General features: G+C 64.4%; 107 protein-coding genes, 1 tRNA gene and 1 riboswitch (2 of these 109 cut by a window edge). Of the genes, 53 read left to right on the forward strand and 55 right to left on the reverse strand.

From position 1 onward, the window contains the following. Window positions 1-854 carry the 3' end of a 1-deoxy-D-xylulose-5-phosphate synthase gene (dxs, locus tag KVX96_RS01340; RefSeq protein ID WP_261192290.1) on the forward strand. The gene continues 1,072 nt to the left of window position 1, outside the view, so only the last 854 of its 1,926 coding nucleotides appear in the window; its start codon lies beyond the left edge, outside the window; it ends in the stop codon at window positions 852-854. Between the two features lie 69 nt (window positions 855-923). Beyond that, window positions 924-1,586, forward strand: a complete 663-nt coding sequence (locus KVX96_RS01345; RefSeq protein WP_261192292.1) for an androgen-induced gene 1 family protein — start codon at window positions 924-926, stop codon at window positions 1,584-1,586. On the opposite strand, the gene KVX96_RS01350 is transcribed toward KVX96_RS01345, so the two are convergent. Continuing rightward, a complete protein-coding gene (locus KVX96_RS01350; RefSeq protein ID WP_261192294.1) occupies window positions 1,583-2,458 on the reverse strand; it encodes an SDR family oxidoreductase in 876 nt (291 codons plus the stop codon). The two genes, KVX96_RS01345 and KVX96_RS01350, sit on opposite strands and share 4 nt — an antisense overlap. Window positions 2,459-2,626: 168 nt before the next feature. Between KVX96_RS01350 and KVX96_RS01355 the strand changes: the two genes are divergently transcribed. Genes KVX96_RS01355 through KVX96_RS01365 form a run of 3 tightly spaced genes read left to right on the forward strand, consistent with a single transcriptional unit; the run spans window position 2,627 to window position 3,713 of the window. Next, window positions 2,627-2,944 (forward strand): ArsR/SmtB family transcription factor, encoded by a 318-nt coding sequence (locus tag KVX96_RS01355; protein ID WP_261192295.1) that lies wholly within the window; start codon window positions 2,627-2,629, stop codon window positions 2,942-2,944. Between the two features lie 2 nt (window positions 2,945-2,946). Continuing rightward, a complete protein-coding gene (locus tag KVX96_RS01360; RefSeq protein WP_261192296.1) occupies window positions 2,947-3,381 on the forward strand; it encodes an SRPBCC family protein in 435 nt (144 codons plus the stop codon). Window positions 3,382-3,398: 17 nt separating this feature from the next. Beyond that, complete coding sequence (locus tag KVX96_RS01365) at window positions 3,399-3,713, forward strand: YciI family protein (RefSeq protein ID WP_261192299.1); 315 nt, start codon at window positions 3,399-3,401, stop codon at window positions 3,711-3,713. A gap of 111 nt (window positions 3,714-3,824) precedes the next feature. On the opposite strand, the gene KVX96_RS01370 is transcribed toward KVX96_RS01365, so the two are convergent. The 6 genes from KVX96_RS01370 to ade form a co-directional block, all read right to left on the reverse strand. Next, window positions 3,825-4,235 carry a thioredoxin family protein gene (locus KVX96_RS01370; protein ID WP_261192300.1) on the reverse strand — a complete coding sequence of 137 codons (411 nt, stop codon included), beginning with the start codon at window positions 4,233-4,235 and terminating at the stop codon, window positions 3,825-3,827. A gap of 12 nt (window positions 4,236-4,247) precedes the next feature. Next, window positions 4,248-4,961 carry a cytochrome c biogenesis CcdA family protein gene (locus KVX96_RS01375; RefSeq protein WP_261192301.1) on the reverse strand — a complete coding sequence of 238 codons (714 nt, stop codon included), beginning with the start codon at window positions 4,959-4,961 and terminating at the stop codon, window positions 4,248-4,250. 69 nt (window positions 4,962-5,030) lie between these two features. Further along, on the reverse strand, window positions 5,031-5,912 hold the full coding sequence (locus KVX96_RS01380; RefSeq protein ID WP_261192302.1) for a DMT family transporter: 882 nt from the start codon (window positions 5,910-5,912) through the stop codon (window positions 5,031-5,033). A gap of 83 nt (window positions 5,913-5,995) precedes the next feature. Next, window positions 5,996-6,283: an HU family DNA-binding protein gene (locus tag KVX96_RS01385; protein ID WP_261192303.1), complete on the reverse strand. Its 288-nt coding sequence runs from the start codon at window positions 6,281-6,283 to the stop codon at window positions 5,996-5,998. A 143-nt stretch (window positions 6,284-6,426) separates the two neighbouring features. Continuing rightward, the gene (locus KVX96_RS01390) at window positions 6,427-7,908 is read right to left on the reverse strand and encodes an AMP nucleosidase (RefSeq protein WP_261192304.1); all 1,482 of its coding nucleotides are present in this window, start codon (window positions 7,906-7,908) and stop codon (window positions 6,427-6,429) included. A 4-nt stretch (window positions 7,909-7,912) separates the two neighbouring features. Next, window positions 7,913-9,721 (reverse strand): adenine deaminase, encoded by a 1,809-nt coding sequence (gene ade / locus KVX96_RS01395; protein WP_261192306.1) that lies wholly within the window; start codon window positions 9,719-9,721, stop codon window positions 7,913-7,915. 117 nt (window positions 9,722-9,838) lie between these two features. On the opposite strand from ade, the gene KVX96_RS01400 reads away from it, so the two are divergent. Next, window positions 9,839-10,588 (forward strand): class II aldolase and adducin N-terminal domain-containing protein, encoded by a 750-nt coding sequence (locus KVX96_RS01400; RefSeq protein ID WP_261192309.1) that lies wholly within the window; start codon window positions 9,839-9,841, stop codon window positions 10,586-10,588. A 109-nt stretch (window positions 10,589-10,697) separates the two neighbouring features. Here KVX96_RS01400 and KVX96_RS01405 read toward each other — a convergent pair whose 3' ends face one another. The 8 genes from KVX96_RS01405 to KVX96_RS01440 all read right to left on the reverse strand — a co-directional run bounded on the left by KVX96_RS01405 (window position 10,698) and on the right by KVX96_RS01440 (window position 16,564). After that, window positions 10,698-11,378, reverse strand: a complete 681-nt coding sequence (locus tag KVX96_RS01405) for an HD domain-containing protein (protein ID WP_261192313.1) — start codon at window positions 11,376-11,378, stop codon at window positions 10,698-10,700. Beyond that, on the reverse strand, window positions 11,362-12,474 hold the full coding sequence (gene aroC / locus KVX96_RS01410) for a chorismate synthase (protein ID WP_261192314.1): 1,113 nt from the start codon (window positions 12,472-12,474) through the stop codon (window positions 11,362-11,364). Before aroC ends, KVX96_RS01405 begins: the two co-directional genes overlap by 17 nt. A 131-nt stretch (window positions 12,475-12,605) precedes the next feature. Then, a complete protein-coding gene (locus KVX96_RS01415; RefSeq protein ID WP_261192315.1) occupies window positions 12,606-13,400 on the reverse strand; it encodes a cytochrome c1 in 795 nt (264 codons plus the stop codon). A 20-nt stretch (window positions 13,401-13,420) separates the two neighbouring features. After that, window positions 13,421-14,749: a cytochrome b gene (gene petB / locus KVX96_RS01420; RefSeq protein ID WP_261192316.1), complete on the reverse strand. Its 1,329-nt coding sequence runs from the start codon at window positions 14,747-14,749 to the stop codon at window positions 13,421-13,423. 15 nt (window positions 14,750-14,764) lie between these two features. Then, window positions 14,765-15,325, reverse strand: a complete 561-nt coding sequence (gene petA, locus KVX96_RS01425; protein ID WP_261192317.1) for a ubiquinol-cytochrome c reductase iron-sulfur subunit — start codon at window positions 15,323-15,325, stop codon at window positions 14,765-14,767. A 42-nt stretch (window positions 15,326-15,367) separates the two neighbouring features. Beyond that, on the reverse strand, window positions 15,368-15,520 hold the full coding sequence (locus KVX96_RS01430; protein WP_261192318.1) for a hypothetical protein: 153 nt from the start codon (window positions 15,518-15,520) through the stop codon (window positions 15,368-15,370). Window positions 15,521-15,650: 130 nt separating this feature from the next. Beyond that, window positions 15,651-16,256 carry a glutathione S-transferase gene (locus tag KVX96_RS01435; protein ID WP_261192319.1) on the reverse strand — a complete coding sequence of 202 codons (606 nt, stop codon included), beginning with the start codon at window positions 16,254-16,256 and terminating at the stop codon, window positions 15,651-15,653. A 29-nt stretch (window positions 16,257-16,285) separates the two neighbouring features. Further along, entirely contained in the window at window positions 16,286-16,564 is a 279-nt protein-coding gene (locus KVX96_RS01440) for a hypothetical protein (protein ID WP_261192320.1), read from the reverse strand. A gap of 201 nt (window positions 16,565-16,765) precedes the next feature. Between KVX96_RS01440 and KVX96_RS01445 the strand changes: the two genes are divergently transcribed. Then, complete coding sequence (locus KVX96_RS01445; protein ID WP_261192321.1) at window positions 16,766-18,292, forward strand: amidase family protein; 1,527 nt, start codon at window positions 16,766-16,768, stop codon at window positions 18,290-18,292. A gap of 29 nt (window positions 18,293-18,321) precedes the next feature. Here KVX96_RS01445 and KVX96_RS01450 read toward each other — a convergent pair whose 3' ends face one another. Beyond that, window positions 18,322-18,945 (reverse strand): FMN-binding negative transcriptional regulator, encoded by a 624-nt coding sequence (locus KVX96_RS01450; RefSeq protein ID WP_261192323.1) that lies wholly within the window; start codon window positions 18,943-18,945, stop codon window positions 18,322-18,324. Window positions 18,946-19,011: 66 nt separating this feature from the next. Then, a riboswitch (FMN riboswitch) is annotated at window positions 19,012-19,156 on the forward strand. 83 nt (window positions 19,157-19,239) lie between these two features. On the opposite strand from KVX96_RS01450, the gene KVX96_RS01455 reads away from it, so the two are divergent. Beyond that, window positions 19,240-19,680 carry a 6,7-dimethyl-8-ribityllumazine synthase gene (locus KVX96_RS01455; RefSeq protein ID WP_261192325.1) on the forward strand — a complete coding sequence of 147 codons (441 nt, stop codon included), beginning with the start codon at window positions 19,240-19,242 and terminating at the stop codon, window positions 19,678-19,680. Window positions 19,681-19,758: 78 nt separating this feature from the next. On the opposite strand, the gene KVX96_RS01460 is transcribed toward KVX96_RS01455, so the two are convergent. Genes KVX96_RS01460 through dapF form a run of 4 tightly spaced genes read right to left on the reverse strand, consistent with a single transcriptional unit; the run spans window position 19,759 to window position 23,065 of the window. Continuing rightward, complete coding sequence (locus KVX96_RS01460) at window positions 19,759-20,391, reverse strand: glutathione S-transferase (RefSeq protein ID WP_261192326.1); 633 nt, start codon at window positions 20,389-20,391, stop codon at window positions 19,759-19,761. Beyond that, window positions 20,388-20,957, reverse strand: a complete 570-nt coding sequence (locus KVX96_RS01465; RefSeq protein ID WP_261192328.1) for a chloramphenicol phosphotransferase CPT family protein — start codon at window positions 20,955-20,957, stop codon at window positions 20,388-20,390. Before KVX96_RS01465 ends, KVX96_RS01460 begins: the two co-directional genes overlap by 4 nt. Window position 20,958: 1 nt before the next feature. Then, window positions 20,959-22,227 (reverse strand): tRNA (N(6)-L-threonylcarbamoyladenosine(37)-C(2))-methylthiotransferase MtaB, encoded by a 1,269-nt coding sequence (gene mtaB / locus KVX96_RS01470; protein ID WP_261192331.1) that lies wholly within the window; start codon window positions 22,225-22,227, stop codon window positions 20,959-20,961. 1 nt (window position 22,228) lies between these two features. After that, entirely contained in the window at window positions 22,229-23,065 is an 837-nt protein-coding gene (gene dapF, locus KVX96_RS01475; RefSeq protein WP_261192336.1) for a diaminopimelate epimerase, read from the reverse strand. Window positions 23,066-23,173: 108 nt separating this feature from the next. On the opposite strand from dapF, the gene KVX96_RS01480 reads away from it, so the two are divergent. From KVX96_RS01480 to KVX96_RS01530, 11 genes are all read left to right on the forward strand, one after another. After that, a tRNA-Lys gene (locus tag KVX96_RS01480) sits at window positions 23,174-23,249 on the forward strand. 109 nt (window positions 23,250-23,358) lie between these two features. Further along, window positions 23,359-23,595, forward strand: coding sequence for an Lrp/AsnC ligand binding domain-containing protein (locus tag KVX96_RS01485; protein WP_261192337.1), 237 nt, complete (start codon window positions 23,359-23,361; stop codon window positions 23,593-23,595). Between the two features lie 181 nt (window positions 23,596-23,776). Then, window positions 23,777-25,513 carry an ABC transporter substrate-binding protein gene (locus KVX96_RS01490; RefSeq protein ID WP_261192338.1) on the forward strand — a complete coding sequence of 579 codons (1,737 nt, stop codon included), beginning with the start codon at window positions 23,777-23,779 and terminating at the stop codon, window positions 25,511-25,513. A gap of 133 nt (window positions 25,514-25,646) precedes the next feature. Next, on the forward strand, window positions 25,647-26,711 hold the full coding sequence (locus tag KVX96_RS01495; protein ID WP_261192342.1) for an ABC transporter ATP-binding protein: 1,065 nt from the start codon (window positions 25,647-25,649) through the stop codon (window positions 26,709-26,711). A gap of 14 nt (window positions 26,712-26,725) precedes the next feature. After that, window positions 26,726-27,811 (forward strand): ABC transporter ATP-binding protein, encoded by a 1,086-nt coding sequence (locus KVX96_RS01500; RefSeq protein WP_261192343.1) that lies wholly within the window; start codon window positions 26,726-26,728, stop codon window positions 27,809-27,811. Next, the gene (locus KVX96_RS01505) at window positions 27,811-28,674 is read left to right on the forward strand and encodes a carbohydrate ABC transporter permease (RefSeq protein WP_261192344.1); all 864 of its coding nucleotides are present in this window, start codon (window positions 27,811-27,813) and stop codon (window positions 28,672-28,674) included. Before KVX96_RS01500 ends, KVX96_RS01505 begins: the two co-directional genes overlap by 1 nt. A 10-nt stretch (window positions 28,675-28,684) precedes the next feature. Beyond that, window positions 28,685-29,482, forward strand: a complete 798-nt coding sequence (locus tag KVX96_RS01510; protein ID WP_261192345.1) for a carbohydrate ABC transporter permease — start codon at window positions 28,685-28,687, stop codon at window positions 29,480-29,482. Continuing rightward, complete coding sequence (locus KVX96_RS01515; protein WP_261192346.1) at window positions 29,482-29,760, forward strand: DUF2160 domain-containing protein; 279 nt, start codon at window positions 29,482-29,484, stop codon at window positions 29,758-29,760. Before KVX96_RS01510 ends, KVX96_RS01515 begins: the two co-directional genes overlap by 1 nt. Window positions 29,761-29,844: 84 nt before the next feature. After that, window positions 29,845-30,252 (forward strand): BlaI/MecI/CopY family transcriptional regulator, encoded by a 408-nt coding sequence (locus KVX96_RS01520; RefSeq protein WP_261192348.1) that lies wholly within the window; start codon window positions 29,845-29,847, stop codon window positions 30,250-30,252. Then, window positions 30,227-31,354 carry a M56 family metallopeptidase gene (locus KVX96_RS01525; protein ID WP_261192350.1) on the forward strand — a complete coding sequence of 376 codons (1,128 nt, stop codon included), beginning with the start codon at window positions 30,227-30,229 and terminating at the stop codon, window positions 31,352-31,354. Before KVX96_RS01520 ends, KVX96_RS01525 begins: the two co-directional genes overlap by 26 nt. Before the next feature lie 332 nt (window positions 31,355-31,686). Next, window positions 31,687-33,102, forward strand: coding sequence for a DUF1254 domain-containing protein (locus KVX96_RS01530; RefSeq protein ID WP_261192352.1), 1,416 nt, complete (start codon window positions 31,687-31,689; stop codon window positions 33,100-33,102). A 225-nt stretch (window positions 33,103-33,327) separates the two neighbouring features. Here the strand turns inward: KVX96_RS01530 and tal are convergent, their stop codons facing one another. Beyond that, on the reverse strand, window positions 33,328-34,269 hold the full coding sequence (gene tal / locus KVX96_RS01535) for a transaldolase (RefSeq protein ID WP_261192354.1): 942 nt from the start codon (window positions 34,267-34,269) through the stop codon (window positions 33,328-33,330). Between the two features lie 149 nt (window positions 34,270-34,418). Beyond that, complete coding sequence (locus tag KVX96_RS01540) at window positions 34,419-35,444, reverse strand: NAD-dependent epimerase/dehydratase family protein (protein ID WP_261192356.1); 1,026 nt, start codon at window positions 35,442-35,444, stop codon at window positions 34,419-34,421. A gap of 251 nt (window positions 35,445-35,695) precedes the next feature. On the opposite strand from KVX96_RS01540, the gene KVX96_RS01545 reads away from it, so the two are divergent. Both KVX96_RS01545 and KVX96_RS01550 read left to right on the forward strand, forming a co-directional pair. Next, window positions 35,696-37,198 (forward strand): SulP family inorganic anion transporter, encoded by a 1,503-nt coding sequence (locus KVX96_RS01545; RefSeq protein ID WP_261192358.1) that lies wholly within the window; start codon window positions 35,696-35,698, stop codon window positions 37,196-37,198. Between the two features lie 11 nt (window positions 37,199-37,209). After that, on the forward strand, window positions 37,210-38,058 hold the full coding sequence (locus KVX96_RS01550; RefSeq protein WP_261192360.1) for a universal stress protein: 849 nt from the start codon (window positions 37,210-37,212) through the stop codon (window positions 38,056-38,058). Between the two features lie 117 nt (window positions 38,059-38,175). Here KVX96_RS01550 and KVX96_RS01555 read toward each other — a convergent pair whose 3' ends face one another. Continuing rightward, the gene (locus KVX96_RS01555; protein ID WP_261192362.1) at window positions 38,176-39,456 is read right to left on the reverse strand and encodes a DEAD/DEAH box helicase; all 1,281 of its coding nucleotides are present in this window, start codon (window positions 39,454-39,456) and stop codon (window positions 38,176-38,178) included. Window positions 39,457-39,891: 435 nt separating this feature from the next. Here KVX96_RS01555 and KVX96_RS01560 point away from each other — a divergent pair, with 435 nt between their 5' ends. Together KVX96_RS01560 and KVX96_RS01565 are read left to right on the forward strand one after the other, a co-directional pair. Next, window positions 39,892-40,914 (forward strand): aspartate-semialdehyde dehydrogenase, encoded by a 1,023-nt coding sequence (locus KVX96_RS01560; protein ID WP_261192365.1) that lies wholly within the window; start codon window positions 39,892-39,894, stop codon window positions 40,912-40,914. Between the two features lie 394 nt (window positions 40,915-41,308). Beyond that, window positions 41,309-41,626 (forward strand): hypothetical protein, encoded by a 318-nt coding sequence (locus KVX96_RS01565; protein ID WP_261192366.1) that lies wholly within the window; start codon window positions 41,309-41,311, stop codon window positions 41,624-41,626. A gap of 12 nt (window positions 41,627-41,638) precedes the next feature. On the opposite strand, the gene KVX96_RS01570 is transcribed toward KVX96_RS01565, so the two are convergent. Beyond that, the gene (locus KVX96_RS01570; RefSeq protein ID WP_261192370.1) at window positions 41,639-42,289 is read right to left on the reverse strand and encodes a carbonic anhydrase; all 651 of its coding nucleotides are present in this window, start codon (window positions 42,287-42,289) and stop codon (window positions 41,639-41,641) included. A 149-nt stretch (window positions 42,290-42,438) separates the two neighbouring features. Here KVX96_RS01570 and KVX96_RS01575 point away from each other — a divergent pair, with 149 nt between their 5' ends. The 3 genes from KVX96_RS01575 to KVX96_RS01585 all read left to right on the forward strand — a co-directional run bounded on the left by KVX96_RS01575 (window position 42,439) and on the right by KVX96_RS01585 (window position 45,139). Beyond that, complete coding sequence (locus tag KVX96_RS01575; RefSeq protein WP_261192373.1) at window positions 42,439-42,816, forward strand: hypothetical protein; 378 nt, start codon at window positions 42,439-42,441, stop codon at window positions 42,814-42,816. A gap of 98 nt (window positions 42,817-42,914) precedes the next feature. Continuing rightward, the gene (locus tag KVX96_RS01580) at window positions 42,915-44,300 is read left to right on the forward strand and encodes a leucyl aminopeptidase family protein (RefSeq protein WP_261192375.1); all 1,386 of its coding nucleotides are present in this window, start codon (window positions 42,915-42,917) and stop codon (window positions 44,298-44,300) included. Then, complete coding sequence (locus tag KVX96_RS01585; RefSeq protein WP_261192377.1) at window positions 44,297-45,139, forward strand: C40 family peptidase; 843 nt, start codon at window positions 44,297-44,299, stop codon at window positions 45,137-45,139. The genes KVX96_RS01580 and KVX96_RS01585 overlap by 4 nt, the downstream gene beginning before the upstream one ends. A gap of 79 nt (window positions 45,140-45,218) precedes the next feature. On the opposite strand, the gene KVX96_RS01590 is transcribed toward KVX96_RS01585, so the two are convergent. Continuing rightward, complete coding sequence (locus KVX96_RS01590) at window positions 45,219-45,563, reverse strand: DUF2794 domain-containing protein (RefSeq protein ID WP_261192379.1); 345 nt, start codon at window positions 45,561-45,563, stop codon at window positions 45,219-45,221. Window positions 45,564-45,866: 303 nt separating this feature from the next. On the opposite strand from KVX96_RS01590, the gene KVX96_RS01595 reads away from it, so the two are divergent. After that, the gene (locus tag KVX96_RS01595) at window positions 45,867-46,202 is read left to right on the forward strand and encodes a hypothetical protein (RefSeq protein ID WP_261192380.1); all 336 of its coding nucleotides are present in this window, start codon (window positions 45,867-45,869) and stop codon (window positions 46,200-46,202) included. Here KVX96_RS01595 and KVX96_RS01600 read toward each other — a convergent pair. The 4 genes from KVX96_RS01600 to gpmI all read right to left on the reverse strand — a co-directional run bounded on the left by KVX96_RS01600 (window position 46,199) and on the right by gpmI (window position 50,791). Further along, window positions 46,199-46,690, reverse strand: coding sequence for an RNA pyrophosphohydrolase (locus tag KVX96_RS01600; RefSeq protein ID WP_261192384.1), 492 nt, complete (start codon window positions 46,688-46,690; stop codon window positions 46,199-46,201). The genes KVX96_RS01595 and KVX96_RS01600 overlap by 4 nt on opposite strands. 79 nt (window positions 46,691-46,769) lie before the next feature. Next, entirely contained in the window at window positions 46,770-48,116 is a 1,347-nt protein-coding gene (locus KVX96_RS01605; RefSeq protein ID WP_261192386.1) for a S41 family peptidase, read from the reverse strand. A 6-nt stretch (window positions 48,117-48,122) separates the two neighbouring features. Beyond that, a complete protein-coding gene (locus KVX96_RS01610) occupies window positions 48,123-49,274 on the reverse strand; it encodes a murein hydrolase activator EnvC family protein (RefSeq protein ID WP_261192387.1) in 1,152 nt (383 codons plus the stop codon). Then, window positions 49,271-50,791 (reverse strand): 2,3-bisphosphoglycerate-independent phosphoglycerate mutase, encoded by a 1,521-nt coding sequence (gpmI, locus tag KVX96_RS01615; RefSeq protein WP_261192389.1) that lies wholly within the window; start codon window positions 50,789-50,791, stop codon window positions 49,271-49,273. The genes KVX96_RS01610 and gpmI overlap by 4 nt, the downstream gene beginning before the upstream one ends. Window positions 50,792-50,913: 122 nt before the next feature. Between gpmI and KVX96_RS01620 the strand changes: the two genes are divergently transcribed. Further along, window positions 50,914-51,438, forward strand: a complete 525-nt coding sequence (locus KVX96_RS01620; RefSeq protein WP_261192390.1) for a GNAT family N-acetyltransferase — start codon at window positions 50,914-50,916, stop codon at window positions 51,436-51,438. A 7-nt stretch (window positions 51,439-51,445) separates the two neighbouring features. On the opposite strand, the gene KVX96_RS01625 is transcribed toward KVX96_RS01620, so the two are convergent. From KVX96_RS01625 to dapE, 5 genes are all read right to left on the reverse strand, one after another. Continuing rightward, window positions 51,446-52,768 (reverse strand): lytic murein transglycosylase, encoded by a 1,323-nt coding sequence (locus tag KVX96_RS01625; protein WP_261192391.1) that lies wholly within the window; start codon window positions 52,766-52,768, stop codon window positions 51,446-51,448. Between the two features lie 122 nt (window positions 52,769-52,890). After that, window positions 52,891-55,161 (reverse strand): ribonuclease R, encoded by a 2,271-nt coding sequence (rnr, locus tag KVX96_RS01630; protein ID WP_261192393.1) that lies wholly within the window; start codon window positions 55,159-55,161, stop codon window positions 52,891-52,893. A gap of 31 nt (window positions 55,162-55,192) precedes the next feature. Further along, on the reverse strand, window positions 55,193-55,756 hold the full coding sequence (locus KVX96_RS01635) for a TIGR04282 family arsenosugar biosynthesis glycosyltransferase (RefSeq protein WP_261195355.1): 564 nt from the start codon (window positions 55,754-55,756) through the stop codon (window positions 55,193-55,195). A 32-nt stretch (window positions 55,757-55,788) separates the two neighbouring features. After that, window positions 55,789-56,214, reverse strand: coding sequence for a GNAT family N-acetyltransferase (locus tag KVX96_RS01640; protein ID WP_261192396.1), 426 nt, complete (start codon window positions 56,212-56,214; stop codon window positions 55,789-55,791). Further along, window positions 56,211-57,359, reverse strand: a complete 1,149-nt coding sequence (gene dapE / locus KVX96_RS01645) for a succinyl-diaminopimelate desuccinylase (protein ID WP_261192400.1) — start codon at window positions 57,357-57,359, stop codon at window positions 56,211-56,213. Before dapE ends, KVX96_RS01640 begins: the two co-directional genes overlap by 4 nt. Window positions 57,360-57,669: 310 nt before the next feature. Here dapE and KVX96_RS01650 point away from each other — a divergent pair, with 310 nt between their 5' ends. The 3 genes from KVX96_RS01650 (at window position 57,670) to KVX96_RS01660 (ending at window position 61,445) form a co-directional block, all read left to right on the forward strand. Next, on the forward strand, window positions 57,670-59,232 hold the full coding sequence (locus KVX96_RS01650) for a Hint domain-containing protein (RefSeq protein WP_261192403.1): 1,563 nt from the start codon (window positions 57,670-57,672) through the stop codon (window positions 59,230-59,232). A gap of 69 nt (window positions 59,233-59,301) precedes the next feature. Next, window positions 59,302-60,348: a Hint domain-containing protein gene (locus tag KVX96_RS01655; RefSeq protein ID WP_261192404.1), complete on the forward strand. Its 1,047-nt coding sequence runs from the start codon at window positions 59,302-59,304 to the stop codon at window positions 60,346-60,348. Between the two features lie 41 nt (window positions 60,349-60,389). Next, a complete protein-coding gene (locus tag KVX96_RS01660) occupies window positions 60,390-61,445 on the forward strand; it encodes a transporter substrate-binding domain-containing protein (RefSeq protein ID WP_261192405.1) in 1,056 nt (351 codons plus the stop codon). Between the two features lie 20 nt (window positions 61,446-61,465). Here the strand turns inward: KVX96_RS01660 and KVX96_RS01665 are convergent, their stop codons facing one another. Further along, complete coding sequence (locus KVX96_RS01665) at window positions 61,466-61,813, reverse strand: hypothetical protein (RefSeq protein WP_261192406.1); 348 nt, start codon at window positions 61,811-61,813, stop codon at window positions 61,466-61,468. Window positions 61,814-62,004: 191 nt separating this feature from the next. On the opposite strand from KVX96_RS01665, the gene KVX96_RS01670 reads away from it, so the two are divergent. After that, entirely contained in the window at window positions 62,005-63,573 is a 1,569-nt protein-coding gene (locus KVX96_RS01670; protein WP_261192407.1) for a choice-of-anchor L domain-containing protein, read from the forward strand. Here the strand turns inward: KVX96_RS01670 and dapD are convergent. Beyond that, a complete protein-coding gene (dapD, locus tag KVX96_RS01675) occupies window positions 63,570-64,397 on the reverse strand; it encodes a 2,3,4,5-tetrahydropyridine-2,6-dicarboxylate N-succinyltransferase (RefSeq protein WP_261192410.1) in 828 nt (275 codons plus the stop codon). The genes KVX96_RS01670 and dapD overlap by 4 nt on opposite strands. 148 nt (window positions 64,398-64,545) lie before the next feature. On the opposite strand from dapD, the gene KVX96_RS01680 reads away from it, so the two are divergent. The 3 genes from KVX96_RS01680 to KVX96_RS01690 all read left to right on the forward strand — a co-directional run bounded on the left by KVX96_RS01680 (window position 64,546) and on the right by KVX96_RS01690 (window position 67,866). Continuing rightward, window positions 64,546-65,364 (forward strand): TIGR00730 family Rossman fold protein, encoded by an 819-nt coding sequence (locus tag KVX96_RS01680; protein WP_261192412.1) that lies wholly within the window; start codon window positions 64,546-64,548, stop codon window positions 65,362-65,364. A 94-nt stretch (window positions 65,365-65,458) separates the two neighbouring features. Further along, window positions 65,459-66,745 carry a D-arabinono-1,4-lactone oxidase gene (locus KVX96_RS01685; RefSeq protein WP_261192415.1) on the forward strand — a complete coding sequence of 429 codons (1,287 nt, stop codon included), beginning with the start codon at window positions 65,459-65,461 and terminating at the stop codon, window positions 66,743-66,745. Beyond that, window positions 66,742-67,866, forward strand: coding sequence for an alanine racemase (locus tag KVX96_RS01690; RefSeq protein ID WP_261192416.1), 1,125 nt, complete (start codon window positions 66,742-66,744; stop codon window positions 67,864-67,866). Before KVX96_RS01685 ends, KVX96_RS01690 begins: the two co-directional genes overlap by 4 nt. A 132-nt stretch (window positions 67,867-67,998) precedes the next feature. Here KVX96_RS01690 and rlmN read toward each other — a convergent pair whose 3' ends face one another. From rlmN to KVX96_RS01705, 3 genes are all read right to left on the reverse strand, one after another. Further along, the gene (gene rlmN, locus KVX96_RS01695; protein WP_261192417.1) at window positions 67,999-69,189 is read right to left on the reverse strand and encodes a 23S rRNA (adenine(2503)-C(2))-methyltransferase RlmN; all 1,191 of its coding nucleotides are present in this window, start codon (window positions 69,187-69,189) and stop codon (window positions 67,999-68,001) included. Between the two features lie 75 nt (window positions 69,190-69,264). Further along, window positions 69,265-70,281, reverse strand: a complete 1,017-nt coding sequence (locus tag KVX96_RS01700; RefSeq protein WP_261192418.1) for a Hint domain-containing protein — start codon at window positions 70,279-70,281, stop codon at window positions 69,265-69,267. Between the two features lie 95 nt (window positions 70,282-70,376). Then, a complete protein-coding gene (locus KVX96_RS01705; RefSeq protein WP_261192419.1) occupies window positions 70,377-70,913 on the reverse strand; it encodes an invasion associated locus B family protein in 537 nt (178 codons plus the stop codon). 172 nt (window positions 70,914-71,085) lie between these two features. Here KVX96_RS01705 and KVX96_RS01710 point away from each other — a divergent pair, with 172 nt between their 5' ends. Beyond that, window positions 71,086-72,084 carry an asparaginase gene (locus tag KVX96_RS01710; RefSeq protein ID WP_261192420.1) on the forward strand — a complete coding sequence of 333 codons (999 nt, stop codon included), beginning with the start codon at window positions 71,086-71,088 and terminating at the stop codon, window positions 72,082-72,084. A 23-nt stretch (window positions 72,085-72,107) separates the two neighbouring features. On the opposite strand, the gene KVX96_RS01715 is transcribed toward KVX96_RS01710, so the two are convergent. Further along, the gene (locus KVX96_RS01715) at window positions 72,108-72,866 is read right to left on the reverse strand and encodes a TSUP family transporter (protein ID WP_261192422.1); all 759 of its coding nucleotides are present in this window, start codon (window positions 72,864-72,866) and stop codon (window positions 72,108-72,110) included. A gap of 1 nt (window position 72,867) precedes the next feature. Beyond that, complete coding sequence (gene serB, locus KVX96_RS01720) at window positions 72,868-73,746, reverse strand: phosphoserine phosphatase SerB (RefSeq protein WP_261192423.1); 879 nt, start codon at window positions 73,744-73,746, stop codon at window positions 72,868-72,870. A gap of 157 nt (window positions 73,747-73,903) precedes the next feature. Here serB and KVX96_RS01725 point away from each other — a divergent pair, with 157 nt between their 5' ends. From KVX96_RS01725 to KVX96_RS01740, 4 genes are all read left to right on the forward strand, one after another. Next, complete coding sequence (locus KVX96_RS01725; RefSeq protein ID WP_261192426.1) at window positions 73,904-75,058, forward strand: phosphoserine transaminase; 1,155 nt, start codon at window positions 73,904-73,906, stop codon at window positions 75,056-75,058. 137 nt (window positions 75,059-75,195) lie between these two features. Continuing rightward, window positions 75,196-76,791 (forward strand): phosphoglycerate dehydrogenase, encoded by a 1,596-nt coding sequence (serA, locus tag KVX96_RS01730; RefSeq protein WP_261192430.1) that lies wholly within the window; start codon window positions 75,196-75,198, stop codon window positions 76,789-76,791. A gap of 120 nt (window positions 76,792-76,911) precedes the next feature. Further along, window positions 76,912-77,652 carry a metallophosphoesterase gene (locus KVX96_RS01735; RefSeq protein ID WP_261192432.1) on the forward strand — a complete coding sequence of 247 codons (741 nt, stop codon included), beginning with the start codon at window positions 76,912-76,914 and terminating at the stop codon, window positions 77,650-77,652. 149 nt (window positions 77,653-77,801) lie between these two features. Beyond that, a complete protein-coding gene (locus KVX96_RS01740; protein WP_261192435.1) occupies window positions 77,802-78,359 on the forward strand; it encodes an HdeD family acid-resistance protein in 558 nt (185 codons plus the stop codon). 74 nt (window positions 78,360-78,433) lie between these two features. On the opposite strand, the gene tdh is transcribed toward KVX96_RS01740, so the two are convergent. The 7 genes from tdh to KVX96_RS01775 form a co-directional block, all read right to left on the reverse strand. Then, entirely contained in the window at window positions 78,434-79,462 is a 1,029-nt protein-coding gene (gene tdh / locus KVX96_RS01745) for an L-threonine 3-dehydrogenase (protein ID WP_261195356.1), read from the reverse strand. Window positions 79,463-79,476: 14 nt separating this feature from the next. Beyond that, window positions 79,477-80,670: a glycine C-acetyltransferase gene (locus tag KVX96_RS01750; RefSeq protein ID WP_261192437.1), complete on the reverse strand. Its 1,194-nt coding sequence runs from the start codon at window positions 80,668-80,670 to the stop codon at window positions 79,477-79,479. A 90-nt stretch (window positions 80,671-80,760) separates the two neighbouring features. Further along, window positions 80,761-82,797 (reverse strand): penicillin-binding protein 1C, encoded by a 2,037-nt coding sequence (pbpC, locus tag KVX96_RS01755; protein WP_261192438.1) that lies wholly within the window; start codon window positions 82,795-82,797, stop codon window positions 80,761-80,763. Further along, a complete protein-coding gene (locus tag KVX96_RS01760; protein WP_261192439.1) occupies window positions 82,794-88,238 on the reverse strand; it encodes an alpha-2-macroglobulin family protein in 5,445 nt (1,814 codons plus the stop codon). Before KVX96_RS01760 ends, pbpC begins: the two co-directional genes overlap by 4 nt. A 62-nt stretch (window positions 88,239-88,300) precedes the next feature. Beyond that, window positions 88,301-89,098: a peroxide stress protein YaaA gene (yaaA, locus tag KVX96_RS01765; RefSeq protein WP_261192442.1), complete on the reverse strand. Its 798-nt coding sequence runs from the start codon at window positions 89,096-89,098 to the stop codon at window positions 88,301-88,303. A 19-nt stretch (window positions 89,099-89,117) separates the two neighbouring features. Next, the gene (gene recQ / locus KVX96_RS01770; RefSeq protein WP_261192443.1) at window positions 89,118-91,157 is read right to left on the reverse strand and encodes a DNA helicase RecQ; all 2,040 of its coding nucleotides are present in this window, start codon (window positions 91,155-91,157) and stop codon (window positions 89,118-89,120) included. Window positions 91,158-91,240: 83 nt separating this feature from the next. Continuing rightward, window positions 91,241-91,528, reverse strand: a complete 288-nt coding sequence (locus KVX96_RS01775) for a YggT family protein (protein ID WP_261192444.1) — start codon at window positions 91,526-91,528, stop codon at window positions 91,241-91,243. A 157-nt stretch (window positions 91,529-91,685) separates the two neighbouring features. Here KVX96_RS01775 and KVX96_RS01780 point away from each other — a divergent pair, with 157 nt between their 5' ends. From KVX96_RS01780 to KVX96_RS01815, 8 genes are all read left to right on the forward strand, one after another. Then, the gene (locus KVX96_RS01780) at window positions 91,686-92,222 is read left to right on the forward strand and encodes an acyl-CoA thioesterase (protein WP_261192446.1); all 537 of its coding nucleotides are present in this window, start codon (window positions 91,686-91,688) and stop codon (window positions 92,220-92,222) included. A gap of 148 nt (window positions 92,223-92,370) precedes the next feature. Next, entirely contained in the window at window positions 92,371-93,732 is a 1,362-nt protein-coding gene (locus KVX96_RS01785; RefSeq protein WP_261192447.1) for an MFS transporter, read from the forward strand. A gap of 33 nt (window positions 93,733-93,765) precedes the next feature. Next, window positions 93,766-94,635, forward strand: a complete 870-nt coding sequence (gene mepA, locus KVX96_RS01790) for a penicillin-insensitive murein endopeptidase (RefSeq protein ID WP_261192448.1) — start codon at window positions 93,766-93,768, stop codon at window positions 94,633-94,635. After that, entirely contained in the window at window positions 94,608-95,492 is an 885-nt protein-coding gene (locus tag KVX96_RS01795; protein ID WP_261192449.1) for an esterase-like activity of phytase family protein, read from the forward strand. The genes mepA and KVX96_RS01795 overlap by 28 nt, the downstream gene beginning before the upstream one ends. Window positions 95,493-95,590: 98 nt before the next feature. Beyond that, window positions 95,591-96,214, forward strand: coding sequence for a queuosine precursor transporter (locus tag KVX96_RS01800; RefSeq protein ID WP_261192450.1), 624 nt, complete (start codon window positions 95,591-95,593; stop codon window positions 96,212-96,214). A 359-nt stretch (window positions 96,215-96,573) separates the two neighbouring features. Continuing rightward, a complete protein-coding gene (arfB, locus tag KVX96_RS01805) occupies window positions 96,574-96,996 on the forward strand; it encodes an alternative ribosome rescue aminoacyl-tRNA hydrolase ArfB (RefSeq protein WP_261192451.1) in 423 nt (140 codons plus the stop codon). Then, window positions 96,993-98,270 (forward strand): aspartate aminotransferase family protein, encoded by a 1,278-nt coding sequence (locus tag KVX96_RS01810; RefSeq protein ID WP_261192453.1) that lies wholly within the window; start codon window positions 96,993-96,995, stop codon window positions 98,268-98,270. The genes arfB and KVX96_RS01810 overlap by 4 nt, the downstream gene beginning before the upstream one ends. Further along, a complete protein-coding gene (locus KVX96_RS01815) occupies window positions 98,267-99,259 on the forward strand; it encodes a phosphotransferase enzyme family protein (protein ID WP_261192454.1) in 993 nt (330 codons plus the stop codon). Before KVX96_RS01810 ends, KVX96_RS01815 begins: the two co-directional genes overlap by 4 nt. Here the strand turns inward: KVX96_RS01815 and pncB are convergent. The 3 genes from pncB to pncA all read right to left on the reverse strand — a co-directional run bounded on the left by pncB (window position 99,256) and on the right by pncA (window position 103,561). After that, entirely contained in the window at window positions 99,256-100,548 is a 1,293-nt protein-coding gene (pncB, locus tag KVX96_RS01820) for a nicotinate phosphoribosyltransferase (protein ID WP_261195357.1), read from the reverse strand. The genes KVX96_RS01815 and pncB overlap by 4 nt on opposite strands. Window positions 100,549-100,642: 94 nt before the next feature. Then, window positions 100,643-102,871, reverse strand: a complete 2,229-nt coding sequence (locus KVX96_RS01825; protein ID WP_261192456.1) for a PAS domain-containing hybrid sensor histidine kinase/response regulator — start codon at window positions 102,869-102,871, stop codon at window positions 100,643-100,645. An 81-nt stretch (window positions 102,872-102,952) separates the two neighbouring features. Next, the gene (pncA, locus tag KVX96_RS01830) at window positions 102,953-103,561 is read right to left on the reverse strand and encodes a bifunctional nicotinamidase/pyrazinamidase (protein WP_261192461.1); all 609 of its coding nucleotides are present in this window, start codon (window positions 103,559-103,561) and stop codon (window positions 102,953-102,955) included. A 127-nt stretch (window positions 103,562-103,688) separates the two neighbouring features. On the opposite strand from pncA, the gene KVX96_RS01835 reads away from it, so the two are divergent. Then, the gene (locus KVX96_RS01835) at window positions 103,689-104,600 is read left to right on the forward strand and encodes a rhodanese-related sulfurtransferase (protein ID WP_261192462.1); all 912 of its coding nucleotides are present in this window, start codon (window positions 103,689-103,691) and stop codon (window positions 104,598-104,600) included. A gap of 101 nt (window positions 104,601-104,701) precedes the next feature. On the opposite strand, the gene KVX96_RS01840 is transcribed toward KVX96_RS01835, so the two are convergent. The 3 genes from KVX96_RS01840 to KVX96_RS01850 form a co-directional block, all read right to left on the reverse strand. After that, window positions 104,702-105,916: an NAD(P)/FAD-dependent oxidoreductase gene (locus KVX96_RS01840; protein WP_261192463.1), complete on the reverse strand. Its 1,215-nt coding sequence runs from the start codon at window positions 105,914-105,916 to the stop codon at window positions 104,702-104,704. Between the two features lie 81 nt (window positions 105,917-105,997). Further along, window positions 105,998-106,531 carry a hypothetical protein gene (locus KVX96_RS01845; RefSeq protein WP_261192465.1) on the reverse strand — a complete coding sequence of 178 codons (534 nt, stop codon included), beginning with the start codon at window positions 106,529-106,531 and terminating at the stop codon, window positions 105,998-106,000. Window positions 106,532-106,677: 146 nt separating this feature from the next. Then, window positions 106,678-107,700 carry an NAD(P)-dependent alcohol dehydrogenase gene (locus KVX96_RS01850; protein WP_261192467.1) on the reverse strand — a complete coding sequence of 341 codons (1,023 nt, stop codon included), beginning with the start codon at window positions 107,698-107,700 and terminating at the stop codon, window positions 106,678-106,680. Between the two features lie 94 nt (window positions 107,701-107,794). Here KVX96_RS01850 and KVX96_RS01855 point away from each other — a divergent pair, with 94 nt between their 5' ends. Then, window positions 107,795-108,685: a LysR family transcriptional regulator gene (locus KVX96_RS01855; protein ID WP_261192468.1), complete on the forward strand. Its 891-nt coding sequence runs from the start codon at window positions 107,795-107,797 to the stop codon at window positions 108,683-108,685. A gap of 69 nt (window positions 108,686-108,754) precedes the next feature. On the opposite strand, the gene KVX96_RS01860 is transcribed toward KVX96_RS01855, so the two are convergent. Beyond that, window positions 108,755-109,333, reverse strand: coding sequence for an NYN domain-containing protein (locus KVX96_RS01860; protein WP_261192472.1), 579 nt, complete (start codon window positions 109,331-109,333; stop codon window positions 108,755-108,757). Between the two features lie 151 nt (window positions 109,334-109,484). Here KVX96_RS01860 and folK point away from each other — a divergent pair, with 151 nt between their 5' ends. From folK to KVX96_RS01875, 3 genes are all read left to right on the forward strand, one after another. Beyond that, window positions 109,485-110,030, forward strand: coding sequence for a 2-amino-4-hydroxy-6-hydroxymethyldihydropteridine diphosphokinase (folK, locus tag KVX96_RS01865; RefSeq protein WP_261192473.1), 546 nt, complete (start codon window positions 109,485-109,487; stop codon window positions 110,028-110,030). Window positions 110,031-110,170: 140 nt separating this feature from the next. Next, the gene (gene rpoZ / locus KVX96_RS01870; protein ID WP_261192476.1) at window positions 110,171-110,524 is read left to right on the forward strand and encodes a DNA-directed RNA polymerase subunit omega; all 354 of its coding nucleotides are present in this window, start codon (window positions 110,171-110,173) and stop codon (window positions 110,522-110,524) included. A gap of 45 nt (window positions 110,525-110,569) precedes the next feature. Next, on the forward strand, window positions 110,570-111,831 hold the 5' portion of the coding sequence (locus KVX96_RS01875) for a RelA/SpoT family protein (protein WP_261192479.1). The gene runs 865 nt beyond the window's last position; the window shows 1,262 of its 2,127 coding nt (coding positions 1-1,262); its start codon is at window positions 110,570-110,572; its stop codon lies off the right edge, out of view.

Genomic DNA, 111,831 nt, shown 5'->3' on the forward strand with positions numbered 1-111,831 from the left:
ACCTATTCGCTGAGCGCTACCCGAGCCGCTGTTTCGACGTGGGCATCGCCGAGCAGCATGGGGTCACCTTCTGCGCCGGGCTTGCGGCGGGCGGGATGAAACCTTTCTGCGCGATGTATTCCACCTTCCTGCAGCGCGGCTACGATCAGGTGGTGCATGATGTTGCGATCCAGCGCCTGCCCGTGCGCTTCGCGATTGACCGCGCCGGCCTTGTGGGCGCCGATGGGGCCACCCATGCCGGCAGCTTCGACATCGCCTATCTCGCCAACCTGCCCGGTTTCATTGTGATGGCCGCCGCCGATGAGGCGGAGCTTGTCCATATGGTCGCCACCGCCGCTGCGTATGAAGATGGCCCGTCGGCCTTCCGCTTCCCGCGTGGGGAAGGTGTCGGCGTGGAGCTGCCCGAGCGTGGCGTGCCGCTGGAGATCGGCAAGGGCCGGATGATCCGGGACGGCAAACGCGTGGCGCTGCTGAACTTCGGCGCGCGACTGAAGGAGGTGGAGGAAGCCTGCGAGGCGCTCGCCGCCAAGGGCATCACCCCCACCGTGGCTGACGCCCGTTTCGCAAAACCGCTGGATCAGGCTCTGATTCTGCAACTTGCCGCCGATCACGAGGCGCTGATCACCATCGAGGAAGGGGCCGTAGGCGGCTTCGGCAGCCACGTGGCGCAACTGCTCGCCGAGGAAGGCGTGTTCGACACCGGTCTCAAGTACCGCTCCATGGTGCTGCCTGATACGTTCATCGATCAGGCCAGCCCCGAGGACATGTATGCCGCCGCCAAGCTGAACGCCTCCGACATCGAGGCCAAGGTGCTGGAGACCTTGGGCGTCGCCACGCTGGAACGCCGCGCCTGACGCCACGGCCGGGCTTTACAGGTTCCATCGAGAACCGCAGCCTCCCTCTCAAGAGAGGGGGAGGACATCATGAATCAACACAGCACCGGCGTGCGCGCCTACCGCTGGCTCGTTTTCGCGCTGGCGGCGGGCTACACCATCTATCACCTGTTCACGGGCGATTATGGCAACTTCGGCGGCCCGTTCCGCTACCTGACCTTCTGGGCGCTGCTGATGTCCTTCGTCAGCGCCTCGCGGATGCTGGCCTTTTCCGAGCACCGCACCGATCACGATTGGAGCGCCTATGCGATGGTCACCGCCATTGCGAACGGGCTCGTCGTTTTCCTCTACTGGCGGCTCTACTTCATCGACCCGGCGCTGGTGAACGGCGGTGGGGAGATCCTCTGGTGGAACGAATATTACCTGCATCTGATGGGGCCGGTGCTGCAGTGGATCGATTTCCTCTTCATCCTCGGCGGGGCCCCCAAGATTCTGCGCCCGCTCGCCGGGCTAGGCTTGCTGATCCTTGCCTATTCCAGCTGGATCGAGCTCATCTTGCAGCCCCTCAGCATCCGTCCGGCGGGCACGGTCACCAGCGGGCTGCCCTATCCGTTCCTGAATTCCATGGTCCTCGCGGAGCGCATCGGCTTTTACGCCAGCACGGCGGTCACGGGGGCGGTGCTGCTGATCGTCTTCTGGGGGCTCGGGGCCGGGCTAAGCCGCCTGCGCAAGCGCGCGACGGCGGCTGTTTAGGCCGTTTCCTGCTGTAACAGAGCCTGTAGTCCCACCTTAAAAGTTGGGTACTTCAGGCGCACGCCCAGCTCGTCCTTGATGCGGTCGTTGCGCACGCGCTTGCTCTCGGCATAGAAGCTGCGCGCCATCGGCGTCATCTCGGCGGTGGCGAAATCCTCTTCCGGCGGAACCGGCAGATCCAGCAACCGCGCGGCTTCCGCGATCACATCCTCCGGCGGGGCCGGATCATCGTCGCACAGGTTGTAAACGGCGCCCGGATTGGGCTGCGCGATGGAAGCCGCCAGCACCTGCGCGATGTCCTCCACATGGATGCGCGAGAATACCTGCCCCGGCTTCACGATCCGACGCGCGGTGCCAGCGCGGACCTTGGCAAAAGGCCCGCGCCCGGGGCCGTAGATCCCGGCAAGGCGGAAGATATGCAGGGGCAGCCCGGCCTCTGCGGCCAGATCCTGCCACTGCCCCTCCGCCAGCACCCGCAACTGCCCGCGCCGCGTGCTTGGGGCCAGCGGCGTGCCCTCGTCGATCCAATCACCCCCATGATCGCCATAGACGCCCGTCGTGGACAGATAGCCAATCCATTCCAGATGCCCGGCGGCCTCGGCGATGGCGTCACGCCAGTCGGCCAGAACTGGATCGCCGGCCTCACCAGGGGCCGCCGAGAGCAGCAGATGGCTTGCATCCTTCAACGCCGCCTCGATCTGCGCCCGGCTTGCGCCGGGCCAGACAAGCGCCTCCGTGCCGCCATCCGACAGCCGTGCGGCCTTCTCCGCCGTCCGCGTGGTGCCGATCACCCGCCAGCCGCGCGGCCGCAGGAGCGATTCCAAAGCCTGGGCCGAGTAGCCGTGGCCGAAAGAGAGCAATGTGCGCATCATGGCGCTGAGCGTAGGCGCGTTTCCCTCCGACGTCGATGGCCAACCCGCCGACTTCCTTGGGAAATTTCCGCATCTATCGAGGCCTTCAGAAGCAAGCCTGTTCTCAGGCGTTGACAGACTTCAATTAACGGGTAGGTTAATTAACAGAAATCAGAATCAAGACCAACGATGACAGACCTGACCCGCACCTTCTCCGCCCTCGGCGACGAAACCCGCTTCGCCATCATCAGCAAATTGCTGTCGGAAGGCGATCAACCGGCCAGCGCGCTCCGAAGCGTCGCGCCCATTTCCGCGCCGGCCATTTCGCGCCACCTGAAGGTGCTCCGCGAAGCCGGGCTGGTGCAGCAGCGGGTGGAGGGCCAGAGTCGGATCTACAGCGTGGTGCCCGCAAGCCTGCAGGCGATCAACGCCTGGACATTGGATCACGAGGCCTTCTGGTGCGCGAGCCTCGCGCGGCTGGATGCGGCCCTGAAGGAGATCGATTAGCAATGCCGACACTCACGCTCGAACGCAGTTTTTCCGCTGACATAGACACTGTTTTTGCCTTCGTCACCCAAACCGAGCATCTGCTCAAATGGTGGGGGCCAGAAGGCATGACAGTGCCCGAGCACCAGCTCAGCTTCACCGATCGCGGGCCTTGGGTCTCGGTCATGCAGAACGCCGAGGGCCAGCGCTATAAGGTCTCCGGCCATGTCACCCATGTGGAGGCGCCCCATTCGGTGGGGTTCACTTGGGCCTGGCACGACGAAAACGACAAGAGGGGCGTTGAAAGCCACGTTACAATCAAACTGGTTCCAAGCCAGTCGGGCGGCACCCTGTTCACCCTGACCCATGCGGATCTACCCGATGGCGATACAGCGGTGAACCACGAGCAGGGTTGGACATCCTCCCTGCGCAAACTGGAAACCCTCGCAAACGCTTAAGCGAAAGGAGAGGTCAAATGCCCAAGTTCATGTTTGTCTACCACGGCGGAAAAGCCCCGGAAGATCCGGCGGAAGGTGAAAAAGTCATGGCCGCGTGGAACGCCTGGTACGGTGCCATGGGCGCTGCCGTCGTCGACGGCGGCGGCCCGGCCGGCATGTCCCGCACGGTCTCTGCCCAAGGGGTCGCCGACAATGGCGGGTCGAACCCCGTCTCAGGCTACACGCTGGTGGAAGCCGCCGATCAGGACGCCGCGGTGGAGATGGCCAAAGGCTGTCCGATGGTGGCCGATGGCTCAGGCTCTGTTGAGGTCGCCGAAGTCATCCAGATGTAAAGGAAAGCCCCGTTTCCTGCTGAATCAGGCTCGATTCAAAAGCGAAACGGGGCCCCTTCATCTTAGCGAAAATATCCCCGCCGGAGGCATGAAATCCGGCGCGGCGGCCGCTCAGGCGGTCGCCGCGGCCAGCGCCGTGTCCATCAGCGCCTGAATGTCCTTGCGCGAGACACCGGCCACGATCCGGCCAAGCTCTTTGTCGCCACGCAGCACGACCAGCGTCGAGCGGCGCGGGATCTTCAGGTCCTTGGTGATCTTGGCGGAGCGATACTCATCCCAGTCAATGTTGATAAAACTGATGTTCGCCGCATAGGCCGGGTTCTCGGCCAGCAGCTTGGCAATCACCCGCTCCTGCGCCTTGCAGGTGCTGCACCACTCCGCCTTGAAATCCAAGAAGACGGTCTTGCCCGCGGCCAGTTCCTTCTCAACCAGCCCCGGCGTGTAATTCACGGGGGCCGCGAAGGCGAGGTGGGGCAGGGTCAGGGCCGCAGCCGTGGTGAAAAGAAAAGCGCGTCTGTCCATGGGAAACTCCTCTCAGAGGGATACAGATAGATCATTGAGCCAGGCTGGCAGGTTTTGCACCGCCCAGGCCTCGGCCATGTGGTGCCAGCGCAGCAGGATCGCCACGCCGACAAAGATGAAGACAGCCCCCAGAACCGGGCGCGAGCGTTCGGCGATCCGGCGCATCAGCGCCTGCCGTTTCACCAACGCCGAGCGTGCGCCGTAGCCCAGAAGCAGGATGATGGTGGAGACGCCGAAGGCGAAGAAGAGCATGATCAGTGCGGCCCAAAGCAGGCTCTCCCCCTGCGCAGCGAGGGAAATCGCGCCGCCTAGGGTTGGCCCGACGCAGGGGCTCCATACCGCCCCGAGCAGCATGCCACCCAGAAACTGCCCGCGCAGCGTGCCGCGATCGAGCCGGTCGATCCCGCTGTCAGCACGCGCCGCCACCCCGGCCGTCGCCGTTGCGAAACCTTCCGAGAAGCGCGGCACCAAGAGCACGAGGCCAAAGCCGATCATCAGCACCGCCCCGGCCTGCGCGATGGCCTCTTCGGTGATGCCGAGCGCATAGCCAGCGGTGGAGACGAGCATTCCGAGCGAGACGAAGGCAAGGCTCATCCCGGCGGCCAGTGCGGCGGGGCCGCGCGGGTCGGCCTGCAGCGCGGTGGCCAGCACGATGGGCAGCACCGGCAGAACGCAGGGGTTGATCAGGGTCAGCAGCCCTGCGCCATATGCGAAGATTAGTTCCATGCCCATGTTATCTGGCACGGGCGGGCCTTCTGTCACGCCCTGCCGCGCTGGCGCGTGATCACAAGGGCGTCAGTGCGGCTTTAGCGGGGGCGCTTGCCGGGCCAGTTGCACGAAGAGGATGCCGAGCGTCACGATGCCCACGCCGACCACATCGAGCCAGCCCAGCCGTTCGCCCAATAGCGCGGCGGCGATGGCCACGCCGAACACCGGATTGAGGAAGTGAAACGTGGCCGCCCGAACCGCGCCGATGCGGTTTACGAGCGAAAACCAGACGAAGGTTGCCAGCAGCCCCGGCACCAGCGTTGTATAGGCGAAGGCGATCCCGAGGCGCAGGGTGGGGGTGACAGAAATCGTCTCTGTTACGGCAGAAACCACGGCCAAGGCGATGGCGCCCACGAACATCTGCAAGCCCACGATCATCATCACGTTGCCGCCCGAAGAGGCCCCCCGCACCGAAAGTGTCGCAACGGTGAGCGCCAGCGCGCCGAGCACGCAGAACGCCACGCCCGTCAGATCCACCCCGGCGCTGATCCGCGACCCCATGATCAGGCAGACGCCAAGAATCCCGAGGCCAAGCCCGAACAGGCCCATCGCCGGCAGCTTTTCACGAAACACCAGCCACCCGGCCCCGGCCACCATCAGCGGCATGGTGGAGGCGATGATGGAGGCCAGCGAGGCCTCGATCCATTGCATCGCGACGAAATTCAGACCCAGATACAGGGCATTCTGGCACAGGCCGAAGATCAGCGTCGCCCGCCATTGCGCCCGGCTGAGCCGCCATGTCTGCCCCATCGCCAGCGCAATCGCAACGCCGATCAGCCCCGAAAGGAAGAACCGCAGCGAGAGCGAGGCCAGCGGCGGCGCATCCTGCACGATGATCCGGGCCGAGGTGAAAGCGGAAGACCACATGAGGGCAAAGGCCAGCCCCATCCCAATCGCGCGCAGATCCAAAAGCTTATGTCCTCAAAATGAAAAAGGCCGCCCAAGGGGCGACCCTATAGTCTTGCAGGGCGGGCGCAAGGCCCGCGCCGTGCTTAGCCGTTCACGCTGTCCTTCAGCGCTTTGGCGATGGTCATTTTCACCACCTTGTCGGCTTCTTTCTTGATCTGCTCGCCGGTGGCCGGGTTGCGGACCATGCGCTCGGGGCGCTCGCGGCAATAGATTTTGCCAACGCCGGGCAGGGTGACAGCGCCGCCTGCGGACACTTCACGCGTGATAACGTTAACAATCGCGTCCAGCGAAGCGGAAGCGGATTTCTTGTCTGCGCCCAGTTCGTCTGCCAGAGCGGCCACGAGTTGGGTTTTGGTCAGCGGTTTCGCCATTATTATGGTCTCCTCGTTCTGCCCGATACTTGGGGCGTTATTGGGCGCATTAAACGCAATCTTGGGTGACGGCACAACAATTTGTGGCAGTTTTCCCCAAGAAAACGATAGATTTTGCGCCTTTTTTGCCGATTTCCGCCACGTCAGAGGAAGGCTGTCTCCTCAAACGAGCGCAATTTCCGCGAATGGATGCGTTCGAGCGGCATTTCGCGGAGTGTTTCCATGGCCCGGATTCCAATCTCCAGATGCCGTGCAACCTGTGTTTTATAGAAGTCTGACGCCATCCCTGGCAACTTCAATTCGCCATGCAGAGGCTTGTCGGAAACGCAGAGCAGCGTACCGTAGGGCACCCGGAACCGGAAGCCGTTCGCCGCGATTGTGGCGCTTTCCATGTCTAACGCGACGGCGCGGGACTGGCTGAGGCGCTGCACCGGGCCGCTCTGATCGCGCAACTCCCAGTTTCGGTTGTCAATTGTCGCCACGGTGCCGGTGCGCATGATCCGTTTCAGTTCATAGCCCTGCAACTGCGTGACGTCCTCCACGGCCTTCTCAAGCGCGATCTGGATCTCGGCCAGCGCCGGGATCGGCACCCAAACGGGCAGGTCGTCGTCCAGCACGTGATCTTCGCGCAGGTAGGCATGGGCCAGCACGAAATCGCCAAGGCTCTGGGAGTTCCGCAGGCCCGCGCAATGCCCGACCATCAGCCAGGCGTGGGGCCGCAAGACGGCGATGTGATCGGTTGCGGTTTTCGCGTTGGACGGCCCAACGCCGATGTTCACCAGTGTGATCCCGCTGCCATCGGCCCGCTTCAAGTGGTAGGTCGGCATCTGCGGCGTTTTCAACGTTTCCGGCAGCGCGGCTTCGGGATCGGTAATCTCGGCATTGCCGGTGGAAACGAAGCTCGTGTAGCCGCTCTTCGGATCTGCCAGCATGGCACGGGCGTAGGCTTCGAACTCCGACACGTAGAATTGGTAGTTGGTAAACAGCACGTGATTCTGGAAATGCTCCGGGTCCGTTGCCGTATAATGCGCCAGACGCGCCAGCGAATAATCCACCCGCTGCGCCGTGAAAGGGGCCAGCGGCTGAACGCCGTCGGCGCCCGCCGCGAAAACGCCGTTCACGATATCGTCGTTCGTTGTGGAGAGGTCCGGCACGTCGAAGAAATCGCGCAAGGGGAAGGTCATCGCGCCGTCCTGCGGCACGGTCATTTCGGCACCGGCCACGGCAAAATGCACCGGCATCGGCGTGCTGGAGACGTCGATCACCACCGGAACACCGTGGTTCTCGATCAGCAACGCGATCTGCTGCTCAAGGTAGTTCGCGAAGAGGTCGGGCCGGGTGACGGTCGCCGCATAGGTGCCGGGCACCGCCACATGGCCGTAGCTCAAGCGGCTGTCGACCTTGGCGTAGCTCGTGGTTGTGACCCGGATCTCCGGGTAGAACGCACGGAACCGCGCCTTCGGCGTCTTGCCGGAAATCGCATCCGCAAACCGCTCCGTCAGGTAGGTGGTGGCGGAGGTATACAGCTCGATCAGGCGCTCAACCGCCTTTTTAGGATCTGAAAAGCTCTCCGGCTGCGGCACGGCGGGCGTGTGCAGCGGGAGGTTCAATGCGTTTGCTGCCATGTTCTTATCCTTCTTGTTCAAACAGCGGGGTCAGCTCGAATGTGCGCACGTCCACGAGGCCGAGGTCAGAAATCCGAAGCTCCGGGATGACGACGAGCGCCAGCAGGGAATGCTGCATATAGGCATTGTTGAGCCGGCATCCACAGGCGGCCATGGCCTCGACCATCGCCTGCGCTTTGGCGGCCACCTCGGTGGCGGGGCTGTCGCTCATCAACCCGGCGACAGGCAGTTCCACGAGTGCCAGTTCCTTGCCGTCCCGGAAGATGGTGATGCCGCCGCCCACCTCGCCCAGCCTGTTGGCCGCGAGCGCCATATCTTCGCGGCTGGTGCCGACAACGATCATATGGTGGCTGTCATGGGCGACGGTGGAGGCCATGGCCATCGGTCCTTCGTAGCCGAAGCCCGACACAAACGCGTTCGTCACGCCACCCGTGCCCCGGTGCCGTTCCACCAGCGCGATCTGGCACACGTCCTGCGCCGGGTCGCCCTCGACAAGGCCGTCGGTGACGGCGAGCGATGCGGAAAGGGCCTTAGTTGGGGCCTGATTCTCGACGACGCCGATCACCTTGGCCGTCACCCGGTTCGCGCCCTCCGGTGCCTTGATCTCGAAATCCTCTGCCGCAAGCGCCTTGCCCAGATGCACCGTCGCACGTGCGTCGGCAGGCCAGTCAAGATGCGGACAGTCCACCGTGATCGCGCCGTCCTTCGCGACGGTCACGCCACGGGCGATCACATGCTCGATCGGTAGCGTCCGCAGATCGCTCGTCAGGATCACGTCGGCGCGCCGTCCCGGTGCAATAGAGCCGATTTCCCGCTCAAGGCCAAAATGCGTGGCGGTGTTGATGGTCGCCATCTGCAGGGCGATCAGCGGATCGCAGCCGCAGGCAATCGCATGGCGCACCACGCGGTTCATATGGCCCTCATTCACAAGCGTCCCGGAGTGGCAATCATCGGTGCAGAGGATGAACCCGCGCGGATCGAGCCCCTTTTCGGTGACAGCGGTGATCTGGCTCTCCACGTCATACCAAGCCGAGCCCAGACGCATCATCGACCGCATCCCCTGCCGCACGCGGGCAATGGCATCGGCCTCGCAGGTGCCCTCATGGTCATCCGCCGGTCCTCCAGCGGCATAGGCGTGGAAGGCAGGGCCAAGATCGGGGCTGGCGTAATGGCCACCCACAGTCTTGCCGGCGCGTTGCGTGGCGGCGATTTCGGCCAGCATCTTGGCATCGCCGTTCACGACACCGGGGAAGTTCATCATCTCGCCAAGGCCGATGATGCCGGGCCATGTCATCGCCTCGGCCACATCCTCGGGCGAGATCTCGTAGCCTGTCGTCTCAAGCCCCGGCGCGGAGGGCGCGCAGGAGGGCATCTGCGTGAAGATGTTCACCGGCTGCAGCAGCGCCTCGTCATGCATCAGCCGCACGCCGCGCAGCCCCAGCACATTGGCGATCTCATGGGGATCGGTGAACATGCTCGTCGTGCCATGGGGGATCACCGCACGGGCAAATTCCGCCGGCGTGAGCATGCCGCTTTCGATATGCATGTGGCCATCGCACAGGCCCGGGATCATGTAGCGCCCCTGCGCCTCGATCACTTCGGTGGCCTCGCCGATGCAATGGCTGGCATCCGGCCCGCAATAGGCAGAGCGTCCGTCAGCGATGGCGATGTCGTGATTGTCGAGGATCTCACGGGTGTGCACATTCACCCAGCGCCCGCCGCGGATCACCAGATCCGCCGGAGCGCGCCCGGCCGCAACGGCCACAAGTTTGGCCGCAACATCGGGCCAGCTTTTCAATGTCATATGTTCCATGGACCAATTGTCAGGATCGCAAAGATGCGTGCAAGTGGAAACGAGCCTTCCATGGCATTGCAACAGTTTTTCCTTTGGCGCGATAATCCGGCCAGGATGACCTAGGGAGGAAAACAGATGAACGCGCCCCGCGCCAATATCGATCACTGGCCCGAACGGGTCGATCTCGCCGCCGCCTTCCAATGGGCGGCCCGGTTGAACCTGCACGAGGCAGTGGCCAACCACTTCAGCCTCGCGGTCAATCCAGACGGAACCCAGTTCCTGATGAACCCGAACCTGCGCCACTTCAGCCGGATCAAAGCCTCGGATCTGCTGCTGCTGGACGCGAATGACCCTGAAACCCTCTCCAAACCCGATGCGCCCGATGCCACCGCCTGGGGCCTCCATGGCGCGCTGCACCGCCTCTGCCCCCACGCCCGCTGCGCGATGCATGTGCATTCGATCTTCGCCACGGTGCTGGCCAGCCTCGCCGACAGCCGCCTGCCGCCGATTGATCAGAACTGCGCGATGTTCTTCAACCGCACGGCGATCGACGAAGATTACGGCGGGCTCGCTTTCGAGGAGGAAGGCATCCGCTGCGCCGGCCTTCTGTCAGATCCGAAAACAACCGTCCTGATCATGGGCAACCATGGCGTCATGGTCATCGGCCAGACCGTCGCGGAGACGTTCAACAGGCTCTATTACTTCGAAAGAGCCGCCGAAACTTACATCCGCGCCCTGCAAACGGGCCGCCCCTTGCGCATCCTGCCGGATGAGATTGCGGAGAAAACGGCCCATGAAATCGAGACCTTCCCGGGCCTCGACGTGCAGCATTTCGCTGAGCTGAAAGCCATCCTCGATGAAGAGGGCAGTGCTTACGCAAGCTGACCCTTTCCTCTCGCTTCAAATACCTCGGGGGTGCGGGGGCAGAGCCCCCGCCCCGGTCTGGCGCGAAAGCGCCAGAGCCGGACCTTTCATGCCTCCGGCGGAGATATTTTCAGAACAAAGTGGGGGCAGCGCGCCAGTCAGGTGGGCAGACCTGCCCGATGTCTTCGGCGAGTTGGTCGAGGAAACATTGCATCAGGCGCACCCTCTCCGCGGCGATCTGGCGGGCGGTCTCGGTGCGCAGCCCGTCTGCTAGGCTCAGAAGTTTCAGGCGCCAATGGTCGAGCGCATGGCGGCTGTCATCCAGAGCGCGCGCGGTGGCGAAGGGGTCCTCCGGGTGATAGAGCGCTTGCCCGGTCTGGCCGGCGACGGCGAAGTTGCGGGCGATGCCGATGGCCCCAAGCGCATCCAGCCTGTCGGCGTCGCGCAGGATCTCGGCTTCAGTGGTTTCAGGCTCTATTTGGGCAGAAAAGCTGTGGGCTTCGATGATGTGGCCTATGGCTTCAATCTCCGCCGCATCATAGCCCAGCGGCGGAAGAAGCGGGGCGGCGGCTTGAGCGGCAAGCCGGGAGGCCCCGGCGCGGTCGGGGCTCGATTTCGGCAGGTTCACGAGGTCGTGGAGGTAGGCGCCAGCGGCCAGCAGCCGCAGATCGCCCTTGCCTTCGCCCGCAGCGATGCGCCGGCAGTTGATCCAGACGCGGTCCAGATGCGCCAGATCATGGGCGCTGTCTGCCGCCATATGCTGCGCGGCGAGGGCGCGCAGCGCGCCCGGAAGTTCAGCCGATTCGGCCACGGGTCTCGCCCACGCCGCCGCCGATCTGGCCGCGGTGCAGAAGGATGTGATCGAGGATCACGCAGGCCATCATGGCTTCGGCCACCGGTACCGCGCGGATGCCGACGCAGGGGTCGTGGCGGCCCTTGGTGATGATCTCGGCAGCCTCGCCGGATTTGGTGATCGTCTTGCGGGTGGTCAGGATCGAGGAGGTCGGTTTGACCGCGAAGCGCACCACCACATCCTGACCAGTGCTGATGCCGCCCAGAATGCCGCCTGCGTGGTTGGAGCTGTATTCCGGCCCATCGGGGCCCAGGGAGATCTCATCGGCGTTCTCGACGCCAGTGAGCGCGGCTGCGGCCATGCCGTCGCCGATTTCCACCGCTTTCACCGCATTGATGGACATCATCGCCGCCGCCAGATCGGTATCGAGCTTGCCATAGACCGGCGCGCCGATCCCGGCGGGCACGCCACGCGCGACGACTTCGATCACCGCACCTACGGAGTTGCCCTCCTTGCGCAGCCCGTCCAGATAGTCAGCCCAGTCGGCAGCGGCTTTGGCGTCCGGTGTCCAGAAGGGGTTCTGTTCGATCTGATCCCAGTCGAAATTGGCGCGATCGATGCGGTGGGGGCCGACCTGCGTCATGTAGCCGGTGATCTGCACCTTCGGCGCGAGGCTCGCCAGCGCGGCGCGGGCCAGCCCGCCGGCGGCAACGCGGGCGGCGGTTTCGCGGGCCGAGGAGCGCCCGCCGCCGCGATAATCGCGGATGCCATATTTCTGCCAGTAGGTGATGTCGGCATGGCCCGGGCGGAATTTCTCGACGATGTCGCCGTAATCCTTGCTGCGTTGATCGGTATTCTCGATCATCAGCTGCACCGGCGTGCCGGTCGTTTGGCCCTCGAATACGCCCGAAAGGATCTTCACCGCATCCGGTTCACGCCGCTGGGTGGTGAACTTGTTCTGCCCCGGCTTGCGCTTGTCGAGCCAATGCTGGAGCTGTGCCTCATCGATGGCGATGCCCGGCGGGCAGCCGTCCACCGTGGCGCCAAGCGCCGGGCCGTGGCTTTCGCCCCAGGTTGTGACGCGGAAGAGATGTCCGAAGGCATTCATCGACATGGCAAAGGCTCCTTTGCCTCTTGCTCTAGCCGCTGGGGCGCGGGGCCTCAAGGCCAGTGGCGCAAGCGGGCTTCAGAAAATGAAAACGCGCCCCGGAGGGCGCGTTTTGAAAGCGGTCTGCAAGGGGCTGATCAGGCCTCTTTCACCTTCTTCTTCACCGGCGCCCAGAGGCGCTTGTTGGTGAGATACATCAGGCAGGCGAAGATGGTGAGGAAGAGCACACCGGTGAAACCGGCCTGCTTGCGGGCCATCATCTTCGGCTCGGCCGTCCACATCAGGAAGGCGGCCACATCTTCAGACATGTGATGCAGCGTGTTCGGGTGGCCGTCGTCGAACTCCACCAGCTCATCGCTGAGCGGCGGGGCCATGGCGATCCAGCCGCCCGGGAAGGCGGTGTTCTCGTAGAACGTGGTGCCAGCTTCCTCTTTCTCCTTGCCGGTGTAGCCGGTCAGGAGCGAGGCGATGTATTCCGGGCCACCCATGCCCTTGATGATCTGGTTGATCCCGAGGCCAGCCGGGCCGTGGAAACCGGCGCGGGCTTTCGCCATCAGGGTCAGGTCCGGTGCGTTCTCGAGGTTCGAACCGGGGAAGTGATCGGCCGGCGTGGCGGCGCGGGTGTCGTCCAGCTCGGCATCGAAGACTTCGAAACCGGAGGCATAGGCGCGCACCTGATCGTCGGTGTAGGCCGGGCCGCCCTCGTCGCCGAGGTTGCGGAAGGTGAGGTACTTCAGCCCGTGGCAGGCCGCGCAGACTTCGGTGTAGACCTTCAGGCCGCGCTGCAGCTGGTTCTGATCGAAGGTGCCAAGCGGCCCTTCGAAGGAGAAGGCGAAATCCTCGATGTGTTGGTCACCGCCGCCGGCGGCATAGGCGCCACCGGTGGTCAGGGCCAGCGCAGCGAGCGCCGTGAGTGCGAATTTCTTGATCATGGTACTCTTGATCCTCTTTCTCACTCGGCCGGCGTCGCGTCGGACGATTTGCCGTAGTGGGCTTTGAAGTCGTCTTCGATGGTGGCCGGCGGGGTTTCCGGTTTCTCCAGCACGCCCAGAAGCGGCAGGATCACCAGGAAGTAGGCGAACCAGTAGGCGGAAGCGATCAGCGAGATCCAGTCATAGGGGAACTCGGCCGGGCGCGCGCCCACCCACATCAGGACCATGAAGTCCACGCACAGGATGGCGAACCACCATTTGAACATCGGGCGGTAGCGGCCGGAGCGCACGCTGGAGGTGTCCAGCCACGGGGCCAGAGCCATGACGGCGATGGCGCCGAACATGGCGAGCACGCCGAAGAACTTCGCGTCGATGATGCCGCCGGTGATGAAGCTCACCAGTTGCACGACCCACACATCCGCGGTGAAGGCGCGCAGGATCGCGTAGAACGGCAGGAAGTACCATTCGGGCACGATGTGTGCGGGCGTCGCCAGCGGGTTGGCCTCGATGTAGTTGTCCGGGTGGCCAAGGTAGTTCGGCATGAAGCCGACGATGGCGAAGAAGACAACCAGGATCACGGCCAGCGCGAAGACGTCCTTGATCACGAAGTAGGGCCAGAAGGGCAGCGTGTCTTTCTCGGCCTCGGCTTTGGAGCCGCGGCGCACTTCCACACCCGTCGGGTTGTTGTTGCCGGTGGAGTGGAACGCCCAGACGTGGACGATCACGAGGCCGGCAATCACGAAGGGCAGCAGGTAGTGCAGCGAGAAGAAGCGGTTCAGGGCGGGCTGGCCAACGGCGGTTGCGCCAAGGAGCCACGTCTGGATGGCTTCACCGATGCCCGGGATCGCGCCGAATAGGCCCGTGATCACGGCGGTGCCGTGGAAGGACATCTGGCCCCAGGGCAGCACGTAGCCCATGAAGGCGGTGCCCATCATCAGCAGGTAGATCAGCATACCGATGATCCATGTCACCTCGCGCGGCGCCTTGTAGGAACCGTAGTAGAGGCCACGGAAGATGTGGGCGTAAACGGCCACGAAGAACAGCGATGCGCCGTTCATGTGCATGTAGCGGATCATGTGCCCGCCGTTCACGTTGCGCATGATGTGTTCGATCGAGGCGAAGGCCATGTCGACATGCGGCGTGTAGTGCATCACCAGCACAACGCCTGTGGCGATCTGCAGCACAAGGCAGAACACAAGAACGATGCCCCAGATCCACATCCAGTTCAGGTTCTTGGGCGTGGGGATCATCAGGGTGTCATAGAGAAGGCCCACCACGTTCAGGCGGGAGTGAAGCCACTTTTCGCCCTTCGTCTTGGGCTCGTAGTGATCGTGCGGAATACCGGCCATGTAAGTAAGCCTCCCTTAGCCCAGCTGGATCGTCGTTTCGTCGACAAAGGCGACGGGCGGAATGTGAAGGTTCTGCGGCGCGGGCCCTTTGCGGATCCGGCCGGCAGTGTCGTAGTGCGACCCGTGGCAGGGGCAGAACCAGCCGTTGAACTCGCCTGCGCCATCGCCCAGCGGCACACAGCCGAGGTGGGTGCAGAGGCCGAGCATCACCAGCCATTCGCCGGCTTCGTCCACCGCGCGGTTCTCGTCGGTGGCCTCAAGGCCGGGGTGGTTGGCGTTGCGGTCGTCGGTGTCAAGCAGATCGCCCAGATCAACGGCGCGTGCCTCGGCGATTTCTTCCTCGGTACGGCGGCGGATGAACACGGGCTTGCCCTGGAACATCACGGTGAGCTGGGTGCCGACCTCAACGCCGGACACATCGACACGGATCGAGGCGAGGGCCTGCACGTCCGCGGAGGGGTTCATCTGGTTGACCAGCGGCCAGACGGCGGCACCGGCGACAACCGCACCTGCGCCAGCGGTCGCATAGTACAGGAAATCCCGGCGGGTGCCTGCGTGATCTTCTGCGTGGGACACGTGTGTTTCTCCATTCCATGACCGCGATTCGGGCCAAATACGTCAAAGCAACCCCAGTAAAGAGGCCGACTTGGGCGGGTGTTTAGCCGCCCCAAAGCCCCACGTCCAGCGGACAATCGGGCGCAGCGTCATTGCCGCAGCAAGTTTCAAGTAGCGTATTTGGATTGCCCGGAAGCTGCGCGGATCGTCGCGCATGCCGCAATCTGCGGCAACCGCAGCTGCGTCACGACGCGCGCGGCGGTACCGAGGTAAGGAGAAGGGGCTTACAGGCTGTGAATCGGTCGCGCGGCAGCGGGGCGGCCACCGGGCGGCCACTGGGCGAATTTCAGGCGTCGGGCCGGGTCTGGACCATGCTGGCGCGATTGGAAAAGGCCTCGAACCAGGCCGCAAGCGCATCTCGCCCTTGCCGCCAATTGCGGGCATCGTGGCGGAAATCAAGATACCCAAGCGCGCAGGCCACCGAGATCTGACCGGCATCAAGCGGACCGTTCAGGTGGCTCATCCAGCGCGTGTTCAGCACATCGAGCGCGCGTTCGATCTTGGACCATTGGCCCTCGACCCATTCCGGAAAGCGGATCTCTTCCCGGCGCAGGCGGGTTTCATAGACCATCAGAAGCGCGGCGTCGGTGATTCCGTCGCCGGTGGCTTCCAGTGTCAGCACGTCGAAATAGCGCGCTTGAGGGTAGAGCGTAGCGCCGGCGCGGGCGTTCAGGAACTGGGTGATGACCCGGCTGTCATAGAGCGTCGGCCCGTCGGGGCGCTCGAGCGCGGGCACCTTGGTAAGCGGATTGGCCGCGCCCAGCCCTTCGGCGGGGGCAAGCGGCGTGCCGCTGGCGGGGACAAGCTCCACCGCCTCCAGTTGCTCGGTTTCGTGCAGGAGCACCATCACTTTGCGCACATAGGGCGAGGTTTGGCTGAAATAGAGACGCATTTCGAGGGAATCCGATGTGAGAGGTGCGGCTAGGCTTTGCGGAACTTGATGCGGCCAAGCCCGGTGGCGTCGATCTCGACACCGGGGCCGGTTGCGCCAAGGCGGATCACGCGGCGGAAGCGGGCGGTCCCGTTCACCTGCTCGGGATCGCTGCGGTAGGTGACACCTTCGGGCACGTCGTCCAGAGCGTCTTCGCCGCGCTGATCCCGGTGACCGGGCTGCACCGCGCGGGCGACGGCATAAGTGGCCAGCGCCACGGCGCCATAGCGCAGGGCGAGGCCGGCAATCGGGGCAATGGGCAGGGCCATGGTGAAAAACCTCCCTTAGTTGGGCCCAATGTAAGGTGAGAAGTGCGAACCTGCCAGTGGGTTCCTGATCGCATGACGCAAAACGGCAGGTTCGGCACAGGACATACGCCTTGATCGGACTGACCCTTCGGCACGAACCATACGCATGGCTGGCATGTGTCTGATCGGGTTGTGCCGTCGGTTCGGCTGACCCACATAGTTTTGGACGAGACCTCCGGGAAAGGCACCACAATGATTTCACGTAGAGACCTTCTTGCTTCGGCCGCCGCGAGCGGTGTTCTGACGGCCACTGGGTGGCCCGTTTTCGCCGCGAATGCTGATATCGCTGGCCTGATACGCTCAACGGATGCCCTCGGCCTGGCCGCGCTCGTCAAGTCCGGCGAGGTAACGCCGCTGGAACTCGCGCAAGCGTCTGTCGAAACCGCACTGGCGCTTGACGGAGCGCTCAATGCGATCACAACGCCGATGTATGAACAGGCCTTGGAAAAAGCTGCGGTCATGCGCCCGCAGGGGCCCTTCGCCGGTGTGCCGTTCCTCGTGAAAGACAATCTGGATGTGGCTGGCCAGTATACGACGCATGGGTCGCGCGTCTTCGCGGATTCGCTTGCTGCGCGCTCTGCGCCACTTACGCTGATACAGGAAGCAGCGGGGCTGAACCTGATCGGCAAGACGAATATGCCTGAAGTGGGCGCCTTGCCGACAACGGAAGGACAACTGCTGGGCGCAACCCTCAACCCATGGAACCCGTTGCATTCTTCGGGCGGATCCAGTGGTGGGTCTGCGGCAGCCGTTGCGGCGGGGATCGTGCCTGTTGCGCATGCCAGCGACGGCGGAGGATCGATCCGTATCCCCGCCGCACATTGCGGCCTGTTCGGGCTGAAGCCGAGCCGTCGCCGCATGGTCTGGGGGTCGAGCGATCAGACAAGCTACGCCTCCGACAACTGCGTGAGCCGTTCGGTCCGCGACAGCGCCATGCTTTTCGCTGTGAGCCAAAATCGTGCGCCCGACGCGCCGCACCCGCCACTGCCTTTCGTGGAGGGGCCGGATAGACGCCGGATGACAATCGGCGTGGATCTGCGGAACTACTATGGCGCGTTGCCGGACGCGGACGTGCAGACGGCCATTGAAGAGATGGCGGCCCTGTGCGCCGAACTTGGCCACACCGTGATCGAAGTCACAAACCCGGTGGATGAGGAATTCGAGACCCGGTTCAATCAGATCTTTGGCTTCCGAATGGTCTCGCTCGCCGATGCCGCCGCAGCCAAGGCCGGACGTCCCCCGCGGGAGACGGGGCTGCTGGACCGCTTTGTTCTGGACTGGGCCGAGCACGCCCGTGGATTCAGCGCAGAGGATGTTGCCGCTGCGAATGCTTATTTTCAGCGGCTCGGCGCGGAGTATGCTGACTGGCTCTCGGGTATGGACCTGTTCCTTTCGCCTGTCGCGGCGGGGCCAGCGCCCAGGATCGGTACGTTGTTCGACCCAAGCGAATCCTTCGGTGAGATGTTTCACCGTGTGTCGCGACACGCTTCCTACACAGCCGTGCAGAACTCCATTGGATTGCCTGCCATGTCCGTCCCGGCCGGCTCAAGCGCCCATGGCTTGCCCATCGGGGCCCATTTCGTGGCCCCGGCGGGCCGGGAGGACGCCCTGCTGGCGCTCGCATATGAAATCGAACAGGCCCAGCCCTGGTGGGATCTCTGGGCACCGCATTCGCTCGCTGCGCTCTGACTTCAATTTCTGCGCAACGCGGGCATGTCTCAACTTGATGGGATCGCTGCCATCAGCTGAGCGAGCTGTTCGATTTCGACACCCTGGCCCGAGCGGGCGACGGCCTCCGCCGCGGCAAGCCTCAAAGCGTCTGGCTTGTTCTGGTTCAGCTTCCAGGTGCCGTCGATCTGCGTCAGGGAGAAGCGGAAGGGGCGGATCATGCGCATCATGCGATCCAATGCTTCGGGGGGCATCTTTTCAGCCGTCCATTCCGGTTTCGGGGCAAGGCGCGATTCGAAATGAGCCGACAGAAGGTCCAGATCGGCGCGCAGGGCCTCTTGCGGCAGGGGTTCGATTTGCCCGCGCAGGTGCACGGCGACGTAGTTCCACGTCGGCACCTGCGCCGGGTCGCCGTACCAGTCGGGTGAGATATAGCTATCAGGGCCGGTCACGGCGATCACGGCGGAGGTGGGCGCTTCGACGACGCCGGCGATCAGGTTGGAGCGCACCAGATGCAGGCGGGCCTCGGTGCCGGTTTCCGCCAGCACGAAGGGGACATGGGAGATCAGCGGAGCCGCATCGCCGTTCAGGCAGAGCATGCCGAAGCCACGGCTGCGGGCAAAGGCGATGCTGCGGGCCTCGGGTGTCTGGCGGAATGCGGGATTGGGGTGCATGTCGGTTTCCTCTTCTCCCCCGTCTTAGCCGTGGCTTGAAGCCCGCGAAAGAGGCGCGTAAAGCAGGGGCGTTCTCAGGGCGGGGTGAAATTCCCCACCGGCGGTGATGGCTTCGGCCAAAGCCCGCGAGCGCCCCGGCGATTGCCGGGGGTCAGCAGACCCGGTGCAATTCCGGGGCCGACGGTGACAGTCCGGATGAGAGAGAACGTGAAAGGGGCGCCGCGCGAGCGGTTTCGCGCGCCTTTTCCTTTTCGCGGGATCACGCCTTGGGCCCGTGTCTGTGAGGAAAAGGAGATGATCATGACACAGCCCCGTTACGCTTTCATCAAGGCCAACTGGCATGCCGACATCGTGGACCGCGCCCTTGAGGGGTTCTGCGAGCTGATCCCGGCGGCGCAGGTGGATGTGTTCGACGTGCCCGGCGCGTTTGAAATGCCGCTGCTGGCCCGCGATCTGGCCGGCTCCGGACGGTATGCCGCTGTTGCGGCGGCGGCTTTCGTGGTGGATGGCGGCATCTACCGCCACGATTTCGTGGCGCAGGCCGTAGTGGACGGGTTGATGCGCGCTGGCATGGATACAGGCGTGCCAGTGCTCTCTGTCTCGCTCACGCCGCACCATTTTCAGGAAACCGAGCATCACACCGCGATCTACCGCGCCCATTTCGTGGAAAAGGGCCGGGAAGCGGCTCGCGCGGCGTTGATGATCGGCAACACCCGGGCCGCGCTAGCGGCTTGAAGGGATTGCGCGCTGCCTGACGGCAGGTGGCGCGCTGACTTTTACGTCTCCGGCGGGGATATTTTCGGAACAAAGTAATCAAGGAAAAATGGTGAGGGGATCGTCCGCTTGCCATGTCGAGTATTTTCGCATGATGGCGGCGAGGCGATCGGACGCCAGGAAGCTATCCAGCCAGCGGTGCAGATGGGGCCAGGGCTGCGCATCAAACCAGAGGCGATCGACCATGGCGAATTGGCGCAGGAAGGTGAGCGTGGCCATGTCGGCCAATGTGGGCCGATCCGCGAGGAGCCATGGGGAGTGGCGGAGCATGTCGTCCAGTTTCCGCAAGAACAGAGCCGCTTTTTGGCGTTCCGCTTCGGGATCCGAATCCGGAATGCGGCTGGCGTATTTGTAGCGGTCGAGGGCCTGTTTGAAGGGGCCATCGCATTCCGCGATCAGGGCCAGCGCTTCGTTTTCGCGGTGCAGCCAGCCTTCGGGATCGTTCTGGCGCAGGGCGTAGAGCATGATGTCTAGGCTTTCCTCGATCACTTCGCCCTTTGTGACAAGAACAGGCACGGTTCCCTTGGGCGAGGCGGCGAGGAAAGCGGGGGCTTTGTCGCGCAGGAGGATTTCGCGCAGCTCGACCTTCAGCTGCGCGCTTTGCAGCGCGAGGCGGGCGCGCATGGCGTAGGGGCAGCGGCGGAAGGAGTAGAGGATCGGGAGGTTCGTCATCTGGTTTGGCCGTTTGTTTGCCCATTCGCCCGCCCTGTAAAGAAAGCCGAGGGGCTGGTGTGAGTGGCCCAGTGGCGTAAGAGCTTGCGGGCATTGATGTCAGGGGCATCTTCGCCAGACAGCTCCAGATCATAGGTGAGGCCACCGTGGATATGTGCGGCATCGGCCTTGGCGGAGCCGGCGGCTCGGTTCCCCCTTGCGGCTTCACGGGCTTCGAGCTGAGGCAGGGACGTGTGAAGGCAGACGAAAAAGATGGCGTGATCGGCGAGCAGCTTTTGCAACTCGTTGTGCCATCCAGGGGAGTCGAGGATGTGTTCCAAGATCAGATCATTGCCAGCTTCAGCAAAGCCCGCCACGGCGCGGTGCAGGCCGGAAAAGATCTTGCTGCGGTGGCTTTGCCAGTCCGCGCCCTTGGACGTGAAGGCCGCAAGATCGAGGGCGTGGCTGTCGCGCAGGTGATCGAAGGACAGATGGAGCAGCGGCACCGGGGATTGGGCGCGAATGGCCTGTATCAGGGTCGATTTCCCGCTGCTGGACGCTCCGTGAAGGATCAGCACCCTCGCCATGTCAGGCGGCGGTGAGTTGGCTGCCGGAGAGGCCGGTGATCACGGCCTGCACGATCTGGCCTTCGGGCTGATCGGAAGCGAAACTGACTTCGGTGAACTGAGCGGTGCGGCCCATGCGCGGGTTTTCCATCAGCACCTGATGGGTTTGACCGAGTTGCGCCCTGAGGTGCTTTTGCACCTGCGCATCGCCCGCCTCACGCAGACGCGCGGCGCGGGCGCGGATCAGCTTGCCGTTCACCTGCTGCGGGATTCGCGCCGCCGGGGTGCCTTCGCGTTTGGAGTAGGGGAAGACGTGCAGCCATGTCAGGTCGCACTCCGTCACCAGTTTCAGCGAATTGGCGAAGTGGTCTTCGGTTTCGGTCGGGAAGCCTGCGATGATGTCGGCGCCGAAGGTCATGTCCGGGCGCAAGGCGCGCGCCTCTTCGGTGAAGCGGATGGCGTCATCGCGCAAATGGCGGCGCTTCATGCGCTTGAGGATCAGATCGTCGCCATGCTGCAGGCTGAGGTGCAGATGCGGCATCAGGCGCGGCTCGGTGGCGATGGCCTGCATGAGGTTCTCGTCCACCTCGATCGAGTCGATGGAGGAAATGCGCAGGCGCGGCAGATCGGGCACCAGCTTCAGGATGCGCATCACTAGATCGCCCAGCTTGGGCTGCGCGGGCAGATCCGCGCCCCAGCTGGTGAGATCGACACCGGTAAGCACCACCTCGTTGAAGCCCTTCTGCACCAGCCGCTTGATCTGATCCACCACGACGCCCGCAGGCACCGAGCGCGAATTGCCCCTTCCGTAGGGGATGATGCAGAAGGTGCAGCGGTGATCACAGCCGTTCTGCACCTGCACATAGGCGCGCGAGCGGGTGCCGAAGCCGTCGATCAGGTGCCCGGCGGTCTCGGTGACGCTCATGATGTCATCCACCTGCACCTTCTCCGTCTCGCCGACGAAATCGGGTCCTTTCAGGCTTTCCCAGGTGGCTGGCTGCATCTTTTCGGTGTTGCCGACGACGAGATCGACTTCATCCATGCTGGCGAAGGTGTCTGGCTCTGTTTGCGCCGCGCAGCCGGTGACGATGAGCTTGGCGTCCGGGTTTTCGCGGCGCAGCTTGCGGATTTCCTGCCGCGCCTTGCGCACGGCTTCCGCTGTGACGGCACAGGTGTTCACCACCACGGCGTTCTCGACCCCGGCTTCAGCCGAGAGGGCCTTCATAGCCTCGGTTTCATAGGCGTTCAGGCGACAGCCAAGCGTCGCGAAGACAGGGGGCTTGGCGGCCATCTCACAGGGCCTCCAGAAAGGCGCGCGAGAGCGTGGCGTCGAACACATGGGCGGTGGGGCCTGTCATCCAAACCCCATCCTCGCGCCAGTCCAGCAGCAGCCAGCCGCCGTCCACTTCCATGCGGACGGTGCGACCGGTGAGGCCGCGCCGGTGGGCGGCCACGGCAGTGGCACAGGCGCCGGAGCCGCAGGCCAGCGTGATGCCGGTGCCGCGCTCCCAGACGCGCATGCGGATCTCGCCGTCATTGCGCACCTCGGCAAATTCCACGTTGGTGGCCTGCGGGAAGAGCGGATCTGTTTCGAAACGCGCGCCGACCTTGGCCACATCCACCGCCTCGGCATCCTCCACGAAGAACACGCAATGGGGGTTGCCCATGCCCACGGCGACGGGATCGCCCGCGAGTGGCAGTTGCAGCGTGTCGGTTTCGTGCGCGAGCGGCACCTCGGCCCAGTCAAGCTGCGGATGGCCCATGTTGACGGCCACCTGCCCGGCGGCGGCGCGTTCGGCGCGCAGAAGGCCCCGGCTGGTGCGGATTGTCAGGCTGTCCTGCCCAAGTTGATCCATCATGTATTGCGCCACGCAGCGGGTGGCATTGCCACAGGCCCCGGCGCGGCTGCCGTCGCTGTTCCAGAAATCCAGATCGATGTCGGCCACGTCGCTGCTGCGGATCTCGGCCAGCTGATCAAAGCCCACGCCCCGGTGGCGATCGCCCAGCCCGCGCGCGAGGCTTTCGGTGACAACAGCCTCCCGCCCCCGTGAGTCGAGGACCACGAAGTCATTGCCCAACCCGTGCATTTTCATGAACGTCAGGGATTCGGAGGAGGCTGCGTCGCGCATGAGCTGCGATATAAGGCGCGCGGAAAAAATTTACCAGATGGCGAAAATAATCCCCCGAATCCGCTTGACCCCCCCGGACCACATGCTTAGAAGCCGCCCTCACAGAGTGGGCCGTTAGCTCAGTTGGTAGAGCAACTGACTTTTAATCAGTGGGTCGCAGGTTCGAATCCTGCACGGCTCACCACTGAACCTCCCGACAGCATGATCCTTCGGACAGCGTTCATTTCGCTGTTGTGCGCGCTGCGCAGTTGCGCGAACACTTGCGGCAAGCCTTTGCAAGACGGGAGAGCCGCATGAGCTGCCTTTTCATCCAGATCCAGTGCCGCCCCGGGACGACCTACAAGGTGGCCGAAGCCATCGCGCTGAAGGAAATCCACTCAGAGCTCTATTCCACCTCCGGGCAGTATGATCTGCTGATGAAGCTCTATGTGCCGGAAGGCCAGGACGTTGGGAAATACATCAACGGTCACCTGCTGGACATCGACGGGATCGAGCGCACCTACACCACGCAAACCTACAAAGCCTTCTAGGTGGGGGTGCTGAAATCAGCTTGAAACTAATTTTTTAGTACAAAAATTAACCTTTAAAGCAAATACTTACATGCAGCTCTAGTGCTCTACTAACTTTTTAGTTTGACACAAAGCCCCCCTCTGTGCCGAATTGTGCCTGCCGGTTACACTCCGGCGTTACAACACAATGGGAGGAGACAGGATGCGCAAGTATCTGCTCTCCGCAGTGGCGGCGTCTGCCGTTGTTGCGGGGTCGCCGGCGGCTTTTGCCGACGTGGAAGCGGCCAAGAAATGGATTGATCAGGAATTCCAGCCCTCGGTGCTCAGCAAGGACGAGCAATTGGCAGAGATGCAGTGGTTCATCGACGCCGCCGCGCCGTTCTCGGGCATGGAAATCAACGTGCTCTCGGAAGGGATTCCGACGCATGGCTATGAATCCGAAGTACTCGCCAAGGCCTTCGAGGACATCACCGGCATCAAGGTGAACCACCAGATCCTCGGCGAGGGCGAAGTGGTGCAGGCGGTGCAAACGCAGATGCAGACGCAGCGCAATCTCTATGATGCCTACGTCAACGACTCCGATCTGATCGGCACCCACTCCCGCCTGCAGCTGGCCTACAACCTGACGGACTTCATGGCCGGCGACGGTGCCGACGTGACGAACCCCGGCCTCGATCTGGATGACTTCATGGGCACCCAGTTCACCACCGGCCCGGACGGCGATCTGTACCAGTTGCCCGACCAGCAGTTCGCGAACCTCTATTGGTTCCGCAAGGACTGGTTTGATCGCGAGGATCTGCAGGCCGCCTTCAAGGAGAAATACGGCTACGATCTGGGCGTCCCGGTGAACTGGTCCGCCTATGAGGACATCGCCGAGTTCTTCTCCAACGACGTGAAGGAAATCGACGGCACCACGATCTACGGCCACATGGATTACGGCAAACGCGCGCCGGATCTTGGCTGGCGGATGACGGACGCCTGGCTCTCCATGGCGGGTGCCGGCTCCAAGGGCGAGCCCAACGGCGTGCCGATCGACGAATGGGGCATCCGGATGGAAGCCGGTTCCTGCAACCCGGCCGGCGCGTCTGTCTCCCGCGGTGGTGCCGCGAACGGCCCGGCGGCGGTTTACGCGATCCGCAAGTGGGATGAATGGCTGCGCAATTACGCTCCTCCGGGTGCGGCGTCCTATGACTTCTACCAGTCGCTCCCCGCGCTGGCGCAGGGCAACGTGGCCCAGCAGATCTTCTGGTACACCGCCTTCACTGCCGACATGGTGAAGCCGCAGTCCGAGGGCAACAACACGGTGGATGGCGACGGCAACCCGCTTTGGCGCATGGCCCCGAGCCCGCATGGCCCCTATTGGGAAGAAGGCCAGAAGGTCGGCTATCAGGACGTGGGCTCCTGGACGATCCTGAAATCCACGCCGCTGGATCGTGCCAAGGCCGCCTGGCTCTACGCGCAGTTCGTTGTGTCCAAGACGGTGGACGTGAAGAAATCCCATGTTGGCCTGACCTTCATCCGCGACTCCTCGGTGAATCACGAAAGCTTCTCCGAGCGCGCTCCGAAGCTTGGCGGCCTCGTGGAGTTCTACCGCTCCCCGGATCGCGTGGCATGGTCCCCCACGGGCATCAACGTGCCGGATTATCCGAAACTGGCCCAGATTTGGTGGCAGCAGATCGGTGACGTGAACTCCGGTGCCTTCACCCCGCAGGAAGCCATGGATCGCCTCGCCGAGGAGATGGACATCACCATGGCCCGCATGCAGCAAGCCGACGAGCGCGCCAATGTCTACGGCGGCTGCGGCCCGCGCCTGAACGAGGAAAAAGATCCCTCCGAATGGCTCGGCAAAGGCGGTGCCAAGGCGAAGCTGGAGAACGAGAAGCCCCAGGGCGAGACCGTGAACTACGACGAGCTCGTTGCCCGCTGGGCCTCGCAATAACCTCCCCGTCGGGTCCGCCTTTTTGGCGGGCCGACACATCGGCCGGGGCCCTGCATGGCCCCGGCCACTTTCCCAGATCACACCGAAAAGCCGCCGGCCCTGCGGCGCTTCGCCGGAACAGATATGGCCACAGATGACAGTTGAACTGAGACACGTAACCAAGAGCGTCGGAGGGGTGGAGCACATCAAGCCCGTCTCCCTCAGGCTCGAAACCGGGCACTTCAACGTGCTTCTGGGCGAAACCGGGGCTGGCAAGACTTCCCTGATCAAGCTCATGGCGGGGCTGGACCGTGCCGCGAGCGGAGAGATCCTGATCAACGGGCAGGATGTCACCAAGCTCACCCCGCAGAAACGCAACATCAGCCTCGTGCACCAGTTCTTCGTGAACTACCCGCATATGAGCGTCTACGACAACATCGCCTCGCCGCTGAAGATCGCCGGCATGGCGAAATCCGAGATCGCGGGGCGTGTGGAAGAAGCGGCGAAGATCCTGCAGCTCGAGCCGATGCTGAACCGCCGCCCGCAGGAGCTTTCCGGTGGCCAGCAACAGCGCTGCGCGCTCGCCCGCGCCATCGCCAAGGAAAGCACCGCCGTGTTCCTGGATGAGCCGCTGGCCAACCTCGACTACAAGCTGCGCGAGGAGCTGCGCGATCAGCTGCCCGAGCTGTTTGCCGGGCGCGGGGCCGTGGTTGTCTATGCCACATCCGAGCCGGAAGAGGCTCTGTTGCTGGGCGGCCATACCGCTCTGATGCACGACGGCCATGTGACGCAATTTGGCAAGACGGCAGAGATCTACCGGAACCCGAAGAACCTCGCCTCCGCGCGTGTCTTTTCGAACCCGCCGATCAACGCCGCGCCGATCACCAAGCAAGGCACTCAGGCCCGCTTGAACGCCAATGTGAAGTGGGAGCTGACGGGCAAGGCCGCCGATCTGGCCGATGGCGACTACACCGTCGCCGTGCGCCCGCATTATGTCTCGCCGATCCGCCATTCCGCCGCCCATGTCTCGGTCACAGGGACGGTGCAGGTGACGGAGCTCAGCGGGTCGGAAAGCAGCGCGCATTTCAGTCTTGGCTCAGAAAGCTGGGTTTCCCTCGCGCCGGGCGTGCACCCCTACAAGGTGGGCGAAGACCATGAGTTCTTCATGGACCCGTCCAAATGCTTCTACTTCGCGCCCGACGGCGCGCTCGTGGCCTGAAGAAAGGCTCTGAAATGGCTAAAATCACCCTCTCCCAGCTGCGCCACAGCTACATGCCCGCCCCGAAATCCCCGGATGACTACGCGCTCAAGCAGATCGATCTGGATTGGCAGGATGGTGGTGCCTACGCGCTGCTCGGCCCCTCGGGCTGCGGAAAATCGACCCTGCTCAACATCATTTCGGGCCTTCTGGTGCCTTCGGAAGGGCGCATCCTCTTTGACGGGCAGGACGTGACGGACCTGCCGCCGGATCAGCGCAACATCGCGCAGGTGTTCCAGTTCCCTGTGATCTACGACACGATGACCGTGCGCGAGAACCTCGCCTTCCCGCTCAAGAACCGGGGCGTTGCGCCTGCGCGCATTGCGGCCCGCGTAGCTGAGATTGCCGAGATGCTCGAAGTCACCGAGATGCTCGACCAGCGCGCGGCGGGGCTTTCGCCGGACAACAAGCAGAAGATCTCCATGGGGCGCGGCCTCGTGCGTGATGACGTGAACGTGGTGATGTTCGACGAGCCGCTCACCGTGATCGATCCGCATCTGAAATGGAAGCTGCGCTCCAAGCTCAAGGAGCTGCACCAGCGCGTCAACGCGACGATGATCTACGTGACCCACGACCAGACCGAAGCGCTCACCTTTGCCGATCAGGTGGTGGTGATGCAGCTGGGTGAGGTGGTGCAGATCGGCACACCGGTGGAGCTTTTCGAGCGCCCGGCGCATACATTCGTGGGCCATTTCATCGGCTCACCCGGCATGAACGTCCTTCCCTGTGAAGTGCGCGATGGCGGGGCGTTCTTTTTGGGCCAGAACGTCCCGCTTGAAGGCAGCATAACGCAAACCGGCAACCGCACGGAAATCGGCATTCGGCCCGAGTTCGTGACGCTTTCGCAAGAGGGGATCGCAGGCAAGGTGCGCAAGGTGGCCGACCTGGGCCATAGCGCCGTGGTGGAGGCGATCACCGGCGATGGCACACGGCTTTCGGCGGTGCTGCACAGCCATGATCTGCCCGCGCAGGGCGACACGGTACACATGCAATTCAAGCAGGAACAGACACGTTTTTACGCGGATGGCTGGCTGGCCTCCGAGGCACGGGGGGCCGCCTGATGAAAACCGAAAACCAGAAAGCATGGTTCTTCGTGCTGCCGGTTCTGCTGCTGGTGGCCTTCAACGCGCTGATCCCGATGATGACCGTCGTCAACTACTCGGTGCAGGAAACCTTCGGCGACAACGTCTTCTTTTGGGAGGGCCTCGGCTGGTTCGAGCAGATCCTGCGCTCCGAGCGCTTCCACGCGGCGCTGGGGCGGCAGTTCCTCTTCACCGGCTTGATCCTGATCATAGAGATCCCGCTGGGCGTGATCATCGCGCTTTCGATGCCCAAGAAGGGCTTCTGGGTGCCGGTCTGCCTCGTGACGATGGCGCTGCCTATGCTGATCCCGTGGAACGTGGTGGGCGCGATGTGGAACATCTTCACGCTGCCCGACATCGGCCTTCTGGGCTATTTCCTGAACCACACGCTGGGCATTGATTACAACATGACCCAAGATCCGCTGGCGGCCTGGATCACCATCATCGTGATGGATGTCTGGCACTGGACCTCGCTCGTAGTTCTGCTGAGTTATGCTGGATTGGTCTCGATTCCCGACGCCTACTACCAGGCGGCCAAAATCGACGGCGCCTCCAACTGGTCGGTGTTTCGCTACATCCAGCTGCCGAAGATGAAGCAGGTGCTCACCATCGCGATCCTGCTGCGCTTCATGGACAGCTTCAACATCTACACCGAGCCCTTCGTGCTCACCGGCGGCGGGCCGGGCAACTCCACCACGCTTCTGTCGATCGACCTCGTGAAGATCGCGCTGGGGCAGTTCGATCTTGGGCCGGCTGCCGCCATGTCGCTCATCTACTTCGCCATCACGCTTCTGGTCAGCTGGCTGTTCTACACGCTGATGACCAAAGACGATCAGAAATAAGGGCAGGACCATGAAGAAACGTACCCTGATCCCGATCCTCTACATCCTCTTTCTCATGCTGCCGATCTACTGGCTGGTGGCGATGAGCTTCAAGACGACGAACGAGATCCTGTCGGGCTTTTCGCTCTTCCCCCAGACCTTCACGCTGGAGAACTACACGACGATCTTCACCGATCCGACGTGGTACTGGGGCTATATCAACTCGATCATCTACGTGACGCTGAACACGGTGATCTCCGTCTGCGTGGCGCTGCCGGCGGCCTATGCCTTCAGCCGCTACACCTTCCTTGGCGACAAGCACCTGTTCTTCTGGTTGCTGACGAACCGCATGGCCCCGGCGGCCGTGTTCGCGCTGCCCTTCTTCCAGCTCTACTCAGCGGTGGGGCTGTTTGACACCCACCTCGCCGTGGCGCTGGCGCATTGCCTGTTCAACATCCCGCTGGCGGTGTGGATCCTTGAGGGCTTCATGTCGGGCGTGCCCAAGGAGCTGGACGAAACCGCCTATGTGGACGGCTACTCCTTCCCGCGCTTCTTCGTCTCGATCTTCCTGCCCACGATCAAGGCCGGTGTCGGCGTGGCGGCCTTCTTCTGCTTCATGTTCAGCTGGGTCGAACTGCTGCTCGCCAAGACGCTCACCGCCGTGGAGGCCAAGCCCATCGCCGCCACCATGACGAAAACCGCCTCCTCGGCGGGCTACGAGCTGGGGCTTCTGGCCGCCGCCGGGACGCTCACCATCATCCCCGGCGCGATCGTGATCTATTTTGTCCGTAACTACATTGCCAAGGGCTTTGCCCTGGGGAGGGTGTAATGCTGAGCTGGATGGCTTGGACCTGGCCGACGGCCCTTATCTTCATCGGGATCTTCTCGGCCATGGGGATCCTCACCGTGATCGAGATCAAACACCCCGGCGGGGACGAGCGCAAAGGCGCGCTCGGCCTCACCACCACGCGCGGTGATCGGCTCTTCATCACGCTTCTGGGGACGGTCTACATCTTCCTTGCGTGGCTCGGGCTCGTGGGCATGCCGCTTTGGGTGCCGCTGGGCGTGAGCATCTGCTGGGGGATCTTCTGCTTCTGGAAGGTGTAGGCGAGAATCCTCTTGGAAAAACGTAAGTTTTAGTATTTGATCTCCGCAGGGAGGAGTGCACCGGAATTTCTGGGGCCACAGGACATGCGAAAGAAGAAGAACAGCGAGTTTCTGACGGAAGTCGAACTGGAATTCATGTCCGAGCTTTGGGAGCTGGGGGAAGGATCCGTGCGCGATGTGCTTGAGCGCCTCGCGCCGGAACGCAACCTGGCCTACACATCCGGTGCCACAATCCTGCGCATACTCGAGAAAAAGGGATTCGTGAAAAGCACGAAGCAGGGCAAGACGTTCATCTACGAACCGATCCTGACCAAGGACGCTTATCAATCGAAATCCCTGAAAAATCTGTCCGAGAAGCTCTTTGACGACACCCCCGCCTCCCTCGTGGCGCGGCTGGTGGATGATTTCGAACTGTCGGACGACGATTTTGAGGAACTTCGGGCGTTGTTGGACAGGAGAATGAAAGATGGAAGTGGTCCGTCCGGTCTTTGAAGCTTTCATAGACATCAACATCGTTCTGGCGCTCGCGCTGGCGCTTTGGTTCGGCCTGAAAGTCCTGCTAGACAAAAGCCCGCTGCGCCATGCCTACGGGCTGAAGCTGCGGCTGCTCAACGGCATTGCCTTCGCCGTGGTGCTGACGCCTCTCGCTGTGCTGATCTATCTCAAGGCCAAACTGCTGTTCGGGCTGGCCCGGGATCCGCTGAACCTGAGCGATCTTCTGGTGGCGAGCTACCTGAAGGGCGATATCGCCATGAAGGCCAGCGCCTTTGAATCCCTGCTGGCGTGGCGCGGGCAGGCGACGGAGCATTTCCTGCTGCGCGACACGCCGATCTGGCTCGGGCTCTTCTCTCTGCTCATGCTTGGCGCGCTCTACTATGTGGTGCGGCTGGGCCTGCAGATCCTGCGCCTGCGCGCAACGCTGTCGCGCTGCCATGAGTGGCGTCAGTTCGGCTCGGTGTCGCTGCTGATCTCCGATCACCTCGCGGTGCCTTTCTCCACCCGCGGCCTGCGCCGCCGCTACGTGGTGCTGCCCGCTGGCTTGCTGACGCGCCCCGCTGATCTGCGGCTGGTGCTGCGCCACGAGCTGCAGCACCTGCGCCAGCGCGATGTGGAATGGGAGGTGCTGCTGGAATGCGCGCGGCCGCTGTTCTTCTGGAACCCGGCGTTCAAGCTGCTCAAACGCGAGGTGGAAGTGCTGCGCGAGCTGGCCTGCGATCAGCAGGTGGTGACGCGCAAGGGCACCGATCTGCGCGCCTATTGCGATTGCCTGCTGCGCGCCTGCCGCCGGGGCTTCTCCCAGCAGGCGCAGCCAATGGAGCTTCCCGTGGTCACCCTCGTGGAGGTGCGCCGCACATGGTTCGGCGCGGGCTCCAGCCAGCGCCTGCGGGACAGGATGCTGACGATGTTCGAACACCGCAGCTACGACAGGCGCCTCGGCCACCTGCGGCACCTCTCCCTGCTCTTCGGCGCGGCGCTGCTGGTGGTGGCCATCGGCATCCAGAAACCGGCGGACTGGAGCCACGACCGCATCATGCTCGACGCCATCGTGAACCTCGAAAAGCTCAACGCGCTCAACACCTTTGGCCGCCCGTAGGAGCTGGACTTAAGCACAGAAGCAATAGGGCGGAGCGCTGGTCCAAGCCTATGCTGCTAGTGTAAAGTTACACCAGAAGATCTCTGGGGAGGGGGGCATTGACGAGCGTTCTCACCTTAAGATTTCTTCGAGGGTGGATTCGCATTCCGACAGTAGGCCGCGGTGACCTAGTCGAAATCAAACGCAGAGCTATGATTTGAGAAAGTCTTTTTAGGAGGTTCTTGATGAGGCTTCTTGGGAAATCGATCGGGCTGGCGATCCGAGGAATTGTATCCCGGTTAGACGGTAGCCTTTCAGACAAGGGACCGGATGGAAGTAGAGGAGGCTTTCTGATGCGCAAACATTTGATTGGAGCGATATCGGCGACAGCCATGCTGACGGTCGGGGCGGCGACAGCCGAGACGGTTGATGCGGAATTCGAAACCGCCGCCGAGGAAAGCTATGTCTGGGGTCTCGGGATCGTCGCGATGTACCGTTATTACTCCGGTATGGCGATTGTCGAAGACGGGCTGAACCAGCTTGTGCACACCCGCAGCTTCCTGAAGCCGGGTGACAAGCCGGGGTCCGGTCCGAACGTCGATACCTACTATTCTTATGGGTGGTTTGATCTGAGCGACGGACCCATCGTGGTGTCTCTGCCCGCATTCGGGGAGCGGTACTATGTTTTTCAGATGAATGACATCTACGGGCGGAACTTCAAGAACGTCGGCAACGGCCTCTCGTCCGGATCGCCGCCGGAGTATGACGGACCTTTTGACTTCGTGCTGGTCCCACCTGGGTATCAGGGCGATGTGCCGGTCGAACTCGCCCGGGTGGACGCGCCAGGACGTCTGGTCAACGTTCTTTACCGTATCCGGGTTGAAAACGAGGCCCTTGAAGGGGACGAGGCGCGTGCCTTGCAGGAGGCCACGTTGACGCTTCCTCTCGCGGACTGGCTGGCCGGAGAACGCCGATCAATTCGTACACTGCCATCAGAAACACTTTCGGCGATCGAGGACGTTATTGTCTTCTCCGAAGAGGCCACCGGCGCCGATCAGCGCAATCCTGCCTTCTTCGCGCAAGTCTCAAAGGTCCTGACCTACGATCCACCGAGCGCGGAGTCCGACATCGCCTTCATGGCTGGCCCGCTTCAGGTCATCGGTTTCGACGCAGACGGAGGCTTTGCCTGGGAAAGCCGGACTGAAGCGGAACGCGCCGCGCTTCTCGACGCTCAGGAAGACGGGTTTGATCGGGTGCAGGCCTTCATCCCGGAACGCGGCGAAAAGGTCGGCAGCGCGACGTTCACCTCGGGCCATGCTGGTAATTACGGCGATGACTACCTTTTAAGGGCCGCCATGGTGCTGGCTGGGGCAATGTACCCGACGACTGAGGTCAGCCGCTATGCCGATCTCTTCGAGGATGCGAACGGCGATCCGCTCTCGGGAGCGACGACCTACACGATGACGTTCGAACCGGACCAGCTTCCGCCCGTCACTGACTTCTGGTCCCTTACGATGTACAGCCTCGGCACCTATGACCTCGTTGACAATCCAATCGACCGCTATTCCATCAGCCCGGCGACCGAAGGGCTGATACAAAATGCGGACGGTTCGGTCACTGTCACGGTGTCGAATCAAAAGCCGGAGGACCCGGCGGCAAACTGGCTTCCCGCGCCGCAGGGCGGTTTCTATGCGATGGTCCGTTTCTACGCCCCGACGCAAGACGTGCTCGACCTCAGCTACCGCTTGCCCGATCTCGTGCCACAATGAAGGTGGCGCGCTATGATACGCCCAAGTGCAACCAAGTTGCGGTTGGCATGAAATTGGAAGCACGAGCGACTCTGCTTTGAGTTCTTCCCGGTCCTTCGCAACAAGAAGGACGAACAGCAGCATACGGTTAAAGAAGCGGCCCCGTCACACATGTGACGGGGCCGTTTGTGCTCAAGAATTTCCACGCGGGCTTGGGCGCTGGGCCCCGCCCTTGGCGCACCTAGGTCAGGCCAGCGCGGCTTCGATCAGCCCGTAGAGCTTCTCGGTGTCCTTGTTGAAGTTGCGGATGCCCTCGGCCAGCTTCTCGGTGGCCATCGGGTCCTCGTTCATGGCCCAGCGGAAATCGGCCTCGGTCATCGGGATCTCGGCGACGCCGGTGGCATTGGCCGGATCCAGCTTGCGCGGCAGCGCGCCTTCGTCGGCGGCCAGTTCCTGCAGCAGGTTCGGCGAGATCGTCAGCCGGTCACAGCCCGCCAGCGCTTCGATCTGGCCGGTGTTGCGGAAGGAGGCGCCCATGACGATCGTCTTGATGCCGTTGGATTTGTAGTAATCGTAGATGCCCCGCACGGAGAGCACGCCCGGATCTTCCTCCGGCCCGTAGGTGCGGCCTTCCGCCTTGCCGTACCAATCGGTGATCCGCCCCACGAAGGGGGAGATCAGGAACACGCCCGCGTTGGCGCAGGCGATGGCCTGAGCCTGTGCGAAGATCAGCGTGAGGTTGCACTGGATGTCTTCCTGCTCCAGCACGCGGGCGGCTTCGATGCCCTCCCATGTGGCGGCAAGCTTGATCAGGATGCGATCGCGCTTGATGCCGCGCGCCTCATAGGCTGCGATGATCGCGCGGGCCTTGGCGATGGAGGCCTCGGTGTCGAAGGAGAGGCGGGCGTCCACTTCGGTGGAGACGCGGCCCGGCACCAGTTTGGACAGCTCGGCCCCCACAGTCACCGTCAGATCGTCGGCGATGGCGGTGACGGCGTTGTCCTTGCCTTTGCCAGCGGCCACGGCGGCTTTGAACGCCTCGGCGAAATCGTCGCTCTGCAGGGCTTTCAGCACGATGGAGGGGTTGGTGGTGCAATCTTCGGGATTCAGCGCGGCGACGGCGCCGACGTCGCCGGTGTCGGCAACGACGATCGTCATTTCGCGCAGTTGATCAAGCTTGCTGGCCATGTTCGGGCGTCTCCTCTGGCGGCAATGTGCGGGTTCGCCCCGCTTCTACCTCCGTTGCGCGCAACGGTCCATGCGGCGCAGGTGCAAAACCCGTGAAATCTGTGTGAAACTGCGCCCCACGGGGCCAAACCGGGGTTTCGCGACGGGCTTTAGCCGTTTTGCGGGGCGTAATCGGCTTTGTACCAGTCCACGAAAGCCTTCACGCCTTCGGTGAGTTCGGTGCGCGGAATCGGCCCGATCAGGTGGCGCAAGAGCTTGTCGTCGGCCCATGTGGCGGGCACGTCGCCGGGCTGCATCTCCATGTAGTTCTTCTCGGCCTCCTGCCCCAGCGCGGCCTCGATGGCCTCGATGAAGGTGCCAAGCGCGCTGGGCGCGCCGTTGCCGATGTTCACCACGCGCCAAGGGGCAACCGGCGAGAGGCTGTCGACTTCCGCGATGTCCTCAGCCGTAGCCGGGCGTTCGGGCGCAATATCGATCAGGCGGCGGATGCCTTCCACCAGATCGTCGATATAGGTGAAATCGCGCTGCATATTGCCGTGGTTGTAGACGTCGATCGGGCGGCCCTGCAGGATGGCGGAGGTGAATTTGAACAGCGCCATGTCGGGCCGGCCCCAGGGGCCATAGACGGTGAAGAAGCGGAACATGGTGGTCGGCAGCCCGTAGAGATGCGCGTAGGAATGGGCCATCGCCTCGGTGGACTTCTTGGTGGCCGCGTAGAAGGACATCTGCAGATCGGCCTTGTCGGTTTCCGCGTAGGGCATATCGGTGTTGGCCCCGAACACGGACGAGGTCGAGGCCAGCAGCATATGCGCGGGCGGATGGGCGCGGGCGGCTTCGAGCAGCTCGAAGGTGCCCACGAGGTTGGCCTCCACATAGGAGCGCGGCGCAACGATCGAATAGCGCACACCGGCCTGCGCGGCGAGGTGGATCACCACGTCGGGTTTGTGGGTGGCGAAGATCTCCATCAGCGCGCCGGGCTCTTCCAGCCGTTTCTCGATGGCGGTGAAGCCGGGCGTCTGCAGCAGCATGGCGTGGCGGCGGTGCTTGAGCGACACGTCGTAGTAATCCGTCATCGCGTCGAGCCCGATCACGGTGAACCCATCGGCCAGCAGGCGCTTGCAGGTGTGGAACCCGATGAACCCGGCGGACCCGGTGACGAAAGCAACGCGCGACATGGTAAACTCCTGCAACTGATCTTGGGCGCACCATAGGCAGGCGCATCGATATTCACAGCGAAAAGCCCGCAGCCTTGGGTGGGAAGGGCGCAAAACGTGGCATTCCGGCCAATGCGCGGCATTTCTGCACCTGCAAAAGGCCTGCGGGGGTGGCCTGTGAGCGCTCACGCCGGTAAACGCGGGCGCGAAACACGCGAACCGGACGGGTGCCCCGCGCGCCTGAGACGCTCCAGACCCAATGGAGATTTCCTGTGAAAGCAGACACACTTTCAACGCTCCGCCAAGATTGGCTCGGCAACATCCGCGCCGACCTTCTGGCCGGCCTCGTTGTGGCGCTGGCCCTCATCCCCGAGGCTATCGCCTTCTCGATCATCGCCGGGGTGGATCCGAAGATCGGCCTCTACGCCTCCTTCTCGATTGCCGTGATCACCGCCATCGCAGGCGGCAGGCCCGGCATGATCTCGGCGGCTACGGCGGCCACGGCGGTGCTGATGGTGACGCTGGTGAAGGATCACGGGCTGCAATACCTGCTGGCCGCCACCGTGCTGGCGGGGCTGTTGCAAATCGTCTGCGGCATGCTGAAGCTCGGCAACGTGATGCGCTTTGTCTCGAAATCGGTGATGACGGGCTTCGTGAACGCGCTAGCGATTCTGATTTTCCTCGCGCAGTTGCCCGAAATGGACATCCGCAACGAGGGCGTCACCCTGCTGACGTGGATCATGATCGCGGCAGGCCTCGCGATCATCTACCTCTTCCCGCTGCTCACCAAGGCGATCCCCAGCCCGCTGGTGACGATCATCGTTCTGACGACGCTCGCCATGGTGCTGGGGCTCGACGTGCGCACCGTAGGCGATATGGGCGAATTGCCGGATACGCTGCCGGTGTTCCTGATCCCGGATATTCCGCTGAACCTCGAAACCCTGCGCATCATCCTGCCTGTTTCCGCCGCGATTGCCGTGGTGGGCCTCTTGGAAAGCCTGATGACGGCGCAGCTGGTGGATGATCTGACGGATACGAAATCCGACAAGAACCGCGAATGTATCGGGCAGGGGCTGGCCAACACCGCCACCGGCTTTATTGGCGGCATGGCGGGCTGTGCGATGATCGGGCAATCCATGATCAACGTGAAATCTGGTGGCCGCGGGCGGCTTTCCTGCTTTGCGGCGGGCGTGTTCCTGCTGATCCTGATCGTCGGGCTGGGCGATCTGGTGGCCCAGATCCCGATGCCCGCGCTGGTCTCGATCATGATCATGGTCTCTGTCGGCACCTTCTCGTGGTCTTCCCTGAAGAACCTGAAAGAGCACCCGCGCCCTTCTTCCATCGTGATGGTGGCGACGGTGGTGGTCACCGTCTTCTCCCACAACCTCGCCATCGGTGTGCTGACGGGCGTTCTGCTCTCGGGCATCTTCTTTGCCTGGAAGATTGCCGCTGTGTTCCGCATCAAAAGCGTACTGGCGCCGGATGGCCGCAAGCGCACCTACACCGTGGAAGGGCAGCTGTTCTTCGCGACAGCACCTGACATCGCTGACGCTTTCGATTTCAACGAAGCGCTGGACGAGGTGGTGATCGACGTGAGCCGCGCCCATATCTGGGATATTTCCGCGATCTCCGCGATTGATATGGTGGTGCTGAAGTTCCGCCGCGAAGGCGCGGATGTGAGCATCATCGGCATGAACGAGGCCAGCGAGACCCTCATGGGGCGTCTGGCCGAACATGACAAGCCCGGCGCGCTCGAGCGCCTGATGGGTCACTGAGGGAGGGGCGCATGTCCAGAATCATCGCATTGGTGGATGGCTCCACCTATTCGGAAAGCGTCTGCGATTACGCCGCCTGGGTGGCGAGGCGCAAGGGCAGCTCGGTCGAGGTGCTGCATGTGCTGGGCCGTCGTGAGGGCGCGCAGAGCAACCTGTCGGGCAACATCGGGCTCGGCGCGCGCAGCAAGCTGATGGAGGAGCTCGCCGAGCTCGACATCGCCAAGGCCAAGCTCGCGCAAAAGCGCGGGCGGGCCATTCTGGAGGATGCCGAGGCGCGGATCCGGGCTGCTGGTGTGGAGGCCGTGACGACACGGCTGCGCCACGGCGATCTGGTGGAAGAAGCCACGGCCGCCGAGGAAGGCGCGGATCTGATCGTGGTCGGCAAGCGCGGCGAGGGCGCGGATTTCGCCAAGGGGCATCTGGGCAGCAATCTTGAGCGCGTGGTGCGCGCCAGCAAGATCCCGGTGCTCGTGGCCTCGCGGGCGTTCAAGCCCGTGGAACGGTTCCTGATTGCCTATGACGGCTCCGCCGCCGCCATGCGCGCGGTGGATCACATCGCGCGCTCCGACGTGTTCGGCGGGCTTGAGGCCGTGTTGCTGAACGTGGGCGAAGAGGAAACCAAGGCGCGGCGCGCGATCGAGGGCGCCGAGGCGATGCTGAAGGGCGCGGGCTATACAGTGCGCAGCGAGATCGCGACTGGCAACCCGAAGACAGTGATCACCGAACAGGTGAAGGCGCTGGAAGCGGATCTTCTGATGATGGGGGCCTATTCGGCCTCCCGGCTGCGCAGCCTGATCATCGGCTCCACCACGAGCGAGATGATCCGCTCCTGCCACGTGCCGATCCTGCTGTTCAGATAGGGTGAGGGGGCTCTGCCCCCGTCGCCTGCGGCGACTCCCCCGGGATATTTTTGCCAAGATGAATGGGGCAAAGAGAAAGGGCGGCCTGTTGGGGCCGCCCTTTTTGAGTCTTGAGACTTAGGCCGCGCGGCGTTTCTGGCGGCGTTTGCGCTGCGGTCTGCCTTGGGCGTTGGCGCCAGCCGATTTGCCGGCGGATTTCGCGAAGCCCGGCTTGCCACCGCGGCGGTGGCCGCCGCGGCCACGGCCCTTGGAGGGGGCGTCTTCTTCTTCGGGGCGTTCGCCACCGGCGACCTCGATCGAGCGCTTCATCAGCTTCTCGATGTCTTTCAGGCGGCCCAGTTCAGCGCCGCCCACCAGCGAGACAGCCTTGCCCGCCTTGCCGGCGCGCGCGGTGCGGCCGATGCGGTGGACGTAGTTTTCCGGCACTTCCGGCAGCTCGTAGTTGTAGACGAAGCGCACGCCGGGGATGTCGATTCCGCGGGCGGCCACATCGGTGGCGACGAGGATGCGGGCGTGGCCGTCCCGGAAGGAGCGGATGGCACGATCGCGCTGGCCCTGGCTCTTGTTGCCATGGATCGACTCTGCCGGGTAGCCGCGATCTTCGAGGTGCTTTTTCAGCTTCTCGGCCCCGTGTTTGGTGCGGCAGAAGACGAGCGCCAGCTCTTCGGGGTGGCCGTCCAGCATCTCTTTCAGGAGGTCGTATTTGCCCTTGGAGCCAACGAAATGCAGACTCTGGTCGATCTTCTCGGCGGCCATGCCCGGCGGGTTGACCTGCACCTTTTTAGGGCGGTCGAGATAGGCCTGGCTCAGCTCTTCCATCTGCTTGGGCATGGTGGCGGAGAACAGCATTGTCTGCCGTTCCTTGGCCAGCATCGGCGCGATCTTGCGCAGCGCGTGAATGAAGCCGAGATCGAGCATCTGGTCTGCCTCATCGAGCACGAGGAAATGCGCCGTATCGAGGCGCACCGCCTTGCGGTCGGTCAGGTCGATCAGCCGGCCCGGTGTGGCGACGAGGATGTCGGTGCCGCGCGACAGGAACTGGATCTGCTTGTTGATCGAAGCGCCGCCGACAACAGTGTGCACTTTCAGCGGCGTGCCCTGCACGTAGGTTTTCAGGTTCTCGGCGATCTGGTTCACCAGCTCGCGCGTCGGGGCCAGCACCAGCGCTTTCACGGTTTTGGGCTCGGGCTTGCCGAACTGGCCCAGCAGGTGGTTTACCAGCGGCAGGCCGAAGGCGGCGGTTTTGCCGGTGCCTGTCTGGGCGAGGCCCATCACGTCATGGCCGTTGAGCACATGGGGAATGGCCTGTGCCTGAATCGGGGTGGGTTGATCGTAGCCCGCAGCCTCGATGGCGGCGAGCAGCTTGGGCTCGAGGCCCAGCTCTTTAAACGTGGTCACGAAGACCTTCCTTTCCGGCACGCCACATGCGTGCCCGGCAAATGAACGAAATGCACCCGCTGCGCCTTTGGCGCGGGTGCCGCGTGTCGGTTGCGGTTGCGATCCTCACCCGGCCGCATCATGCGGCGGCAGGCCGATCGAACCGTCAGAACCCCGCGTGAATTGGGAACTTGGGAAGGCGCCCTTATGGAGGAGTGCCCGGGGCGCTTGGGCGGGCGGAGTGCCGACATCAACAGCGGCGGGCTGCTCACGCGGCAGCCGATCCTGTGGCGGCATATGGGGCATGGGGGCGCGGCTGTCAACGGCGCATCGCGGCTTGAGGGCCGCATTTCGCCGCGTTGCAGCATGTTTGATGCCGGATTTCTTGCGAAAGGGCTTCCCTTGCGCTAAGAGGCCGCGTCCTTCCCGGACATTGATTCAAAGGAGTCCCTGCTAATGGGTTACAAAGTCGCTGTCGTTGGCGCCACCGGTAACGTGGGCCGCGAAATGCTGAATATCCTGGCCGAGCGCCAGTTCCCCGTGGATGAGATCGTTGCGCTGGCATCGCGCAAGTCTCTGGGCACAGAGGTCAGCTTTGGCGACAAGACACTCAAGACCAAGGACCTGGACACTTTCGATTTCACCGGTTTCGACATTGCGCTGTTCGCGATCGGCTCTTCGGCCACGAAGACCTATGCGCCGCGCGCCGCGGAGGCCGGCTGCCTGGTGATCGATAACTCCTCGCTCTACCGCTACGATCCGGAAATCCCGCTGATCGTGCCGGAGGTGAACCCGCAGGCGGTCCATGACTACCGCAATAAGATGATCATCGCGAACCCCAACTGCTCCACGGCGCAGATGGTGGTGGCGCTCAAGCCGCTGCATGACCGCGCCAAGATCAAGCGCGTTGTCGTCTCCACCTACCAGTCCGTGTCCGGCGCGGGCAAAGAGGGGATGGACGAGCTGTGGGATCAGACCAAGGGCATGTATGTCCCCGGTCAGGAGCGTGATCCGTCGAAATTCACCAAGCAGATCGCTTTCAACGTGATCCCGCACATCGACGTCTTCATGGAAGACGGCACCACCAAGGAAGAGTGGAAGATGGTCGTGGAGACGAAGAAGATCGTCGATCCGGCGATCAAGGTCACGGCCACCTGTGTGCGCGTGCCGGTCTTCGTGGGCCACTCCGAGGCGATCAACATCGAGTTCGAGGAGTTCCTCGACGAGGATGAGGCCCGCGATATCCTGCGCGAAGCACCGGGCATCATGGTGATCGACAAGCGCGAGGACGGCGGCTACGTGACGCCGGTGGAATGCGTCGGCGACTTCGCGACCTTCATCAGCCGGATCCGTCAGGACGGCACCGTTGAGAACGGGCTGAACCTGTGGTGCGTCTCCGACAACCTGCGCAAGGGTGCGGCGCTGAACGCAGTGCAGATCGCCGAGCTCTACGGCCGCGAGATCTTGAAGAAGGGCTAATGTCAGCCTACATTGATGGATAACGGGGAAGGGGGCCAGTGCCCCCTTTTTCATGCGTAAATCCGCGCTAAATCGGCATCACGCTGGGGCTCAGGGCCCTGCGTTCAGCGATTGTTAAGGACGAGTCAGACAAGCCGGGCAACGGCAGAGCGCCATTGGCCCTTGTCCTATCCGGAAGAGGTAAGGCCCCCTTCCAAAGCCCCGGTTCTGCCGGGGAAGCGAAGGCCATAAGATGCTGAGCACGGCACGCTGGGGGCGTTCCCCGGCCACCCGCAGCCAGTGGCTCTGCCAAGAATACGCCTCGAATGCGGCCCGAAATGTGCCTCAATTGCAAGTGTATGAGTTGACGATGTTATATGTATCTGTTCGCCCCGCAGGCCCCGCGCCCGCCCCGATGCCACCCAGCATGCTGGATCCCGGCCAAGGCATGGAAACGGCCGCGCGCCACACCATGCCACAGTCTGGCTACGCTTACTCGGCGGCCAACATGCCCGCCGCGCCCTACAGCCCGAAGCTGCCCAAGGGCCAGCGCTGGCGGCTGCGGACCGCTGTGCCTACGCTGCCTTCAATGCCCGCCCTGCTCGCCGCGCTCGGGATCACCCGCAAACGGTCTGGCTACGCCGACGGCCCGGCGACGCGGGAAGAGCTTTCGCGCCTCTTTGAGCGGGAGCTGACGGATTTTGCCCGCGCCCGCCCCAAGCGCCGCCGTTGACACCTGCTCCGTTCAGAGGGCGACGAAGCCCTCGGCGGTGCCCCGGTATTCTTCCAGCGCGCCGTTGCCGATATCATGCCAGAGCCCGTGCAGGGCGAGGCGTTCGTCTTCCACGGCTTCCTTGACGAAAGGGAAGGTCATCAGGTTTTCGATCGAGACGAGCACCGCCTCCTTCTCAAGCGCCCGCGTGCGCTCCTCCTCGTCGGCGATCCCGGCCACGCGTTCATAGCCCGGGCGCAGGATGTCCATCCAGCGGCCCACGAAGCTGCTTTTCTCCTCCAGTTCCGGCGCTTGGCCCGAGCACATGTCGTGGCAGCCCTTCACGCCGCCGCAGCTCGAATGGCCGAGCACGAGGATATGCGCCACGTTCAGCGCGGTGACGGCATATTCCACGGCTGCCGAGGTGCCATGCGCCTCGCCATCGGGCTCATAGGGCGGCACGAGGTTGGCGATGTTGCGGTGGATGAAGAATTCGCCCTGATCCGCGCCGAAGATCGAGGTGACATGCACCCGGCTGTCACAGCAGGAAATGATCATCGCGCGCGGGCGCTGGCCTTCATCGGCAAGGCGGCGATACCAGGCCTTGTTTTCCTCGAAAGACGTCGCTTTCCAGCCGTGATAGCGTTTGGCGAAATAGGCTGGAAGCGGCTTTGCGAAGCTCATGGGGTATCTCCTCGTGTTTCGGCGGGTTGTAGCGCTGATTTTCACTGAATTCGAGAGGTTTTTCCGCGTCAACCCGGCTGGAAGAAACGCTTTGGTAGGGGCTGTTGCGCCACTCTGGGCACGGGTTCCGCAGCCGGAAGGGTGAGGTCATGGGAACAGCACAGCAGCTGGTTCAGCCCGAAAGGGAGGCGCAGGCGCAGCTGTGCGCGCAGATTGCCTGCTACACCCGCCACCACCCGGAGGAGGACGCCTGCCGCCAGCTGGCCATCGCCCTACGCGATCTGGAGGCCGCGTGGCTTCACTTCGGCAGAGGGCATTACATTCAGCTGCGCGCCGCTGTGAGAGGGATCGCAGAGGGGCTTTCGGCCCTTGGCCTCAGCCATCCGCTATTCGTGGCGCAGGCGCTTTGCGAGGTAGCGGAAGCGCGGCGCGCGGTGGAAACATCCGCCTTGCTGGAGCGCCTGGGCCGCCTGCTGCGCCACGCCGCGCTCACGGCGGCGGATCTTGCACCGGGGCATGGGTTTTAATGGGGCTCTCGCTGGCCTCTTGCACCCGCTGCGGCACGGGCTAGGGTGTACCATCAAAAGCCACGGCGCAGACACATGCGCCAAGATCAGAGCCGCACATGCCCGATTTCTTCGCCGACGCCACCGATCCCTCCCTTCCCGTTCATGCCGTGGAAGCGGCCGGAGCAGAGGCTTGCCTGTCAAACCTTGAGGCCCCGGCGCAGGCCTGGGCGCAGGCCAACGGGTTTTCCGGCGCGTTGGGCGAAACCCTCCTGTTGCCGGGCGAAAACGGCGCACCTTCGGCCGTGCTGATCGGCCTTGGCGATGCCCGGGCGCGGGCGCGCAAACGCCTCGGCGCGCTCGCCGGGCTCGGTGCCTTGCCTGCTGGCAGCTATCACCTCGCCAGCGATCTGCCCGCGCCATTGCTGGAGGAATTCACCCTCGGCTGGCTGCTGTCGGGTTACGCCTACGATCGCTACGCCGGTAAGCCCGCACCCGAACGCGCGCTGAAAGCGCCAGAGGGCGTGGATGCGGCGCGCCTGAACGCCATGGTGGTGGGGGAATTCCTGACCCGTGATCTGATCAACACCCCCGCCAATGACATGGGTCCGGAAGATCTGGAAGCCGCCGTTCATGCGCTGTCGGTGGAGTTTGATGCGGATGTCTCCGTGATCCGGGGCGAGGATCTGCTGGAGCAGAACTTCCCGATGATCCACGCCGTGGGCCGCGCCTCGCCCCGCGCCCCGCGCTTGCTGGATCTGCGCTGGGGCAGCGCGGGGCCTGCGCTGACGCTGGTCGGCAAAGGGGTGTGTTTTGACACCGGCGGGCTCAACCTGAAGCCGGGCAGTTCCATGGCCCTGATGAAGAAGGACATGGGCGGCGCGGCCACGGTGCTGGGGCTCGCCAGCATGATCATGGCGCTGAACCTGCCGCTGCGCCTGCGCGTGCTGATCCCGGCGGTGGAAAACGCCGTTGGCGGCCCCGCCTTCCGCCCCGGTGACATCCTCACGGCCCGCAACGGGCTGACGGTGGAAATCAACAACACCGATGCCGAAGGCCGCCTCGTGCTGGCCGACGCCCTGAGCCTCGCCGCCGAAGAAACGCCCGATCTGCTGATCTCCATGGCCACGCTCACCGGCGCCGCCCGCGTGGCTGTCGGCCCCGATCTTGCGCCGTTTTACGCGACGCAGCAGGGGTTTGCCGCCGCGCTGGGGAAAGGCGCGGAATTGAGCTGCGATCCGGTCTGGCAGATGCCCTTCTGGGAGCCATACGAGGCGATGATCGAGCCCGGCATCGCCGATCTGGACAACGCGCCGGGCGGGGGCTTTGCTGGCTCGATCACCGCCGCGCTCTTCCTGCGCCGCTTCACTGGTGAAGCCCCCAGCTACGCCCATTTCGACATCTACGGTTGGCAGCCTTCTGCCGCGCCCGCGCGCCCCAAAGGCGGTGCGGGGCAGGGCGCGCGGGCCATCCTTGCAGCCTTGCCCGAGGCACTGGGCCTGTGACAGACAGGCGCTTCCACCCGGAAAACGCCCGCGTGGCCCACGCTTCCCTCGGCGCGCGGGCCAAGGCGCCAAGGCGCACCGAAGGCACGCCGATGCGCTGTCAGCAGGCGGTGGCCGATCTCTGTGAAAGCCCCGGCGGCGCGCGCGACAAGCAGGTGCTTTTTGGTGAGGCCGTGCAGGTGCTGGAACAGCATGAAGGCTGGTCCTTTGTCATACATGCCGCCGACGGCTATGTCGGCTACCTGCCGGACGGGGCGCTGGCCCCGCAAACCGCGCCGCCGAGCCACAGGATCCGCGCGCGCAGCAGCCACATCTACAGCGCCGCCGACATCAAATCCCCCGACATCCAACAGCTCAGCTTCGGCGCACAGCTCACCGGCCTGCGGGAGGCCGAGGGCTTCCTCGTGCTCGAAAACGGCGGTTATGTGCCCCTGCAACACGTCACGCCGCTGTCCGCGCTCAGCCCCGATCCGGCCGCCACGGCGGAGCTTTTCCTCGGAACGCCCTATCTCTGGGGCGGCAACAGCGGCTTTGGCATCGATTGCTCCGGCCTCGTGCAGGCTGCCTTTTGGGCCGCGGGCCTCGCCTGCCCGCGCGATTCCGATCTGCAGGCCAGCCTCGGCGCGCCTGTCCAAAGCACGCATGAGCTGCAACGCGGCGATCTCGTCTGCTGGCGCGGCCATATCGGGATGATGCTCGACGCGGAGCGCCTGATCCACGCCAACGCCCACCATATGGCCGTTGCGATCGAACCTCTGGCCGCGGCACAGGCCCGCATCGCGGCTCGTGAGTTCGGTGAGATCACCGCCCTGCGCCGCCTCTCTCAGGCGCGCCCCTAACCTTTTCCTCTTGCCGAAAATACCTCGGGGGAGGCCCCGCAGGGGCCGGGGGCAGAGCCCCCAACTTCCGCCCTTATCGCTACTCCACCGACCGGATCAGCTTGCGCTCCAACACCCGCAGCACCGTGCGCAGATCATGGCCGCGTTTCAGAACAAGCCCGTCCATGCCGACCACCGCATAAAGCCCCTGTCGATTGCGCAGCTTCGGACGTTTCTCGATCCGGTAAAGCGGGTTTTCAGCCGTGCGCCGGAAGACGGAAAAAACGGCCACATCTCGCAGAGAGGAAATCCCGTAATCGCGCCACTCGCCCGCTGCCACGAACCGCCCGTAGAGCCCAAGGATAACGCCAAGCTCCTTGCGGTCGAAGGCCACGAGGTCGGGCTGTCCAAAAGGGGGGCGCGGGGGGCCGGGCTCGATGTTCATGGGGGAATCGTGGCGAAGGCCCGGCAGAAAATCAAGCCCGCCCCGCCTTTGCCCCGAAAAGACCCGCAAATCTCCCCCGCCCGGCGCGATCTTCGCCATGACCCAGCGTTAACTTTGATTTCAAGCGTTACCCGTTAGCTGGTTCACTGGTTTTCTTGCCCCCACCCGTCCCAGGAACCAGCGGTGCGCCACTTGGCCCCGTCTCCCCAGGTGACGGGGCCGATTTTTTTTGCGGCATGCCCCCTCGCCGTGCCGCAAAGGCTTCGCTAGGCTTCGCTCCAAACGCAGATAGGGAGTACGACCATGCGGCACCACCTGATTGCAGCCCTTGCCGGAGCCGCGCTCATCGGCGGTCTGTCGGCCTGTTCCACAGGTGGCAGCAGCAAAAGCCAGAAAGTTCCCGCCTACGCGAGCTACGACACGGCCGATCTCGTGCTGATCCGGGGGTTCCGCGCAGCCGGCGATCCCTGCAAGGTGACCGGCGAAACCGCATACACAAACCAGTTCCTCAGCGACGCCGCCACGCTCGTGAGCTGCCCGGCCAGCTACAGCGGCCTGCCCGCCTTCGTGCAGGAAACCGGCGCGCGCCGGGTTGGCCAGCGCGGGGATTTCCTGCTCTACAGCGTGCCGCGCCGTTAACCATCACCCAGCTTATCGCGGAATTCCGCGACGACTTTCGCGTAGAGCTCGCGCTTGAAGGGCACGATGTTCTCGATCAGCGCGTCGGGCCCGATCCAGCGCCACTCGGAGAACTCCGGGTGGTCGCCGTCGATGCGGATGTCGGCGTCGCTTCCCGTAAAGCGCAGCAGGAACCAAAGCTGTTCCTGCCCTTTGAAGCGCCCTTTCCAGATCCGCGGCACGATCTCATGCGGCAGATCATAGGCGAGCCAATCGCCGGTGCGCGCCTCAACCTCCACCAGATCCGCCGTAACGCCGGTTTCCTCCCACAGTTCGCGCAGCGCGGCCGCCTCGGGGTCCTCGCCCGCGTCGATCCCGCCCTGCGGCATCTGCCAGGCGGGCACATCGCTGTCGATCCGCTGGCCGGCAAAGATCTGGCCATCACCATTCACGAGCATCACACCCACGCAGGGGCGATAGGGCAGCTTGGCAATCTCTTCGGGGGTCATGGGGTGTCCTTGAACGATGGGGAAAACGCAGGCGGGCCGGGAAAGACCCGGCCCGCGCTAGGGAACTCTGGCTCAGCCCTTACTTGGCCGGATCGAGCGCCGAAAGGCCTTTGAGGATGTCGATCGCATAGGCGAGCTGGTAATCCTCCTCGCGCAGCTTGGCGGCTTCCTCGGCTTTCAACTCCTCGGCCTCGAACTGCTTGCGTTCGTCTTCCGAGAGCGAGTCGTTGGAGAGGCTGCCGCGCAGATCGGCCTCCGAGCGGGAGAAGTTGGCTTCCGAGCGGGGCTCGTCCTCGTTCTCTTCGTCTGCCGGGCGGCGGCGCGGCTGCTCCACGATGATGTCCGGTGCCACGCCGAGCGACTGGATCGAACGGCCCGACGGCGTGTAGTAGCGCGCGGTGGTCAAACGCATGGCGCCGTCGCCGCGCAGGGGCATGACGGTCTGCACCGAGCCCTTGCCGAAGCTCTTGGTGCCCACGACGATGGCGCGGCGGTGATCCTGCAGCGCACCGGCGACGATTTCGGACGCAGAGGCAGAGCCGCCGTTGATCAACACGACGATGGGTTTGCCCTCGGCCAGATCGCCCTCGGTCGCGTTGAAGCGCTCGCCATCCTCGGCGGCGCGGCCACGGGTCGAGACGATCTCGCCCTTGTCGAGGAAGGCGTCAGACACCTTGATCGCCTGCGTGAGCAGCCCGCCCGGGTTGTTGCGCAGGTCGATGACGAAGCCGTTGACGTTCTCCATCCCGCCCAGTTCCTCGACCTTCTCGGCCAGCTCTTCCTCGAGGTTGGGGAAGGTCTGATCGTTGAAGGTGGTGACGCGCAGCACAACGGTATCGCCCTGCACGCGGGAGCGCACGGCGGTGAGCTTGATGGTGTCGCGGATGATGGACACGTCGAAAGGCTCATCCTCGCCCTCGCGTACGATCGTCACGATGATCTCGGAGCCAACGGGCCCGCGCATCATTTCAACCGCCTCGTCCAGCGTCAGGCCAAGGATGCTTTCGCCGTCCACATGGGTGATGAAATCGCCCGCTTCGATCCCGGCGTCAAACGCAGGCGTGTCGTCCATCGGAGAGACGACCTTCACGAAGCCCTCTTCCTGCGTCACCTCGATACCAAGCCCGCCGAACTCGCCCCGTGTCTGCACGCGCATGTCGTCGAAATCTTCCGGCGCGAGGTAGCTGGAATGCGGATCGAGCGAGGTGAGCATGCCGTTGATCGCGGCCTGAATCAGTTCGCGTTCGTCCACTTCTTCCACATATTGCGCGCGCACGCGCTCGAAGATGTTGCCGAAGAGATCGAGCTGCTCATAGACCGAAGCCTTGGCGTCCGCCTCCTGTGCAATCAGCGGGCCGGCGATCTGCGTGCTGACGATCGCCCCGGCCAGGGTGCCGCCCAGTGCGGCCATCACGAGTTTCTTCATCGCATCCTATTCCTTGTTCACGGCGAACCACGCGGCGGGGTCCGTGGGCTCCTGCCCAACTCTCAACTCAATATAAAGCGTTTCTGACTGCGCTGCGCCACCACCTTGCGCGCTTTGCGCCAAAAACTCTTCGGCCACAGGCGCCGCGCCGCCCATCATCCCCACCGGCGTTCCTGCCGGGACGACATCGCCAACCGCACCATAGACCGTCTCAAGCCCGGCCAGAACCAGCAGATGGTCCTCTGCGGGCTCAAGGATCATCACGTTTCCGTAGTCCAGAAGCGGGCCCCGGTAGCGAATGGTAGAAGGCCAGGGGGCCTTGACCAGCGCCAGCGGGCGCGTGGCCATCACGAGGCCGGGGCGCGTGATGCCGCTGGCATCGGCTTCGCCGTAGCGGCGCAGGAGCGTGCCATCGGCGGGCAGGGGGAGGCTTCCGGCGGCGTCGGGGAAGCTCGCGTTGCCTTGCGGGGCGGAGTCCGGCCCGTCAACCAGCCGCAGCCCGGTGGCGAAACCTTCCAGCGTTTCGGCGTTGTTGGCCAGTTCCTTCAACTGGTGCGGATCGGAGACATAGCGGCTGGGCAGATCGCTGCGCTCCGAGATGGCCTGCGAAAGTTCGGTACGGGCCTCCTGAATGCCCTGAAGCCCGGCGGCCAGATCGTCCTTCGCGCTTTCCTGTAGGGTGCGCAGCAGGGTGACTTCTTCCAGCTGCTGGCGCAGGGCTTCCGCTTCGGCCTGCAGCGCGGGCGCGAGGGCCGAGATCACCATGCCAGAGCGCGCAGTGCCGAGCGGGCCGGAGGGGTGCATCAGGTGCAGGGCCACGGGGCCGTTCTGCAAAGCGCCCAAAGCAGCCAACAGGCGCGAGACTTCACCGCTGCGCAGCTGCCAGTCGGCCCGGATCTCCTGTTCGCGCAGGGAGGAAGCCCGCAGCCCCTCGCGCAGGGCTTCAAGCCCCTCCTCATAGGCGTGAATCGTCTCTGTTAAAGCCGAAACACGATCCCGCGCGCCACTTGCCTTCTCCAGCCGGGCGGTGGCGGCGGCCAGTTGCTGTGCCGCGAGCCGGGCGCTCTGGGCCGGATCCTGCTGCGCGCCGACAGGGGCGGCGAACAGAAGCCCGGCGCTCAAGCCGAGGGCAAGAAGGCGGGCGGGCAATGCGATCATCGCTGGATCAGGCTCTCCCCGGTCATCTCGGCCGGTTTCTGAAGCCCCATCAGATCCAGCACCGTCGGCGCGAGATCGGCCAAGCGCCCTTCGCGCAAAGTCACGCCCTGCGGCCCGCCCACGAGCACGACAGGCACGGGGTTCAGCGTATGGGCCGTATGCGGGCCGCCGGTTTCGGGGTCCTGCATCATCTCGCAGTTACCGTGATCGGCGGTGACGATCATTGCACCACCGGCCTTTTTCAGCGCTTCAACGACCTCGCCAAGCCCGGCGTCCACGGCTTCACAGGCCTTGATCGCCGCGCCCAGATCGCCGGTGTGGCCGACCATATCCGGGTTGGCGTAATTGGTGACAATCAGGTCATAGCCCTTCTCGATGGCCGCCACGAAAGCCTCCGTCACCTCGCCCGCGCTCATTTCCGGCTGCAGATCGTAAGTGGCGACCTTCGGCGATTTCGGCATGTAGCGATCTTCACCCGGCTCCGGCACTTCCTTGCCGCCGTTGAGGAAGAAGGTCACGTGGGGGTATTTCTCTGTTTCGGCGAGGCGGAACTGGGTTTTGCCTTGTTTAGAGACCCATTCGCCCAGCGTGTTGACGATCTTGCGCTTGGGGAAGAGCGTCTGCATGTAGCTGTTGTGACGGTCGGAATATTCGACCATGCCGCATACCGCGCCCCAGGACGGGCGGGCGGAGGCGTCGAACTCCGCGAAGTCGGGATCGGCCAGCGCAGCGAGGATTTCGCGTGCGCGGTCGGCGCGGAAGTTGATGAACAGAAGCCCGTCGCCATTGGCGGGCGGCTGGTAGGCGGCAAGCTTCGTGGCCTTGATGAACTCATCCGTCTCGCCCCGCGCCCAGGACTCGGAAATCGCGGATTGGGCCGTATCAGAGACATTTCCTTGCCCCGAAACCACCACGTCAAACGCCTGCTGCACGCGCTCCCAGCGATTGTCGCGGTCCAGCGCGAAGTAGCGGCCCACGAGGCTGCCGATGGTTGCGCCTTCCGGCAGGGCCTCTTCAAAGGCTTTGAGATAGCTGTCGGCGGATTTGGGCGCCACATCGCGGCCATCGGTGATGGCGTGGATCTGCGCCGGAACGCCAGCGGCAGTGATCGCTTTGGCGGCCTCGACGATATGGTTCTGATGGCTGTGCACCCCGCCCGGCGACACGAGCCCCATGATCTGCGCCGTGCCACCATTGGCTTTCAGCGTGGCGATGAAACCTTGCAGGGCCTCATTGGTGGCGAAGCTGCCGTCTTCGATGGCGAGATCGATCTGGCCAAGATCCATCGCAACCACGCGGCCCGCGCCGATGTTGGTGTGGCCCACTTCCGAGTTGCCCATCTGCCCGGTGGGCAGGCCCGCATCGGGGCCGTGGGTGGTGAGCAGGTTGTGCGGGCAGCTTGCCATGATCGCATCGAACGTGGGGGTATGGGCCTGCGCCGGGGCATTGGCCACGATTTCTTCGCGGTGGCCCCAGCCATCGAGAATGCACAGAACAACGGGTTTGGGGGTGGTCATGGTGTCTCGCCTCACTGCTTCGGGGCGGTTTTACGGGGCGGAACCCGCTTGGGCAAGGCGGGCGGCGGTGTGTGGCCAAGAAATGCTTGACGGGTGGCGGCTTTGCAGGCGTTCTGGCCGCCATGACCTCTGATCTCAGCCTCCGCCACGCCACACCCGCAGATTTCCCGGCCATCGCGCGGCTGCAGACCGCGAGCTGGGCCAGCGCCTACGCCGGGCTGCTGGACGACAGCTACATCACCGGGCGCATGGCCGAGGATCTGGCCGGGTTCTGGGCGCGCCAGACCCAAGGTGGCGTGCGGTTCCAGATCGTCGCGGAAGCGGGCGACGGGCGCCTGCTCGGCTTCATCGCCCTGCTGCCCAAACCCGATGGGCCCTATGTGGACAACCTGCACGTCTCGCCTGATGCCAAGGGCGGCGGCGTGGGCCGTGCGCTGATGGCGCGGGCCGCGCGGGAGCTGCTGGATCTGGGCGAAAACAGTCTCTATCTCACCGTGATCGACGCCAATACGGCGGCCATCGCCTTCTACGAGGCCATGGGCGGCGCGGCCTCTGGCCCCTTCCCGGATGCGGTGTTTGATCAGCCGGTGCAGGCCTATCGCTACGATTGGACAGACCTGCCCGCGTTGGCCGCAAAGGCGGGGTGAGCCCCGCCTAGCGCAGGTATTTCATCAGTTCCTTGGACGGATAGCCATCCGGCGTGATGCCGATGGAGTTCTGATAGGCGCGGATCGCGTTCACGGTGTTGGGGCCGATGATGCCGTCGATCTTGTCGTTCAGGAAGCCCGCGCGCGTCAGGCGGCGCTGCATTTCCTTTTTCTCGGTGAAGGACAGCGGCTGGTAGCCGCGCGGCCAGCTGGCCTGAATCTCCGGCCCGCCGGTGATCCTGTCAGAGAGGTGCCCCACGCCGATCACATAGGCATCGGCCTTGTTGTAGCGCTCGATCACGGCGAAATTCTTGAAGATCATGAAGGCCGCACCGCTGGCCCCGGCGGGCAGCAGGATCGAGGCCGAGCCATAGTTAGGCACGGGTTTTCCATCGATCCCCACCACGCCAAGCTTGGCCCAGTCCGAGGGCATCTTCAGCGTCTTGCGGCTGGCGAGCCCGTAGTTGAACCCGCGCGGCAGGCGCACCTCTTTGCCCCAGGGCTGGCCTTTGATCCAGCCGGAGCGCTTCAAATAGGCGGCGGTGGAGGCCAGTGCATCGGTTGGATCGTTGCTCCAGATGTCGCGCTTGCCGTCGCCGGTGAAATCCACTGCGAAGGCGAGGTAGGAGGTGGGGATGAACTGCGTGTGGCCCATGGCCCCGGCCCAGCTTCCCTTCATGTTGCGCGGGCTCGTGTCGCCGGACTGGATGATCTTGAGCGCTGCGATCAACTGGCTTTCAAAGAACTTGCCCCGGCGGCCATCAAACGCCAGCGTCGCAAGGCTTTCGATCACCGGCAGATCGCCCCTGTGCTCGCCATAGGCGCTTTCCAAACCCCAGATCGCCACCACCACATCGCGGTCCACGCCGTAGGTGGCCTCGATCTTGTCCAGCGTGCGGTCGTATTTGCGCAGGGCGGATTTGCCGTTCTTCACCCGCGTCGGGGAGGCAGCGCTGTCGAGGTAATCCCAGATCTGCTTGGTGAATTCGGACTGGTTACGATCCTTCGCGATCACCGAGGTGTTGTATTCCACGCCCTTGAAGGCGCGATCCAGCGTGGCGCGGCTGATGCCCTGCGCCTGCGCGCGGCCGTAGAAGGACTGGATCCAGCGCTCGAAGGCGAGGTTGGAACTGTTGGCCTGTGCCAGGACGATCTCTCCGCGGGCTGTGGGCCTCAGCGAGTGCTCGGGGCCGTCTTGGGTATAGGATTGCACCGCACGTTGCACCGGGCGCAGCGAGGATTCAACCGCGCCGTTGGCCGCGAAGGCTGCCGATGTGCCGGAGATCAGGGCGGCCGCCAGAAGCGCCGCGGGAACTTGGAAAATACGCATCTGCTCACACTCGTTTTTTTGAAAGCCTAGCGCGAATCCCCCTGTGTTCAAAGGGGATCCGGGATGCGTCTGGCGGGAATTGGCCGATCTTTCGCGGGAGTGCCTGAAATGGCTGGGGAAAATCAGCCGCGCCGTTTGCGCTCCACCTTGCGGGCGGTTTTCTTGCCCTTGGCGCGGGATTTGGCGAGCTTGCGCTTGGGCCCGCCCTTGCTGCGCCGGTTGCCGCTGCTGCGGGGCAGCGCCTGATCTTCGACTTTTAGCAGCTCAAGGATCAGCCCGCCGGTGAGCGCATCGGTTTCCGCGAGCCGCACGGTGACGGTCTGGCCCAGCCCCAGCGTGAGGCCGGAATGCTCGCCCGTCAGCGTCTGGGCGTCGGCGTCGAAGTGGAAGAACTCCCGCCCCAGCGAGCGCACGGGGATCAGCCCGTCCGCGCCGGTTTCCGCGAGCCGGGCGAAAGCGCCGAACTTCGCGATGCCGGAGATGCGCGCGGCAAACTCGTTGCCCATGCGCTCCGACAGGTAGGCGGCCAGATAGCGATCGGTGGTGTCGCGCTCGGCCACCATGGAGCGGCGTTCGGTGTCGGAGATCAGCTTGGCGGTCTCGTCGAGGTTTTCCACGTCCCACGGCGACAGCCCGTCCTTGCCCCAGCTATGGGCCGCGATCAGGGAGCGGTGCACGATCAGATCCGAATAGCGCCGGATGGGGGAGGTGAAATGCGCGTAGTTGCGCAGCGCAAGGCCGAAGTGGCCGAAGTTTTCCGGGCTGTAATAGGCCTGCGTCATGGAGCGTAGGGTGGCCATGTTGATCTGCTCGGCGTTCTCGCTGCCTTCGGCCTGTTTCAGCAGGCTGTTCAGGTGACGCGTGCGCAGCACTTGTCCTTTGGCGAGCGTCAGGCCGGAGGCTTCGGCGATTTCGCGCAGGGATTCGAGCTTGTCCGGGTTCGGTTCCTCGTGGACACGGAACAGCAGCGGGCTTTTGCGCGCGATCAGTTCCTCTGCAGCGCAGACATTGGCCAGCACCATGAATTCCTCGATCAGCCGGTGAGCGTCGAGGCGATCCCGGAAAGCCACCGACGTGACCTTGCCATCGGCATCCAATTCGATGCGGCGCTCCGGTAGATCCAGATCCAGCGGCTGGCGCGCCTCGCGGGCGTGTTTGGTGGCCTGATAGGCCGCATAAAGCGGCTCTAACACGGGCGAAAGCCAAGGTTCGGTGCGGTCGGTCGGGTGGCCATCCACCGCTGCCTGCACCTCGCCATAGTGCAGCGAAGCGTGGGATTTCATCATCGCGCGCGTGAAGCGATGGGCGATCTTGGCCCCTTGCGCATCGAGCACCATGCGCACTGCGATCACCGGGCGCGACACGTCCTCGTGCAGCGAACAGAGATCGCCCGACAGGTGATCGGGCAGCATTGGCACCACGCGGTCGGGGAAATAGGTGGAGTTGCCGCGCTTGCGCGCCTCGCGGTCCAGTTCCGAATTCGGCGTCACGTAATGGGCGACATCGGCGATGGCGACCCAGACGACATGGCCGCCGGGGTTCTTCGGATCGTCATCGGCATGAGCATAGACGGCATCGTCGTGGTCGCGCGCATCGGCCGGGTCGATGGTGATCAGCGGCAGCTCGCGCAGATCCTCGCGTTTTCCAAGCGGCGCAGGCTTTGCAGTGTCGGCCTCGGCCACGACGGCATCAGGGAACTGGTCGGGGATGCCGTGCTGGTGGATCGCAATCAGCGAAACGGCCTTGGGCTGGCTCGGATCCCCAAGCCGCGCGACGATGCGTGCGCTGGGCAGGCCGAGGCGGCCCTTGGGGCCCGCCTGTTCGGCTTCCACAAGCTCGCCATCCTGCGCGCCTTGGACGGCGGCACTGGCCACGCGCCATTCCTTGTCCTGTCCCTTGTCGATGGGCACGATCCGCCCGCCCTCGTGGCCTTTGCGGTAGATCCCGAGGATGCGCAGCGGGTTGTGGCCGATCTTGCGGATCAGGCGGGCCTCGTAGGTTTCGGGCTCGCCCTTCACCTTCGGCAGTTTGGTGAGCCGCCCAAGGATGCGATCACCCGCGCCGAGCGCCGGATCAGAGGCTTTTGCGACGATGAGGATCACCGGCGGTTTGCCCTCGCCCTGCCACTCAAGCGGCTTGGCAAACAGATCGCCATCGGCGTCCGGCGCTAACACCTGCAGCACGGTGACGGGCGGCAGGCTTTCCGGATCGCGATAGGTATTCTTGCGCTTCTCGAGGTGGCCCTCGGCCTCAAGCTCCTTGAGCACTTTCTTCAGCTCAATGCGGGCCGCGCCCTTTATGCCGAAGGCACGGGCGATGTCACGTTTGGCGGTGAGGGTCGGGTTGTCGGAGATCCATTGCAGAATCTCCTCCTTGGAAGGAATGCGCGTCATGCAAAGCCCCTAGCACGGGGCGAGAGGCGCGTCATGCAGATATGCGTTTGAGGTCGGCGAGCGTGTCCACGTCCTGCAGCGTGTCGATATAAGCCACATGGGGCGTGCCAAGGCTGGCCACGGTGTCTGCCATGGCGTGTTCGGACGACCAGCGCACGCCTGAAAACAGGCTCTGTTGCACCGCAAATGTGCGTTTCAGCCCGATCAGCCAGTAGCCGCCATCGGGGGCGGGGCCAAGCACGGCCTCGGCCCGCCCCAGCGCCTTGAAGGCGCGGGCGATATGCGCGGGCGTGATGCCGGGAATGTCGCCGCCGATGATCACCACCGGGCCGGGCGGCAGGCTGCGGAAGATCCGGCCCATGCGGTTGCCCAGATCGCCCGCCCCCTGCGGCACGCGCGGCAGGGCTTCGGGCCAGACCCGGCTTTGCATCCCCTCCACATCGGGCGCGACGGCAAGGATCAGATCCCAGCGCGGATCCGCGAGCCTGCGCAGGAGCCGCGCTGTTTGATGGCGGAACCACCAGGCCGCGCTGACCATGCCCAGATCCCGCCCCAGCCGCGTTTTCACGCGGCCCGGGCGCGGCTCTTTCACCATCACCACGAGCCGGCGGCGGCGCGCGGTGGGTTTCACAGCGTCATGTCCATGTCGAAATGCGGGATGTTGGCGTCCATGTATTCCGGGCCGCAGACCGTGAAGCCGAGCTTTTCGTAGAAGCCGAGCGCATGGGCCTGCGCGCCGAGTTTGGCGCGGGTGAGGCCGTCTGTTTCGCGCAAGAGCGTGATGCACTGGCGGATCAGGTCCGCGCCAAGCCCGGTGCCGCGATGCTCTTTCACCACGCAGACCCGGCCGATCTTGCCGGTCGTGCCAACAAACAAAAGCCGCGCGGTGCCGACGGGCGTGCCGTCTTCGGTGGTGGCCAGCACATGCACGGCCACATCGTCCAGATCGTCCATCTCCAGATCTTCCGGCACGTTCTGCTCGTCGATAAAAACCACCCGCCGCAGGGCGTGGCAGGCGGCGAGATCCTCGGTGCGGGCGATGGTGTAGCTCATGCGAAATAGTCTCTGAGTATGCGGGAATAGATGTTTTTTAACGCGCCAATCTGCTCCACCGACACGCGCTCGTCCACCTGGTGCATCGTCTTGCCGACAAGGCCAAACTCTACCACCGGGCAGTGATCCTTCATGAAGCGCGCATCCGACGTGCCGCCGGAAGTAGACATCTCGGGGCGGCGGCCTGTCTCGGCTTCCACGGCATCCGCCACGAGGGCCGAAAGCGGGCCCGGCGGGGTGAGGAAGCTTTCCCCCGAAACCTGCGTGCGCATGGAGATCTCGACCCCGGTTTCAGCCTGCACTTTCGCGGCTTCCTCGGTGAGCCACGCAATCAGCGCACCGGAGGAATGGGCGTCGTTGAAGCGGATGTTGACCATAGCGCGGCATTGCGCCGGGATCACGTTGTTGGCAGGGTTGCCGGTGTCGAAAGAGGCAACCGCCAGCGTGGACGGATCGAAATGCGCGGTGCCTTCGTCGAGCACATGATCGTCGAGCCGGGCGATCAGCCGCGCCAGTGCAGGCACCGGGTTCTTGGCGCGATGGGGGTAGGCCGTGTGGCCCTGAATGCCGGTGGCGGTGAAATAGGCCGTCATGCTGCCGCGCCGGCCGATCTTCATCATCTCGCCCATTTCGTTGGGGCAGGTCGGCTCGCCCACGAGGCAGGCGCTCATGGCCTCGCCTTGCTGCGCCATCCAGTCCAGCAAAGCGATGGTGCCATGCTGGGCGTCGCCTTCCTCATCGCCGGTGATGGCGAGGATCACGGCACCATCGGGCGGAGTCTGACGCACGAAATCCACAGCGGCGGCGGCAAAGGCGGCGACGCCGGATTTCATGTCGGTCGCCCCGCGCCCCCACATCTGGCCCTCACGGATTTCGGCACCGAAGGGATCGGACGTCCAGGCTGCCAGATCGCCCACCGGAACTACATCCGTGTGGCCGTTGAAGCCGAAGCTCTTCGCATGGCCCTTCTCGCCCCAGCGGGCATAAAGATTGGCGATGCCTTCGCGATCCACCCGCGTGCAGGCGAACCCGGCCCCGGCCAGAAGCTGCTCCAGCAGCCCCAGCGCACCGCCCTCTTCCGGCGTAACAGAAGGGCAGCGGATCAGATCAGCCGTCAGGGCGACGGGATCGACGGGCTCAATCATGGGGCTCTCCTTCTCGGCGGGCGGCATAGCGTGCCGGACCGGGATAAAGCCTCGCCCCTGCGCCTGCAACGCGGGATTATGTGGCTCCGGCGCATCAAAGCGGCTTTACGCGGAGGGAAGGCGGCGCGAAAGAGTTAACGCGGGATAAAAACTGTGCTGCTATGCGTTTCATAACAATGACCTGAGGCAGGGCAAACGCGGGCAGCACGGGCAAAACCTCCGGCACCCCGACGCAAGGACGAACCAGAGCACGCGACACAGCGTGCCACGAGCAGCGTTTGCGCTGCCCCGCATGAGGCAAGGGGCAGGCATGGTCACGATAAATAACACCGCTTCGGCCACCGAAATGGCCCAGGCGATCTTGGGTGACGGCGTACAGATCGTGGGCGCGAGCTACACGGGCGACAACCGTGCGTCTGGCATCCACTCCAACGCCGATACGCTTTCCCCGGGGGTGGCCCCCAGCGATAGCGGGGTGATCCTGTCGACGGGGCAGGTCAACTCCTTCATCGGGATCGATTCCAACCCCAATGACTCCGGCTCCACCACCTCGGGTTCCAGCGGGCCAAACAATGATGCAGGCTTCAACGCCATCGCCGGCACCAACACCTACGATGCCTCTTACATCGATATCGATTTCACTTCCGATCACGATCTGCTCACCCTGCAGTTCGTCTTCTCGTCAGAGGAATACCCGGAGTATGTGAACTCCATTTACAACGACATCGTCGGTGTCTGGGTGAACGGCTCGCTCGTGCCGCTTGAGATCGGCAACGGCAATACCTCCATTGGCAACCTCAACGAGAACAACAACTTCAACCTCTACGTGGACAACACGAACGACCAGTACAACACCGAAATGGACGGCTTCACCGTCACGCTGTCGCTGACCATTCCAGTGAACACGACGGCGGTGAACTCGATCCGCATCGGCATCGCCGATGTGGGCGACAACCGGTACGATTCCAACCTGCTCATTGCCGGGAACAGCCTGCAATCCGGGCTGATCGCGAATTCGGACAGTGTCACCATGGGCGTGAACGGGACGAAAACCGTTGATGTGCTGGGCAATGATTTCAACTCCGCCACCGGGGTGATCACGATCACCCATATCAACGGGATCGCGGTGTCCGCGGGCGATTCCGTGCTGCTGGCCACGAGGCAGCGGATCTGGCTGAACGCCGATGGCACCTTCACCGTCGAAACCGACGGTGACGTGGAAGCGGTGAATTTCACCTACATGATCGAGAACGACAACGGCACGACGGACACGGGTTTCGTCACCATCGACACGGTGCCCTGTTTCGTGGCGGGCACCCGGATCCGCACGCCCGATGGGGAGCGCGCGGTTGAGGCGCTGCAGCCCGGCGATCTGGTGATGACCCACGACAACGGCCCCCAGCCGGTGCGCTGGGCGGGCCGTCGCAAGGTGCCCGCGCGTGGTGCGCATGCGCCGGTTGTGATCCGTGCGGGGGCCTTTGGCAATCACGGCGAGCTGAAGGTCTCGCCCCAGCACCGGGTGCTTCTGCGCGACACGTTGGCCGAGCTTCTGTTCGGCGAGTCCGAGGTTCTGGTGGCCGCCAAGGATCTGGTGAACGATCGCGCCATCCGCAACGTGGAAGGCGGCGAGGTGGAATATGTCCACATCCTGTTCGACGAGCATCAGGTTGTCTATTCCGAGGGGCTGGCGACGGAGAGCTTCCTGCCGGGGCCACAGGCCGTGGACAGTTTCGAGCAGGACATCGTGGCGGAGATCGCCTCGATCTTCCCGGAACTGGATCCGGAAACCGGACTTGGCTACGGCGCTTCGGCCCGGCGGACGCTGAAGAAATTCGAAGCGGCGGTGCTGATGTCGCGCCGTTGGGCCGCCTGACTTGGGCCCAATGTCTGGGAAAGAAGATGTGGCCGGTCAACGGCTGCCAATAAGAAGGCACGAAGAAGAATGACATGGCGAGCCCTCATCGATTCCCGCGCGCAGGCCTTCCGCGACGCCGGCCCCGCGCTGCCCGATCCGGGGCCGCGTGGCAGCCTCGTGGTGGAGCTTGCGCTCTGTGCCTCCCGCTCTGAGCCCTTCGTGGCCCTTGCCACGCCGCAAGGCGCGCCGGGTTTTGGGCTAACGCTCACGGTGGATCCCCATGGCGTTGTCCGGCTGGAACTGCGCGACGGGCCGGAGCAGCGCATCATCGCCGCCAAGAGCGGCACCTCCAGCAGCCATCGCAGCCTGCGCATCACCTACTCCTGGTGCCTTGAGGAGTCCCTCGGGGTGCTCACCGTCGAGAACCTGCTGGACGGCTGGCTCTCGCAATCGGAGTATCGCGGCGTTCTGGCCGTGCCTGCCCGCGCATTGGCCGGGGCCGCGCGGCCGGTGATGGATGCGGATCTGGCCTTTGCCGGCGTGTCCGAGGACATGGAGCCCGTCGGCCTTGCGGCCTCCATCGCCGCCGGGGCCGCGGTGCTGACCGAACACGGCCCCCGTGCGATCGAAACCCTGCAGCCCGGTGATCGTATTGTGACGCGCGACAACGGCCTTCAGCCTGTGCGCTGGGTGGTGCGGCGCAGCGTGCCATCGGTGGGCGGCTTCCGCCCGGTGCGCCTGCGCGCGCCCCATTTCGGCCTCGCCCGCGATCTGCTCCTTGGCCCGGACCAGCGGGTGCTGTTTGAAGGGGCCTCGGTGGAATATCTGTTTGGCGAGGAGGAGATGTTCGTGGAAGCCCGCCACCTCGTGGACGGGCGCAAGGCGGTGCTGGACACCGTGGCGGCGACGGTCTGTTACCACCAGATCCTGCTCGACGACCACGAGGTGCTCACCGTGGACGGGCTGGAACTGGAGAGCCTTTTCGTCGGCGATCTGTGCGATGACCCTGCGCTCCTGCGCACGACTTTGCTTGCAGAGATCGCCCCGGATCGACTACCACGCCACGAACGCGTGGCCCGCCCACAACTCAGGGCCTATGAGGCGCCGACCCTGCGGTTCGCGCTGACAGCCTGAAACAGGCGCGCTGAGAACTGTAGAACGACGGGACTTTTTCGATGATCCGCCTGATCGCCGCCTTGATGCTTGCCACCGCGTCCCTGCTCTCGCAGGCGGTGGCGCAGGATCTGCGCGTCGCCACCGTGACGCGTCCGCCCTTCTCCATGGTGGAAAACGGGGCCGAAACGGGCTTCAGCCTCGATCTCTGGGCCGCACTCATGGCGGAGCTGGAGCAGGAGTACGAGGTCGTCCGGGTCGAAGAGTTTCAGGAGATGCTGGATCTCGTGACCACCGAGCAGGTCGATGCGGCGGTGGCCAATATCTCGATCACCGCCAGTCGCGAGATGATCATGGATTACTCGCAGCCGATCTTTGAGTCGGGCCTGCAGGTGATGGTGCCGGCGTCAAACCAGAGCAGCTTTTCTGTTTGGAACGCGATCCTGTCGCGCGATCTGCTGATCGCCGTGGCGCTGGCCTTCGGCCTTCTGCTGGGTGGCGGGATGCTGATGTGGGCCTTTGAGCGCCGCGCGCAGCCCTATTTCGACAGGCCCGCGAAAGAGGCGATCTTCCCGTCCTTCTGGTGGGCGCTGAACCTCGTGGTGAACGGCGGCTTCGAGGAGCGCATGCCGCGCACCTTCTTCGGGCGCATCTTCGGCGTGTTCCTCGTGATCTCCTCGCTGTTCATCGTCTCGATTTTCGTCGCCAACATCACCGCCGCCATGACGGTGAAGGCGATCCAGAGCTCGGTGAACTCGATCTCCGATCTGGAAGGCAAGCTTGTGGGCACCACTTCGGGCTCCACCGCCAGTGTCTTTCTGGCCGGGCGCGATCTGCGCTACATCGGCTACGAGGATCTGGACGCGCTGCTGCAGGCGTTTGAAGACGGCGAGCTTGATGCCGTTGTCTTCGACGCGCCGATCCTTGCCTATTACGTCAACACGCGCGGGCGGCGGCTGGGTGAGCTGAAAGGCGGGGTGTTCCTGCGTGAGGACTACGGCATCGCCTTCCCCACCAACAGCCCGCTGGCGGAGCCCGTGAACCAGGCGCTTCTGCGCCTCAAGGAAAACGGCACCTACGACGATCTCAGCCGCAAGTGGTTCGGCCGCACGAACTGATCCGAACCGCGATAGACGGCTCAGGCTTTTTCTTCGAAGAAGGGCGTCATCTGCGCGACGATGACGCTGTTTTCCTCCAGCGCGCGGGCCATCAGGGCCTGCTCTTCGTCGGGGATGTCATGGCCTTCGGCCAGCCGTTCCTCCAGCGTGCCGTAGCCGCTGATTTCGAGCGGGGCCAGATCGGCCTGTTTCAGGATCGCCACGGTTTCGCGCACGGCCTCGGCCTCGTCCACGCCGGAGGCATAGCACACCAGCGCCGCGCCGGTTGCGCCCTTGGGCAGCCCGTCGCCTGTCTTGCGCCCGACTTCCACGAGCAAGGTGAACACCTGCTGGCGCGAGGGCTTCTTGGGTTTCTTTTCCTTCGTCATAGGCCCGCCACTACCGCTTGCGCCTGCGCCGGTCAACAGCCCTGCAAAGACCCTGCGAGGTGGGTGCTTTCCCCATCCGCATGGATTTGACTCATACTTTCGGGAAAGACCTATCCCGAAGGCCCCGGCAGTTCAGCCTTCATTAGGCGTATCCCTCCTAGCGTGTTTTTACCCGTGTATGAGGTTGCCCCGTGGTCGCTGCGTCCGAATTGTCCATCAACACCAACGCCACCGCCGATCAGATGGCGGAAGCCATGTTTGGCTCCGGTATCGAAATCGTCGGGGCGAGCTACACCGGCGCGGGCGGGGCGTCAGGCATCTATTCCGGCGGTGATACCACGGCCCCCCAACTCACCCCCTCTGATACCGGCGTGATCCTCTCCACGGGCCGCGCCACGGATGTGACGAACAGTTCCGGCGATGCCAATACCTCCTCCGGCACCTCCACCAATTGGAACCTCGCCGGCGATTCCGACCTGAACGCCATCGCCGGTGCCCAGACGTTTGACGCCGCGATCTTCGAGGCCACCTTCATCCCGCAAGGCGACGTGCTGACGATGCAGGTGGTGTTTTCCTCGGAAGAGTATCTGGAGTACGTGAATTCCGGCTTCAATGATGCCGTGGGCATCTGGGTCAATGGCGTGAAGGCTGAGCTGACGGTTGGCGATGGCGATATCACCATCAACAACATCAACGATCAGTCGAACCAGAACCTCTATATCGACAACCCGGCTGGCCTTGATCCCGTCAACACCGAGATGGACGGGCTGACGATCACGCTCACCCTGAAAGCCAATGTAACGGCCGGGGAAGAGAACACGATCAAGATCGCCATCGCTGATGGGGGCGATGGGGTCTATGATTCCAACCTTCTGATCGCGGGGGACAGTATCCAGACGGCGCTGGTGGCCGGGGATGATGCCGTCACGCTCGATCACACCCAGCCGCAGGTGGTGGATGTTCTTGCGAACGATAATTCCACCGTGCCTGGCACCCTGACAATCACCGCCATCAACGGCACGCCTGTGGTGGCCGGGCAGACGGTCACCCTGCCCACCGGCGAAATGGTGATGCTGAACGCCGATGGCACCTTCACGATCACCTCCGATGGCGAGGAGGGCACCAACCAGTTCTCCTATGAGGTGACGGATGCGGCGGGCAACACGGATACGGCCTTTGTCAGCCTCACCACCGTGCCCTGTTTCGTGGCTGGCACCCTGATCAAGACGGTTTCTGGCGACGTGCCGGTGGAGCGACTACGCCCCGGCGATCGGGTCATCACCCGCGATCACGGGCCGCAGGCCCTGCGCTGGCTTGGCATGTCGCGCCGCAAGGCAGAAGGCAAGGACGCGCCGGTGGTCTTCGAGGCGGGGGCTCTGGGCCAGCATGAGGAGGTGGCGGTGTCGGCCAATCACCGGATGCTGCTCGTCTCGGCCCGCGCGGCGCTGCTGTTTGGCGAGCGGGAGGTGCTTGTGAAGGCCAAACACCTCGTGAACGGGCAGAGCGTGCGGGTGCAGGAGGATGGCGCACAGGTCACCTATGTGCACCTTCTGTTTGACCGCCATGAGATCATCTGGGCCAACGGTGCCCAAAGCGAAAGCTACCACCCGGGCCGCGAAACGATGGAGAGTTTCGATCCCGAAACCCGGGCGGAAATCCTGCGCCTGATGCCCACGAGCGATGCGCTCACCGGCTATGGCTACGGGCCCTCGGCCCGGGTCAGCTTGCGCGGCTACGAGAGCCGCGCGCTGTTTGGTTAGTCGCGCAGCAGCTCGTTGATGCCGGTCTTGGAGCGGGTGCGCTCGTCCACGCGCTTCACGATCACCGCGCAGTAGAGGTTGACGCCGTTTTTCGACGGCAGGGAGCCAGCTACCACCACGGAGTAGGGCGGTACTTCGCCATACATCACTTCACCGGTTTCGCGGTCCACGATCTTGGTGGATTGGCCGATGAACACGCCCATGCCCAGCACGGAGCCCTCGCGCACGATGCAGCCTTCCACCACCTCGGAGCGCGCGCCGATGAAGCAGTTGTCCTCGATGATCGTCGGCCCGGCCTGCATCGGCTCCAGCACGCCGCCAATGCCGACGCCGCCGGAGAGGTGCACGTTCTTGCCGATTTGCGCACAGGAGCCCACGGTGGCCCAGGTGTCGACCATCGTGCCCTCATCCACGTAGGCGCCGAGGTTCACGAAGGAGGGCATCAGCACCACGCCCGGCGCGATGAAGGCGGATTTGCGCACCACGGCGTTGGGCACGGCGCGGAAACCTGCGGCCTTCCACTGGTTGTCGCCCCAGCCCTTGAACTTGCTGTCGACCTTGTCCCACCAGCCAGAGCCCTGCGGCCCGCCGGATTGCTCTTCCATATCCTTGATGCGGAAGCCCAGCAGCACGGCCTTCTTGGCCCATTGGTTCACGTGCCAATCGCCGCTCGCAAGCTTCTCGGCCACGCGCAGCTGGCCGGAATCGAGCGCGTTCAGCGTGTCCTCGATGGCCTCGCGGGTTTCGCCCGTGGTAGCGGGGGTGATCTGGTCGCGCGCCTCCCAGGCGGCTTCGATGGCAGCTTCGAGCTGAGCGTTAGACATGTAAGGCCTCCAATTGTCGCGCGCCTGCTATAGGCGGTTGCCCCCTGTCGGGCAATCCCCGAGGCGTGATCGGCTGCGCGCGGATCGTCCCTTGCTGCCGTGCAGCGAGGCGGGGTAACGTGAAAAGGTAGCGAACAAGGAATTATTCATGAAAGACGAGCCCCGCGCCCATCCGTTCCGCGATTCCCATATGGATGCGGAAACGGCCAAGCACCTCCCGGATACGCCGCAGACGCGCTCTCCGGCCTATAGGCTGGCCTATGCGGATACGGATTTCATGTGCCGCGAGGAGCTGCGCCCGGTGCGGCTGCAGCTTGAACTGCTCAAGCCGCAGATGCTGCTGGACGAGCGTGGGATCAACTCCACCGTCGTGATGTTCGGCGGCGCGCGCATCCCGGAGCCGTCGAAGAAGGACACAGCCCGCACCAAGACGCTGGCGCAGCTTTCGGCCTACTACGACGAGGCGCGCGAGTTTGCCCGGCGCATCACCGAGAAATCGCTTTCGACCTACGGCAAGGAATATGTTGTTGTCACCGGCGGCGGGCCGGGCGTGATGGAGGCGGGCAACCGGGGCGCCGATGATGCCGGCGGGGCCTCTATCGGGCTCAACATCGTGCTGCCGCATGAGCAGGCGCCAAACCCCTATGTGACGCCCGAACTCAGCTTCAACTTTCACTATTTCGCGATCCGCAAGATGCATTTCCTGATGCGCGCCAAGGCGATTGCGGTGTTTCCGGGCGGGTTTGGCACGTTGGACGAGCTGTTCGAGAGCCTCACCCTGATCCAAACCCAGCGGATGGACCCGATCCCGATCCTGCTCTTTGGCAAGGAGTTCTGGCAGACGATCGTCAACTGGGAGGCACTGGCGGATGCGGGCACGATCTCGGCCGAGGATCTGGATCTCTTCCGCTTCGTGGATACCGCCGAAGAGGCCATCGCGGCGATGGAGGGCTGGGCGCAGCCCTAAACGGCCGCCTTTCCGCCACGTCGTTCGCGTTTTCGGATTTACCGCCTCCGCGCTTTTCGCCCATCCTGAGGATCAGCGATGGGGAGGCTAGGCAATGCAGCAATGGTCCAACTGGTCGGGCAGCGCGGTGGCGCGTCCCGCGCGGGTCTGCGAGGTGGCAGATGAGGCGGCTCTGTGCACCGCGATAACCGGAAGCGAAGGCCCCGTGCGGCCCGTGGGGTCTGGCCATTCCTTCTCGCCCATCGCCGCCGTGGACGGAGGCACGCTGCTGCGGCTTTCCGGTTTTGACGGGGTGGAGGCCTTGCCGGAGGCGGAGGACGGCAGCAAACGCGCTCGCATTGGGGCTGGGATCACGCTGGGCGCGCTTACTGGGCAGTTGAATGCCATGGGCCATGCGCTGGCCAATATGGGCGACATTGACGATCAAACCGTCGGCGGCGCGCTGGGCACGGCGACCCATGGCACCGGCGCGGGCTTTGGCTGCTACCCTTCGATGCTGGAAGAGCTCACGTTCGTGGACGGCACCGGCGCGCGGCGGGTGATCCACCGCGAACGCGACGCGGATCTGTTCAAGGCCATGGCGGTGGGTATCGGCACCGGCGGCGTGGTGACGGAGGCGGTGATCCGCACCGTCGCGCCCTACCGGCTGGAGCGCAGCCGCTATGCGCTGCCCATCGAGGAGATGCTTTCCGATTTCGGCCCCCGGATGCAGGCGGCGCGCAATGTGGAGTTCTACTACATCACCGGTTCGCGGCAGGCCCTGGTGATGGAGAGCCGCGCGACGGAAGATCCGCTCTTGGCGCGCCCGCCGGACAAGGATCAGGAGGGGCTGCGCCAGCTGCGGCTGGCCGCAAGGCTCACCCGCGCCGCCCCCGGATTGCGGCGTTTTGCGCTGGGTTTGGCCCTGAAAGGCCATGTGAAAGAGCATTTTATCGAGGATTGGCACCGCGCCTTCCCGACAGATCGGGACGGCATCCGTTTCAACGAAAGCGAGTATCATCTGCCTGCCGAGGCCGGGCCTGAGGCGCTGCGCCGGGTGATCGAGGTGGTGGAGCGCGACTTCCGCGATGTCTACTTCCCGATGGAGGTGCGCACGGTCGCGGCGGATGATCTCTGGCTTTCGCCCTTCTACAAGCGCCTCAGCGTCTCCATCGCCGTGCATCACGAGGCAGGCAAGCCGTTTGAGGCGCTTTTGGCCGCGATAGAGACGATTTTCGCCGAGTATGACGGCCGCCCCCATTGGGGCAAGATGCATTCGCTCAAGGCTGAAGACCTGCGCAGGCTCTACCCGATGTGGGACGCAGCTATTGAAGCACGCCGCGCGTTGGATCCTGAGGGGCGCTTCCTGACGCCCTACATGCGGGAACTGCTCGGGCAATGAGCGGCTACTTCGAAACCCTGACCAGAGCGCTTTCACTGGCCGGTGTGCATCGCCCGGCAATGGTGCTTGATACCGCACGTCTGGCGCGAAACCTGAGCGCGTTGAAACAGGCTCTGCCCAAGGGCTACCGGGTGCGGATTGCAGACAAATCCCTGCCCGCGCCCTGCCTGTTGGAGTCGGCTTTCGCAGGGCTTGGGGCGCAGGCAGTTATGTCTTTCCACCTGCCGATCACGCGGGCGGTTCTGGCGCGGTTCCCCAACACCTCCGTCCTCATGGGCAAACCCATGCCCGTGCAGGAGGTGGCGCGGTTTCTCGACGATGAACTGCGCGCTGGGCAGGTGGCATGGCTCGTGGACTCGCTGCCCCGCCTCGCGGCCTATCGTGCCTTGGCCGAGCAACGCGGGCTCAAGCTGCGCGTGGCCTTCGAGGTGGACATCGGCCTAGGGCGCGGAGGCTTGGCTGAGCCTGAGGATCTGGCGCAGGCGCTTGGGGCTTGCGGCCCCCTCCAGCCGGTGGGCGTGATGGGCTACGAGGCCCATGTGAATGCAATGCCGGGCTTGCTGGGGCGGGGGGCGAAAGCCGCCGATGCGGCGCGGGCGCGGCTGGCGGCGTTCAAGGCGTTGCTACCTGAAGGCGCGGCGGAGATCGTGAACACCGGCGGCTCCACGACGGTGCTGGACCTGCCCGAAGGTGGCCCCGCCAATGATCTGACGGTTGGCTCGCTGATCGTGAAGCCATCGGACTTCGATCAGCCGCAAAACGCCGACATAGAGCCCGCGTTGTGGATCGTGAGCCCGGTGTTGAAGACGCATCCGCACGGGTTGCCCGGCCATCCGCAACTGTCCAGACTCCTGCGGAAAACGGGAATGATCGCGCCGGAAATTGCCTTTATCTACGGTGGCAAATGGATGGCTGCGCCGATCTGGCCCGCGGGGCTGAAACAGAGCCCGTTTTTCGGGCCCTCCTCCAACCAGCAGGGCTTCACCTATCGCGGCGACGCGCCGGAGGCGGTGGTGTTGCGGCCCACGCAATCGGAGGCCGTCATTCAGCAGTTTCCAGAGCTTTGGCAGTTTGACGGGGCGCAGATCACGGGCCGCGAGAAGCCGTTTCCGATCTTGTAACGATAGGCGCGCCCAATGAGAGGAAACGCCCAACAGGCACTGTTGGGCCGCGCCGACCCGCCCCCACGGGGCGGCGCGATTGCACCACCCCTCGGGTCGGCGCTACCGTCGCACACTGCGCTGAAACCGGCTCTAACCCAGCCCGGCTTCGCTTTCGATCTGCTTGCGGCTCTTGCGGGCGCGCTCGGTTTCGCTTTTCAGCTGGCCACAGGCGGCCATGATGTCCTCGCCGCGCGGGGTGCGGATCGGGGTGGCGAAACCGCCTTGGTAGATGATGTTGGCAAAGGCGCGGATGCGGTTGTTGGACGACCGCTCGTAGGGCGCGCCGGGCCATTCGTTGAAGGGGATCAGGTTGATCTTGGCCGGCACCTTATACGTCTTGATCAGATCCAGCAGGCGGTGCGCATCCTCGTCGGAATCGTTCACGCCCTTCAGCATCACGTATTCAAAGGTGATCCGCTCGGAGTTCGAAGCCTTCGGGTAGCTCGCCAGCGCCTCCATCAGCTTCTCGATGTTCCAGCGCTTGTTGATCGGCACCAGCACGTCGCGCACCTCGTCGGTGGTGGCGTGGAAGCTGATCGCCAGCTGACAGCCGATCTCCTCGGCGGTGCGGGCCATTTCCGGCACCACGCCGGAGGTCGAGAGCGTGATGCGGCGGCGGGAGAGCGAGATTCCTTCCGGGTCCATCGCGATCTTCATCGCGTCGCGCACGTTTTCGAAATTGTAGAGCGGCTCGCCCATGCCCATCAGCACGATGTTGGAGAGAAGCCGCGTCTCGTTCTTGGGCGCACGCCCCGGTTCGGGCCATTCGCCCAGATCATCGCGCACCAGCAGCACCTGGCCCACGATCTCGCCCGCGGTCAGGTTGCGCACCAGTTTCTGCGTGCCCGTGTGGCAGAAGGAACAGGTGAGCGTGCAGCCCACTTGCGAGGACACACAAAGCGTGCCGCGATCTTCCTCGGGGATATAGACGATCTCGACCTCATGGCCGCCGGCGATGCGCACCAGATATTTGCGCGTGCCGTCCTCGCTGACGAGTTTCGTCACCAGTTCGGGGCGGGCGATGATGAAGTTCTCGTCCAGCAAAGCGCGGTAGGGTTTGGCGAGATTGGTCATCTCGTCAAAGCTCTGCACGCCCTTCTGGTAGATCCACTGCCAGACCTGCCCAACCCGCATCTTCGCCTGTTTCTCAGGCGTGCCGGCTTCGATCAGCGTGTCGCGCAGCTGCTCGCGGGTGAGGCCCACGAGATTTGTCTTGCCGCTGCCGTCAAGCTTGCGGGGGATCGTCAGAACGTCCTGCGTGATCGGTGCTTTCGCCGTCATGGTGCGTGCCTTTCGAGGAATCGAAGGAGGCTGTTACACCATTCTGGCGCAAAACGGAATGGTGCGCAAAAGGCGTCACGCGGCGTCGGGAAGATCCAGCAGTCGCAGGGCAAGGCGCGTCTCGTGGCGCTGCAACGAGGGCGCTTCGGCAGGCGAGGGCGCTTCGGTCGGGGACAGCATCTCGGGGAAGCGCAGCAGCAGCTCGCGGCGGGCGGTACGGCACAGGTGCATCGCGGCGCGCGCGGCCGGGTGGAAACACTCCGCTGCCAGCCCGTTGGCGGTGACGGTGCAGGGGGTGTCGAACAGCAGGTGCACATAGCTCACTTGCCCGAGGCGACGGGCCGCGCGGATGCCCTTCCAACCGGCAAGCTGGTCCGCCGGCACCATGACTTCTTCCCGGTCGAAAAAGGCAGGGAAATGCGCGCTTCCGAGGCAGAGGCGCTGGTTCGGCGAAACGATGAGATCATGCATCGGGGTGTTGGGGCCAAAGCTGTGGGCCGGGATACGGATCGGTTGCAGATTGTGGGCCACGGCATAGGCGGCAGAGATCGTTCGGCGGCCCACCCAACGCAACACGCGCAGGCCCTCGTCGGTGATCACCACATCGCCGCTGCGCAGCTCTTCCACCGGGCGGGGCCCGTAGGGCGTGTTCACCACCGTGCCTTCAAGGAAGCTCGGCACCAGTTCGCTGCTTTCGCCCGCGTGAATGCGGTAGGCGCGGCCATCGCCGGAGACGAGTGTTTCGCCCGTGCGGTTCACCACGCCGATGCGGCGGGAGCTGCGGCCGATGGCGGGGCCTTCCACCGCCGTTACATGGCGCTCAAAAGACAGGAAAGAAGAGACGACACCGCCAGAGGTCAGCGCCACCGCGCCGTCGCGGGAAATACCCGTGGTCGCAATATGGTGCAGATCGTAGCCGTTCACCTGCGCCACGGGGCTGCCGAGCGCGTAAATGCCGCGCATGGTGCCGTCCGGGTGGTAAACAACAAGCTGGATCCCGGCCTTCTGGCTGTCGGGGTCAACGGCGACTTCGGCGAAATCGCCGGACGCGGGCCCGGCGTAGCGAATCTCGGAGAGGAAAGGGTCTGCCATGCTGCTCTGTGCTCGTGCTCGGGGCGTGTGTCACGCCTTCTGGTGTTGTCACAAGCAGTAAGATGCAATCATGGCGAAAGTTGGGGCGAAGGCTGTTAACCTCCGCACCGTTTTGCGGCTTCCTCAAGGGCGGCGGTGAAGCCGAGCAGCGAGAAGGTGTCCTCCGTGCGGGTGCCGCGCGAGGAGCGCCCGGTGACCTTGGCTTCCGCCCCGCGCTTCATGGCGGCGACGACGGATTTGTCCTGATCCACCGAGCTCGGCCAGGCGTTTTCGCCCTGGGTCAGGAAATCGAACTTGTCGTCCCCGATTTGCACGCTGACGGTGGAGCCCGTGGCGAAAGGATAGCCGCCGGTGAAGGAGACTTCGCCTTCCACGCTGGAGCCGGGGCGGTAGGTGACGAAGAGCAGGATATCGCTGCGGCGCACGGCCACAACACGGCCATCCTTGGTGTTCACCGTTTCCTTGGGGCTCGACACGGCCCAGCATTCGGTGGGATCGTCTTCAACGAAAACGCTCCAGTCGGTTTTCGCGGCCACGCGATTGGTGGATTCGGACGTTTCCTGAGCCGATGCGCCAACGGCAAAACAAGCCAGTGCCGCCGCGCCAAGCCCGCGTGCTACGATCGATGTCATGTGTGTGCTGCCTCCAGCTGACGTTGCCTCTAGTGCGCGCCTTCAGAGCCGGTTGTTTTGGCTTTTCAAAGGCTCGCGCATTCTTTACCCGATTGCGCGGACAATAGCTTGAAATCGGGCCGCGATGAAAGGCCTGTTGGCGGAAAATCGCGCAAAGCGGAAGGAGAATGGCATGGCTGATCCGGTAGATATGGTGGAGCTCTGGCGCGGGCCGTTCCTTGAGTCGGTTCACCGGGGGCATGCTGTGGTTTGCGACGGGTCTGGTCAGATCTTGCACGCTTGGGGCGATCCCGATCAGCTGATCTATCCGCGCTCCTCCTGCAAGATGATTCAGGCGCTGCCCCTGATCGAAAGCGGTGCGGCGGCGGCCCATGGGCTGCGGCAGGAGCATCTGGCCTTGGCCTGTGCCTCCCACAATGGCGCGGCGATCCACACCGATCGTGTCAACGCCTGGCTGGCCGATCTGGGCATGGCCGATGCCAACCTGCGCTGTGGCCCTCAGGTGCCCGACGACAAGGACGCCAAATTCGCTCTGATCCGCGCCCATGAGGAACCCTGCCAGGTGCACAACAACTGCTCCGGCAAACACGCGGGCTTCCTGACCTTCGGCAAGCACATGGGCTGGGGGCCGGAATACACCGAGGTGGACCACCCCATGCAGCAGGAAATCCGCACCACCTTCTCAGAAGTGACGGGGCTGGAAACACCGGGCTACGGGATCGACGGCTGTTCCGCCCCCAACTTCGCCACCACCGTGCACGGGCTGGCCTGTGCCATGGCCTTCTTTGCCACGGCACAGGCCGATGGGGCCAGCGCGCGGGAGAAGGCGGCGGCGGCATTGCGCGATGCGATGGTGGCTTACCCGGAGCTTGTGGCCGGTGAAGGCCGTGCCTGCACCGAGCTGATGCGAGCGATGGGAGGCAAAGTGGCGATCAAGACAGGCGCAGAGGCTGTGTTCACCGCAATCCTGCCGGAACTTGGTCTGGGTATTGCCCTGAAGATCGTCGATGGCACCACCCGCGCTTCGGAATGCGCGATTGCCGCGATCCTCGTGAAACTGGGCGTGCTGGACCCGGAGCACCCGGCGACGCGCAAGCGGATGAACGCCATCCAATACAGCCGCCGCGGGCTTGAGGCCGGGATCATCAAGCCCGCCGTCGCGCTGGCCTGACGGGCATTCGCTGTGGGTGTGGCCTAGAACCACTCCCACATCAGCCGGATCGCCAGCGCCGAAGAGGAAAGCACCAAGAGCGGCTTGATCAGCTTCGCGCCCTTTTTCTGCGCGAGGCTCGAGCCGACCTTCGCCCCGGCAATCTGCGCCGCGCCCATGGCAAGCCCGGTGGCCCACCACGGGGTGGCCACGAAGGCAAACACAACGATCGCGCCCGCGTTAGAGGCGAAATTCAGAAGCTTGGTGCGGGCGGTGGCTTTCAGGATGCCTGCGCCGCCCAGCGTGACGAAGGCGAGCATGAAAAAGCTGCCGGTGCCGGGGCCGAGGACGCCATCGTAGAAGGCCAGCAAGGGCACCATCGTCAGGCTGAACACCATCGGCGTGAGCCGTTCGTGGCGGTCGGTGTCATCAAGCCCCTTTTTCAGCGCGAAATAAAGCGCGATGGCGATCATCAGGAAGGGCAGCGCGTAGGTGATCCATTCGGTGGGAATCCAGCTCACCACCAAAGCGCCGCACATCGAGGCGGCGAAGGCGATGGCGGCGGGCAGCGCCTGACGGCGCAGGCTCACGTGGCCGCCTGCGGCATAGGCCCAGGCGGCAGTGGCGGTGCCGAACATCCCCTGCAGCTTGTTGGTGGCCAGTGCGGTGACAGGCGGCGCGCCCGCCAGCAGAAGCGCGGGCAGAGCGATCAGCCCGCCGCCGCCCGCGATGGAATCCAGAAACCCGGCGAAGAAGGCTGCGCCCAGCAGGAGCAGCAGCACCTCAAGGCTGACTTCGAACACGCTAGTTGCCTGCGAAATCGGCCACGCTGTAGCCTTGCAGATAAAGAAGCGCGGTCAGATCGCCGAAGTTGATGCGCAGGTCGCATTGCGCGGCGACGGAAGGCTTGGCGTGTAGCGCCACGCCCGCCCCGGCGCGGTCCAACATGCCCAGATCATTGGCCCCATCGCCCACGGCGATCACATCGGCCTCACGGATGCCAAGGCGCGCGGTGATCTCCTCCAACGCTTGCACCTTGGCTTCGCGGCCAAGGATCGGCATCCCGACGGTGCCCGTCAGAGTGCCGTTCTCGATATGCAGCGTGTTGGCGCGGTTCTCGTCAAAGCCCAGCTCGCCCGCCACTTTGGCGGTGAAGGCGGTGAAGCCGCCCGAGACAAGCGCCGCGTGGCCGCCGTTGGCCTTCATCGTGGCCAGCAGCACCCGCCCGCCCGGCATGAAGGTGATGCGCTCGGCCAGCACCTTGCCGATGACCGATTCGGGCAGGCCTTTCAGCAGGCCAACGCGCTCTTTCAAGGCGCCTTCGAAATCCAGCTCGCCATTCATCGCCCGCGCCGTGATCTCGGCCACGCGGGGGCCGACCCCGGCTTCGGCGGCCAGTTCGTCGATGCATTCCTGCTCGATCATCGTGCTGTCCATATCCGCCAGCAGCATCTTCTTGCGGCGGTTTTCGGCGGGTTGCACAGCCATGTCGATGCCCAGATCCTGCATCTCCGCCCAGACATCCCAGCGATTGCCGGGCACGGATTCAATAGGAAATTCAGCGGCTTCATCGGGGTTAAGCCAGGTTGCCGTGCCACCGCCCCAGGCGTTGCGCAGAGCTTCGATCGTGGGGCCGGTGAGCGCGCCGGAGCCGGGCGCGGCAAGCAGGGTGACGATAAACATGGGCAGGTTTCCGATAGTGGACGCGGGCGTGGCGGATTTGTTCTCAGGCGGCGCTTTAGCGCAGAAAAGCGTCTTGCGCCATCCCCGCGCTTGGGCGTATTCGGGCGGCGGGACACCCCTCCCCAACGAGGGGCGCTTATCTGGAAGGATACCAGCAATGGTTACCGAGACTCCGGCCGTTCGCCCGGCCAACCCGCGTTTCTCCTCTGGCCCCTGTGCCAAACCTGCCTCATGGACAGTTGATGCTCTTGCCGACGCCCCGCTGGGCCGCAGCCACCGTGCTGCCGTGGGCAAAGCCAAGCTCCTCGCCGCGATCGAAGAGACGCGCGAGATTCTGGGCATCCCCGCAGACTACAAGATCGGCATCGTGCCGGCGTCCGACACCGGCGCCGTCGAGATGGCGATGTGGAGCCTCCTGGGCGCGCGCCCGGTCGAGATGCTCGCATGGGAAAGCTTCGGCTCCGGCTGGGTGACCGATGTGGTCAAACAGCTCAAGCTCGACGCCATCGTCAAGACCGCCGACTACGGTGAGATCGTGGATCTCGCCAGCGTCGATTTCGCCCGTGATGTGGTCTTCACCTGGAACGGCACCACCTCCGGTGTGCGCGTCCCGAACGGCGATTTCTTTCCGGCCGACCGCGAAGGCCTCACCATCTGCGACGCCACCTCGGCCGCCTTCGCGATGGATCTGCCGTGGGACAAACTCGATGTCACCACCTTCTCCTGGCAGAAGGTGCTGGGCGGTGAAGCGGCCCACGGGATGCTGATCCTGTCGCCGCGCGCCGTGGAGCGGCTGGAAAGCTACACCCCGGCCTGGCCGATGCCCAAGATCTTCCGCCTGACCAAGGGCGGCAAGCTGATCGACGGCATCTTCCGCGGAGAAACCATCAACACGCCGTCGATGCTCTGCGTCGAGGATTATCTCTTCGCCCTGAACTGGGCGCGGGAGCAGGGCGGGCTGCAGGGGCTGATCGCCCGGGCCGATGCCAACACGGCGGAAGTGGCCAAGTTCGTTGAAGCTCACGATTGGATCGCCTTCCTCGCCGAGGATCCGGCCATCCGCTCCAACACCTCGGTGTGCCTGAAGTTCACCGATCCGCGCATCACCGATGGTGCAGCTTTCGCCAAAGCCGTGGCCAAGCGGCTTGAGGCCGAAGGCGTGGCGCTGGACGTTGGCGCTTACCGCGATGCACCGGCTGGCCTGCGCATCTGGTGTGGCGGCACGGTGGAAACCGCCGATGTGGCCGCGCTGATGCCCTGGCTGAACTGGGCCTTCGAGGCCGAGATCGCCGCGCTGGCTCAGGCCGCCTGATCCCAAGTATGAACGCCCGGCGGTAACGCCGGGCAGCGCCCGCCCCGCCCCATGGGCGGGCGCTCCGCCCCCACCCCGGGACGGGCGCTGCCCTTTGCACTCCGCGCACGCCGTCCGCCTTCAAAAGGACCAAACCCATGGCCCCCAAAGTTCTCGTTTCCGATTCGCTTTCTGAAACCGCCGTCCAGATCTTCCGTGACCGCGGGATCGACGTGGATTTCATGCCCCAGCTGGGCAAGGACAAGGAAAAGCTCGCCGAGGTGATCGGCCAGTATGACGGCCTTGCCATCCGCTCCGCCACGAAAGTCACCCCGACGATCCTCGAAGCCGCCACGAAGCTGAAAGTGGTGGGCCGCGCCGGGATCGGCACCGACAACGTGGACAAGGAAGCCGCCTCCAAGAAGGGCGTGATCGTGATGAACACGCCCTTTGGCAACATGATCACCACCGCCGAACACGCCATCGCGATGATGTTCGCCGTGGCGCGCCAGATCCCCGAGGCCTCTGCCTCCACCCATGCCGGGAAGTGGGAGAAATCCAAGTTCATGGGCGTTGAGCTCACCGGCAAGACGCTGGGCGTCATCGGCGCAGGCAACATCGGCGGCATCGTCTGCGATCGCGCCCGTGGCCTGAAGATGAAGGTCATCGCCTATGATCCCTTCCTCTCTGAGGAGAAGGCCAAGAAGATGGGCGTGGAGAAGGTCGAGCTGGAAGAGCTGCTGCCGCGTGCCGATTTCATCACGCTGCACGTGCCGCTGACCGACACGACGAAGAACATCCTGTCGGCCGAGAACCTCGCCAAGACGAAGAAGGGCGTGCGGATCATCAACTGTGCCCGTGGCGGCCTTGTGGATGAAGCCGCGCTCGCCGAGCTGCTGAAATCCGGCCATGTCGCCGGTGCGGCCTTCGACGTGTTCTCCGTGGAACCGGCCACCGACAACCCGCTGTTCAACCTGCCCAACGTCGTCTGCACCCCGCACCTTGGCGCTGCCACCACGGAAGCGCAGGAGAACGTGGCGCTGCAGGTGGCCGAGCAGATGGCCAACTACCTGCTCACCGGTGCCGTGGAAAACGCGCTCAACATGCCCTCCGTCACCGCCGAGGAAGCCCGCATCATGGGCCCCTGGATCAAGCTGGCCGATCATCTTGGGGCCTTTGCAGGCCAGATGACGGATGAGCCGATCAAGGCGATCAACATCCTGTACGATGGTGTCGTCTCCGAGATGAACCTCGAAGCGCTGAACTGCTCGGTGATCGCCGGGATCATGAAGAAGGCCAACCCGGACGTGAACATGGTCTCCGCTCCCGTGGTCGCCAAGGAGCGTGGCATCCAGATCTCCACCACCAATCAGGACAAATCCGGCTCCTTCGACGGCTACGTCAAGATCACCGTCGTGACCGAGAAAATGGAGCGCTCTGTTGCAGGCACCGTCTTCTCTGACGGAAAGCCGCGCTTCATCCAGATCAAGGGCATCAACATCGACGCCGAAGTGGGCGCGCATATGCTCTACACCACCAACGACGACGTGCCGGGCATCATCGGCACGCTGGGTCAGACGATGGGCGAGAACGGCGTGAACATCGCAAACTTCACCCTCGGCCGCTCCGATATCGGTGGTGGTGCAATCGCGCTGCTTTACGTGGATGCCCCGGTGCCCGCGCCGGTGATCAAGAAGCTCTGCGATACCGGCAAGTTCCGCCAGGTGAAGCCGCTGGCGTTTGACGTCGCTTGAGGCATTTTATGCTTAGTTAGAGCCTATTTGCACCCCGGCCCACGCGCCGGGGTGTTTCGTTTACGTGTTACACGGCCTATGTAGGCCGGGATTGAAACCAAGGTTTTTCAGGAAGCTTTCATGCGCTATTACGCGATTGGCGATATTCACGGCCACCTCGATGCGCTGAAACAGGCCCACGCCCTGATCCGCGCCGACATCGCGCGCTCTGGCCAGCCTGCGCCAATCATCCATCTGGGCGATCTGATCGACCGTGGCCCCAATAGCCGGGGCGTGATCGAGTACCTCATGGCCGGGCTTGCGGCGGGCGAGGACTGGCACGTGCTGAAGGGCAACCATGATCGCTATCTGGAGCGCTTCTACCGCAAGCGTATCACGCTGGATCCCAATACGCGCACCGGGCTGATCTGGTTTGACTACCGCCTTGGCGGGGCCGAAACGCTGGCCTCTTACGGTGTTGCGGCGAGCGAGAAGGGTGATCCGATCGAGATCCAGCGCGAGGTGCATGCGAAAGTGCCCGAGGCCCACATCCACTTCATCGAAAGCCTGCCGCTCTACAAGCAGACCGAGCATGTGATCTTCGTCCATGCGGGCATCCGCCCCGGTGTGGCGATGGATGCGCAGCAGGAGGATGATCTTCTCTGGATTCGCGAAGGTTTTCTGGAGGATGACACCGATCACGGCCCCCTCATCGTCCACGGCCATACCGCGCTGGAGGCCCCGGCGCATTTCGGCAACCGCGTGGATCTGGACGGCGGCACCGGTTACGGGCGACCGCTTGTTCCGGCACTGTTTGAGGGCCGCGACGCCTGGCTGTTGCGGGAAGAGGGGCGCGAGGCGCTTCTGCCGTCTGAAGCCTGAAGCCCGCACAGGGGGTGCTGGGGCACCCGCATAAGGCGAGCCCTATTGCAACACTTGAGGCCGACTTCGGCGGCTGTTGGTCAAGTCTCTGGATTTATTCCAACAATCCTCTAGCCTGCCGTCATTCTTCGATAGGAAGGGACGGAAGAATGACCGCAACAGAGACAAAATCGGCTAAATCCCCCTCTTGGATCTGGCTTCTCATCCTTGGCCTGCTGCTCACCGTTGGTGGCATCATGTGCCTCTTCAACCCGCTGGCCTCCACGTTCACGGCCCTGATCCTCGCAGGGGCGACGTTCATGGCAGCCGGCATCATCCAACTGATCGCCGCCGTCGCCGACAAGGAAGACAGCACCGGCAGCCGCATCCTCGGGGCGATCCTCGGCCTCGTGCTGATCGTCTTCGCCATTTCGCTCATGCGTCACCCGCTGGCAGGCATCGTATCGCTCACCGTTCTGGTGGCGATCCTGTTCCTGATCTCGGGCCTCGTGCGCGTGATCCTCGGCTTCCAGCTGCGCCCGACCTCGGGCTGGATCTTCGTGCTGATCTCCGGGATCATCTCCATTGTGCTGGCCTTCATGGTGTTCAACAACATGCCGGAAATCGCGGCTGGCCTGCTGGGCATCCTGCTCGGCGTGGATCTGCTCTCCTCCGGGATCACCACGCTTCTGATGGCCTTCGGTGTGCGTTCGCTCACCAAGGGCTGAACGTGACTTTCGGCCAGTTGCGCCGAAACAGAGCCTGATATGAGGAAGCCCCGGCACATTGGCCGGGGCTTTTTCTATGTCCAGTCCAGCACGACCTTGCCACTCTTGCCGGATTTCATCGCTGCGAAGCCTTCACGGAACTCGTCGACCTTGAAGCGGTGCGTGATCACCTTGCTCACGTCGAGCCCGTTCTGCAGCATGGCGATCATCTTGTACCAGGTTTCGAACATCTCGCGGCCATAGACGCCCTTGATCGTGATCGCCTTGAAGACGATGCGGCTCCAGTCAACCGGGGATTTGCCCGGCGGAATGCCGAGAAGGGCGATCTTGCCGCCCATGACCATGGCTTCCACCATCTGATCCAGCGCCGCCTGATTGCCCGACATCTCAAGCCCCACGTCAAAACCTTCCTTCATACCCAGCTCGTGGATCACGTCCTGCAGATCCTCCTGCGCCACGTTCACCGTGCGCAGCTTGGGGACGACCGCCTGCGCCAGCGCCAGCCGGTCGGGGTTCACGTCGGTGATCACCACCCGCCGCGCACTGGCGTGCCGCGCCACGGCGGCGGCCATGATCCCGATGGGTCCGGCGCCGGTGATCAGCACGTCCTCGCCCAGCAGATCGAAGCTGAGCGCCGTGTGCGCGGCATTGCCTAGCGGATCGAGGATCGCGCCGATCTCGTCGGGGATGTCATCAGGCAGTGGCACCACATTGAAGGCGGGCAGGCGCAGGTATTGTGCGAAAGCCCCCTGCACGTTCACGCCAATGCCGCGCGTGCCGGGATCAAGGTGGAATTTTCCGGCCCGGCTCTGGCGGCTCTCGGTGCCGATCAGATGGCCTTCGCCTGAGCAGCGCTGGCCGACGACAAGCCCCGTCACATCGCGGCCCACTTCCACGATCTCTCCGGCGAACTCATGCCCGGTGATCATCGGCACAGGCACGGTATGCGCGGCCCAGTCGTCCCAGTTCCAGATGTGAATATCGGTGCCGCAGATCCCGGTTTTGTTGACCTTGATCAGCACGTCATCCGGCCCGATTTCCGGCACCGGGGCGTCGACCTTCCAGAGCCCTTCTTTAGGGTGGGATTTCTCAAGGGCAATCATCGTGTTCTTGCGCATCAGAGTGCCCCCACTTTGCGGCCAGCGGTTTCAAACGCGGCGAGCGCATGGTCCAGATCGGCCTGTGTTAGAGCCGGATTCATCTGGGTCCGGATCCGCGCGGTGCCACGCGGCACCACCGGGAAGAAGAAGCCCGCCACATAGACGCCCTCCTCATAGAGCGTGCTGGCCATCTGCTGGCTGAGCCGCGCATCGCCGAGCATCACCGGCACGATCGGGTGTTCGCCGGGGAGCAATTCGAAGCCGAGCTTTTCCAGCCCCGCGCGCCAGTAGGCGGTGTTCTCAAACAGCTGCGACCGCAGCGCGTCGCCCTCTTCTACCAGCTTCAGCGCCGTCAGGCCCGCGGCCACCACGGAGGGCGGCAGCGCGTTGGAGAAGAGATAGGGCCGCGCGCGCTGGCGCAGCAGGTCGATCACCGGTTGCGGCCCGGCGATATAGCCGCCGATGGCCCCGCCAAGCGCCTTGCCAAGCGTTCCGGTGAGGATGTCCACCTTGTCGGCCACGCCCGCGTGATGCGGCGTACCCGCGCCCTTCGGGCCCATGAAGCCCGTCGCGTGGCAATCATCCACCATCACCACCGCCTCGTAGCGCTCCGCCAGAGCGGTGATCTCGGGCAGCTTCGCAAGGTAGCCATCCATCGAGAAAACGCCATCGGTGGCGATCATCACATGCCGCGCCCCATCGGCGCGCGCCTGATTCAGCGCGTCCTCCAGCGCCTGCATGTCGGAGTTCGCATAACGGTAGCGCTTGGCCTTGCAGAGCCGGATGCCGTCGATGATCGAGGCGTGGTTCAGCGCATCCGAGATGACAGCATCTTCAGGCCCCAAAAGCGGCTCGAACAAAGCGCCATTGGCGTCAAAACAGGCGGCGAAGAGGATGGAATCATCCTTGCCCAGAAAGCGCGCCAGCGCCTGTTCGAGCGTGCGGTGCAGATCCTGCGTGCCGCAGATGAAGCGCACCGAGGCCATGCCGAAACCGTGGCTGTCCATCCCGGCCTTCGCGGCGGCGATCAGCTCGGGGTGGTCCGCAAGGCCGAGGTAGTTGTTGGCACAAAGGTTCACCACGCGCCGGCCGCCCTCCACGGTGATCGTGCCCCCCTGCGGCGACAGGATCGGGCGTTCGTGCTTGGTGAGCCCCTCGGCATCGATCTCGGCGAGGGTCTGGCGCAGGGCAGTGAGGAAGGATTCGGGCATGGGCGGCTCTCTTTCGGTTCGGGGGGCAGTGTGGCGCAAGCGTGGCCGCCTGTGGGCTTTCAGCGGCGACTCGCGCGTGACGTTTTCGCTCTAATCCTCCGGCAGCAGGCGGAAATCAACCCGCGCGCGGGAACCTGTGGCGTCGATTACGGTGAGCGCGTGGAAGCCGGGGCCATCCAGCGGGATCTCGGCATGGCGCGCACGGGTGGGAGGCAGCGGGCGGCCATTGGCGAGCCATGTGAAGGGCGGCTCGCCATGCTGCAGCCGGGCTATCAAGGGGAGGCCGGGCAGCAGCGCGGCGTCCTGCGGCGGGAAAGCAAAGCGCATCTCGGGGCCCTGCCGCGCCTCGGCCCCGGCGGCATAGCGCAGGGCTTCAGGCAGTTGGGCGGTGTTGAGCATCAGCGCGCCCGGCGGCGGGGGCGGGAAGGGCGTGCGGCGGGGCGCGATCCGGGCGAAGGCCTCGAACAGCACTGGCGCGGCCAGATCGCCACCGAAGGCACCGGGCACAGGCGTCGCATCGGGCCGCCCCATCCAGACACCGATGGTATGCGCCCCGTCATAGCCAATGGCCCAGGCGTCGCGATGGCCGTAGGATGTCCCGGTTTTATAAGCGATATCGCCTTGTTTAGAGCCTTCCGGCGGAGGCAGGCCACGCAGGATGTCGGTGACATAGAAGGCCGGGACGGGGCCAAGAAAGCGCGTTTTGCCGTGTTCTGGCGGGGGGCCTTCCTGCCAGTACAGAGGCCGTGCGATGCCGCCCGAGGCGATGCCGGCGTAAAGCGCTACAAGATCCTCCAGCGAAACGCCCACGCCGCCAAGCGCCAGCGCCAGCCCCGGCGTGCCACCGGGCAGCGCGGGGGCCATCCCGGCCTGCCGCATCGCCTGCAACAGCCGCGCCGGGCCGATCTCGTCGGTGAGCGCCACGACAGGTGTGTTGAGCGAAAGCTGCAGCGCCTCGCGCACGGGCAGGCGGCCACGGTACAGACCGTCGAAGTTCTGCGGCGCGTAGGTGCCGAAGCGGATGGGGTGATCGTCGATCAGGCTTTCGGGGTGCGCCCGGCCTGCGTCAAACGCCAACCCGTAGACCAGCGGTTTCAACGTTGAGCCGGGCGAGCGCAGGGCGCGCGTCATGTCCACGAAGCCGGCGCGCGGCCCGGTGATCCCGGCCGATCCCACCGAGGCCACGATCCGCCCCGTCTGCGTCTCAACGGCGAGGAGGGCGATCTGCATCTCGGCAGGCTGGGCGGCAAGGCTCCGGCGGGCCAGATCCTGCAGGGCCGTTTGGGCCGCCGGATCAAGGCTCAGCCGATGGGTTGCGGCCTCCGGAGCGAGGGCAAGGGCGCGATCGGCAAGATGGGGGGCATGGGCAGGAAAGGCGTGGCGCTTGGCCAAAACAGGCTCTGACTCGGCCCGATCATGGTCTGCAGGCGTCAGGAGGCCCGCCGCCAGCGCCCGGGCAAGCACCCTGTCGCGCGCGGCTTTTGCCCGGGCAGGGTTTTCATCGGGTTTGCGCGCCTCCGGCGATTGCGGCAGGGCCACCAGCAGCGCAGCCTCGCCGTGGCTGAGGCGGCGGCAGGGTTTGGCGAACCATGCGTGGCAGGCCGAGGCGAGGCCCTCCAGATTGCCGCCAAAGGGCGCGCGCTGCAGATAAAGCCCAAGGATGGCGGATTTCGAAAGACGCTGTTCCAGCGCCAGCGCCAGCCGCACCTGTGCGGCTTTGGCCTGCCAACGGCGCGTCGGCTGCCTCATCAGAAGCCGCGCCGTCTGCATCGTCAGCGTCGATGCACCGCTGCGGATCTCCCCATGGCGCAGCGCCTGCCCGGCGGCGCGCAGCGCGGCGCGCGAATCCACCCCGCCGTGGCTGTAGAACCGCTTGTCTTCATAGGCCATGAGCATGGCGAGGTAGAGCGGATCCACCTCGGCAGCGCGGGTGGGCAAGCGCCAGTAGCCGTCCGATGTCAGGTAGGCGCGCAGCAACTGCCCGTCTTTCGCGGTGACCTCGACCGAAGTTTCCACCAGCAGCGGCGGCACCGGGGCCGTGGCCAGCCAGTCCCGAAGGGCATCCGCCCCCAGCGCCGCGACCCAGAGCGCGGCGACCGGGGCAAAGACCCAGCCGCGCCGCCTCATCGGGTGCCTGTGACATGGATCCGGCTCGCTTCCGTCTGAGCGCGGTAGGCGGGGCGGTACATGTCCTCCACATGGGCTGCGGGATGGTGATAGCTGCCGGGCCGCACCGCGCGGACGGTATAGGCCAGCGTGAAGGGCGCGTCGCCCTCCCAATCCACGGCGGCGAGGAAGCGATCGCTGCGGAACTCGGCCATTTCAGGCTCTGTAACGGCAGAAATCCAGTCCAATGCGCCAATCTCACCCGATTGCAGAAGGGCGGGATTCTCGATCTCGAGCCCAGCGGGCAGCGGGTCATCGACCATCAGCCGCGCGGCCCGGCCACTGAACGGGTGCACCGTGAGCACGGCAACGGCGCGCGTGCCTGTCTGGATCTGGCGAATGTCCAGCGGATCGCCCTCAGGGGTGAAATAGGCGCGCTCGATGGCGTAGCCATTGCCCCCGGCTAGGGCAGGCGCGTCCGGCACGCCGAAACGGGTGAGGGTCAGTTCCACCGGTTCGCTGCCGCTGTTGGTGAACCGGGTTTCGCCTTTCGCTCCCCCTGCGCGGAACCGCACGAGCGGGCCCTCGGCGGGCAGGCCGTCAACAAGTATGGCGCTGTCAGGGGCTTCGTGCAGTGCATGGGCGGCAAGCAAGGTCCAACTTAGCTCCTGCGTTGACGCCAGTGACAGCCCATCAGGCGGGGTGATCGCCGCAAGAAGCGCCGGGAGCGCAACCGCCTCGCTGCCGCTTTCCACCGCGAGCGCGAGCAGCGCCGCGCTGTCGCGCCGGGCGCTGCCGAAATCGGGTCGCAGGAAGGAGGCTTCCTCGGGATCGCCGCCCGAAATACGGCTCTGTGCAATGGCAAACAGCCGATCCGCGCGCGGTTGATCACCGTATTGCGCAAGGGCTGCGCCCAGTTGCGCCAGCGCCAGAGGGGTGGCGAAATTGCCCGCTTTGGTGTCGGCGTAATAGCGCAGATCGCTCATCGCCGCGGCACCTTCACGCGCCAAAACGTGGAGCGCATAGGCAAGGCCCTCACCGCCCAGATCAAAGTCCGCCGCGTAGTTCACCTGATTGCGCAGATTGTCCAGCGCCGCACGCCAGGCCACTGCGGGCACGGTGTAACCCTGACTTTGCGCCCGCGACAGGAAATCGCTCACATAGGCATCGAGCCAGAGATCGCTGCTTTCGGCGCGCCAGAGGCCAAAACCGCCCCCGGCCGTCTGCCGCGCCAGCACGCGGGCAATCGCGGCATCCACGGCCGCGCCGCCAACGGAAGGCGCGGGCAGGCCGCTTTCACGCGCCACATCAGAAAGATACAGCAGCGGCAGCGCCTGCGAGGTGATCTGTTCGGTGCAGCCATAGGGGTAGTGTGCGAGCCCGGCGAGCAGGGCCGGCGCATCGAGTCGGGCCAAAGCGCCGAGGCTGACGGTGGCCGAGGCGGAGGCGGGTCGGAAGCCTGCGAAGACCTCCTCGTCGAACACAAAGGTCTTGCCGGGATCGAGCGTGAACCGGCTGCGGCTGGAAATGGCGGGATCGTTTTGCAGAACCTCGATCTGCAGGTCACGCCGCAGGATTTCGCCGGAGGGCAGGGTGATCGCGAGCGAGAGCGCCGTCATGCCCGGTGCGCGTGCCGTGAGCGGGATGTCCAGCCGCGCGGTGCCTGCTTCGGGCAAGGGAATTGCGTCACCCACGAAGGGGCCGATTTCAAGGTTTTCTGCCGAAACAGAGACGGAAACCGCGCCCGCTGGCCCGCTGGTATGCGCCAGTTCCAGCGCAAGACTCGTGGCGTCGCCGGGGGCGAGGAAACGGGGCAGGCTTGGCGTGACCACCACAGGATCACGGACCAGCAGGTCCTGCGTGGCCGCTCCGACACCTTCGCCGGACCAAAGCACGGCATCGAGCCGGACCGTGCCGTTGAAAGGCGGCAGATCGAGAGTCATGCGGAACGTCCCGTCGGCATCGGCCGTCAGCGGGCCTGAGAAACGCGCCAACAGCTCTTCGGTGGGCGGGGGGGATTGCATCCGCAGGGCATTGCCCGCATCGCCGCCAGAGCGCAGCCGCCCTTCGGCCCCGGATGCGCCGTCGATCAGCCGCCCGTAGAGATCGCGCAGGTCCACGCCCAGCTTGCGCTGGCCGAAGTAGTGCCCAGCGGGATCCGGGGAGGGGTGCGCGGTTATATTGAGGATGCCCAGATCCACGGCAGAGATCGTTGCGTAGACGGGCTGCGAGGGCTCATGGCCCTGAAGCGAAAGCACCACGTCAATGGGGCCACCGGGGCGCACTTCTTGTGGCGTATCAAACTGCGCCGAAAGCGCCCGCTTGCCGGGATCGACCGGGGCGTAAGCGATACCCAACTGGCGGGCAGGCAGCGGTGTATTTCGAGACTGCGCTGGCGCAATCAGCGTTGCGTTCACGTAGACGCCCGCGCCCCAATCATCGGTCACAGGCAGGGTAATCTCGTTTTCGCCCTCCACGAGCTGGGCGGTTTCCATAGCGATCACGCGGTCCGCCAGAACCGTGATCAGCGCCTCGCCTGCCATGCGCGGGGTGATCTTGAGGCGGGCCGTCTCCCCGATCTTGTAGCCAGGCTTATCAAGCGCGATCGAAAGCACATCCGGCGTCGTGCTGGTGTCGGCAGGGGCGTACCAGCCCGCGTGGAAACGATGCGACGTGGCGGTGTAGGGGCCGCTTTCTGTTTCCAGCACCAGCTCGTATTCGCCCCATTCCACCGGCACCGCCAGTTCGCTGGCGGAAACGCCGGTTTCCAACTGCCCCTCCGCCACGCGGCTGCGCGTGGTGACGGGCTCCCACTCCCAGTCGCCATAAAGCTGATACCATTGGTAGCGGGTTTCGAGGCGGTTCAGCACCCAGCGCAGCGCGCGGGGGGATTGGCTGCCATCAGGCGCAACCGAGATCACCCGGAAGCTGGCTTCGCCGTTCTCCGGAGCCACGTCCTCAAAGCCGGGCTTTACGCCGATCACGTCCCGTTCCGGCGGCAGGGCGACTTCGAGGCTGCGCTCCACGGGGCGGCCAGACCCCTCGGAAACACGCAGGGTGAAGCGGGCGGTGAGCAGATCGGATTCTGTCTCTAAATTGGGGAAATCGGCCTGAACTTGCGCAAATCCGGCGTCATCCGTCAGAGGCGTGTCCTCGATATAGCGCCGCGTTGTGCGGCCGGGCAGATCGTAAAGGCCGAAGACATAGCCCTCGTAGCCTTCAAGGCTGCGCTTCGGCGTGAGGGCGACGTCGCCTTCCACCGGAAGGCCGGCTGCGGGCGTGCCAAAAAGGTAGCGCGCGTTGATGTTGAGCAGGGCGGGAGCGTCCCTTCGCAGGGGGCTATCGGCGGCGGCAATGGTGAAATCGATGCGCTCGGGCAGGAAATCCTCCACCAGCACACGGGCGCGGGCCAGTGCGGGGGCGTCAACATCGGCATAAAGGCTCAGCTGCCACGTGCCGCGCGGGGCATCAGATGCCACGGGGAAGGCAAAGCTATGCCCGCCCGCCAGCGGATCGGAGGAAAGGCGGCGGCTGTATTCCACCCCGTCCGGGCGGGTCAGGATGGCGGTTGCGGGCAGGTCGGGCAGCGCTTGCGCGCGGGCGTCGCGCAGGAGAGCGGTGGCGTGAATCGTGTCCCCCGCCCGGTAGGCGCCTCGGTCGGTGGCAAGAAAGCCGTCGATCGGGCCCGGTGCGGTGCGGCCTTCCACGCCACGATCCGAGAGGTCAAACGCCGGTTCGGTGAGCGACAGAAAGTTCGCATCTTCCGGCCCGGATTGCACGAAGACCATCGCAGGTGCATTTGCCCCGGAGCCGCGAGTCAGGCCTGCGTTGAAATGGGCAATACCTGTCGAATCCGTCTCTATTTCGGCCAAAATCGCGTTGCCACGGCTCACAAGCTGTACCTTGGCACCTACCACCGGTGCTGCGGTTTGCAGGCTGCGAACAACCACGTGTAGCCCGTCCGTCCCGCCCATCGTGGCAAGCCCCAGGTCGCTGCGCACGAACCACTGCAGCGCAGGCTGGGCCTCGTAGGGATCCGCGCCGGGGATGCTGGCCTCCAGCGCGTAGATCCCGGCAGGCTGGCCGGCGATTAACTCGCCCACCGGCAAACGCGTGGTGGTGGCGCGGTTGAGATCCATCCGCACCTCGCCCTGCCCCTCCCAGACGGGCGCGGCGATGCGGCTGGCGAACTCGCCCTGCCGGTAGGGGGCTAGCCCTTGAGCGAAGAAATCTTCCTGCACCGCGCGCAGCAGGTTGCGATCGCTCATGCGGAAGAGCTTCAGATCCACCACCGTTGCGTTGACCGTTTCCACCGGCAGCGTCGCGGGGCCATGCAGCGGCAGCACATAGGCACGGCCTGGAAAGCGAGCCGAGGGGCTGCGGTCCCGCACGTAGAGCGCGATGTCGACCGTTGCCGCGAGAGACTCGCCGCTTTCCGCCGGAAGCCCCTCGCGGAAGCGCAGCTGGTAGCGGGTGCCATGGCTCAGCCCGCCAACGCAGATGCGCCGGTCCTCAGCTTCGACGGTCAGCCCCGGTTCCGGGAGCACGACGAAGGACGTGTAATCCTGACCCTTGGCGAGCGTTTCCGAGAATTCGGCACAAATACGGGGGGATTCAAGCTCGTTCTCTGCATCATGGGAGAGGATGCGGAAGCCATATTGGCCGATCGCGGCGTCAAGGCGCGCGGCTCCGTCGGCGGAAGGAGCTTCGGCCTGTGCCAGCCGCAAGGCGGGGATGGTGGCCTTGCCGCGCCCCGCTTCATCCAGCCCGCGTGCGATCAGCCGCAGGCTCGCGGCGGCGTCTTCTGCCGTTGCGGCCCGCAGGAAGGCGTTGACGGCAGCCGAAAGCGCGCTCTCGCGCATCCGGCGCATGGCGGAGCGATCTTCGGGCGTGATTTTCAGCCCCAGCCTTGCATAGGCCTGCCAGAGCGCGCTGGTGTCGGCCACGGTGGCGGCGGAGCCATAGAAGCGCTGGGCGGAAACGAGATCGCCCTCGGCTTCCCGCTCGCGGGCGGCGCGCGCCAGATCTTCGGCTGGCCATTGGCCGGCAGGATGGCGTAATCCGAGGAATTTTGCCTGTGTTAGAGCCTGTTCCAGGTCCTCGGGGCGCAGGAAATCCAACTGTGCCGCACGGGCTTCAGCGCGGCGGAGCGTGGCGCCCTCGGTGACCGCCACACGGCCAGAAATCGCGCCTGCATAGGCGGCGGGCGCGCCGGGGTTGGATTTGGGGAAGCAGCTGGCAGACCGGCTGTTGAAGGTGAGCGCCGTGCAGGAGGGATCGGCGAAACAAGCGGCCTGGCAGGACTCAAAAGTGGTGTCGAAATAGCTGCCGATGTCCCCGCCCGGCAGATCCACGTCACGTTCGGTAATCAGCCGCCGTTCGGGGATTGGCTGCGCCGCGATGGGGCCGGACAGGCCAGCGGCGAAAGCGATTGCAATGAGACCAGAAATCAACAGGCGCATGACGGGCCCTCCCTAATGGTGAAAGGCTGTCACACGCCGCCTGTTATGGCAACGTCAAGCGGTCAGGAAGCGCGCTTGGTTTGGGCCGGTTCGGGGTAATCTCGCAGGAAGACGAGCCGCCCGTCGCTGCTCTCGCTCTGCGAGAGCCGGTAGCCGCCATAGGTGAAATCGCGCAGCCCTTCGGGCCGGGTGACGCGCTGGTCGATGATGAAGCGCGCCATGGAGCCGCGCGCCTTCTTGGCGAAGAAGCTCACGATCTTGGCGCTGCCGTCCCGTTCCTCCAGAAAAACAGGCTCTATTACGGCAATTTTCAGCGCATTTCGGTCCACCGCACCGAAGTATTCCTGCGAGGCGCAGTTCACAAGCGTCCCGGTGCCTGCCTCTTGCGCGGCTGCGTTCAGGGCCTCGGCGATCTTGCTGCCCCAGTACTCATAAAGCGACTTGCCGCGCTTCGTGGCCAGACGGCTGCCCATTTCCAGCCGGTAGGGCTGGATCAGGTCGAGCGGGCGCAACAGGCCATAGAGGCCGGAGAGGATGCGCAGGTGAGTTTGCGCGAAGGTGAAATCCTCCGCCGAGAGGCTCTGGGCATCGAGGCCGGTGTAGGTGTCGCCATTGAAGATGAGCGCCGCCTGTTTGGCTTTCTCAAGGCTCGACTCCGGCTCAAAAGCCGCAAAACGGCCCGCGTTGAGCCGGGCGAGGCTGTCGGAGAGTTTCATCAGCTTGCCAAGCTTCGCGGCCCCCAGCGCATCGGCGGCCTTTGCGAGTTCGCGGGCTTCGGCCTGAAAATCGGGCAGCGTGTGGGGCAGGCCTTGTGCGGGCGTTTCGTCGAGCTTCTTGGCGGGGGAGATAACGGTGAGCATCGGGGCTTTCGGCTTTCGGTCAGGCGTTTTGTAGCACGTCGTAGAAGGCAGGGGCGAAACGTTCGGCGCGCTTGCTGCCCAGGAGCCGCTCCAGCGTGCCCATGTCCGCGTCACGTAGGGCGGCGACCTTGGCGAGCAAGCCCGCCGGGCAGGACATCGGCTTGTCCATCCCGTCAGGGCCACGAGCCAGATCGGCCTGCACGCGCAGAAGCTGGTCATAGACCTCCCCCGCTGCTCGGCCTGAGAGCGCGCGGCGGGCGGGGTGATCATGGGCCGGGGCCTCGCCGGTGATCACCGAGAGGAAATCGTCGCCATATTTTTCCAGCTTGGTGGCCCCGACGCCAGTGATGCGCGCCATGGCATCGCGGCTATCCGGGCGCTTCTCGGCCATCTCGATCAAGGTGCGATCGTTGAAAACCATATAGGCCGGGAAACCCGCCGCCTCGGCCAGCGCGCGGCGCTTGGCCTTGAGGGCCGACAGCAGCGGCGCATCTTCCTCGCTCACCAGCATCTTGACGGCAGGGCGGCTCTTGGCGGCTTTCACGCTGTCCTTGCGCAGGGTCAGGCTCGCTTCGCCGCGCAGGATGGGGCGGGCGGGTTCCGTCATCCGCAGCGCGCCGTGGCGTTCGGGATCGGGGCGCACCAGATCCTGCGCCATCATCTGCCGGAAGATCGCCTGCCACTGGCTGCGGGTGAATTCCTTGCCGACGCCGAAAGTGGGCAGCGTGTCATGGCCGCGCTCGCGCACCTTGGCGGTTTCATTGCCCAGCAGGATGTCTGTCAGGTGGCCGGTGCCGAAATACTCACCCGTGCGCAGGATCGCCGAAAGCGCCTTGCGCACCGCCTCGGTGGCATCAAACAACTCCGGCGGAGTTTCGCAGAGATCGCAGTTGCCACAGGCCACGCCGCTTTCGCCAAAATAGGCCAGAAGGCTCTCGCGACGGCATTTCTGCGCTTCCGCCAGCCCCAGAAGCGCGTTGAGGCGGGCGTGATCGGCGGCGCGGCGCTCGGGCGGGGCGAGGCCCTCGTCGATCTGGGCGCGGCGCAGGCGGATGTCATCCGCCCCGAAGAGCGTGAGCGTTTCTGCCGGTGCGCCATCGCGGCCCGCGCGGCCGATCTCCTGATAATAGGCTTCGATGGATTTGGGCAGATCCGCATGGGCGACCCAGCGGATGTCGGGCTTGTCGACCCCCATGCCGAAGGCCACCGTTGCCACGACGATTAGGCCGTCTTCCTGCTGGAATCGAGCCTCAACGGCGCGGCGAGCGTCGGGCTCCATGCCGCCGTGATAGTGGCAGGCCGGGTGGCCATCGTCTGCGAGGGCGCGGGCGAGGCTTTCCGTCTTGGCGCGGGTGGCGCAATAGACGATACCCGATTGGCCGCGGCGGGCCTCGGCGAAGGCGAGGATCTGGCGGCGGGGGTTGTCTTTCGCGGCGAAGGCGAGGTTCAGGTTGGGGCGGTCAAACCCGTGCAGGAAGGTTTCCGGCGCTTCGCCATCAAACAGCCGCGTGACGATCTCGGCGCGGGTCTCGGCGTCGGCGGTGGCGGTGAAGGCGGCAAGCGGCACGCCGAGCGCCCGGCGCAGCTCGCCGATGCGCAGGTAATCGGGGCGGAAATCATGGCCCCATTGGGAGACGCAATGCGCCTCGTCCACGGCGATCAGCGTGGTGCCGACACGGCGCAGCAAGGGCAGGGTTCCGCCGGACGCGAGCCGCTCGGGCGCCATGTACAGGAGCTTCAGCCGGCCTTCGTTCAGCGCCGCGAAAACGGCGTCCGTCTCTTCCTCGGTGTTGCCGGAGGTCAGCGCACCGGCCTCAACGCCAGCTTCGCGCAGGGCGCGCACCTGATCGCGCATCAGGGCAATCAGGGGGGAAATGACGACCGTCACCCCCTCACGGGTGAGCGCCGGAAGCTGATAGCAGAGCGATTTGCCGCCGCCCGTGGGCATGATCGCTAGCGTGTTGCGCCCGGCCACCACGGCATCCACGATTTCCTCCTGCCCCGGCCGGAAGGCGGGGAATCCGAAGACCGAGGAAAGAAGCGTGTCCGCTGCGGGCATGGCCTGTGAGGTGCTGGCGTTTTTCGTTAAATCTGCTCTACCCTCGAATCTTTCACACTAAAGAAGTGTGAACAAGAGCCAGCTCAGAAGAAGAGCGCCGCGTTATTGGCCAGAATGATGCGCAGGGCGTAGAGGCCGAGAAGCGCGATCAGCGGGGCGAGATCCAGCCCGCCGGTATCCGGCAGGAACTGGCGGATGCGCCCATAAACCGGCTCCAGCAGGCGGTTCAGCCCGTACCAGATCTGCGAAACCAGCGGCTGGCGCAGGTTCAGAACCTGGAAATTGATCAGCCAGCTCATGATGATATGAGCGATCATGATGAACCATGCCACGTCGATCAGCAGCATCAGGATCTGGAAAAGCGAGGTCATGGAGTCTTCCTTCGTCGTCTCGGGCTCCAAACACCTAAGGCCCCCTTGAGCGCAAGGCAAGAAGCTGCCGCGACGTTTCCCTTGTGCACCGCTTTCCGTGGCGAAAGGGTGCGGGCAAATGGCCTCATCCCCGAGCCAAACCTTACCGGAGCCGCGCATGTACCCCGTCATTCGCATGATGAAGGAAATCCTCATCGCCCGCCGTCGCCCGCCGATGGGCATTCTCGAAGTCAACGAGACGCAGCACATCTGTTGGCCGTGGGACATCGACATCTTCATGGAGCTCAACAACGGCCGCACGCTGACGCTTTATGATCTCGGCCGTATCCCGATGGCGATCCGCATGGGGTTCGACAAGGCTCTGAAGCATGAGAAATGGGGCCTGACCATCGCCGGCTCCTCCGTGCGCTACCGCCGCCGCATCCGCATGTTCCAGCGGTTCACGATGAAAACCCGCGTGATCGGCTGGGATGCCCGCTTCATCTACATTGACCAATCCATGTGGCGTAACGGGGAATGCACCAGCCAGGCCCTGCTGCGCTCGGCCATCACCGATCGAAACGGCATTGTCGCACCGCAAAAATTTTGCGCCGTGGTTGGAGCGGATCCGGAGAGCCCACAACTGCCGGGCTGGGTTTCGGCATGGATTGCGGCTGAAGATACAAGGGTTTGGCCGCCTGTCCTGCCGGGCTGACAAGAGCCTAATTCAGCCGGACTCTCCCTTAAGGCGAGCAGATCAGCCCTTGCCCGATCCGAACGAATGGGTTTAGCTCACTTTGGGCAAGCGGCCTCTCTTGGCTGTGCATTGGCAGGATCCGAAAAGGACCGATCAGGGGACGGCGATGACGGAAAACGTGGCGAAACGCCGGGTTTGGGGATGGATGATGTTCGACTGGGCCAGCCAGCCGTACGCCACCCTGCTGCTGACCTTCATCTTCGGCCCTTATTTCGCGGAAGTCGTGACCCAATCCCTGATGGACGGCGGGCTGGAGCGCCCGGCGGCCGCTGCGCAGGCGCAGGCCTATTGGGGCTATGGGCTGACCATCACCGGCCTTGCGATTGCCTTTCTCGCCCCCGTTCTGGGCGCATTGGCCGACGGCGCAGGGCGCAGAATGCCGTGGATCCGGCTTTTTTCGGTTTTCTACGTGGTTGGGGCGGCGGGGCTCTGGTTCACCGCGCCGGAAAACTTCAGCGTTCCCGTGGCTCTGCTGTTCTTCGGGATCGGCCTGTTTGGGGCCGAATTCGCCACGATCTTCACCAATGCCCTGTTGCCGACCCTTGGCCCCCGCGATCAGATCGGGCGGATTTCCGGCTCCGGCTGGGCGCTTGGCTATTCCGGCGGCGTGATCGCGCTGGCGCTGATGCTGCTTTTCCTTGCCGAAAACGCCGATGGCGTCACGCTGCTGGGCAATCCGCCCGCGCTGGGGCTGGATGCGGCGGCGCGCGAAGGCACGCGGTCTGTCGGCCCGCTTACGGCTGTCTGGTATGCCGTTTTCATGATCCCCTTCTTCCTCTGGGTAAAGGAACCACCCGTGGCGCAGGAGACCCGCATCCGCCTTGGCGATGCCCTGCGCGATCTCTGGAAAACGCTTTCCTCCCTGCCCAACAACCCGAGCTTCCTCGCCTATCTCACCTCGTCGATGTTCTACCGCGACGCGCTGAACGGCCTTTACACGTTCGGCGGAATTTACGCGCTGGGCGTGCTGGGCTGGTCCGTTGTCGAGATCGGCGTTTTCGGCATCATGGCGGCTATCACCGGGGCCATCTTCGCCTGGATCGGCGGGCGGGCGGATCAGCGCTTCGGGCCGCGCCCGGTGATCATCACCAGCATCATCGCGCATCTGATCGTCTGTGCGCTGATCGTCTCCATCTCGCGGGAAAGCGTGATGGGCATCCCCGTACCTGAAGGCTCTAACCTGCCCGATATCCTGTTTTTCGTCTCTGGCGGCGTGATCGGCGCGGCCGGTGGTGCACTGCAATCGGCGAGCCGCACCATGCTCGTGCTGCAGGCCAATCCGGCGCGGATGACGGAAGGCTTTGGCCTTTATGCGCTGGCAGGGAAGGCCACATCCTTCCTCGCCCCGGCGGCCATCGCCGTGGCCTCGGATTTGAGCGGATCGCAACGCGTTGGCATCCTGCCCCTGATCGCCCTCTTCCTTATCGGGCTCATTCTGCTACGCTGGGTGAAAATAGAAAAACACTGACCTACCCGGTATCGATAGAGAAAGAGCAGCCTCATGTTACGCCTGATGATCGGCGCGCTGTTTGCCCTCTGTCTGGCAACAAGTGCGCAGGCGGACACAGCGGCCAAGCAATACTTCGGCAAGGCAGCCGAAGGATCCCAACAGAAAGCCTCCCCCTATGGCAGCTACGCGAAGGGCTGCCTTGCCGGAGGCGTCGAACTGCCGGAAACCGGCCCCCGCTGGCAGGCCATGCGCCTGAGCCGCAACCGCAACTGGGGCCACCCGGAGACCATCGAATTCATTGAACGCCTGAGCAAGAAAGCCGCCGCCCAGCCCGGCTGGAAAGGGCTCTACATCGGCGATATTTCTCAGCCGCGCGGCGGGCCGATGCTCTCGGGGCACCGCTCGCACCAGATCGGGCTCGACATCGACATCTGGATGCTGCCGGCCACGGATCTCTCGCTTTCCCGGCGAGAGCGAGAGAATATCTCGTCGGTCTCCCTACGCCGTAATGAAGGCGCCTTTGTGAACAGCAAATGGACAAAGGCCCATCACGAGATCATCAAGGCCGCCGCGAGCGACAAGGCCACAGCGCGGATTTTCGTGTTCCCCGGTGCCAAGGTGCAGATGTGCAAGGATGAAAAGGGCAATCGCGCTTACCTGCGCAAGATCCGCCCATGGTGGGGGCATCACTACCATTTCCATGTGCGCCTGAACTGCCCGCGTGGGGCAAAAGGCTGCGTCGATCAGGCCGCGCCGCCCAAGGGCGACGGCTGCGCCGAGGCACAACAATGGGTGAACAACATCCTCAACCCGCCGCCGCCCAAACCGCGCGACCCCAATGCGCCTGCTCCCAAACCAAGGCGTGAGCTGACGCTCGCGGATCTGCCCCAACAATGCACCTCCGTCTTGCGCTCGCGCTGATTGTCCTCTTGGGCTGGGCCTTCGGGCCCGCCTTCGCGGAGCCCCGCCTCGAACTGATGAGCCGCACCACCTGGCGCGATTCCGATCCCCGTTTCGGCGGTTTCTCGGGCTTGCACGTCTATCCGGGCGGCCAACGCTTTCTGACAGTCTCCGACAGGGGCAGCATCGCGCAGGGCCATTTCCTGCGCGAAGACGGGCGGATCACGGGCGCGAAATTGGATGCGCTCGCCCCGCTGCGTGATCCCGACGGCCGGCCCGCGCCGGGCAAGGCGGGCGATGCCGAGGGGCTCGCCGTGCGCGCCGACGGGCGGATCTACGTCTCCTTCGAGGGCCAGCACCGGGTCTGGACCTACAGCAGTTTTGGCGGCGAGGCGGCCTGGCTGCCGCGCCATGATGATTTTCGTGGCATGCAGAACAACTCCTCGCTGGAGGCGCTGGCGATCGACCGAAAAGGCACGCTCTATACGCTGCCTGAACGCTCTGGTCGGCTGGACCGGCCCTTCCCTGTCTATCGATACAGGAAGGGGGGGTGGAGCCAGCCCTTCGCCCTTCCGCGCCACGGTCCGCATCTTCCGGTTGGGGCCGATTTCGGGCCGGACGGCAAATTTTATCTGCTGGAGCGTAACCTGAGCGGGCTACTGGGCTTTGAGACCCGACTGCGCCGGTTTTCGTTCCGGGGGCCTGTGCTGGGTGCCGAGGAAATCCTGCTCTCCACCCGCGCGGGCACGCATGACAACCTCGAAGGGCTCTCCGTCTGGCGCGATTCCGAGGGCCACCTGCGCATAACGATGATCTCGGACGACAACTTCAAAGCCTTCCAGCGCACCGAGTTCGTGGAATACCGTATTCACGAATAGCTTGCTATTCTTTGCCAGCGCCGTTAAACGCGCGCCCTTAGCGCCTGAAACGCGGCGCCCCAAGTCTCCGCGACCTTGTAAAAAACGGACAAAAGCAAATGCAACGTGCCCTTATCCCCGGCGTTCTCGCCATGGCCGCCATCGTGGTGGCCTCCAACATCCTGGTGCAGTTCCTGTTCGGCAACTGGCTCACTTGGGGTGCCTTTACCTATCCGCTCGCCTTCCTCGTCACCGATGTAATGAACCGTGTCTACGGTGCCGCCACCGCCCGCAAGGTGGTGTTCGCCGGTTTCGTGACCGGTATCCTCTGCTCCTTCATCGGCACGCAGATCATGGGCGAGTTCGGCCCGCTGGTGACCCTGCGCATCGCGCTAGCCTCTGGCCTCGCCTTCCTCACCGCCCAGTTGATGGACGTCGCCATCTTCGACCGCCTGCGCGAGGGCCGCTGGTGGCGTGCGCCGCTGGCCTCGACGCTGATCGGCTCCACGCTCGATACGGTGATCTTCTTCACCATCGCCTTCTCGGCCACGCTCACCTTCCTTGAGCCGGCCAATGACGTCTCTTGGGCCGGTGAGATGCTTCCGATCCTCGGGGTTGGCCCTGTTGCGCCGCTCTGGGTCTCTCTCGCGATTGCCGACTGGATGGTCAAACTTTCGCTGGCTTTGCTCGCTTTGGTGCCGTTTCGCGCAATCGTGCACAGATTGATGCCAGATGCTGCGTAAAATGTTTTGACAAACACCAGATCTGTGGCACGCTTCAAGTACGGACAAGTTAACCAGAAAGGAGGTGCCAATGATCATTGGGAAACAGGAGCAGCTGGTGAAGGTTACGAGCGAGGTGAAGGTTTAGGGGGCAGCCCCTCTACTCAATCCCTGGCTTCGGGCTCTGCGATCTAGGAGTACCGCTTGCCACCTCCAATTCTCGAGAGGAGCCCCCGCGCAGATGCCGCGGGGGCTCTTTCATTTTGGCCGGTCGGGGGGTGTGCTCAACATCGCATCCGGCCTAGCTGCCTGAGAAAATGTAATACCTCCCCGGGTCTATACATCTGGAAGCCACCCGCGCCCGCGGCTAGGGTGCGCCCATGTTGCGGATCAACGACGATATCACCCTTGCTGACTGGGAGCTGACCGAAAGCTTCAGCCGCTCCTCCGGGCCGGGGGGGCAGAATGTCAACAAGGTCTCCACCGCGGTGGAACTGCGCTTCGAGGCGGAGCGCAGCCCCAATCTGCCGCCCCACGCCAAGGCGCGGCTGCGGCGCATCGCAGGGCGGAAGTGGACCAGCGACGGCGCCATCGTGATCCGCGTGGAAGACACCCGTAGTCAGGCCCGCAACCGCGAGATCGCGCAAGAGCGGCTGGCCGAGATGATCCGCCAATCCCTGATCCGCCCCAAGCCGCGCATCAAGACGCGGCCCACGCTGGCCTCCAAGCGCCGCCGGGTGGATACGAAGGTCAAACGCGGGCAGGTGAAGGCCCTGCGCGGCAAGGTGAGCAAGGACGAATGACAGAAGATCTGCAGACGCGGCGCCAGCGCGCCATGGGCCGCCACGTGACGACATTCTACCGCGAGCCCGTGCATGTTGTGCGCGGTGAAGGCGTGTGGCTCTGGGATGCGCAAGGGCGCAAGTATCTGGATTGCTACAACAATGTGCCCCACGTGGGCCATTGTCACCCCAAGGTGGTGGAGGCCATCGCGGCGCAAGCGGCGACGCTCAACGTGCACACCCGCTACATGAACGCCCGCGTGGTGGACTACTTGGAAGCGCTGTTTGCAAAGTTCGATCACGGGCTTTCCAGCGCGATCATGGTCTGCTCCGGCTCCGAGGCCAATGATCTTGCTCTGCGGTTTGCGCAGGCCGTCACCGGCAAGACGGGGCTGATCGGAACCGACAACACCTACCACGGCAATACCGCGGCCGTGAGCCAGCTCAATGCCTCCAAAGTGCCCATAGGTGGCTATGCCGATCACGTGCGCAAGGTGCCCGCGCCGGACAACCTCGCGCCGGTCGGCGGCAGTCGCGAAGGGCAGGGCGCGGCTTTCGCGGCCCATGTGAAAACGGCCATCGCGGAGCTTCAGGCCAGCGGTCACGGTGTGTCGGCGCTGATCATCTGCCCCTATTTCGCCAATGAAGGCTTCCCGACGCTGGAGCGCGGTTTTCTGGACGAGGCCATCGCCGCCGTGCGCGCGGCGGGCGGGCTGATCATCGCTGATGAGGTGCAGCCCGGGTTCGGGCGGCTGGGCAGTGATTGGTGGGGCCATGAGAAGCTCGGTTTCGCGCCCGACATCGTGACGCTCGGCAAGCCCATGGCCAATGGCCATCCGGTGGCCGCAGCCGTCACCCGGCCTGAAATCCTTGAGGCTTTTCAGGAGTCTTTCAAGTATTTCAACACCTTCGGTGGAAACCCGGTATCGGCCGCCGCCGCCCACGCGACGCTTGAGGTGATCGAGGAGGAAGGTATTCGCGAGAACGCCGAAAGCACCGGGGCCTATGCGCTTTCGCTCCTGCGCGAGCTGGCCGCACAGCACGATTGCATCGCCGATGTGCGCGGCTCGGGCCTGTTCTTCGGTGCAGAACTGGTGGTCGATGATGCCCCGGCGACGGCGCTCTGCGATGGCGTCATCAACGAGATGCGCGCGCGCGGCGTGCTGCTGCACAGCGAAGGGCGGCACGACAACATCCTGAAAGTCCGCCCTCCTTGCGTCTTCTCCCGCGAGAACGCCGATCTGCTGGTGGACACCATGGACAATGCCCTCACCTCGGTACGGGCGCTGGCATGAAGGACGCAGAGGCCATCGCCTTCGCCGAAGCCGCGCTAAAGGCTTGGGAGGCCCCGGTTCAAACCCCGCGCCTGATCAAGAACCGCGAAAACGCGGTTTTTGAGGTACACGGCCATCAGGGCACGAAAGCCGCCCTGCGCCTGCACCGCCCCGGCTACCAATCCGAGGCCGCGATCCTGTCGGAGCTTCTCTGGACGCAATCGCTCGCCCGCGAAGGCCTGCGCGTGCCGCGTCCGATCCCCACGCGCAGCGGCGCGCTTTGCACGCACGTGCCGGAGGCCGGGCGGCTGGCCAGCATGGTCAGCTGGATGGAGGGCGCGCAATTGGGCGAAGGCGGTGCGCCGCTTAAAGGCTCGGCTCAAACGCAGGTGGACCGTTTCACCGCACTGGGGCGGGAGCTTGGACAGTTGCACCGGATCAGCGACGGGCTGGAACTGCCGCCAACCTTCACCCGCCCCCGCTTCGATGCCGACGGCCTGCTGGGCGAGGATCCGCTCTGGGGCCGTTTCTGGGAGAACCCGGCGCTTGCACCGGATGAGGCCGAGGCGCTGAACGCCTTGCGGCCCGCCTTGCGCGAGGCCATCGAAGAGGCCTCCGACATGCCCGGCGGCTTTGGCCTGATCCATGCCGATGCGCTGCGCGAAAACGTGTTTGTCGCCGGTGACACGCTCTGCCTGATCGATTTCGATGACGGCGCTTTCGGCCCCCGGCTTTACGAGCTCGGCGTAGCGATGTCCCAGAACTGGGAGCTGCCCAATGCCGCGGCTCTGGCCGCAGCGCTCTGCGCAGGCTACCGGGAGGAGATGCCGCTTTCCGCACGCGCCGAAGCGCTGCTGCCGGCCTTCACCGTGCTGCGCTGCATGGCTTCCTGCGGCTGGGTGATTGGCCGCTACGCGCCGCAGGCCCCCGAAACCAAAGCCTATGCCGCGCGGGCCATTCGCGCACTGCGGGCCTTTGAAAGCGGGGATTTCTTCGGCGCGGCGGCTTAAACCACCACCTCGAAACGCTCCTGATCGGCCACGCCGAAGACACGCTTGTACCGGGCGACCTCGTCGGCCGGGCCCATCGCCTTGTTGGGATTGTCCGACAGTTTCACCGTGGGGCGGCCATCTGCGCTGACCGCTTTGCAGACGAGCGAGAAGGGCGCGAGGGCGTCATTTTCGGTGAGACCGCGGAAATCATTCGTCATCAAGGTGCCCCAGCCGAAGGACACGCGGGCGCGGCCTGCAAACTGCGCCGCAAGCTCCGCGATCTTGTCCACGTCCAGCCCGTCGGAAAAAATGATCAGCTTCTGGCGCGGATCCTCGCCGCGCGATTGCCACCAGCGGATCGCCGTTTCCGCACCCTTCGCCGGATCGCCGGAATCGATGCGGATCCCCGTCCACCCGGCCAGCCAATCCGGTGCGTCGCGCAGGAAGCCCTCGGTGCCGTAAGTGTCGGGCAGGATAATGCGCAGGTTGCCGGAGTGCTCCTCGTGCCAGTCGGCGAGCACATCATAGGGCGCTTGTTTGAGCGCGGCGTCGCCTTCGGCCAGCGCGGAATAGACCATCGGCAGTTCATGGGCGTTGGTGCCGATCGCCTCCACCTCGCGGCGCATGGCGATGAGGCAGTTGGAGGTACCGATGAACTTGTCGCCCAGCCCTTCCAGCATCGCCTGCACGCACCAATCCTGCCACAGGAAGCTGTGCCGCCGCCGGGTGCCGAAATCCGCAAGCCGCAGATCGGGCACCTCGCGCAGGCGCTCGACCTTCTCCCAAAGCTTCGTCATCGCGCGTGCATAAAGCACCTGCAGCTCAAACCGTCCCATCGGGGCCAGCACGGCGCGGGAGCGCAGCTCCATCAGCACCGAAAGCGCCGGGATTTCCCAGAGCATCACCTCGGGCCAGCGGCCCTCGAACGTCAGCTCATACTGCCCATCGCGCTTTTCCAGATGATAGGGCGGGAGGCGCAGCGCTTCGAACCATTCCATGAAATCGGAGCGAAACATCTGGCGCTTGCCATAAAACGTATTGCCGCGCAGCCATGTGCTTTCCCCGCGCGACAGCGACAGCGAGCGGATGTGATCGAGCTGTTCGCGCAGCTCGCCCTCGTCGATCAGCTCGGCGAGCCGGATGTCTTTGCTGCGGTTGATCAGGCTGAAGGTGACCTGCGTTTCGGGCTTGTTGCGAAACACCGATTGGCACATCAGCAGCTTGTAGAAATCGGTGTCGATCAGCGAGCGGACGATCGGATCGATCTTCCACTTGTGATTGTAGACGCGCGTCGCGATATCGACCAAGGCCCTGCCTTTCATTGCGTTTTCGCCACCTTCGGTATCGCAGCCCGGTGGCGGGGACGCAAGTTTGGCTTTCGCGGCGGCCAGCAGGAGCGGGCTAGATGTGGCGGGCGATTTCGGTGAAGAGCGTGTCGCGCTTGATCGGCTTGGTCAGGAAGCCGTTCATCCCGGCGGCCTCGCAGGCGGCGCGATCGGAGTCAAAGGCATTGGCGGTGAGCGCGACGATGGGCGTGGCGGGCTGCGTGCCGCCCGCCTCCTCGGCGCGGATGGCCTCGGTGGCTTCGATACCGGTGCATTCGGGCATCGACAGATCCATCAGGATCAGATCGGGGCGCGAGATCCGCCATTTCTCAATCGCCTCGCGCCCGTTCTCGGCGAACTCGGGCGCAAGCCCGCCGCTTTCCAGCATTTTGCGGATCAGCAGGCGATTGGTGCGATTGTCCTCCGCGACGAGCACTTGCAGCCCGCTTGGCAGGTTGCCGGGGCAAGCGGGCTTGGGCGGCAGCGAGGGGCCATCGGAGGCCGCCGCGGGCAAGGGGAGATCCAACGAAAAAGTGCTGCCCTGCCCCGGTTCAGAGGTGGCCGAGAGCGCCCCGCCCATGGCCTGCGCCAGCGTGCGGCAGATCGCCAGGCCAAGCCCCACACCGCCCTGTGTACGGCGCTGTGGTGCGGACGCCGTCTGAAAGGGCTGGAACAGTCGCCGAAGCTGCCCGGCGCTCAATCCGGGGCCGGTATCGCGCACGGTGATCCGGCTGTAGCCATCGGGCAAAGCTTCAAGCGCGACGGCAATGCAGCCTGCCTCGGTAAACTTCACGGCGTTTGAGAGCAAGTTCACAAGGATCTGGCGGATCCGCCCGGCATCGCCGGTGACATGGATCGCCCCCGGCGGCACATCCCAGGCGAGGGCAAGCCCCTTCTGGCGGGCGGCGGGCTGCAGCAGCAGGCAGGTTTCGGCGACACAGGCCGCCAGATCGAACTCGGCCGGGGTGATGCGCACTTGCCCCGCTTCCAGCTGCGTATAATCCAGAATGTCCGAGATGATTTCGAGCAGGGCGTCGCCAGATGTCTGGATTGCCTGGGTGTATCCCGCCTGCTCCTCTGAAAGGTCCGTCCGCTGGAGCATGTCGGCCATGCCGATGATCCCATTCATCGGCGTGCGCAGCTCGTGGCTCATCATGGCGAGGAAATCCGACTTGGCCCGGTTGGCGGCTTCGGCGGCCTGTTTGGCGCGCGCGAGCTCCTCTGCGTGTTCGCGCGCCTCTGTCACGTCGCGCTCGATGGCGATGCTCATCAGCACGTTGCCCTCGCCGTCCAGCAGGGGGGAGATCGAGGTTTCCATCCAGATCAGCGTGCCGTCCTTGCGCTTGTTGCGGATCTCGGTGCGGATCGGCTTTTTCTCCTGCGCGGCCCGGATGATGGCGGACAGCGTTTCAGGATCCGTGCTGCGCGCGTTCAGCAGCTCCCCCGGGGTGCGGCCGATGGCATCTTCCGCGCTGTAACCGGTGATCCGCGTGAAGGTTTCGTTGACCCATTCGATGCGCCCCTCCGGATCGCTGATGATCACGCTGTCATTGGCCTTCTCGGCCACATGGGCCAGCCGCAGCGCGTGGCGCGATTGTTCTTCAAGCGCGCGGGCGGCCTCGGCCAACTGAACCTTGCCCAGCAGTGTGGCGCGTTTGTCTGCCGTGCGGGCGAAATAGCCTTGGCTGACATAGTGAAGGAAGACACCAGAGACGTAGAACAGAAGCGCGGCGGCCAGCGTGTTGAACAGCAATGTGCCGTCCCCCGGCCCGCCTGATGCCCAGGCGGCGATGAAGAAGCCCGCCACCGCTGTCAGGATAATGGCGATCCGCGATGCAGAGGCCTGGGGGCAGTGCGGCAGCACGAGCCCGGCGTTGAGCACCGCGCCCACCATGAAGGCGACCGTGAAGAACTGCGTCTGCCCGCCGGGAGCGCCAAACCATGCGAGCGCAGCGCAAAGCACGAGCGTGGTGGCCTGCAGGCAGGCCGTGAGCGTGACAAGCCGGCGCACGCGCGGGAAAGGCCAGCCTTTGGCCAGCAGCCGGTGGACTTGCATCAGAAAGAGGCAATCCACCCCTTCCCCCAGCAACGCCAGCGCCACGGCCAGCGCGCCGACTGAGGGCGAAACGAGGAAGGTAAGCGCCATACCGCCAAGCGCCGTGGGGATCTGGCGCGACAGGAATTGCTGCGCCCTGCGGGTGGCGTAGCGGCGCATCAGGCCTTCGGCGCTGTTGCGCCGTTCGAACCGCTCCAGTTGCGCGGCGGCCTCCTGTGCGGCGGCTGTTTTTGATCTGGATTCGCCCACTCCGGAATGCCCGTTAATCAATGTCGGGTCAGAGTGGCAGCACGGGATTAAGAAAAGCCTACAATTCCTATGGCCCCACCCTTATTCCGCGAGGCGCACACCCGCACCGGCCATGGATGCATTGGCTGCCGCCAGTGAACCGTCCAGATCGATGGCGCGGCAGAGGCTTAGTTCCACCGTCACGTCAAAGCCGAGCCTTGCCGCATCCAGAGCGGAGTACTGCACGCAGAAATCTGTGGCGAGGCCCACGAGCGTCACGGATGTGATCCCACGTTCGCGCAAGTAGCCTTCGAGCCCGGTGCGGGTGCTGCGGTCGTTTTCAAAAAAGGCCGAGTAGCTGTCGATCGGGGCGCGGAAGCCTTTGCGCAGGATCAGATCCGCCGGATCGGTTTGCAAACCGGGGTGAAACGCGGCGCCGGGGCTGCCCTGCACACAGTGATCCGGCCAGAGCACCTGCGGGCCGTAGGGCATCTCGATGGCCTCAAAAGGCGCTTTTCCCGTATGGCTGCTGGCAAAGGAGGAATGCCCGGCCGGGTGCCAGTCCTGCGTGAAAACCTTGGTGCGGAAATCGGCAAGCCGGGAGTTGATGCCGGGCACGATCTCATCGCCGCCGGCCACGGCGAGCGCGCCGCCGGGGCAGAAATCCACCTGCACGTCGATCACGATCAGGGCGTCTGTGTCCTTGGCCATCGCGGGCTCTCCTTTCTGGTTGCGCTTGGTCAGGCCTAGGCGGTGGCCCGCCTGCCGTCAACGGCGCTAGAGGCGTGCGGCGGCTTGGGCCTTGTGCGGACGGGCGGTTTTGCCTAGATGCGCGCCTATGTTTACCGTTGCCGCGCTCTATCACTTCACCCGTTTCCCCGACCCGGCCGCCTTACGCGCGCCGCTGCAGGCGCTCTGCGATCAGCAGGGCATCAAGGGCACGCTTCTGCTGGCGCAGGAGGGCATCAACGGCACCGTCGCCGGCCCGCGGGCAGGGATCGACGCGCTTCTGGCCCATGTGCGCGCCCTGCCGGGCTGCGCCGTGCTGGAGCACAAGGAAAGCCTTGCCGAGGAGATGCCCTTCATCCGCATGAAGGTGCGTCTGAAGAAAGAGATCGTCACCATGGGCCAGCCGGACGTGGATCCGCTGGCCGCCGTGGGCCACTACGTGGCGCCGCAGGACTGGAACGCGCTGATTTCGGCGGAAGACGTGGTGGTGATCGACACGCGCAACGATTACGAGGTGGCCATCGGCACCTTCGAGGGTGCGGTGGATCCGGAAACCAAGACCTTCGGCGAGTTTCCCGCCTGGTGGGAGGCAAACAAGGAGCGCTTCCACAACAAGCGCGTGGCGATGTTCTGCACTGGCGGCATCCGCTGTGAGAAATCCACCAACTACCTGCTCGGGCAGGGGGTGGAGGATGTGTTTCACCTGAAAGGTGGCATTCTGAAATACCTTGAGGAGGTGCCGCAGGAAGACAGCCTCTGGCAGGGGGAGTGTTTCGTTTTCGACGGGCGCGTGTCGGTGGGGCATGGGCTTGCGGAAGGGCCACATGAGTTGTGCCATGCCTGCCGCCGCCCGATCACGCCCGCAGATATGACGCGGCCGGATTACGAGGCCGGGGTCTCCTGCCGGCATTGCATCGACGAGCGCTCTGATGAGGACCGCGCACGGTTTCGCGAGCGGCAGAAGCAGATCGCTTTGGCGGCGGCGCGGGGGCGGTATCACGTGGGCCCCGAGGCGGGCTGAGCGCTGCGCCATGGGGGCGCTGCCCCCGGCCCCTGGCGGGACCTCCCCCGGGATATTTTTGCCAAGATGAAGAGGGGCGCGGAGGCTAAATCCGAAACGTTTTAGCTGCGGCCGCGGAGTTTGGACCAGGCGGACTTAGCCATAGTGCGCGCGATCATCGGCCAGGTGAACTCGCTGCGGAAGGCGGCGGCGAGGCTGGCTTCGTCGAGGCGGCGGATGCGGCGCACGGCGCGGTCCCAATCGTCGGGGCCATAGGCGGCGGCGCGGCTGTTGGTGAGGAAGCCGAACTGGTAATTTCGTTCGTAGCGTTTTGCGCTGTCGCGTTCGTAGCGGGCGAGGGCGGTTTCATTTCCGGCAACGGCTGCGCCAAGCGCGGTGCCGAGCTCGCGGCCCGAGGCGATGGCAGTGCGGATGCCTTCACCCAGCGTCGGTGTGGCCATATTGGCGCTGTCGCCGACGCGGATGACGTTGCCGTAGACGAGCTGACGCTCATAGGGCGCGGAAGGCAGGATCCCGGCGTTCACATGCATGCCGTCTCCGGGGCGCGGCAGGCCCATGCGCTCCAGCTCGCCGCTGGCGAGGAAGCCTTCCATCAGCTCTTTCGGGCTGGCAGTGCTGTCGGGCTGGATGATGCCGATGCCGAGCCGGACGGTGCCTGCGCCCGTTGGCAGGGCCCAACCGTAGGCCGAGAGCGCGTGACGGCCGAAGAAGAGCACCACGCGGTGCGGATCCATGTCTTGCAGGGGGTATTCATACTCGATTCCCACGGCGCGGCGCCGGGGCGGCTGGGCGAGGCCGAGCGATTGCAGTGCGGCGCAATGCCAGCCGGAGGCATCCACCAGGTAGCGCGCGCGGAGGGTTTTCTCGCCTTCAGGCGTGCGCAGGCGCGAGACGATCTGGCCGCCCTCGTGGCGGCTGCCGCGATATTTGGTGTTCAGGAGCAGGCGGCGCTCATGGTCCTCGGACAGGCTGGCCAGGTGGCGGTAGGTGGCGGTGACATCCAGCGCCACGACGGTGTGGGAGGTGATCTCGAAATGGGCGGTTTCGTGGTCGGAGTAGATGTCTGTCCGGTAGATCGGGTGGTAGCAGGCTTCCGGCAGGCCAAGCGCCTGCACATCCGCGAGCCAGCTGACGCCGCTGGTGCGCACGGGCAGGCCGATCTCCTTGTCCTGATGGACGATCACGCTGCGCACCTGTGGCGGCAGTGCCGAGGCGACGGAGAGCCCGGCGGGGCCGCCGCCGACGATCAGCACGTCGCAATCGGGCAGCGCCTCAGGCAGGGGTTTGGGCCGGGCATTGGGCAGGGAGCGGGGCATTGGGTGGGCAACAATTCATAGCTGCAGGGGCATGCCCCCGCGATAAAGGGTTTCTCCCCTCAGGCTAGCGCGCCCGTGCCGCTACTTCAACGGCAGCCGTGGATCGCGGACCTGCGCGGAGTCGTAAGCAGCGATCAGGAATTCGGCCCGTTTGAGCACCCTTTGCAGCCTGCAATAGATCTCCTCCATCTCGCGGTTGGCGGGGGCGAACTCCATTGCGGTGAAGGCGCAGGCGCTTTCATCGTATTTTGCCCAATCCGCCACGTAGCGCTGCAGGCGGGCGCGATGCTCTCCCGTATACGTGGTGGCCGTTCGGCGCAGGAGCCCCTCGTGAATGCCGATCCAGGCTTCGGTGAGCCGCAACAGGCAGGCACGTTGCATCCCGGGCTGCTCGCTCGTGCCCTTGGACTGATCGAGGCACAGGCTGATAAACTGCTGCGAGCAGGCCTGCGGGTCCGCCTGATCCTCGAAGCAGAGCATGATCTGCACGATGTCCCCGTCCGCCGCGCCCTGGGCAGCTGCTGCGGGGGCATGCCAGAGCGTGACCACCGCGCAGAGAAGCGCGGTGGCAAGGCTGAGGAGCCGGCCAAATATGGCGAGGGGCTTGAGAATCACGTGCCTCCTTCCATCGGTCAGGGCGCTGCTGCGCGGCCCCAACTTGCCGCCCGGAAGTGTGAGTCTGGTTAACCGTCGGGCAAGGATGGGCGCAGGTTCGCTAAAATTCTCTGCATTTTCCGGCGGGTCACAACCCGCCTACTGGCTCAGGCGGCAAAGAGGGGGAAGCCGCGCGGCGGGGGGCTGGATTTTGCATCCGGGCCCGCCACCGTCAGGATTACGGCACCCTTCCGGTGCCGCCCTTCCACATAGGCATGGGCTTCGGCCACCTCGCTGAGCGGGTACATTCTGTCGATCACCGGCCGCAGGCGGCCCTCCCAGACAAGCTCGCTCAGCGCTTCGAGATCCTCGGCGCGGTCGGGGTTTACCGCTAGCTGCAACCGGGGGCCGCCAAAAAGCCGGGCGCGAAAGGCCTGTAGCATCTCGCGAAGCGAGAAATTCAGCGGCAGGAACAGCCCGTCACGCTTCAGCACAGCGCGCGCGGCGGCCATGTCCATCGCACCGACGGTATCGAAAACCAGATCGAAGCGCTGGCCCAGTTGCGCCGGGTTTTCGGTGCGATAATCAAGCACCTGCTCCGCGCCCAGATCGCGGGCGAGCCAGGCGTTATCGGCCGAGCAGATGGCGGTGACATCCGCGCCAAGCGCCTTGGCGATCTGCACCGCATAGCTGCCCACACCGCCTGTCGCCCCGACCACCAGCACACGTTGGCCCGGCTTGAGCGCGGCGACATCCCGCAGGAACACCAGCGCGGCCAGCCCACCGAAGGGCAGGGCGGCGGCTTCGGTGAAGCTCAGGCTGGGCGGGCAGGGGGCGACACAGGCGCTTTCAGACATGGCGAGATACTCCGCGTTTGCGCCATGGCCGGAGAAGCCAAACACCGCCTCGCCGGGCTGAAACCGTGTGACCTTCGCGCCGACTTCCACGACACGGCCCGCGAACTCGCCACCGGGGATCGGGTTACGGGGGCGAACGAGCCCCATCATCAACCGCCCGGGCAGCCAGAGCGCCTTGGGAAAGGCGCTGGCCCGGATCCGCCAATCCGCCGTGGTCGCGGAACTGGCGTGCACTTTCACGAGGATCTCATCCTCGCCGATCTCGGGCAGGCGCACCTCTTTCAGGGCAAGAACTTCGGGGCCGCCGTAGCGGTGCTGTACAATCGCTTTCACCAAATCCACTCCAACTTTGTTGCTGCCCGATAAATAAATCGAAGAGGCGCACGGCAGAATTGACGGAATCTCCATATTCGTTATGCGTAATTGCATGGATTGGAGATCTGTCAGCTTCGACTGGAACCGCGCGCGGGCCTTTCTGGTGACCGCGGAGGAGGGCTCGCTCTCCGCTGCGGCGCGGGCCTTGCGGATGACTCAGCCGACGCTGGGTCGTCAGGTGGCGGCGCTGGAGGAAGAGCTGGGCGTGGCGCTGTTTGAGCGAACGGGCACGCGGTTGAGCCTGACGGCGGCGGGCCGCGATCTGGTGGAGCATGTGCGCCTTATGGGGGAGGCGGCGGCGCAGCTCTCGCTCACGGCCTCGGGGCAATCGCAATCGCTGGAGGGCGATCTCTGCATCACGGCGAGCGAGTTTTTCTCGGCCCATATTCTGCCGGAGCTCGCAGTGGCGTTCCGCGCTCAGCACCCGGGCATCCATCTGGAGATCCTCGCCGCCAACGAGGTGCGCGATCTGCGCCGGCGGGAGGCCGACATCGCGATCCGCAATGCCGAACCCACGCAGCCCGACCTGATCGCGCGCAAGCTGGGCGAAAGCACCGGTGGTTTCTATGCGGCGACATCCCTGCTGGAGGCCAAGGGGCGCCCACAGACGCCCGAGGATCTGCTGGCCATGGGCCTGATCGGCTTTGCCGACAATGCGCTGATGGTGAGCGGGCTCAATAGGCTCGGCTACCCGGTGGAGGATCGCCATTTCGTGGCAGTGAGCAACAGCCATCTCGTGCAATGGGAGCTGGCGCGGGCTGGCATGGGGGTTGGGATCTTCCCCTGCCTGCAGGGCGATGCCGATCCTTTGCTGGAGCGCGTGCTGCCTTCGGATGAGCGCCTGCGATTCCCTGTCTGGCTCGTGGCCCATCGGGAGGTGAAAACCAACCGGCGCGTGCGGCTGGCCTTCGATTTCCTCGCGGCCCACTTCCCGATCGCCTGACGGCGCTACCCCAACAAAAAAGGCCGAAGCGCGGGGCTTCGGCCTTCGATGTTTTTTTTCATGGGGCGCTTAGTCGCGCTCGTCCGCCATCTGGGCGGAGGCAGGCTCCTCGCGCGGTTCGCGCGGCGGGCGGCCGATCACTTCGCGCAGCTCGTCGAGCTCGATGAAGTTGTCGGCCTGGCGGCGTAGCTCATCGGCGATCATCGGCGGCTGCGAGCGGATCGTGGACACGACAGATACCCGCACGCCCTGGCGTTGCAGGCTTTCCACGAGCGGCCGGAAATCGCCATCCCCAGAGAACAGCACGATGTGATCCACATGCGGTGCGAGTTCCATGGCGTCTACGGTCAGCTCGATGTCCATGTTCCCCTTGACCTTGCGGCGGCCCTGAGAGTCCGTGTACTCCTTGGCCGGCTTGGTCACCATGGTGAAGCCGTTGTAGTTGAGCCAGTCCACTAGCGGGCGGATCGGCGAATAGTCGTCATTTTCCAGCAGGGCCGTATAGTAAAAAGCCCGCAGGAGTTTGCCCCGACGCATGAATTCCTGGCGAAGGAGCTTGTAATCGATGTCGAACCCAAGCGCTTTGGCTGCGGCATACAAGTTCGAACCATCGATGAACAGCGCAAGCCGTTCGTCTCGGTAGAACATCTATCTAAACCTTCCAACTATGGTTGCCGCGATCGGTTGTGAGTGATTGGTTAAAAATAAGTGATCGCGAAACCAGCTTAAAAATAGGGCATTCCCTCAAGTGTCTCAACCCTCGAACAGTCACAAAACCGAAACAATTGCCCTGATCGCCATGGGCGGTAACGTGACGTCATCCATCGGCACGCCCCTTCAGACGCTCATTCAGGCCACCGAAAGGCTTGAAGCGCAGGCGGGAACGATTCGAGCGCGGAGCCGGTTTTACGAGACCCCTTGTTTTCCTGCCGGTGCGGGGCCGGATTACGTAAACGCCGCCGTGGCGCTGGCCACTGCACTCAAACCCCGCGCGCTGCTCGATGCGCTGCACGGGATCGAGGCCGCCTTCGGGCGCGAGCGGGTGGAGCGGTGGGGACAGCGCACGTTGGATCTGGATCTATTGGCATATGGCGATCTGGTGCTGCCCGATCTCGCCACGCAGGATCGCTGGCGCAACCTGCCGCTGCAGGAGCAACGCCTGCGCGCGCCGGACGATCTTGTCCTGCCGCACCCGCGCCTGCAGGAGCGGGCCTTCGTGCTGATCCCGCTTGCCGATATTGCGCCGGACTGGCGCCACCCGGTGCTGGGCCACACCGTGCGCGAAATGCGCGAATCCCTCGATCCCGCCGATTGCGCCGGGGTCGTGGCCCTGCCCGAATCCTGAGGCGCAGCCCGCCGCGCGCGGAAATACCTTGGGTTTTCTTGGAAAAACCCCGGTGTTTGCCCCGGTTTTGCGCTTGTCAATACCCAGACAAGGGCATAGATAAGGCGCTTCGATATACCCTGCAGGAAAATGGAGTCGTCATGGCCCGCGTTACCGTAGAAGATTGCGTAGACAAGGTTCCGAACCGCTTCGAGCTCGTCATGCTCGCCGCGCATCGCGCCCGCGAAATCTCTGCCGGGGCGGCCATCACCGTGGATCGCGACAACGACAAGAACCCCGTTGTCTCCCTGCGTGAGATCGCCGACGAGACCCAATCAGCTCAGGATCTGCGCGAGCGCCTGATCGAGTCCAACCAGACCCAGATCGAGGTCGACGAACCGGAAGATGATGCGATGGCGCTCCTCATGGGAGCCGAGCAAGACAAGCCGGCGCAGGACGACATGAGCGAAGAGAAATTGCTGCGCGCGCTGATGGAAGCGCAGGGGCAGCGCTGAGGCCGGCTTTAAGGCCTCACAACCCGTGAAGGGCGCGGACCGGAGATGATCGCAGTCGAAGACCTGATCGCGCTGGTCCGCAACTACAATCCCGATACCGATGCGGAAAAGATCCGGCGGGCCTATGCCTATGGCATGCAGATGCATGAGGGGCAGTTCCGCCGGTCGGGTGAGCCTTATTTCACCCATCCCGTCGCCGTTGCCGCCATCCTGACAGAGCAACGGCTGGACGATGCGACCATCATCACCGCCCTGCTGCACGACACTATCGAAGACACCAAATCCACCTATAGCGAGGTGGCCGAGATGTTCGGCGTCGAGGTGGCGGAGCTGGTGGACGGCGTCACCAAGCTGACGAACCTGCAGCTTTCTTCCACCGGTTCCAAACAGGCCGAGAACTTCCGCAAGCTCTTCATGGCGATGAGCAAGGATCTGCGTGTGATCCTCGTGAAGCTCGCCGACCGCCTGCACAACATGCGCACGATCAAGGCGATGAACCCGGAGAAGCAGGCCCAGAAGGCCCGCGAAACCATGGACATCTTCGCCCCGCTCGCGGGCCGCATGGGGATGCACTGGATGCGCGAGGAACTGGAGGATCTGGCCTTCCGCGTGCTCAACCCGGAAGCGCGCAATTCGATCATCCGCCGCTTTATCACCCTGCAGCGCGAAACCGGCGACGTGATCCACAAGATCACCCGCGACATACGCAAGGAGTTGGACGCCGAGGGCATCGAGGCCGATGTGTTTGGCCGCGCCAAGAAGCCCTATTCGATCTGGCGCAAGATGGAGACGAAGCACATCGGTTTCTCGCGCCTGTCCGACATTTATGGCTTCCGCGTGATCACCAAGTCCGAGGCCGATTGCTACCGGGTGCTGGGCGCGATCCACCAGCGCTGGCGCGCGGTGCCGGGGCGCTTCAAGGATTACATCAGCCAGCCGAAATCCAACGGCTACCGCTCGATCCACACCACGGTTTCGGGCCGGGATGGCAAGCGCGTCGAGGTGCAGATCCGCACCCGGCAGATGCATGAAGTCGCCGAGTCCGGCGTGGCGGCCCACTGGGCCTACCGCGACGGTGTGCGCGGCGAGAACCCCTTTGCCGTGGATCCGGCGAAATGGGTCGCCGGGCTGACGGAGCGGTTTGACACCGCCGAAGACAACGATGAATTCCTCGAGCATGTGAAGCTCGAGATGTATTCCGATCAGGTCTTCTGCTTCACCCCCAAGGGCGAGGTTGTGAAACTGCCGCGCGGGGCCACTCCGCTGGATTTCGCCTATGCGATCCACACGCGGATCGGCGACAGCTG

It is taken from the genome of Pseudoruegeria sp. SHC-113 (genome assembly GCF_025376885.1).
GTDB lineage: Bacteria > Pseudomonadota > Alphaproteobacteria > Rhodobacterales > Rhodobacteraceae > Pseudoruegeria.

Excerpts from the sequence above, each read along its gene's own strand:
- KVX96_RS01345 (WP_261192292.1), top strand. The coding sequence starts at position 924 with ATGAATCAACACAGCACCGGCGTGCGCGCCTACCGCTGGCTCGTTTTC.
- KVX96_RS01350 (WP_261192294.1), bottom strand. The coding sequence starts at position 2,458 with ATGATGCGCACATTGCTCTCTTTCGGCCACGGCTACTCGGCCCAGGCT.
- KVX96_RS01355 (WP_261192295.1), top strand. The coding sequence starts at position 2,627 with ATGACAGACCTGACCCGCACCTTCTCCGCCCTCGGCGACGAAACCCGC.
- KVX96_RS01360 (WP_261192296.1), top strand. The coding sequence starts at position 2,947 with ATGCCGACACTCACGCTCGAACGCAGTTTTTCCGCTGACATAGACACT.
- KVX96_RS01365 (WP_261192299.1), top strand. The coding sequence starts at position 3,399 with ATGCCCAAGTTCATGTTTGTCTACCACGGCGGAAAAGCCCCGGAAGAT.
- KVX96_RS01370 (WP_261192300.1), bottom strand. The coding sequence starts at position 4,235 with ATGGACAGACGCGCTTTTCTTTTCACCACGGCTGCGGCCCTGACCCTG.
- KVX96_RS01375 (WP_261192301.1), bottom strand. The coding sequence starts at position 4,961 with ATGGAACTAATCTTCGCATATGGCGCAGGGCTGCTGACCCTGATCAAC.
- KVX96_RS01385 (WP_261192303.1), bottom strand. The coding sequence starts at position 6,283 with ATGGCGAAACCGCTGACCAAAACCCAACTCGTGGCCGCTCTGGCAGAC.
- KVX96_RS01390 (WP_261192304.1), bottom strand. The coding sequence starts at position 7,908 with ATGGCAGCAAACGCATTGAACCTCCCGCTGCACACGCCCGCCGTGCCG.
- ade (WP_261192306.1), bottom strand. The coding sequence starts at position 9,721 with ATGGAACATATGACATTGAAAAGCTGGCCCGATGTTGCGGCCAAACTT.
- KVX96_RS01400 (WP_261192309.1), top strand. The coding sequence starts at position 9,839 with ATGAACGCGCCCCGCGCCAATATCGATCACTGGCCCGAACGGGTCGAT.
- aroC (WP_261192314.1), bottom strand. The coding sequence starts at position 12,474 with ATGTCGATGAATGCCTTCGGACATCTCTTCCGCGTCACAACCTGGGGC.
- KVX96_RS01415 (WP_261192315.1), bottom strand. The coding sequence starts at position 13,400 with ATGATCAAGAAATTCGCACTCACGGCGCTCGCTGCGCTGGCCCTGACC.
- petB (WP_261192316.1), bottom strand. The coding sequence starts at position 14,749 with ATGGCCGGTATTCCGCACGATCACTACGAGCCCAAGACGAAGGGCGAA.
- KVX96_RS01430 (WP_261192318.1), bottom strand. The coding sequence starts at position 15,520 with ATGCGCGACGATCCGCGCAGCTTCCGGGCAATCCAAATACGCTACTTG.
- KVX96_RS01435 (WP_261192319.1), bottom strand. The coding sequence starts at position 16,256 with ATGCGTCTCTATTTCAGCCAAACCTCGCCCTATGTGCGCAAAGTGATG.
- KVX96_RS01440 (WP_261192320.1), bottom strand. The coding sequence starts at position 16,564 with ATGGCCCTGCCCATTGCCCCGATTGCCGGCCTCGCCCTGCGCTATGGC.
- KVX96_RS01450 (WP_261192323.1), bottom strand. The coding sequence starts at position 18,945 with ATGCACCCCAATCCCGCATTCCGCCAGACACCCGAGGCCCGCAGCATC.
- KVX96_RS01455 (WP_261192325.1), top strand. The coding sequence starts at position 19,240 with ATGATCATGACACAGCCCCGTTACGCTTTCATCAAGGCCAACTGGCAT.
- KVX96_RS01460 (WP_261192326.1), bottom strand. The coding sequence starts at position 20,391 with ATGACGAACCTCCCGATCCTCTACTCCTTCCGCCGCTGCCCCTACGCC.
- KVX96_RS01465 (WP_261192328.1), bottom strand. The coding sequence starts at position 20,957 with ATGGCGAGGGTGCTGATCCTTCACGGAGCGTCCAGCAGCGGGAAATCG.
- mtaB (WP_261192331.1), bottom strand. The coding sequence starts at position 22,227 with ATGGCCGCCAAGCCCCCTGTCTTCGCGACGCTTGGCTGTCGCCTGAAC.
- dapF (WP_261192336.1), bottom strand. The coding sequence starts at position 23,065 with ATGCGCGACGCAGCCTCCTCCGAATCCCTGACGTTCATGAAAATGCAC.
- KVX96_RS01485 (WP_261192337.1), top strand. The coding sequence starts at position 23,359 with ATGAGCTGCCTTTTCATCCAGATCCAGTGCCGCCCCGGGACGACCTAC.
- KVX96_RS01490 (WP_261192338.1), top strand. The coding sequence starts at position 23,777 with ATGCGCAAGTATCTGCTCTCCGCAGTGGCGGCGTCTGCCGTTGTTGCG.
- KVX96_RS01495 (WP_261192342.1), top strand. The coding sequence starts at position 25,647 with ATGACAGTTGAACTGAGACACGTAACCAAGAGCGTCGGAGGGGTGGAG.
- KVX96_RS01500 (WP_261192343.1), top strand. The coding sequence starts at position 26,726 with ATGGCTAAAATCACCCTCTCCCAGCTGCGCCACAGCTACATGCCCGCC.
- KVX96_RS01505 (WP_261192344.1), top strand. The coding sequence starts at position 27,811 with ATGAAAACCGAAAACCAGAAAGCATGGTTCTTCGTGCTGCCGGTTCTG.
- KVX96_RS01510 (WP_261192345.1), top strand. The coding sequence starts at position 28,685 with ATGAAGAAACGTACCCTGATCCCGATCCTCTACATCCTCTTTCTCATG.
- KVX96_RS01515 (WP_261192346.1), top strand. The coding sequence starts at position 29,482 with ATGCTGAGCTGGATGGCTTGGACCTGGCCGACGGCCCTTATCTTCATC.
- KVX96_RS01520 (WP_261192348.1), top strand. The coding sequence starts at position 29,845 with ATGCGAAAGAAGAAGAACAGCGAGTTTCTGACGGAAGTCGAACTGGAA.
- KVX96_RS01525 (WP_261192350.1), top strand. The coding sequence starts at position 30,227 with ATGGAAGTGGTCCGTCCGGTCTTTGAAGCTTTCATAGACATCAACATC.
- KVX96_RS01530 (WP_261192352.1), top strand. The coding sequence starts at position 31,687 with ATGCGCAAACATTTGATTGGAGCGATATCGGCGACAGCCATGCTGACG.
- tal (WP_261192354.1), bottom strand. The coding sequence starts at position 34,269 with ATGGCCAGCAAGCTTGATCAACTGCGCGAAATGACGATCGTCGTTGCC.
- KVX96_RS01540 (WP_261192356.1), bottom strand. The coding sequence starts at position 35,444 with ATGTCGCGCGTTGCTTTCGTCACCGGGTCCGCCGGGTTCATCGGGTTC.
- KVX96_RS01550 (WP_261192360.1), top strand. The coding sequence starts at position 37,210 with ATGTCCAGAATCATCGCATTGGTGGATGGCTCCACCTATTCGGAAAGC.
- KVX96_RS01560 (WP_261192365.1), top strand. The coding sequence starts at position 39,892 with ATGGGTTACAAAGTCGCTGTCGTTGGCGCCACCGGTAACGTGGGCCGC.
- KVX96_RS01565 (WP_261192366.1), top strand. The coding sequence starts at position 41,309 with ATGCCACCCAGCATGCTGGATCCCGGCCAAGGCATGGAAACGGCCGCG.
- KVX96_RS01570 (WP_261192370.1), bottom strand. The coding sequence starts at position 42,289 with ATGAGCTTCGCAAAGCCGCTTCCAGCCTATTTCGCCAAACGCTATCAC.
- KVX96_RS01575 (WP_261192373.1), top strand. The coding sequence starts at position 42,439 with ATGGGAACAGCACAGCAGCTGGTTCAGCCCGAAAGGGAGGCGCAGGCG.
- KVX96_RS01580 (WP_261192375.1), top strand. The coding sequence starts at position 42,915 with ATGCCCGATTTCTTCGCCGACGCCACCGATCCCTCCCTTCCCGTTCAT.
- KVX96_RS01590 (WP_261192379.1), bottom strand. The coding sequence starts at position 45,563 with ATGAACATCGAGCCCGGCCCCCCGCGCCCCCCTTTTGGACAGCCCGAC.
- KVX96_RS01595 (WP_261192380.1), top strand. The coding sequence starts at position 45,867 with ATGCGGCACCACCTGATTGCAGCCCTTGCCGGAGCCGCGCTCATCGGC.
- KVX96_RS01600 (WP_261192384.1), bottom strand. The coding sequence starts at position 46,690 with ATGACCCCCGAAGAGATTGCCAAGCTGCCCTATCGCCCCTGCGTGGGT.
- KVX96_RS01605 (WP_261192386.1), bottom strand. The coding sequence starts at position 48,116 with ATGAAGAAACTCGTGATGGCCGCACTGGGCGGCACCCTGGCCGGGGCG.
- KVX96_RS01610 (WP_261192387.1), bottom strand. The coding sequence starts at position 49,274 with ATGATCGCATTGCCCGCCCGCCTTCTTGCCCTCGGCTTGAGCGCCGGG.
- gpmI (WP_261192389.1), bottom strand. The coding sequence starts at position 50,791 with ATGACCACCCCCAAACCCGTTGTTCTGTGCATTCTCGATGGCTGGGGC.
- KVX96_RS01620 (WP_261192390.1), top strand. The coding sequence starts at position 50,914 with ATGACCTCTGATCTCAGCCTCCGCCACGCCACACCCGCAGATTTCCCG.
- KVX96_RS01625 (WP_261192391.1), bottom strand. The coding sequence starts at position 52,768 with ATGCGTATTTTCCAAGTTCCCGCGGCGCTTCTGGCGGCCGCCCTGATC.
- rnr (WP_261192393.1), bottom strand. The coding sequence starts at position 55,161 with ATGACGCGCATTCCTTCCAAGGAGGAGATTCTGCAATGGATCTCCGAC.
- KVX96_RS01635 (WP_261195355.1), bottom strand. The coding sequence starts at position 55,756 with ATGGTGAAAGAGCCGCGCCCGGGCCGCGTGAAAACGCGGCTGGGGCGG.
- KVX96_RS01640 (WP_261192396.1), bottom strand. The coding sequence starts at position 56,214 with ATGAGCTACACCATCGCCCGCACCGAGGATCTCGCCGCCTGCCACGCC.
- dapE (WP_261192400.1), bottom strand. The coding sequence starts at position 57,359 with ATGATTGAGCCCGTCGATCCCGTCGCCCTGACGGCTGATCTGATCCGC.
- KVX96_RS01650 (WP_261192403.1), top strand. The coding sequence starts at position 57,670 with ATGGTCACGATAAATAACACCGCTTCGGCCACCGAAATGGCCCAGGCG.
- KVX96_RS01655 (WP_261192404.1), top strand. The coding sequence starts at position 59,302 with ATGACATGGCGAGCCCTCATCGATTCCCGCGCGCAGGCCTTCCGCGAC.
- KVX96_RS01660 (WP_261192405.1), top strand. The coding sequence starts at position 60,390 with ATGATCCGCCTGATCGCCGCCTTGATGCTTGCCACCGCGTCCCTGCTC.
- KVX96_RS01665 (WP_261192406.1), bottom strand. The coding sequence starts at position 61,813 with ATGACGAAGGAAAAGAAACCCAAGAAGCCCTCGCGCCAGCAGGTGTTC.
- dapD (WP_261192410.1), bottom strand. The coding sequence starts at position 64,397 with ATGTCTAACGCTCAGCTCGAAGCTGCCATCGAAGCCGCCTGGGAGGCG.
- KVX96_RS01680 (WP_261192412.1), top strand. The coding sequence starts at position 64,546 with ATGAAAGACGAGCCCCGCGCCCATCCGTTCCGCGATTCCCATATGGAT.
- KVX96_RS01685 (WP_261192415.1), top strand. The coding sequence starts at position 65,459 with ATGCAGCAATGGTCCAACTGGTCGGGCAGCGCGGTGGCGCGTCCCGCG.
- KVX96_RS01690 (WP_261192416.1), top strand. The coding sequence starts at position 66,742 with ATGAGCGGCTACTTCGAAACCCTGACCAGAGCGCTTTCACTGGCCGGT.
- rlmN (WP_261192417.1), bottom strand. The coding sequence starts at position 69,189 with ATGACGGCGAAAGCACCGATCACGCAGGACGTTCTGACGATCCCCCGC.
- KVX96_RS01700 (WP_261192418.1), bottom strand. The coding sequence starts at position 70,281 with ATGGCAGACCCTTTCCTCTCCGAGATTCGCTACGCCGGGCCCGCGTCC.
- KVX96_RS01705 (WP_261192419.1), bottom strand. The coding sequence starts at position 70,913 with ATGACATCGATCGTAGCACGCGGGCTTGGCGCGGCGGCACTGGCTTGT.
- KVX96_RS01710 (WP_261192420.1), top strand. The coding sequence starts at position 71,086 with ATGGCTGATCCGGTAGATATGGTGGAGCTCTGGCGCGGGCCGTTCCTT.
- serB (WP_261192423.1), bottom strand. The coding sequence starts at position 73,746 with ATGTTTATCGTCACCCTGCTTGCCGCGCCCGGCTCCGGCGCGCTCACC.
- KVX96_RS01725 (WP_261192426.1), top strand. The coding sequence starts at position 73,904 with ATGGTTACCGAGACTCCGGCCGTTCGCCCGGCCAACCCGCGTTTCTCC.
- serA (WP_261192430.1), top strand. The coding sequence starts at position 75,196 with ATGGCCCCCAAAGTTCTCGTTTCCGATTCGCTTTCTGAAACCGCCGTC.
- KVX96_RS01735 (WP_261192432.1), top strand. The coding sequence starts at position 76,912 with ATGCGCTATTACGCGATTGGCGATATTCACGGCCACCTCGATGCGCTG.
- KVX96_RS01740 (WP_261192435.1), top strand. The coding sequence starts at position 77,802 with ATGACCGCAACAGAGACAAAATCGGCTAAATCCCCCTCTTGGATCTGG.
- tdh (WP_261195356.1), bottom strand. The coding sequence starts at position 79,462 with ATGATTGCCCTTGAGAAATCCCACCCTAAAGAAGGGCTCTGGAAGGTC.
- KVX96_RS01750 (WP_261192437.1), bottom strand. The coding sequence starts at position 80,670 with ATGCCCGAATCCTTCCTCACTGCCCTGCGCCAGACCCTCGCCGAGATC.
- pbpC (WP_261192438.1), bottom strand. The coding sequence starts at position 82,797 with ATGAGGCGGCGCGGCTGGGTCTTTGCCCCGGTCGCCGCGCTCTGGGTC.
- KVX96_RS01760 (WP_261192439.1), bottom strand. The coding sequence starts at position 88,238 with ATGCGCCTGTTGATTTCTGGTCTCATTGCAATCGCTTTCGCCGCTGGC.
- yaaA (WP_261192442.1), bottom strand. The coding sequence starts at position 89,098 with ATGCTCACCGTTATCTCCCCCGCCAAGAAGCTCGACGAAACGCCCGCA.
- recQ (WP_261192443.1), bottom strand. The coding sequence starts at position 91,157 with ATGCCCGCAGCGGACACGCTTCTTTCCTCGGTCTTCGGATTCCCCGCC.
- KVX96_RS01775 (WP_261192444.1), bottom strand. The coding sequence starts at position 91,528 with ATGACCTCGCTTTTCCAGATCCTGATGCTGCTGATCGACGTGGCATGG.
- KVX96_RS01780 (WP_261192446.1), top strand. The coding sequence starts at position 91,686 with ATGTACCCCGTCATTCGCATGATGAAGGAAATCCTCATCGCCCGCCGT.
- KVX96_RS01785 (WP_261192447.1), top strand. The coding sequence starts at position 92,371 with ATGACGGAAAACGTGGCGAAACGCCGGGTTTGGGGATGGATGATGTTC.
- mepA (WP_261192448.1), top strand. The coding sequence starts at position 93,766 with ATGTTACGCCTGATGATCGGCGCGCTGTTTGCCCTCTGTCTGGCAACA.
- KVX96_RS01795 (WP_261192449.1), top strand. The coding sequence starts at position 94,608 with ATGCACCTCCGTCTTGCGCTCGCGCTGATTGTCCTCTTGGGCTGGGCC.
- KVX96_RS01800 (WP_261192450.1), top strand. The coding sequence starts at position 95,591 with ATGCAACGTGCCCTTATCCCCGGCGTTCTCGCCATGGCCGCCATCGTG.
- arfB (WP_261192451.1), top strand. The coding sequence starts at position 96,574 with ATGTTGCGGATCAACGACGATATCACCCTTGCTGACTGGGAGCTGACC.
- KVX96_RS01810 (WP_261192453.1), top strand. The coding sequence starts at position 96,993 with ATGACAGAAGATCTGCAGACGCGGCGCCAGCGCGCCATGGGCCGCCAC.
- KVX96_RS01815 (WP_261192454.1), top strand. The coding sequence starts at position 98,267 with ATGAAGGACGCAGAGGCCATCGCCTTCGCCGAAGCCGCGCTAAAGGCT.
- pncA (WP_261192461.1), bottom strand. The coding sequence starts at position 103,561 with ATGGCCAAGGACACAGACGCCCTGATCGTGATCGACGTGCAGGTGGAT.
- KVX96_RS01835 (WP_261192462.1), top strand. The coding sequence starts at position 103,689 with ATGTTTACCGTTGCCGCGCTCTATCACTTCACCCGTTTCCCCGACCCG.
- KVX96_RS01840 (WP_261192463.1), bottom strand. The coding sequence starts at position 105,916 with ATGCCCCGCTCCCTGCCCAATGCCCGGCCCAAACCCCTGCCTGAGGCG.
- KVX96_RS01855 (WP_261192468.1), top strand. The coding sequence starts at position 107,795 with ATGGATTGGAGATCTGTCAGCTTCGACTGGAACCGCGCGCGGGCCTTT.
- KVX96_RS01860 (WP_261192472.1), bottom strand. The coding sequence starts at position 109,333 with ATGTTCTACCGAGACGAACGGCTTGCGCTGTTCATCGATGGTTCGAAC.
- folK (WP_261192473.1), top strand. The coding sequence starts at position 109,485 with ATGGGCGGTAACGTGACGTCATCCATCGGCACGCCCCTTCAGACGCTC.
- rpoZ (WP_261192476.1), top strand. The coding sequence starts at position 110,171 with ATGGCCCGCGTTACCGTAGAAGATTGCGTAGACAAGGTTCCGAACCGC.